Below are 115,343 nucleotides of genomic sequence, written 5' to 3' on the forward strand. Positions count from 1 at the left end.
GAGTCTTAATGCCCTCACCAGCATAAGCCACCTTCATGCGCTCATAAGTAATTCGCTCATGAGCCGCATGCATATCAACCAGCACCATACCATGCTCATTTTCTGCCAAAATATAAACACCCTTTAGCTGGGCAATAGCAAAGCCTAATGGTGGAACTTCACCATGAGCTACTTCTTTATTCTGCAACTCATGCCAAACCTCCTCTGCACTATTATCCAAACGCTGCCACCCTGCGATTTGCTCACTAACCTGCTGGGTAGAAGGTGATGTATTCTGCTCCCAGCGCTTAGATGCTAAGCCCGAAGAGTGCTTGGTAGGTGTTGAAGCATACTGCACTGGAGTATCTTCTGTTTGGAAAACGGATGGCTTTTCAGTTTTGTCTGAAGCAACTCCATTTGTATGCTCACGACTTTGCGACCAGTCTATGGCCTGCTGCCCAGCGAATACACCAGCAGCAGTATTATCTTTAGCCTTAATTTCCAGCTCTTTTTCAGCCAAATTTTGAGATATCAGGTGATGCTCTGGACTCACCTCAGCTAATGCATGATGTAACTGGCTAAAGAGAAAGTTATGCACAGCACGGCTATCACGAAAGCGCACTTCATGTTTTGTTGGATGGACGTTAACATCCACACCAGCAGGATCAAGCTCCAAATACAGTACAAAAGCGGGATGCCGTCCATTATACAGCACATCACGATAGGCTTGGCGGACAGCATGACTGACTAGTTTGTCACGGATAACACGACCATTCACAAAGAAAAACTGAAGATCTGCCTGGCTACGAGAAAAGGTTGGCAATCCAACCCAACCCCATAACCTCATATCTCCAGCTTGAGCATCAATACACACAGCCTGTTCGAGAAAAGCAGGGCCACACACTGTTGCGACCCGTCGATCTTTTTCCAAAGCGCTATGGGCTGAACGAAGCTGGTGAATAACACGCTGATTATGTCGTAGCTGAAAGTTAATATCGAAATGACTTAATGCTATGCGTTTAATCACTTCTTCCAGATGACCAAACTCAGTTTTTTCAGTCCTTAAAAACTTACGACGAGCTGGCGTATTATAAAATAGATCACGTACTTCAATCGTTGTGCCCGTGGGATGAGATGCTGGTGACAAAACTGGTTCCATGTCACGACCTTCGACACGCACACTCCATGCCTCAACCTGCCCTTCGGTATTTGCTGTCAGCGATAATCGAGAAACAGAGCTGATACTGGCCAGCGCTTCTCCACGAAATCCCAAGCTTGCCACAGCCTCTAAGTCTTCTAGCTCAGTTATTTTACTGGTGGCATGGCGGCTCAGCGCTAGAGCCAAGTCATCTTTTAAAATACCACTACCATTGTCACGAATCTTAATGAGCTTTACGCCACCACTTTCGACGTCAATATCAACGCGAGTAGCACCTGCATCAATACTATTTTCAACCAGTTCTTTGACTACAGAAGCCGGGCGCTCAACAACTTCACCCGCAGCAATCTGGTTTGCTAAACGTGGACTTAGCAGACTTATACGCTTCATGATTAATGCGTCATCTATGTTAGTTGGAGTATAAGCTTAATTTGGAGGGCGCTTAGGTTAACGGGTAACGGGCAAAGTGAAAAGCACCCTGCCCGGTTTTACCTGTCAAAAATACTTCAAATCACACTTTTCCAATGATTTTAATTAGGTATATGCAGGACCTGTCCAATACGGATTCTATCTGCTTTAAGCTTATTTCTAGACCGCAAACTACTGACAGATACATTATAGCGACTGGCAATCTCAGAAAGCGTATCACCCCGCTGGATAACATAGCGAGTTGGACCACCTCTTATTGGTCCTCTCTGCTTAAGCTGAGCAACATAAGTATTGGCTGGAGGGGACTGATAAAAGTATTTTTTAATCCCATTAAAAACAGCCTGAGCAAGGCGCTCTTGGTGCGAACCTGTTCCCAACTTCTTTCCATCAATAGGGTTGGTAATAAACCCCGTCTCAACCAAGATGGATGGAATATCAGGCGACTTTAGTACCATAAATCCGGCTTGTTCTACATGTCGCTTATGGAGTCGACTAATTTGCCCCATTTGACGCAGCACTTGCCCTCCAGCCTCAAGACTTGATGTAAGTGTCGCTGTCATGGATAAGTCCAAAAGCACACCCGCTAAGGTTGCATCTTTATCACTTAAGCTAACATTGCCCACACCACCAATCAGATCTGAACTATTCTCCCGGCTGGCAAGCCAGCGAGCTGTTTCTGAGGTTGCACCACGCTGTGATATTGCAAAGACTGAAGCACCATTTGCCCGTCTATTTTTAAATGCATCAGCATGAATAGAAACAAATAAGTCGGCACGACGCTGTCGAGCAATAACGGTGCGTTGACGCAGCCCTACATAATAATCACCCTCGCGCACAAGAAATGACTTAAATCCTGGCTCCCGCGCAAAAAGCTGATGCAAACGACGGGCAATCTTTAGCACCACATCTTTCTCTCGAAGACCACGATAGCCAATTGCACCGGGGTCATCTCCACCGTGTCCGGCATCTACCGCAATAATGATGTCCCGCCCTACACGTCCAGAAGAGGTGATGGCAACTTGAGGTGCAGACTTAACGATAGGTTTGACATTACGGTCGTATAAATCAATAACCAGCCTGTCACCATAGGTTTGATTAGGTTTTAGCACAAAGCTACGCGGCCTAACGGCTGTTTTTAAATCCAGCACCACTCTTAAGTCATGGCCATTTCGTTTACCATGACGAACTTTATTGATGGGTGTGTTACTGAGCGTCAATTCGCTGAGCGCTGACTTTAATTTGGCCTGCTTAATGTCAATAACCAGGCGGTCAGGATTTTCTAGCTCGAAAATCTTATGGTCAACAGGACCTGATAAATCAAAAACCAAGCGCGTATTATCAGGTGCACGCCATAACCTAACCCCTTTAATATCGGCTGCCTGAGTAACATTCACCAGCCACAAGCTCACGCAGGCCAACAACATGACTAACCTGTTGATCATAATGACAGGAACCCCTAATGGTTTACATTTCTATCATGAGCAAGCTTTGCAGCAATATCTTGACCATGCTGGCTGAAAGCTAAGACTTCTATGGTTCGAGCCCCTTGCTGATACTGAAGGGTAAGCTTAATGTCTGCAGGAGGCAAAAAGCCCGCGCCACGCTCTGGCCACTCAACCAAACACAATGCAGACTGGTTGAAATATTCTCGCCCCCCTAAAAACTCTAACTCTTCAGGGTCGCCCAAGCGGTAAAGATCAAAATGATAAACTACTTGCCCTGATTCCAACTTATAAGGTTCTACGAGTGTATACGTAGGGCTTTTGACAGCCCCCTCATGCCCCAGGTGTTGCAAAACCCCTCGACATAGTGTGGTCTTACCTGCACCTAAATCCCCATAAAGAAAAATAACACCCTTGCCCCCGCTTGCTTTGGCTAACTGACGTCCAAAGGCAACAGTTGCAGCTTCATCTACTAACAGAATAGCCTGCCCAGAAGTCATTGCTCCTCACTTTCCGTGACTAATTGATTCAAAAGATGGCGAGCTTCAGGTATTAGCTCAGTTGCTCTTAGCCCCCACTCCCCAAACTCAGCCGCAATCACATCAGCTGCCGTTGCATGTAACCAGACACCCAGCTTTGCGGCCTTGCACGGTGGTAACCCGATCGCTAAAAAGGCACCTAACATACCACTTAACACATCCCCCATACCACCAGATGCCATACCAGGATTGCCCGCAGGACAAACCCATACTTGCTCACCATCACTGACTAGGCTACCTGCGCCCTTTAATACAACTGAAGCATTAAACGCCTTACAAATACGACTAACCGCAGCAAAACGATCATGCTGGACCGACTGGGTACTTTCACCCAATAACCGGCTAGCCTCACCTGGATGCGGCGTTAATAACAACTGCTTGCGGTTGCAGCGCCAAGACTCAAGCTCTTGAGCCATCAGATTAAGGCCATCAGCATCGACTAACAAAGGCACATCAACCTTCATTACTGCTTTAAGAGCTGCCTTACCCCAGCTATCGCGGCCAAGACCTGGTCCAATGACAATCGCTGTTTTATCCGCTAGAAGACCCTCAAGGTGCGCAGGGTCATCAATAGCATGCACCATCACCTCTGGTGTTCTTGCCTGAATCGCAGCAGCATGACTCGCTAAAGTGGCTACAGTAACCAGGCCAACCCCCATACTCAGCGCTGCTTCAGCCGCCATAGTGACAGCTCCAGCCATTCCTGGGGCACCACCAATGATAAGTAAATGCCCAAAATGTCCTTTATGTGCACATCGAGAGCGAGGTAAAAGCACAGGCCCTATTATTTTTTCAGTTAACAGCCAAACCGTTGAGGGCACCGAGTTAAAAATGACATCAGGTACATTTAAACTGGCATAGACCAGCTCACCGCAATAATCAGAGGCCACTCCCGTGAGCAGCCCACGCTTCATGCCGATAAAACTCACGGTCAAACTGGCTTTAATTGCAGCACCTAACACTGAGCCTGAATCGGCACATAAGCCAGAGGGAATATCAATTGCTAACACAGGCTGGTTTGCAGCATTGATGCGCTCAATAATCGCTAAGTAGGGATCCCGAACAGCGCCAGAAAGCCCCGTTCCCAGTAATGCATCCACCAGAATATCGCCATCTATCTTTATTTCAGGGGAGTATGAGGTCAACACAACGTCAAACTGTTGACACCATTCATAGGCTAAAAAAGCATCGCCCTTTAGGCCCTCCCCCGGAACCACCATAACAACTTCTGCAGTAAAGCCAGCCTGAGCTGCAAGGCCTGCAACAATATAACCGTCTCCGCCATTGTTACCGCCACCACAAAATACCTGAATTTTGCAGGCTGGCTGCTGAGAAATTAAGCGCTGCTGTTGAGACCTTAGGTGCCAGTGAGCAATCATAGCGCGATACGCGGCTTTTCCTGCCCGCCTCATGAGCTCAAAGCCTGCTATACCTTGCTTACTGATCGCAGCATGATCTAATTTCCTCACCTGTTCAGCGGTAAAGAGTTGCTGTGGTAAACTATGGTTCATACGTTGGCATCCCTCAAGCGGAGCTAGATAGCACTTGCTCAATTATACGTTGACTGTAGTCTTTATCTAGCACTTAAAACGTTGACACTCGCTTAAGATGTGGGTTCCCCAGATAAGTAAATAATCACTTTCACTTTACAGCTGACCGTTGTAGGCAAGCTATGCAGTTGACTCCCTCAGGCTCCACCATATTTTACGAGTCCCAGAATCCTCTCAGTCAGGGTTTGCAGGCCTCTGCCAGGCAAAAACCCACTACCCATTTAATGCATAGTAGTAATGAAGCATGACAAACATTGCGACCTCACAAACTGACTTTGTCCTGCTAGCCCAGCAGATTAAGCTGTGGGCAAGAGAGCTTGGTTTTCAGGATGCAGGCATTACCGGCATAGATTTAAGTGAACATGAAACTTATCTAAAGAATTGGTTAGCTAAAGGCTTCCATGGCGAGATGGGTTACCTGGCAGACCATGGCAATAAACGCAGTCGCCCTGATGAACTGGTACCCGGCACAATAAGCATAATTTCGGTGAGAATGGATTACCTGCCAGGCGATACGCAAGCGGTCAAAGTGCTGCAAAATTCTTCGCAAGCCTATATTTCACGCTATGCCCTTGGCCGTGACTATCATAAGGGCATTCGCAAACGCCTGGCCAAACTCGCAAACAAAATAACTGAGGCTGCTGGCAGCTTTGGTTACCGGGCATTTGTTGATTCTGCCCCCGTTTTGGAAAAAGCCCTTGCCGAAAAGGCTGGACTTGGTTGGATCGGTAAAAACACACTACTGCTCAACAGCAAAGCCGGCTCCTGGTTCTTTTTAGGCGAAATTTATACTAACCTGCCTTTACCTATTGATGCCCCTCAAGTGACTAAGCACTGTGGCAGCTGCCAAGCTTGTTTGGATATATGCCCTACAGATGCATTTGCTGGTCCATTCCAGCTCGATGCCCGTAAATGTATTTCTTATTTAACCATTGAGTTAAAAGGAGCCATACCTGAGGCCCTCCGCCCGAAAATCGGTAATCGAGTTTTTGGCTGTGATGATTGCCAGCTGGTATGCCCTTGGAACAAGTTTGCCAAGCCGACTCAAGAAACCGACTTTCTGCCACGCCATAGGCTTGACAGTAGCGATCTCACTACTTTGTTTTTATGGACTGAAGAACAGTTTCTTTCCGCAACTGAAGGCTCTCCAATACGGCGTACAGGATACAAAGGCTGGTTACGCAATCTTGCTGTTGGCCTAGGGAATGCTGCGACGACACCAGAGGTTATCGCCGCGCTTAATAGTAGGAAAGATTTTCCAAATGACATGGTACGGGAGCATGTTCTTTGGGCATTAAAGCAACACCATATGAAAACTACAGGGTGTTAAAAGACACTTAATGCAGCAGGCCCTGATCACGTTTTGAGGAAAAGTCTACTCTGTTTTTGCTTGCTTACTTTTTTTCGGTGTAGGCATTTTTTTAGAGGCAGGCAAAGACAATTGAATGAAATGCTCTCGGTAGTAACGAAGCTCATCAATCGACTCATAAATATCAGCCAATGCCTGATGGCTTGACGTTTTAGTGATGCCGTCTAGCAACTCAGGCTGCCAGCGTCGAGCTAACTCTTTGAGGGTACTGACATCAATGCTGCGATAGTGAAAGAAACGTTCTAAATCAGGCATATAGCGATATAAAAAGCGCCGGTCTTGACCAATAGTGTTACCACACATGGGTGACTGGCCTGGCTCTATATATTGAGAAAGAAATGCAATAGTCTCAGCTTCTGCCTGCTTTTCAGTGATTAAACTTTTGCGAACTTTTGCTGTTAGTCCAGAGCTGCCGTGTTGCTGGACACACCAATCATCCATCAGGCTTAGATGGTCATCAGGTTGATGAACTACAAGTACTGGGCCTTCAGCAATTATATTAAGCTGTCCATCAGTCACCACTGTGGCAATTTCAATGATACGATGCAGGTCTGGGTCCAGCCCTGTCATTTCCATATCGATCCAAATGAGATTATCTGCTTTAGCCATTAACCTACCTTATAACCATTGATCAAGCTGGCAACTAAGTACAGTACAGCTCTCTTCAAGCTTTTCCAACAAGAACGCTTCTTTTCAGTATAAAACGCACTGGGCTTAAATATAAATGCCTATAAAGTTGAACTATACTCCACGGTTCATGATAATGCTCAACTATCAGCTAAAGCAAACGCCTATGGAGAGAAAGCCGTCCACCTATGGCTAAACGTCACCTTAACCGCCGCCAGTCATGGCGCATTAAAAAAATTCAAGATGAGCGCGCCAAGCGTGCAAACCAGCAACAGGACAAGTTCCAGCAAGACTTAGCATCAGGTGAGCTTGGTCCAGAGCAGCAGGGCTTGATTATTGCCCACTATGGCACCCAGCTGGCAATTGAACCTCTCAACCAACCCGGTAATGAATTTCGCTGTCATCTTCGTGCAAACTTACCCGCCTTAGTTACTGGTGACTTTGTTGTGTGGCGAGCAGGTGCAGATAACACAGGTGTTGTCGTTGCTGGCTTAGACAGAAATAACTTACTATCCCGCCCAGACAGTAGACAGCAACTCAAGCCTGTTGCCGCAAATATCGACTATATCGTTATTGTCATTGCACCAATACCTGAGCCTCACGCCAACTTGATAGACCGTTACCTGGTAGCGGCAGAAATAGAAGGTATTGAGCCTGTATTACTCTTCAACAAAACTGACCTGCTTAATGACAGCAACCAAGAGGCATTTTCACAGTTGCTGTCGACATATCAGCAGTTAGGCTATCGTGTGTTACAAGCCTCAACCCATCGGGCACATGGTCTTGATAACTTACAGAGCCTACTTGATCAGCACACCAGCGTATTTGTCGGACAGTCAGGGGTTGGCAAATCATCTTTAGTCAACGCCTTATTGCCAAATGTTGATACGCGTGTTGGTGCACTTTCAAAATTATCAGGTAAAGGTACTCACACTACGACATCAGCAAAATTATTCCACTTCCCAACAGGGGGAAAGCTTATTGACTCTCCGGGCATTAGAGAGTTTGCACTATGGCCTATGACCAAAATGGAATTAGCTGAAGGCTTTCGAGAGTTAAAACCTTTGATTGGGCACTGCAAATTCAGAGACTGCCAGCATGAGCAGGAGCCTGGCTGTGCCTTTCTGCAAGCCAAAGCGGATGGTTTAATTAGTGCAACACGCTTTACCAGCTTTGAACATATTGCTAATAGCTTTACTGAATCTGGCTAAACAGTTAAGTCTTGCTTAAACCTAAAATGCGTTACTGCTTGAGTGACTCAGCATCTGGCTGGTTCACTCTCGCCCGCTGACGAGCATCATCCAAATTTGCCTTGCCACGTTGTTCAAAAAGTGGCTGTTGTGGGCTTGGTGTGGCATGAGTCATCCGCTCAACTTTCTCTTCAGTCTGCTTACTCATAATCAAAATATCAATCCGACGATTAACTGGGTTGTAAGGGTTTTCAGGGTCAAATAGATTTGAGTCGCCCAAACCTACTATCTGGGCAACCTGACTCTCTGGAATACCGCCATAAACCAATGTCCTTCGTGCACTGTTGGCCCGCGCCGCCGATAGTTCCCAGTTACCAAAGTCTTCCTTTTTACTGTAAGGCGTTGCATCTGTATGACCTGAAATACTGATCTTATTGGGCACGGACTTTATGAGTGGCGACAATTCCAAAAGCACATCCTCAAAATAATACTTTAGCTGTGCTCGTCCACTATCAAACATTGAGCTTTTATCATCATCTACTACCTGAATGCGTAACCCATCAGGAGTGATATCCATGATAAGGTTGTCCTTAAAGCGTCTTAACACTTCATTATCTTCAACCCGTGCCTGTAACTCCTGAAGGAGTGACTCTAAACGTTTTTTCTCAATATCTTCCGCTAATGTTGTAATCTGTTCTGCAGATAAGCGACTTCTCTGGTCTTGGTCTTGCAGGGGTGACCCTATTCCCTGATCAACCACCATGGTTGGTGTACCTCCAAGATCAACTACATAAGGACTGGCTCGCTCACTCCAAGCGACGGGATCCTGAAAGTAACCTGCAATCTCAATTTTTTGTTGCTCTGTTGTGTTTTCCAGCAACCACAACACCAGAAAAAAAGCCATCATTGCAGTGGCAAAGTCAGCAAATGCAATTTTCCAGGAACCACCATGATGGGCGTGACGACTTTTACGAACTCGCTTAACGATAATTGACTCTTCACGCTTCATAGGCCTACCTCCCTTTAAAATTAATTAGCGGGAGCGAACATGCTGTTCCAGTTCCATAAAACTGGGCCGGCTGTGTGCATAAAGAGCCTTTCGACCAAACTCAATTGCCAATGCTGGCGGCATACCTCCTAGAGACGCGACCAGGCAGGCTTTAACGCACTCGTAAGCGTTTATTTCCTCCTGGCTCATATGCTCAAGGGCATGAGCCATGGGTCCCACAAACCCATAAGCCAACAAAATTCCCAGAAACGTACCGACTAATGCTGCAGCAACATGCATCCCCAAGACTTCAGGTGGCCCCCCCAGCCCTTTCATGGTGATCACAATACCCATAACTGCAGCAACAATACCAAACCCTGGCAACGCATCTGCCACCTTATTTACAGAGACCCCAGGCCGACCCAGCTCTTCAGCACGGGTTTCAATTTCCATATCAAAGAGGCTTTCAAGCTCATGGGGTGCCATATTGCCTGAAGACATTAAGCGCAAATAATCTGCTATAAATTCAGTTAAATGAGCTTCTCTTAAAATAGCGGGATAGCGTGTAAAAATGGTACTTCCAGCTGGATCATCCAAATCACTCTCAATAGCCATCATGCCATCCCGCCGGCTTTTATTAAGCAGCTCAAACAGCAATCCCAATAGATCCATAAAGTAAGCTTGATTAAAACGGCTACCAAATAGCAAACTCGGCAGAGAGCGAAGCACTGCAGCAAAGACAGAGGGTGGGTTAGCGATAAAGAAAGAGCCAATGGATGCCCCGGCAATAATTAGCAGCTCATAAGGCTGCCATAGCGCCATGAGCTCACCATGGGACAGTACATAGCCCCCCAAAACACTGCTCACGACAATAATAAAGCCTAGTAATTTAAACATTGTAAGCTGCCTGCCTGGTTGGCGAGAGCTTTCCTTGCCTTAACTTCATTAAGCAGAAGTCCAACCTGTAAACATATGTCGATATCCTATGGCTATACTTGCAGATAAGAGAACACCTGTCGGCGCAAAATGGATCACTTGTTCTCTTTTCTAGTAAAGGTCATCAACTGATATTCGACAAATTTCTTATGGATAGTGCTTCTTCCGCAAAAGGGATTCAACATTGGCAAGGCCTATTAACAAAAGAGCCTTTCCCCGTTGACACTAAGATCAAAGCCAGCTTACTTGAATTCATTCAGCAACCCAGCATTGCTTTAAATGATATTGCTCAGCATATGCGCCGTTGTCCTATTGTTTGTTGGCATGTATTTTCACGAGTAAACAGAGAGATAAAAAAAGGCACCGATCCAGTACGCCATCTTGAGCAGGCTTTGAGCTTACTAGGTATTAAGAAGCTTGCAGAGCTTATTAACCGAATACCCTCACTAACACTCAACCCTCAGCTCGCTGCCCACCGCTTTTACTGTCGCATGATTACCTGCAGTATGCATGCGGCCTTTCAAGCGAGTTACTGGCATCAACTTCGCGTTCAACAGCGACAGACAGATGAAGTCTATTGGCTTGCACTTTTTTTTCATTCCGCTTACTGGGGGTTATGGCTCTGGGCACCAGAAGAAATGCTTATGATTGAGCGAAGGGTTAGACTTCAGCACCAACAGCGCCAAAAAACAGAGCGTGATGTACTGGGATGCACAGTGGACACCTTGCAACTTATACTCTGCAATGAGTGGAAGCTGCCCATGCTGCCCATGTCCCAACTGTCTCCTTTGCTAGCAGCACCACCCGACCTTTGGGCCAAACTGGCTTGTATCAAACAGTTACCACCCGAACAACAACAACGTGCTGACACTTTCCGGCAAAAGCTTGAAAACTCACCATCTCTTCGAATAGCTTTTGCCAGTCCTGCACTTCCTGTCTTGCTATGTAATCAGCTTGCTTGGGAAACCAGCTTTTCCTGGGAAAGCCGGCACGTTCATCGTGTTCTAAAGCTTCTTGCTTTTTATACCAACAGGCCAGTACCTCAAACACATCATGATGCTTTACAACAGGCCTTCACTGCCTCCTGCTTCACGCTTCCAGCAATGAGACCTGCGCCATTAGCCACCGTTTTTTTTAAACAGGCTGATTATCATACCGTATTAGCTGATGATCCAAGCGCACCGGCGAGTACTGGCTCAATAAAGACAAAAAGTGCAGCTCAAAAGCCCGCAGTTCCAGTAGAGAGAGCTTCATCTCAACAAAAAGAACAAGCGCTTTCTAACAAGAAGCCCCAAATCGCCGATGACGAATTTAGCTTATGGACGGGCAAAACAACGCAAGCCAAAGACCAGCAGCAAGCTAAGGCCAAGACCACGAGTGCTCCTGGACAAGCGCCTAAAAAGCAGGAAAGCACCCCAAGCACATTGAGCAAAAGCCCCCCTTTAAGAGCTCAGCAACCCTCCGCAACCACTCAGCCGACAACAGAAATCAGTCAGCCAAGTGCCTCTACCAACACCCAAAAGCCTGAACCAGCCGCTAAGCCACCACAAATTAAACGTAAAATTGATCTCGATAGCGTGAAAGTCAGCTTAGGGCGCTTTTCTCGTTATCCTGAACTCTATAAAAGTCTTGCTCAATTATTAGAGGAAACAGCGAATATATTGCATGCCGCACTTGGTTTTGAGCGCGTGGTCATAGCCTTACCCAATAAACAACGAGATATGCTGGTCTCTCATATATCAATGAGTAACAGCATTCCTCTTAAGTTTAAGCTTGAGCTTCCAGCTGAGTCGCCAATGAGCCAGTTACTAAATAAAGAATTGGTGTTATTGGTCAATGCGAAGGAAGCCAACAATATATGGTTTAAACTCCCAAGCCAGCTGAAACAACATGTTAATACTCAAATGTTTTTATTAGCTACCTTGCATGCCAACAAGCGCCCAATCGCTATGATTTATGCTGACTTGGGTATTTCACAAACTGAACTCACTGCAGCAGACTTAAAGTATTTTAGTACTGTCTGCAAAGGTGCTGGCAGAGTTCTCAAACACTTAACCCGAAGCAAAACGCAAGCTCGCTAGTACATTAAATATTTGTTTCAAGCTCAATTCAAAACACCAAAAGTTGCCAGCGCTGAGGTTGCATGGCATGGTTGCTTTTTAATAATGACTAAAGCCAATACATGTACGTCCTTTGCTAGTATGAGAATGAGTCTCACATGAGTAGCCCACAAAACACTGATCAGCTAACAGATAATAACCCCCTTCGGCACTTACCCTTGCTGCTTGAGCCTGAGGAGCTTGAGCCATTACTTTCAACACCCAACCTATTAATTGTTGACCTATCCACCACTGAAAACTACCTACGTGGTCATATTCCTGGTGCAGTCCACTTACCAGGCGCAGCATTACAGAGTGGTGAAGAGCCTGCAAAAGGAAAGCTACCTGATCCCCAAAAGCTTGAGACAATTCTTGCAAGCATAGGCTATCACCCAGATAAGCACATTGTTGCTTATGACGATGAAGGCGGTGGCTGGGCTGGCCGGTTTATCTGGACATTAGATTGTATAGGCCACTTGCATAGCTCTTACCTTAATGGCGGACGTGTCGCATGGGCTGCTGAGAGAAGAGCACTATCAACTGAGCCATCAGAGCCTGAGCCTACTTCTCCTCAACTGCAACTACAAATTGCCCCTCGAGCAGATAAAGAGTGTGTCTTATTGAGCCTAAAAGAACAGGACACCGTGATATGGGATGCTCGCTCTCCAGCAGAGTTTCACGGAGAACAGCAGTTGGCTCTGCGAAATGGTCACATACCTGGTGCTATTAATTTAGAGTGGACCATGTTAATGGACCCAAACCGACAACTTAGAATTCGAGAAGATTCCAGTAAAATCTTAAACAGCTTGGGTATAACTCGTGACAAACTGGTCATAACGCATTGCCAATCACATCACCGGTCTGGTTTTACCTACTTAGTTGCCAAAGTACTAGGTTATCAACGACTTAAAGCTTATGATGGCTCCTGGTCTGAATGGGGTAATGATCCAAACACCCCCATTGAACAGTAGCTCTACTGTGTGAAATAACCTGATTTTTACTTTATTGACTGCTTTTTGAGAGTGATCGTGTGAATAGTAAACTATTTGTTGCTTTACAGCGTTTGTGCCCACAACACCTGTTATCCCGAGCTGCCTACTGGGTGGCAGAGAGTCCTTCCCAACGTTTTAATCAGGCTTTTATCAAATGGTTTATCAAAAAGTACGACGTTAATATGCCTGAAGCTGAACATCCTGATCCTAAGGATTATGTTCACTTCAATGACTTTTTTACCCGTGCTTTAAAAGAAGGTGCTCGTCCAATTGCTGAAGACCCAGCTCACTTAGTATCACCCGCTGACGGCAAAATCAGCCAAATGGGTGATATTGAGCATGGCCAAGTGTTCCAGGCTAAGGGCCATCACTTTAGCTTATGTGAACTTATTGGTGGCGACTTCGAGCTTGCTCAGCAGTTCAATAATGGGCACTTTGCAACTATTTACCTTTCACCACGGGATTACCACCGTGTTCATATGCCCTTCGCAGGCGAGCTGGAACAAATGATTTATGTTCCAGGGCATTTGTTCTCCGTTAATGACGCAACAACCGAAGCTCTGCCCAACTTATTTTCAAGAAATGAGCGAGTGGTTTGTGTCTTTAAAACTGACTTTGGCCCCATGATTGTTGTCTTAGTGGGTGCCATGATTGTTGCTAGTATTGAAACCGTGTGGGCCGGATTGGTAACCCCTCCTAGGCGCAGACTCCAGAGACGAAGCTACACCCAAGAAGCAAATCAACCCATTAAGCTGGCAAAAGGTGCAGAACTTGGCCGCTTTAAGCTTGGTTCAACAGCCATTGTGCTATTACCAGAGCAAGCTGCCCAGTGGCTACCTGAGCTGAGTGCGGGTTGTCCTGTGACAATGGGTGAAGCGATTGCTACTCGAAGTGAGAGACAGGAAAAACCCGAGTAACTATCAATGAGTAAAGCGTGCTTGAAATGAGTGAAACGTGCTTGGCTTATGATGCTCAATGCTTGACTAGCAACAATGTCCAATAGAGCAGTAGAGTATGATACTTGCCAAGCCAGCACTCAGGTGACTTGGCTCTATCTTTTAAGCTATGGGCAAACTTTTAGCTATGGGCAAAGTCGAACGCGAGCACATCGGCTATTGCGTGTGTCCCCGCCAGTAACATTAATAAGCGGTCTACACCCAGGGCGACACCAGCACAGTCTGGCAATCCAACTCTCAGCGCCGATAATAAATGCTCATCAATAGGGTTAACTTCAAATCCAAACTCTTGCCGCTTGGCTTTATCATGCTTAAAACGTTTTTCTTGCTCGATCGCATCAGCTAACTCGTTATAGCCATTTGCCAGCTCAACACCATCAATAAACAGCTCGAATCGGCTGGCAACCTGCTGCCCTTCCGTGTCCAGTTGAACTCGAGACAACGCAGCCATAGACGCAGGAAAATCATAAACATAAACACCTGCCAGTTTACCTTCAGCAGACCAACCTAATGAAGGCTCTATTAAGTGAGTGAAAAGTAATTCTAATAATGCATTACGCTCTAAGCCAGAGAGTTCTGAGTCAACCTTTTCTTTGACTAGCTTGATAAGCTGCTGAGTTGCTGTTCGGTGTGGGTTAATCCCTAAGTGCTCTTCGAACAACTGCTGATAAGAAACCCGACGCAGCTCCGTAAAGTCACATACATGGCTTAGCAAGCCTGTAACATCATCCATCAACTGGTGGTGATCAAGCCCGACCCTATACCACTCAAGCATCGAAAACTCTGGGTTATGGCGTCCACCTGCTTCCCCATTACGAAAAACTTTACATACTTGATAAATATCGCCAGAGCCAGCAACCAGTAGCCTTTTCATTGCGTATTCAGGGGAGGTATGCAAATAAACTGTCTGCCCCACAGACCGACTTACAGGCTTAAACTTAGTTGAGAAACACTCAATATGTACATCACATACAGCAGCATGAGACATTGCAGGCGTTTCAACTTCTAAAACATTTTGTTGCTGGAAATAGCTGCGAATTTTACTCAATAAATCGGCTCGCAGCTTTAACGTTTCCAGTGAAGCTGTTGGTTGCCAGTCGCTTTCTGGGGTCATGACTTTTCACCCTATTAGCCAAGAAAAGAACGTGATAAAGGCTTACTTTGTAAATATATACCCATATCACAGACCTTTTTACTAAAGCTGCATACGGCAAATTAAAATACAAAAAAAAGCCACATAGCCAGCGGAAATTTATTAATACTAAACGTTTAATTTCACACCAATGAAAGTGGATAAGAGCGGCCAAAATCGTCGCCTTCCACTTTCATTATGGGGTTTGCTATTTATTACTTACCCGACTCACATACTCACCAGTACGCGTATCAATCTTCAGTATTTCACCCTGGTTGATAAACAGAGGGACTTTAACCACAGCACCTGTACTCAACGTGGCTGGCTTGCTGCCGCCTTGAGCCGTATCCCCTTTCAGACCTGGATCTGTTTCCACCACCTCTAACTCGACAAAGTTGGGTGGCGACACAGTGATGGGAGCATTGTTATAAAGCGTTACTTCGTATACATCCTGCTCTTTAAGCCAGTTAATAGTATCACCCACCGCTTTTTGATCAGCAGCATACTGTTCGTAAGAGCCATCTGTGAGCATGAAGTGCCAAAACTCACCGTCGGTATAAAGATACTCCATTTCTTTATCCACTACGTCTGCCGCTTCCAGTGATTCGCCAGACTTAAATGTTCTTTCCCAGACACGACCAGAGTTTAAATTACGGAGTTTAACCCGGTTAAAAGCTTGCCCCTTGCCTGGTTTTACAAATTCATTTTCTAAAATTACACAAGGCTCATTCTCCAATAAGACTTTGAGACCTGAGCGAAATTCATTGGTAGAATAGCTAGCCATATTTCCTCACCAATAGATTATTTGAGCGCCTATGATAACGCGAACAGCAGCCTGTGTGCAGGGTAGTCGCTGGCAACAAACGCTTTCAGAATCAATTACCGATCCACATGAACTGTTCGAACTACTTGGCTTAGATGCTGATTTACTGCCAGCAGCCAACGAGGCAAGTGGTTCATTTCCACTCCGCGTACCCCACCCTTTTTTACAGCGGATGCGCAAGGGCGATATTAACGACCCACTCTTACAACAGGTTTTACCTACTGCAGCTGAGCTTATTTCTACAGCAGGTTATAGTGTAGACCCTTTAGCTGAGCGTCCCAAAAACACTCATAAAGGAATTATCCACAAGTATAAAGGTAGGGTATTACTGGTTGTGGGCAGCACCTGCGCCGTAAACTGTCGATACTGCTTCCGGCGTCACTTTCCCTACGAGGGAAATCGGTTAAATAAACGCCAGTGGCAGGAGGCGCTGGATTATATCACTAAAGACGACACAATTCGTGAAGTTATTTATAGTGGTGGCGACCCTTTAGCCGTAAATGACCAACGGCTTAAATGGCTAACGGAAGAAATAGCCAAAATCCCCCATATTGAACGCTTACGAGTCCATACTCGGCTACCTATTGTCATTCCAGAACGCATTTGTCCAGAATTATTAGATTGGCTAACTTCAACAAGACTTAAGACGCTTGTCGTCGTTCATTGCAATCATCCCAATGAAATAGACGACAAGGTAGGCTTTGCACTGCAACAGCTCCAGCAAGCCGGGTGTATGGTGCTTAATCAAACCGTGTTACTTAAAGGCATTAATGATAACCCTGAAGTACTCATCAGCCTGAGTGAAAAGCTAGTATCGTGGGGAGCATTTCCTTATTACTTGCACGTGCTGGATAAGGTACAAGGTGCTGCTCACTTTGATATAGACCACGCCAAAGCACAGCATATTGTAGGTCAAATGATGAAGTTAGGCAGTGGCTACTTAATACCCAAACTCACTATTGAGCAAGCAGGTGCAGCCAGTAAACTTCTTCTTTCACCTTTACCCTAAGGCAACTAACTCTCAGACTGCAATCAATAAAACTCATGCCTACCCTGTGTACAGCAGTCCTTCCACAGCAACCTGTATAGCAGGTAAAGCATGAGTTCAACAACAGTGCCCTGCATTATATACAACGAATGTCTTACATATCTATGCAGTATACCCACCAAACTCATCAAATGTGGTCTATATAATTAGTAAGAACGTTCGATGATAATCTGTTGACACTGTAGTTTATTAAATGAGCACTCAACACACGCTTGATTTAAAAGTTCCCAAGCAATGCCGAACCAGCCTGACATTTGCAGATAAAACTGCAGATGCAATCGAGTCCTGGCTAACTGATTTGCCAAAAGCCAACCTAGGCGTTATGGCAAAGCAGTTATATTTGGCACTTCAAGAAGTAAACCAGCTGCAAATATCCCATACGTTGCGCTTTGATATTATGGAACTCTTCAGACCACAGTGTTACTACGTCTGTGACCAGCTCGGTAAACACTTTTTAGGGCATTCGATTGTCCTGACTGAGCAACAACGAAAAATCGCCAATTTAGCTCAAACTATTCAGTATCAGCTCACTATTGGCTACAAACACATTGTCAGAGATATGCTACTTGGTGGTAAAAAGCCAGAGGGCAATAAAGAGCTGTTGGTAAAAACTATTCACCGCGCCATGAGTGATACCTCTCATACCTTGCTACGCGCATATCAGCTTTATTGTCCTATCCCCAAAAACCTATGGCATGAATTACACCAGCTGTATCGTTTGGCAGAGTCACTGCAACTGCTTCAGCAAGTCGTTAATGACCCTCAAAATTCATTTATCCATGACTTCTCGATTGAAGCAAACTATAAACGCATGTTGTTGCTTGCTTGTAGCCGACCTAACCAAGTACGCCAAGGGGATTTATTACAGATTTTTAATGCCCTTGAATACTGGACAGATGTTGTCATATTAGGACCTGCCAGAGACAACGTACCCACAACATTCATTATCGACTTAGAAAGTGACGCTGGCCCAACCTATCGGGTCCTCTTTAGTAAAACATTAAAAACACACCACCGAACATTAGAGTCTACAGAGCTAACTGAAACACTGAATTTATTTCTCAAAGACCCTGATGAGTGCGAACTGACAATTCCCAAAGCCATTAGCAAAGAGCTACTTTTACACTTGGCCCATGCCTGGGGACCCCTTCAAAAACGAAGCTTCAAGCGCATTCCCGCCACTGGAAGCCTTGAGCTGTCAGTAGGACTCACTGCAACCCACTATTATTTGTGTGGCAAGCAGGAGTTTCGCCTTTGGCTAGAGGTACAACATGTCGCCGATCATATTCCTGAACATCAAAAAGAGCGTTTCAATAAAAAAGAATATGATGTTTGGTCTCCTGCATTTGATGCTCGCCATAATGAGCAACGATTACTGGCTGAAGATGAGGTCAATATTGCCTATACCCCTGAGGAAGAAAAAAATCACAAACCCATCTTCCCTGTGTTTAGTGCTAACTTACTCAACACAAGCCCTGGCGGTTACTGTGTCAGCTGGCAAGGTCATCTTCCACAGCATTTACAAACAGGTGAACTTCTGGGTATCCATGAAGTTGAGTACAACTCATGGAACTTAGCGATTATTCGCTGGCTGCACCTTGAAGGAGAAAACCAGGTAGAGCTTGGTATCGAGCTACTGACCTGCAATGCCCGTCCTTGTGCAATGTGTCTTATACGCAAAATAGAAGACAGTAGCCAGTATATGCGTGGTTTTTTTGTGCCTGAGATTAAAGCATTAGACCAACCAGCCTCCCTGATTACACCACGCATTCCCTTTCAAGTAGGCCACAAAATAAAGGTCAATCTTGATGGTGTCATCCATAAAGCACAGCTTACCAACTTGCTTCTTTCAACGCCCAGCTTTAATCAATTTGAATTTCACTTAACTGATCCTGGCTCCTCTATTAAGCAACCAGGTACGAATAAACCAAAAACTAAGGACGATGATGACGAATTTGGAGGGATTTGGGATATCCTTTAATAAACTTATTTTTATGTGAACTGCTACTCTATAGGTGTGTGACAAACCGATAATTTAGGTGTGTAATGTGCGCTTCCTTCACACTTTTGAGTTGAACTTGAAAGATAAGTTTAATCTGACACAATCCCACAGTTGTTTGCTCGTTCGTGCAAGACAATTAATTGCCCTGGTTGTAGCTGGAGTGGTTCAACTCCAGAAAATGGATCAAATATGCAACAAGTAGAAGCCAACACTATTCGTCTATTAATTATTGAAGCTTCGCAAAATGAAGCGGAGCAAATTGTAAGTCTTTTTCGTAATGCCGGTAGAGCAACTCGCGCTCATCGTGTCACCTCTGTTGTAGATCTGGAAGAGGTCTTAAATGGCCAATTATGGGATTTATTAATTGCCAGTCATCCAATGGATGAAATAAATGGTGATCAAGCACTGAGCGCAGTAAAAAAACTCAATAAAGACCTACCAGTTATTTTGCTCCAAGAAAGCTACGATTCAGATAAATTCACTGAAGCCTTGCAACAAGGCTATAAAGATATCGTACTTTATGGTGAAGAGCGTCGCCTGGTGCTTGTTTCGCTGAGGGAAGTCGATAACCTGCAAGAACGACGAATGCGTCGGAAAGCTGAAGTTTCTCTTCGTGAAGCCGAAAAACGCTGTCAATTACTCCTAAATAGCTCAGTAGATGCCATTGCTTACGTTCATGATGGTATGCATATTTATGTCAACAAGTCCTATGTCGAACTATTTGGCTATGATGACCCAGAAGAAATGGAAGGCTTACCCATTATTGACTTGTTAGCATCAGAAGATCAGGCTCAATTTAAAAGCTTCCTCAAGAACTATCAACAAGGCGAAAATAATTCTGAAGACCTGGTTTGTCATGGGGTTAAGGCGGATGACTCAAAGTTTAAAGCACGTATGTCTTTCTCCCCCGCAACATATGATGGAGAGCCTTGTACACAGTTGATTATTCGTGTTGACAAAGGCAATGCAGAACTTGAAGAAAAACTAAAAGAAATCAGCACACAAGACTTGGTCACTGGGCTGTATAACCGTCAGTTTTTTACTGAGCAGCTTGAAAAAACCGTAGAGCGAGCAATTGATTGCAAGGGAAATAGCGGCCTATTTTATATTTCTCTCGATAATTTTGATGAGGTGCGTGCTCAAATAGGCTTAGCGGACTCTGATCTGGTATTAGCCGATATTAGCTCGTTACTGAAAGCACATATCACTGCCCCCAATATTATCTCCCGTTATGGCGATAACATTTTCATGGCACTGCTGAATACGGACAACCAAGATTCCCTCTCTTCTTTAGCAAAAGCGATTTGCAAAAATGTTGAGGATCACTTATCTGAAGTATCGGGTCGAACTGTTCAAATAAAAGTTAGTATTGGTATCACCATCGTTAATGAAACGACGAATAAAGTTAAAGAAATTTTAGATTTCGCCCAAAAAGGCACAGAAAAAGCTAAGTCAGAGGGTGAGAATAAATTTGCTTTTTATACGGCTCAAGATGACCTTGCCGAATTAGCCAGCGAAGGTAATGTGCTTGCGATGATTCAGCAAGGGCTGGAGAAAAATGACTTTAAATTACTGTTTCAACCTATCATCAGTTTAAGGGGCGACAGTGAAGAGCACTATGAAGTCCTGCTCCGCTTATACGACAATGACGGTAAAGAGATACCTACTAAAGAAATATTTACGACAGCAGATAAAGCCAAGTTAGCTGCAAAAGTTGATCGGTGGGTGATTTTACAGTCCATCAAATTACTTGCTGTTCATCGCGCTAAAGGCCACAGTACACGACTGTTTATTCATATATCTGGCCCCTCGTTACAAGATAAAACACTGGTGCCTTGGGTAAGTGTTGCACTTAAAGCTGCCCGTTTACCTAGCGATAGCCTAATTTTTCAAATCAGTGAAGAGGACGCCACAACTTACCTTAAACAGGCAAAAGAGCTAACAAAAGCGCTTGGCGAATTACATTGCAAAGTTGCCCTGACGCATTTTGGTTGTGCAATTAACCCTTTTAATAACTTAAAACACCTTACGGTAGATTACGTCAAAACGGATGGTTCATTCACTCAAGACTTAAGTAACCCTGAAACACAGGAAAACCTGAAAACAATGATCAGCTCCCTGCATAGCCAAGGTAAGCTGACAATTGTACCTTTGGTTGAAAATGCCTCAGTCCTGGCAACGCTCTGGCAGGCGGGTGTAAATTATATTCAAGGCTACTACTTACAAGGACCTGTGTCAGAAATGGATTATGACTTTAGTAGTGATGACGAATAACCTAGGGCCTGTTAACACTGTTTGAATATCACTTTATCAATTAATCACTCTTTCGTGATTTTGAGTGAGCTTTAAAAAAGGCACCTGTGTAAACCTCCACACAGGTGCCTTTTTTGTAGATTAATTAACCCCTCAGGGTAAATCCTGGTCTCGATACCCCAACAAATAAAGTAAAGCATCTAAACCTAAGGTTGAAATGGATTGTTTTGCTGCCGTTTTAACCACTGGTTTAGCTCTAAATGCAACACCTAGCCCTGCTACCCCTAACATGGGTAAGTCATTAGCACCATCACCCACAGCAATAACCTGATCCATCACTAAATGCTCTTGGTTAGCTAGCGATTGCAATAAAGCCGCTTTTCTTTGCCCATCAATGATTTCGCCAATAACCTCACCTGTCAGTTTGCCATCAACTATTTCCAGCTCATTGGCAAACACATAGTCAATACCAAGTTTTTGCTGTAGGAAGCGAGCAAAGTAGGTAAATCCCCCAGAAATAATAGCGGTTTTATAACCCAGCTTCTGCAAAGTAGGAATAAGCTTCGCAGTCCCCTCTGTTAACTGCAGCCGTTCAGCCACTTCAGCCAAAACCGACTCATCCAAACCTTTTAGCAGCTTCATTCTTCGGGTAAAGCTTTCTTTAAAGTCCAGCTCACCCCGCATAGCCTGCTCAGTAATGGCTGCTACCTTGGCACCGACTCCAGCCTCTTTAGCCAGCTCATCAATCACCTCTGCTTGAATTAAGGTAGAGTCCATATCAAAGGCTACCAGCCGGCGACTCCTTCGATAAACACTGTCTTTTTGAATAGCAAGATCAACATCTAACTCTTGAGCTACCTGTAGGCAATGGTTCCTAAGCTGTGGCAAATTTTCAGGCAGGCCTCGCAACATCAGCTCAATACAGGAAACCGTAGGAGGAGTATTCACATCAACTGGTGCGGAGAGACGTTCCATCCGCTCAATGGTAAGCCCATGCTCAAGGGCCAGCCGGCTAATTGACATTAAATATTGAGCAGTAACCTGCCTCGCAAGCAGAGTCACAATATAACGAGGATGCTGCTTGTCAATCAGCCAACGCTGATAATCATCCTGGCTCACAGGCTCAATGTGCACATTAATACCGAATCGATGGCCAAAATATACGACATCTTTAAACAGCAGTGCCGCATCAGTGTTATCAGCCAAACTAAGTAATGCTGAACAACTGAAGTGCTCATGAGAAGCTGATTGCTCAATATCCAAAATCTGAGCCTGGTGGCCTGCAAGCACCTGAAAAAAATGATCTGCAATGGTTGGTTGGTATTTTCCCTGCAGATTGAGTACAACAATATCCGCCACCCTATAACCCCTCTTCTGTTAATAACCAGTGAACAGGCAAGCAATATTACGGTCAGTTATATTACGATTTCACTTAAAATACACCATACTTATACACAACACATGTAGCTAATTGTATGTAAAAATGGCGTGATAAAAGCATAGATGAAACGCAATACTGTGTTAAAACAACCCCAAACATGATTTGGAATTTACACTCATGCTTAGTGCCAAGTTTTGGGCTTTAGCCACTTGTAATAATGTAAAATAACCCAACTATGGTTGTCTAAGCTATAAGACAACATCCTTTTCTTTTTAAATATTTCCACCCCTGGTATTACCGTGCTAGAACCTACGAACAACATATTTATTCAATTATTTCGCCGGTTTCGTCACTGGCAGTTGTCCATCAGAAAAAAATTCGCCATTTTATTTACACTCATTTTAGGGGTTTTTGGTGGACTATTTGCCTTTATTGCTCATGAAGAAATTTCTGCAGGAAACACACATTTAGCACATGCATTTGGTAAAACTATTACCCAGCAGCTTGCCGAGAGCGCAGCAAGTCTTATAACGAGTGGTGATCAGCTCAGTTTAAATGTTCTGTTAAGTCAGCTTGTTGCAAACCCCTATATTTACAGTGCAGAAGTATTTAGTATCGATAACCGCTTACTAGCAACAGTGAAAACCAAGTCCAAACTAAATAGCCAGCCTTATCCCAAAATTTTTTCGGCACCAGTGCATTACCAAAATGTTTTAGTTGGTCATATTCGAGTACGGCTCGACCAAGTTATGACTGCCAAACCTGCACGTGAAGCTATGTTTATGGTCATACTGAGTAGTGTGATGCTATTAATTTGCGGACTCATATTGCTAATGCGACAAACACATCAGCTTACTTTTCGTTTAAAACGGCTGGCAATTGCATTACAACGTAAAGATGAACGAGCATTACGCACCTTAAGCCAGACAACCTATCCCGATGAAGTGGGTAGTGTTCAACGGGCACTTAGTGCACTGCTTCCTGCCCCCGAAGGTGACAGTATTCCAGAGCCAACTCAAACAGCCATTGTCGGCATTCACCTCCATAACTTGACTACGCTGCAGCAATATATGCTTGCTGGCGATTTTCAAGATCTACTCAGCCACTTTACTGAGCTTCTACAAGTCATTAGTGATGAATACGAAGGCAAGTTAAGTTTTACCGCTGATGGGCATGCTGTCGTACATTTTTCTGACGCATTAAGTTTTTCTGAACTCGTCAGCCACGGTCTTTCTTTCATCAATGAGCTGGAAAGCAGAAGAAAAGAGGCCGCACTGGATACCCTCAAAATAGGCTGTGGCGTTGCACTTGAGATGGCAGAACAACAAACCCAGGAAAATGTTCACCCGCTACTGGCTCATAACCCACTTGCCGTTGCCCTTCAACTAGCGTCTATTGCTAAAACCAGCCCCTTGATACATAAAGATGATCTTTCGTTTTGCAAGCAACTCTCCTTTGAGGCAAACCCTATCGGTCCAGAAGCTAAAATTTTTAGCCTTTACCCACTTTCACCCGAACCGGTATAACAAAAAAAGCAGCCACTGAGGCTGCTTTTTTTATTTTCAGATGACGTATGAGAAACACTACACTAGTTGCCAGGCTCTATTTCAATTGAATCCACCTTTTGGAAACCTCGAGGCAGTTTGCTTCCTCGACGGCCTCGTTCACCATGGTAGTGGTCAATATCAGCCGGCTTAAGTGTCAACTTCCGCCTTCCCGACCGGAGAGTTAAACTATCACCTGGCGCAAATAACGTCATCGCAACCACAAACTCTTCTCGCTCAGCTACCCTTGGTGCAGGGATATTAATGATTTTATTGCCCTTACCTCGTGCCATCACTGGCAACTCAGCCAAAGGAAATACAAGCATTCGGCCTTCGTTACTGATCACTACCAACCAATCCTGCTCAATATCATTCACTTCAACGGGTGTAAGCACACATCCGCCCTCAGGCAAGGTTAACACTGCTTTACCTGAACGATTTTTGGTCACCAGCTCTTTAGTGGGTACAACAAAACCATAACCTGCATCTGAAGCCATTAAATAGTAACTAGGCTCTTCTTCAGCAGACAAAATACCAATAAAGTTTGCGCCAGAAGGTACATTGAGACGCCCAGTAAGAGGCTCACCTTGCCCCCTTGCAGAAGGCAGGGTATGCGTAGGCAAAGTGTAGGCTCTTCCTGTAGAGTCTAAAAAGACGGCAGGTAAGTTACTTCGCCCTCGCATAGACATTAAGTATTTATCACCCGCCTTATAGTTCAAGGCTGTAGGATCGACTTCATGTCCTTTTGCAGCTCTCACCCAGCCTTTTGCAGACAATACGACAGTTACAGGGTCAGAAGAAAGCATGTCTGTTTCATCCATTGCTTTCGCTTCTGCTCGACTCACAATAGGTGAACGACGATCATCTCCATAGGACTTGGCATCAGCCAGCAGCTCTTTTTTGATCAACGTACGCATCCGCGCAGCTGAGCCTAACGTTTTCTCCAGCTTGTCTCGCTCTTTGGCTAAATCATCCTGCTCGCCACGAATTTTCATTTCTTCCAGCTTAGCGAGGTGCCTTAACTTTAAGTCTAAAATGGCTTCGGCCTGTTCAGATGATAAACCAAAGCGCTCCATTAATACGGCTTTAGGCTGATCTTCTGTGCGAATAATTTCGATAACTTCATCAATATTCAAGAAAGCAATTAACAAGCCTTCTAAAATATGCAACCGTTTCAGTACTTTATCCAAACGATACTGTAAACGACGACGTACTGTATCAGTTCGATACGTCAACCATTCAGACAGAATTTCATTAATAGGTTTAACATGAGGACGGCCATCTAACCCGACCATATTCAAATTGATACGGTAAGATTTTTCCAAGTCAGTGGTTGCAAATAAGTGCGCCATTAAACGCTCAACATCCACCCGATTGGATTTAGGCACAATAAGCAGTCGAGTTGGATTTTCATGATCAGACTCATCACGTAAATCCGACACCATGGGAAGCTTTTTACTTTGAATCTGTGCAGCAATCTGTTCGAGAATCTTAGCACCCGACACCTGATGGGGTAACGCGGTAATCACTATATCGCCATTTTCCTTATGGTAAACGGCTCTCATTTTTAATGAGCCTCGACCTGTCATATAGGTCTTAATTATCTCATTCTGTGGGGTGATAATTTCAGCTTCAGTTGGAAAATCTGGAGCCGGTATAAACTGGCAGACATCTTCCACTGTCGCTTTTGGGTTATCCAGAAGATGGACACAGGCATCCACAACTTCACGTAAGTTATGCGGGGGAATATCCGTCGCCATTCCTACCGCAATACCCGTACTGCCGTTTAGTAACACATTGGGAACCCGGGCAGGCAAACAGGAAGGCTCCGACATTGTGCCATCAAAGTTAGGCACCCAATCAGCAGTTCCCTGACCAAGCTCGCTCAGTAATACCTCAGCATAATTCGCTAGTTTGGCCTCGGTATAGCGCATGGCTGCAAATGACTTGGGGTCATCAGGCGACCCCCAGTTACCTTGACCAGAGACTAAAGGGTAACGATAGGAGAATGGCTGAGCCATTAATACCATGGCTTCATAACAGGCTGAATCACCATGAGGGTGATATTTACCTAGTACATCCCCTACTGTACGCGCGGATTTTTTAAACTTGGCTGTCGCTTTTAACCCAAGCTCACTCATCGCGTAAACAATACGCCGTTGAACAGGCTTCAAGCCATCACTAATGTGCGGGAGTGCTCGATCTAAAATGACATACATCGAGTAATTCAGATAGGCATTCTCTGTGTAGGAATGCAACGACTGACGTTCTACACCATCATCGCCAATCACAATATTTTCCATAGCAACCAACTCACTTAAACTTTGCTAGTGCTTATATACCCTGAGCTATACAAGGTATATCAACTAAAGACGCGGACTAATTAACTTCAGCTTGATTACCCACTAACTCCAACCAAGCTTTACGATCAGCAGCGCGTTTTTTGGCTAGTAACATATCTAATGTTTCGAAGGCTGCTTCCGCATCATCTAATGTCAACTGGACCAGTCGTCGAGTATCGACAGACATTGTCGTTTCCCTTAGCTGTAAGGGGTTCATTTCACCTAACCCCTTAAAACGCTGTACATTGATTTTGCCTTTTTTCTTTTCCGCTTCAATGCGATCCAGAATGCCCTGCTTTTCAGCATCATCCAGTGCATAGTAAACATCTTTACCTACATCAATTCGGTAAAGGGGAGGCATCGCAACATAAACGTGGCCTGCCTCAACCAATGCCCTAAAATGGCGAACAAAGAGTGCACAGAGCAGTGTGGCAATATGCAACCCATCTGAGTCTGCATCCGCCAAAATACAAACCTTGCCGTAACGCAGCCCAGAAATATCTTCTGTCCCAGGATCTACTCCCAGTGCTACCGCAATGTCATGAATTTCCTGAGAAGAAAGCACATCCCCTGAATCCACTTCCCAACTGTTTAGAATCTTACCTCGAAGCGGCATGATGGCTTGAAACTCTCGATCACGGGCTTGTTTAGCTGAGCCCCCTGCCGAATCCCCTTCAACTAAAAACAGCTCGCTATAAGCAGGGTCCTGACTGGAGCAATCCGCTAACTTACCAGGCAATGCGGGACCTGCAGTGACTTTTTTACGAGCTACCTTTTTAGATGCTTTTAATCGCTGCTGGGCATTACTGATACAGAGTTCTGCAAGTTGTTCAGCTTGTGCTGTATGTTGATTCAACCACAAGCTAAATGCATCTTTTACGACACCAGATACAAAGGTTGCACACTCCCGAGATGACAGGCGCTCTTTAGTTTGTCCGGAAAACTGAGGATCAGCGAGCTTTACAGATAAAACATAGCAGCAGCGATCCCAGATATCATCAGGTGCCAACTTTACCCCTCGGGGAAGCAGGTTACGAAACTCACAAAACTCACGCATGGCTTCTAAAAGGCCTGTTCTCAGGCCGTTAACATGAGTTCCGCCTTGCGCAGTTGGTATCAGGTTTACGTAGCTCTCAGCTATTTGCTCTCCCCCTTCGGGTAACCACTGTACAGCCCAATCAGCCGCTTCTGTTTTACCAACCATAGAGCCAACAAAGGGGTCACTCGGTAATGTTTCAGCATTTTTAGTGGTAGCAACAAGGTAATCTTTCAGACCATCTTCGTAGTACCAGCTTACTGTTTCATTGGTTCCGAGATCTTCAAACTCAACATGAAGCCCTGGACACAATACGGCTTTAGCACGCAGCACATGATGCAGCCGAGAAACCGAAAACTTTGCTGAGTCAAAATACTTCGCATCAGGTAAAAAACGAACCGTGGTGCCTGTATCACGCTTTTTACACGTACCCACAGCTTGCAAGTCTTGGGCTTTTTCACCATTCAAAAAACCCATGCGATACGTTTGACCACCACGCTTAATAGTGACTTCCAAATGGCTAGAAAGCGCGTTTACAACAGATACCCCTACACCGTGTAACCCACCTGAAAACTGATAGTTTTTATTTGAAAATTTACCTCCCGCATGAAGGCGAGTAAGTATCAGTTCAACCCCAGAAATACCCTCTTCAGGATGTATATCCACCGGCATTCCGCGTCCATTATCAGAAACTTCCAGCGAGTGGTCAGGGTGTAAGGTCACTTTCACATGGGTTGCATGCCCTGCTAAAGCCTCGTCAACACTGTTATCAATCACCTCCTGAGCGAGGTGGTTTGGACGCGTTGTATCCGTGTACATACCAGGCCGCTTGCGAACTGGATCAAGACCACTTAATACTTCAATGGATTCAGCGTTATATGTACTCATAATTAATCTGTACTAGCCCCTGTTATGATCGACAGGTGGTAACACTCCGAAAAAGTCATAGATCTTTTCCAGGTGTTGCTCAAAATGGTCAAAGTGGTGACTACCACCTGGTTCAATAACCTGTGGTGAGCTTTGAAAATAATTGACTGCTTGACGATAATCTAATACATCATCTGCTGTTTGTACCATCAACAAACAGTCCTCTGGATGACTCAACTGACTAACCTTTAGTGCTTTAAGTTCAGCAATATGCTGCTCTGTAAGGGTAAACCTTTCCTCTGTATATGGGTTAACATTGTCACCCAAATAATTACATAGTAATTCATAAGGCTTAATTGCAGGGTTAATCGCAACGAGTTTTACGCAACCGATATCTGTTTTTTCTGCAATTAAGCGCTCTCGTAGCCAAATACCATAATAACCACCTAATGAACTGCCGATCAAATATACATCAGAAGCTACCGACTTCGTAGCAAGTAATTCCCACAAATATTCTGCAGCTTGTGTCGGATAGCACGGTAGCTGTGGCACTATATACTGATGTTTAAAGCACTGCTGCGCTAAAGACTCCTTCATTAGTTGTGCTTTTTTTGAAGTAGGAGCACTCAAAAAGCCATGAATATAAATAATGAGAGATTCGCTTTGCATATCTTACCTTGAGTTGCTAACACTGCTCTAACAATAACCAACAGTGATTCTTGTTTATCAGCAATGACTAGTATAATGCTAGAGCCAGCTATACATAGCTCAACAGCAGTCTGAACAATACTCAGCTAGCGAATAGATTGAGCTATGGGAGAGTGATGATGGACTAATCGCTCAATGTTGTACATAAATACAACAGTTAGCGCTTTTAGGCGATAATAAAAAGGATTAATTATTTTGAGGATAAACGGCTGCTTATTACTTCACACTCAGTCTTTAGTTAAGAGACAAACTAGTAACCTTTGACACTGTAGTCAATCTCAAAGTCAATATGCGTCACTCTCTCAACAAATGTATCTATCTGCCCATCAGCACCTAGACGGAAAACACGATAACCTGGCGCACTCTCATCTGCCTGAAAAGTTTCGCTACCTGGCGAAAACTGTACACACGTAGATGGAGAAGCGAGTACTCTAATACCGTCATGAACTTGATCGTATTCCTGATGAATATGCCCACAGGCAATAGCACGAACACTGTCATAATTAGCAAGCGTTTCAAACAAAACTTCTGCATTACGCAAACCAATTTGATCAATCCATGCACTATTTACAGGTACAGGGTGGTGATGAAGACAAACAAGTACATTAGGTCGCTCAGCATTTTTGAGGGAAGTATTTAAAAAGTTCAGCTCAGCCTGACTCAATTGACCAAATACCTTACCAGGAACCGTTGAGTTCAGCATAATAATTTGCCAGTTCCCAGTGGTAATCTTTTTATACAGGTTTGTTTTACCAGCAAACAGTTGGGCCATCACTCGAAACTCATCATGATTCCCTGGCAGCCAATATGACGACACGCCCATACCATTTACCAGCCGAGCAAACTCTTTATAAGATCGGAGTGAGCCATCTTGGGATATGTCACCAGTAGCTAATATTAAGTCTACGTTATCAATATCCAGTTGAATTTTTTTAATGACTTCTTTGAGACTATCTTGGGTATTCATACCCAATAAACGACCATCAGCCGTTTGAAAAAGGTGAGAGTCCGTAATCTGAATTATGGTAACTGTGTTATTAGAATTGTCGGCAGACAACGTCTGACTCCTGCAATCGAGTGAAAAGCTGACCAACGATTTTAACTCAATAAAAACTCACTTATTGGTGAGCGTCTTACCTACCCTACAATTTACCTACTATAGCAATCTTGTTTCCATCCCCAACTTAAGATCGCACATAATCAAACACAGTTCACATAAAAACTGTTTCACTGTGAGGGTATGCTAACCATATCAAGATCATACCCATGCTCCAAACAGTTTACCAAGCACTCCGACAATAGCCGATTATGCTGAGCCTTTTCATCAGGATAAAACATCTGTGGGTTTGGGTAAGGGTATTTTGCTGCTGTATTGCGTTGTTTATGAATACTTATTACCTCTGCCATGCTCACATCATGGTAAAGACGCACTTGAAATAGTGGAAGTATTAGCCAAGAGCCAAGCCCTTGCTCATAGCGCATACTTAAAACAGTGGTATATTTACAGCGCTCAACCACAGTAAACGTCACCATAAACTGCTGGCTTCCCATTCTTACAGCAAGATGTGCCTGTTCTTTTTTTTCCAGTCCAGGCAACAGCTTAAGAAAGCGAGCATAGTTTGTTTCACACTGTGTTTGTAGCTCAACGAGGTCAACTTTGTATTCAGCTTTACCCATGTTCTGCTCACTGCTTTGCAATATCTTTCAAGCATAAAACTTGACAAAAAAAACGCTTTATACTTGGTAATTTCCTGATTATAAAGGCTTTTAATAACACTACTTTCTTAGAAAAGCATATCATTGAAGCCCTATTTAGGGAAATAAGCTGCCGAAATAACAACTGTATAAATTTCACCCTTCTACCAACTTTTTATTCCGCTGATTTACAGGAATCCTGACGCCATAAGATTATCCTTGTTCGCTTACAAATCTCCCTAGGGAAAGCAGGTCGTTGTTCATTTCACCGCTCTAAAATTTGTTACTCTTTGTTATTACATATCAATATTTGATAATCTTCTCTTATTAAATATTGTTTAGCGCAATAATTAACTATTTGAGTACAGTTTTTTGTTATAACAGTATACCCGTTCTTGCCAACCAAACTGACGAGAACCCTAAAGGCTCAGGAATCTTTTTACTATGAAAAAGCGACGTTCACCCAAATGGTTTTTGGTGACAGCACTAGTCCTCGTCCCCCTGTCCTCTTTTGCTGATAAGCCTCTTGATCTTATGGAAGTTTATCAATTAGCTCTGGATAATGACGCAGAGTTTGCTGCCGCCAAAGCTGCACTAAAGGCGGGAGAAGAACTGGATGACCAGGGCAGATCTCAACTTTTACCTCAAATCTCAGCCAGTGCCAGCACCCAAAAAACCAAAACTCACCTGCTGGATGCCAACGATTTAGCTTCGACTAACCGCACCACTAGCGGTAACTCGCACGGCTGGTCAGCTCAATTGCAACAGCCACTGTTTGACTTAAGTAAGTGGTTTAACTACACACGTTCCAAAGTGCTAACAGAACAAGCCCGCCACCAATTTCAGCTTGAACTGCAAAAACTCATCTTGCGTGTGGCAGAAGCATATTTTGACGTGTTAAGAGCACAAGATACCTTGGCTACAGCAAAGGCTAAGGAAGCAGCCTTCAAGCGGCAATATGATCAGGCAGAGCAACGTTTTGAGGTAGGCCTTGTCGCCAAAACTGATGTACTAGAAGCTAAAGCCAGCTATGACACTGCACGGGTCGACCGAATTGTTGCAGAGAACGATGTCGATGTCAGTTTAGAAAAGCTGCGTACCATTACTGGTGAGTACGTCCCCTCTATCGGTAAGCTTGATAAACAAATGCCTGTCAAAACGCCTATCCCCAACCGCCGCAAAGACTGGGTTGACAATGCAATGACACAAAACCTGGATATCAAGGTTGCCCGAGACTCAGTTCGTGCAGCAGAAGAATTATTAAGACAAAATAAATCAGGCCACGCACCTACTGTTAATGCTGTGGCTCAATATGAGCATACCGCAGGAGCTTCAAGTACCAGCTCAATTGATGATTTTTCTGGAAAGTCAGATAGAACTGTTTACAAGCTCCAAGTTGACCTGCCTATTTTTTCAGGTGGCTTAACGAGTTCTCAAGTCAGAGAGTCCACCCATAAGCTGACTCAGGCTCAAAAACAAGAGGAGTTTGCTCAGCGGAATGCCTTTCAGAATACCCGCAATCTCTTCAGCACCATTGTGGCTGACGTGCAAAAGGTTGATGCACGCTGGCAAAGTACCATTTCATCTATGAGTGCCCTTGAGGCCACTGAAAGCGGTTATGAAGTTGGAACTCGGAATATCATTGATGTCTTGCAAGCCCAGCAAGTACTGTATAACTCTCAGCGAGATTATCTCAATGCCCGCTATGACTACATTATCAACTCTTTACGCCTAAGGAGAGCAGCAGGCACGCTTGATGAACGTGATTTAAAAACATTGAACAACTGGGTGACTAAAAAGCAAGATACTGAACTGCTCCCACCACTCAACTATCAATAACAACATTGTAAACTGAACTTTACTGCCTAACCCATAAGCCGAGACGCTGATAATAATGAAGAGTCTCTTGGCTTGTGGGTAGTTTTTGCTTGTGATGAGCGAGGCTACCGCACTATCGCCCTTCATTATCCTCCTTTCACTTCGCGCGATTTATTCCTTTATTTGTGAGCTTGGCAAAGACCCCCTTTCTTGGTGAGCTAAGCCAGTTATTGCAGCAATGTGCACAAGCAGCCGGTCAATAGCACCTCGGTGCTGAGAAACCAGTTGCAACCCCTTCTGCCCTACTATCTCAGCCTGTGCTGGGGATTTTAAAAGCTTTCCAACTTCTATAACCAAGGTTTCTGCATCATTAACCCACAGCAACCCTCCACTCTCACTTAACAGCTTGCTAATCTCCATAAAATTAAAAACATGAGTTCCAGTTAGCACAGGTTTACCAAGAGCAGACGCCTCAAGCATATTATGCCCACCATGAGGTACTAAACTGCCACCGATAAATGCCACATCACATGCCGCAAAAAACATTAATAGCTCACCCATAGTGTCACCTAAAATAACTTGGGTTTGCTCATCTGCTAGTTGCTGACTAGTCCGGCGTATATAGCGAAGTCCAGCTTGCTCAATGAGTGTTGCCACCTGATTAAACCGCTCTGGATGCCTTGGTACCAATATCAAAAGTACCTGTGGATGAGTTTTTAGTAACTGTTGATGAGCCCTCAGCACCTGCTCATCTTCCCCTGGATGCGTACTTGCTGCTACCCAAACCGCCTGTTTTTTGCCACTTTTCAGCCATTGTTGCCTCAAGGTGCAACCTGTAGCCACTTGGTCTTGATCTGGCTGAAGATCAAACTTGATGCTTCCTGTCACTGATACCTTGTCAGCAGCAACCCCTAAACCTTTAAATCTATCTGCTGATGCCTGATCTTGAGCAGCTACCAGCGATAATTGCCTTAACATTGGTTCGACGAGCGATCTGAACTTAGCATAACCATTGGCAGATTTATGCGATAGGCGCGCATTTGCAAGTATCACGGGTATTTCTTGAGCATGACATGCTGCAATGGTATTCGGCCAAAGCTCGGTTTCCATCATAATTGCTAGATCTGGCTGGATTTTGGCTAAAAATCGCTGTACAGCTCCTGGTAAGTCATAAGGCGCATAGACATGAAAGACTTTATCACCCAATTTACTTTTTACTTGAGCTGAGCCTGTTGGGGTCATTGTCGTTACCACAAGCTGGTGTTGAGGGTAGCACTCTTGAAGCTTATTAATCAGCGGGATCGCAGCGAGGGTTTCACCCACCGAGACTGAGTGAACCCATATTGCTGGCCGACGAGTATTCCGCGGGGTAAACCAGCCAAAACGTTCTCTCCAGCGCTTTGCATAGTCTGGTGCTTTAACAGCACGATAGCTTAGCCTTAATAGCACAAATGGCATTACGCTATAAAATAACAACGTATAAAGCAGGCGTGATAGCAATGACTTCTCCCAACTGACATAGAATCAAAAAAATTAAGGTCCCTAATGATGAATACAGCACAGCATGCTAACTCATCCACTCTGCAGAGAGATGACCAATCCAGCTTGCTGGCGTATACTCCCAGATTCCTTATTGGTTGAGCAAGCAGTTAGATGCATATGCAGCAAGTACGTATAGAAACTGATGTAATTGTGATTGGTGGAGGAATTGCCGGCCTTTGGTTAACCAATGCCCTGCATAAAAATGGGTTCCAAACCCTGTTACTTGAAGAGCACCAGTTAGGTGGCATTCAAACCAGCCGCTCACAAGGCATCATCCACGGTGGTACCAAGTATGCCCTGTCAGGCAACTTAACCAAGGCCTCAGAATGCATTGCGGGTATGCCAGATCGCTGGCGTAAATGCCTGAATGGAACCGGGGAGTTCGACCTTAGCCAAGTAAAGGTTCTTTCGCCTCATCATTACCTCTGGTCTACTGCTGGCATTGGATCAAAACTTACAACATTTTTTGCCAGCAAAGCTTTGAGAGGGCGAGTCACCCCACTCCAACCTGACAATATTCCACACGTTTTTAGAAACCCTAAATTCAAAGGCAGTGTTTATCAACTTAATGAGTTAGTGTTGGATATACCTAGCTTAGTTGATGAACTTGTAAAGCCAATAAGACAGCAAGCCATTAAGGTTGACTGGCAAAATACCACACAGCTACTGACCAACGAGCAGCATGAAATCACAGGTATAAAGCTTCAATATCAAGATGTTGAGTACCTTTTCACTGCAAAACGCTATGTCTTCACCTCTGGTGAAGGTACGGCCTCACTTATGACCACGTGGGGAATCAATGAGCCTAAGCAGCAAACACGTCCACTTCATATGGTGATGGTTAAGCATAGTCATCCTAACCCACTTTATGCTCACTGCATTGGCACCAGCACAGTTCCCAGGCTTACCGTCTCTAGTCATCCAACTGCAGATGGTGATTGGGTTTGGTACTTAGGTGGTGAAATCGCAGAGACAGGGGTAAAACGCTCTGCAAGCGAGCAGATTGAAATTGCTCAGAAAGAACTAAAGAAACTGCTCCCATGGATCGACTTTTCCGAAGCTCAATGGGCAACCTTACATGTCAACCGGGCTGAGCCTAAACAGCTTTCCTATATTCGACCTGATGCAGCTTACTGCAAGCCTATGCATAATGGCATTATATGCTGGCCAACTAAGCTTGCTTTAGCTCCCAATCTTGCGGATGAAGTGATCAAGCTACTTAATCTTGATGGTATTACTGACAGCTTGACATCAACAACCGACCAGAGTCATACCCAGCATTTACCAAATAGTCTGCCCCTGGCCCCCATAGCTCCACCATTTTGGGAGGACTTTTTTTAATGCAACGTCGACAGGTGGCAAAGACTGATTTGTGGGTTTCAGCCTTAGGGCTAGGTACCGTTAAGCTGGGTCGAAATCAGGGGGTTAAATACCCCAAGCAGTTTTCCATTCCAGATGATAGAGCCGTACTGAGTTTATTGTCTCAAGCGAAAGAGCTTGGTATTAACCTGATTGATACAGCACCCGCTTATGGCTCCAGCGAGGAGCGCCTAGGCTCACTTCTACATAAAGTTAAAAATGATTGGCTTATCTGTACAAAAGTGGGTGAGTCATTTGAACAAGGCCAGTCTTCTTTTGACTTTACCCCAGAAGCGGCACAGCTAAGCATTGAGCGAAGTTGCCAACGCCTTAATGTCGACTGTTTGGATATGGTACTTGTGCATTCAGATGGTAATGATGAATATATTATCCAGCACTTTGGTATCCTGGATTACTTAAGTGATCTCAAAAAAGCAGGAAAAATACGTGCCTTTGGTATGTCCACCAAAACTGTTGAGGGCGGCATTTTAGCTGCAAGTCAAGCAGATATAGTTATGGCAACCTATAACCTGGCAGATCAAACAGAGCAACCTGTTCTTGACTATGCTGCTGCTAACCAAAAAGCCATATTTGTCAAAAAGGCGTTAGGTAGCGGCCATATTTGCCTGGAGAATGGCGATCCAGTAAAAAAGAGTATGACATTCATTTTTGCCCACCCAGCGGTCACAAGCACTATTGTGGGAACCATTACCCCAACCCACTTGGCTCATAATGCCGCTTGTATTTCTGAGGTCCTTGATTAATTTAAATATGCTTGCTTCTGGTACTTTGCTACACACATACAGCAGTAGTCTTTTTACAACATACCGCCAAAGTGTCTGGCTCATTAAGCGCCATGATTCAAGCTACCAAGCCAATTTCCAAAGCTGGGGGAAAGCACTATCCTTTACTCAGTTGCAGCAACTAAGAGCTTCAGCAAGCAGATCAACGTTTAAGCCAGCCAGTTGCTCCAGTAATGTGGCCTGCATCCTACTTAATAACCTGGGGGTTTCAGCACATATTACTGTGCAATTGCAGGGTTCACGCTGGCTGCTACTAGTCCCTCAGATCCGGCCAGATTTTGGGGATACCGTACTCAAGCTCCCTTCAGGCTACGTACCCTCAGAGTCATTATCTTCACCACAAAATACTGTATTACAAGAAGTTGCCGAAGAGTTGCTATGGCTAACACTTGATAGAAGCCAGTGTTTGGTCACAAGCTTTGACCAAAAGCCCCTACCTATTGTTTACCCATCAATCCCTCTCCACTCACAATCTCAAACAGCAGTAATGCTTTCGCAGGCACAGCGCCCCCATCACAAAGTAGCAACATATTACAAAAATCAACTTAAGGGAGAACAGTGCCATCTTTATCTGCATCAACCCACACAATCTGCTCAGCTTGTAAGCTACTTTGAGCTTAAGCTTCTTCCTGACTTTATTCAGCAGGAAAAACTATCACTCTTCCATTGTGAAGATGCATGGAATGATCAGTCGCAGAGTGTTGAGGTTAGGTTTAATGAGAGTGCATTGGTGGTTTGGGCAGAAATTAATGAAAACAATCAGCTAACAGGAAAAGCGACCACCTTACACAATGGTCAGCTTATTCCTATTTGTGATACTAGCAAGTTTTACTTGTCAGAATACTTTTGTAGCCGGCAAGGTATTTGGGTTAAAGACAATAACCAGCCTTTTCAAGAAGGCACTGATACTTAAAGGCTCATAACAGCAAACACAATATCCAGCACTTTATTTATCAGTAAGCTTAGGTGATTTAATTTTGTTAACAATTGCAGTTGTCGAGCAGTCATCTAAGAAATCCAATACAGCCACTTGACCACCATAGCTGTGTACAATTTCTCCTCCGACCACTTTATCTACTGTGTAATCCCCACCTTTTACCAAAACATCAGGCTTTAGCTTTTGCAGCAAAGACTCAGGAGTATCTTCATTAAAACTGACAACCCAGTCCACCGCAGCCAATCCAGCCAACACTGTCATTCGTCGATCAACGGGGTTAACTGGACGCCCTTCACCTTTAAGGCGACGAACAGAAGCATCATCATTAATAGCCACCACCAGCCTGTCACCCAGGGAACGGGCTTGCTCCAAATAACCCACATGGCCCGCATGCAAGATATCAAAGCAGCCATTGGTGAAAACAACCTTTTCACCTTGTGCCCTTGCCTCTTCAATGGTGCTTAGTAGCTGATCTGCCGTCATCACACCTTTTTCAAGATCAGGCTCACCCTGAAGTGCTCGACGCAACTCAGGAGCACTTACGGTAGCAGTTCCCAGCTTGCCCACCACAATACCCGCAGCCAAGTTAGCCAATGCAACAGACTCAGGCAATGACAAACCTGCGCCCAAAGCTGAAGCAATAACTGCAATAACTGTATCGCCAGCCCCTGTTACATCAAACACCTCTTTCGCTTGGGCAGGTAAGTGTAAAGGGATACCTGAAGGCCGTAGCAAGGTCATGCCATGCTCACTTCGTGTCACTAAAAGAGCATCCAGCTCCAGCTCCGCAAGTAAAGCCATTCCTTTCTGTGTAAGTGTCGCTTCATCAGGACAAGTACCAACCACAGCTTCAAACTCTGAGAAGTTTGGTGTGATTAACGTTGCCCCTCGATATTTGGCAAAGTCAGTTCCTTTCGGGTCGACTAGCACTGGTTTGCCAGCTGCTTTAGCTGCTTGAATTAATTGCTGAGGCTTTGCCAGTGCACCTTTGCCGTAGTCAGAGAGGACTACCACATCAACATTTTGCAGAAGGCTAGTAAAGCGCTCAGTAAATCCTACTTCATCAAGAGATTTAAAGGCTTCTTCGAAGTCCAGTCGAATCAACTGCTGATGTCGACTGATAATTCTGAGCTTTGTGATAGTAGGTTCATCCTCAACCTGCTGAAAGCTACACCATACTCCAGCTGCCTCAAGACAGGCTTGTAACACATGACTCGCCTCATCATCTCCTGTTACACCTACTAGATAAGCTGGTGCACCCAGTGCTGCTATGTTCAATGCTACATTTCCTGCCCCACCTGGCCGGTCTTCTTTTTCTCCCACTTTGACCACAGGAACAGGGGCTTCAGGCGAAATTCGAGAGGTAACACCATGCCAGTAACGGTCCAGCATGACATCGCCAACAACAAGAACGCTACTGTGATCAAAACGAGGCATACTCAACTTCATTAGTTATATCTCACACTTAGTTAATGGCGATATCTGAGGACTCGGATGCTTCTTCTTTAAATTGCATATGATGTAGCTTTGCGTAGTGGCCTGACTGCTGAAGTAACTGCTGATGGGTGCCAACTTCAACAATTTCTCCTTTATCCATTACTACAATTTTGTCCGCATTTTCGATAGTGGATAATCTATGAGCGATGACAATAGTGGTTCTTCCCTTCATCACCTGATCAAGCGCCTTTTGAATCATTCGTTCGGACTCAGTATCAAGAGCTGAGGTCGCTTCATCAAGAATAAGCAAAGGCGCATCTTTCAAAATTGCCCGAGCAATAGCCAGTCGTTGTCGCTGCCCCCCTGAAAGCAGTACGCCATCCTCACCTACCAGTGTATTCAACCCTTCAGGTAAGTCTTTAATAAATTCCATCGCATAGGCTGCTTCAGCGGCTTTTTTAACTTCATCCTGAGTTCTGTGCTGAAGGTCACCATAAGCAATATTGTTAGCGACGGTATCATTGAAGAGTGTCACTTGCTGAGTAACCAAAGCAATTTGCTGACGCAAATTCCGCAGTTTATATTGCTGAATAGGTATACCATCCAGAAGTATCTCTCCAGTTATATTGTCATAAAACCTTGGGATTAAACTCGCCAGTGTTGACTTACCACTACCTGAGCGGCCAACAAGGGCAACGGTCTCACCTGGCTCAATGTGGAGAGAAATACCCTTAAGAACCACTTTTTCAGTATTTGGGTAAGAAAAGCTTAAGTGGTTAAGTTGAAGTCTGCCTTCAACCCTTGTCACCTCATGCTTGCCACTATCTTCTTCAGCTGGCTCATCTATTTGCTCAAAGATGCTCTGTGCAGCCGCAATTCCTTTTTGAATAGTGGCATTCACTTCACTTAGTTGACGAATTGGTTTGGGTAACATTCCCGCTGCAGTCACAAAGCCTACTAGCTCAGCCGCTGTTGCGTCTCCTCGCATAAACAGTACTAAGAACATAAGTAACGCAAGCGAAGTAAGCACCAAAAACTGTAAAGTAGGGGTATGTACCGCTGATGTTTTAACCATTTTCAGGTTTTGCTTGGTATTTAGAGAACTTGCTTCGTGAAAGCGCTTCTGCTCATAGTCCTCACCACCAAAACTGCGTACTACACGATAACCATTGATGGTCTCTGAAGCCACATGAGTCACATTCCCCATAGCATTTTGAATTTTGCGGCTTAGTTTGCGAAACCGCTTGCCAGCTTTACTGACAACCAACGCAATCAGGGGGGCCATACCTACAAAGATGAGAGACAACTTCCAGTTAGTGATAAACAGGAATCCCAACAAGAAAGTCACTGTGAAGCCTTCTCTTATTACGACCTTGATGGCATCTGTCGCTGCTCCAGTCACCATCCCAACATTGTATGTAATACGAGATATTAAGTGGCCAGAATTATGATTATCAAAGTAGTGGTTAGGTAGAAGGACAAGCTGGTCAAACAGCCCACAACGCAGGTCATGCACTACCCCCAGTGACACTCGTGCAATAAAGTAGTTACCCAGGTAAGAACCTAAACCTCTAAATAAGGCTATGATAACAGTCCCTATCGGCACCCAATAAATCAAGCTTGTATCTGAGCCTTCCAGGCCAGCTACAAAATACTCCATCATTTTGGCAAATAATGGTTGGCTTAAGGCAAATAGAATATAGCCCACAATACTAATAGAAAACCAACCAGTGTAAGGCTTGACATAAGAGAGCAGGCGTAAGTAGACACTCAAACCACTTTGTGGAGGGTAATTTGGATCTGTACTCATAATGCCTCGATCAATTACATGGTATAAGGCGCCGGATTCTAACACAGATTGCCATCAGAACGTCATAATACACACAACACATCTATAGACATCCTTCTTGCTTTATAAAAGTCCATGCGTACAATAGCCTGAGTTACAAACAGGCTAAATCAGCAGCACACCTTTCTAATTTCTTTAACCAGAGCAACATTTTCAGGTGCTTGTGATATTTTCCAAGAAGACTTATGAGGTTAAAAGTGAGTCTCTCCTGTTAACTTCCTGTCATAATCTTGCTGCCTGCATACCGATATCGTGTAAATCATATACAGTGGTGCAATGAAATTACTTTCTTTAAGCGAATACAACCAATTAAAAGATGGAGCCACTGTCATTGAGGAAGATGCCTGCGGAGAAAAGGTCATCACGTTAAAGGATGGTTCTTACATTAAACTTTTCCGCAATAAACGGCTCATTTCTTCCGCTCTTTTTTTTCCTTATGCTAAACGCTTTGTTAAAAACGCTCATACTTTAAACGAGCTGGGCATCCCCTGTGTCCAAGTTATTGATATGTTTAAAATAAGTAAACCACCACGTTGTATTGTTCGTTATTTACCTCTGAATGGACAAACGGTTAGGGAAGCAGCGGCTACAGCAAATTCTGGCTCAATTGAACCTACCTTAATTAAACGCATCGCTGAATTTATCAGCACGTTACATAATAAAGGAATATATTTCCGTTCCTTACACCTGGGTAACATTTTGCTGCAAGATAGCAATCAACTAGGTTTAATTGATGTAGCTGACTTGAAGTTTTACAGAAAACCTCTTTCCATTAACAAGCGTATACGTAATTTCAACCATCTCATTCGATACAAAGATGATGTCTCGCTGCTTTTTGCTCAGTCACCTATAAACTTTATTGATGCTTATTTAAAAGCAAGTCAAAGCTACATTTCCAATAAAAATCAGCAAACTATCAGCAATGCATTAAATACTCTCGTTAGGTGTTAAATTAACATGAAAGTCCTTGTCACAGGTGGTGCAGGTTTTATTGGCTCTGCGTTAGTTCGACATCTTATCAACAATACATCAAATCATGTGGTTAATGTTGATAAACTGACCTATGCAGGCTGTATTGATAACCTTGCTAGCTGCAGCTTGTCTGATCGTTATGCCTTTTACCGTACAGACATTTGTAACAAAGACGAGCTGCAGGACATTTTTACCAAGGAAAACCCTAATGCTGTTATTCATTTAGCGGCAGAGTCTCATGTTGATCGGTCTATTCAAAATCCTCGTGCCTTTTTAGATACCAATGTTATTGGTACCTATAACCTATTAGAAGTGACTAAACAGCATCTTCAACAAAACAATCAGAGTGACTTTAGATTTATCCATGTATCAACAGATGAGGTTTTTGGCAGTCTTGCTGAAACAGGTCTGTTTTCAGAAACAAGCCGCTATAAGCCAAACTCCCCATATTCCGCCTCCAAAGCTGCTTCAGATCACTTGGTAAGAGCATGGCATAAGACGTATGATATCCCCATAATCACTACAAACTGTTCAAATAATTATGGTCCCTATCAATACCCAGAAAAGCTTATCCCGCTTACCATCATGCATGCTATTCAAGGTAAACCTATTCCAGTATATGGGAACGGCTTGCAAGTGAGAGACTGGCTTTATGTTGATGATCATGTTGATGGCATAATGACTGTACTTGGTCATGGTAGAGTCGGAGAAACATACAATATTGGTGGATTTAATGAGCAAACCAATATTTCAGTGGTTAAAACAATTTGTGCCTTATTAGATACCGCCATTGAAGATAAACCCCAAGGTATAAAACACTTTGATCAGCTCATTCAACATGTTACAGACCGTCTTGGTCATGACACACGTTATGCAATAGACGCAACCAAAATGGAAACTGAACTACACTGGAAGCCAGCAGAGACATTCCAATCAGGCTTAGATAAAACTGTTCAATGGTATCTAAACAACTTAGATTGGGTGAAAAATAAACAATTTTAAGAAATATCCCACTGTGAATAACATGGTAAAGGCTCACTAAAATCAACTGCTAACAATGCACTTAATCTATTCACTGAATACTTTAAAAATAAGCCTTTAACCTAAAGTTCCATGGGTAAATATATGGTTAGACTATGAAAGGCATAATACTCGCAGGTGGTTTAGGAACCAGGCTTTATCCAATTACATTAGGTATCTCTAAGCATCTTTTACCAATTTATAATAAGCCGATGATTTACTACCCATTAGTAACACTCATGCAGGCAGGTATTAGAGATATCGCTTTGATCACAACACCAGAGGATTACCCTCTCTTCAATAAAATTCTTGGTGATGGACAACAGTGGGGTATAAATATTCAATACCTCATCCAGCCTAATCCTGAAGGTATTGCCCAAGCATTTATTATTGCTAAGGACTTTCTACAAAATGATAAGTGCTGCTTAATCTTAGGTGATAATATATTTTTTGGAGAAGGCCTTGAGCAGCAAATGATCCAAGCTCAAGAGGCCCCTGGAGCAACGATTTTTGCCTATCATGTAAGCGATCCAGAACGTTATGGTGTGATTTTTCTGGATGACAATAAAGTCCCTCTTTATATTAAAGAAAAACCTGCTAACCCAAACTCGAGCCTCGCCATCACTGGCTTGTATTTTTATGACAACGACGTCATCTCTTTTGCCGAAAACCTAAAACCCTCTGCAAGAGGGGAATTGGAAATAACCGACATCAATAATATTTACCTGAAGGCAAAACGATTAAATGTTAATATATTTGGCCGAGGTATTGCTTGGTTAGACACCGGTACTCACCAATCACTACTTGAAGCCTCCCAGTTTGTTCACGCGCTCGAAACCAGACAAGGCGTCAAAATATGCGCTCCAGAAGAAACTGCATGGCAAAAGGGTTGGATTACTGATGACCAACTTATTCAGCAGTCCAAATATTTCGATAAAAGTGATTATGGCCCTTATCTTAGAAGCCTGATTAAGCAGGATAGATAATTGTGATCGTTAAAGAAACATCACTCCCAGAAGTACTTGAAATTACACCTCGCATCTTTGCAGATAGTCGAGGATTTTTTTATGAAGCTTATAATGCCGAACGCTATAAAGAGTTTGGTATTGCTGCAACATTTGTCCAAGATAACCGTTCAAAATCACAAGCAGGAACAGTTCGAGGTTTACACTATCAACTAAATAACCCTCAAGCAAAGCTCGTGCGTGTCACTCACGGAGAAGTGCTTGATATAGCTGTCGACATTCGCAAAGGATCTCCTCGATTTGGTCAATGGGTAGCCGTTAAATTATCAGCTGATAACCACAAACAACTCTTTATTCCAGAAGGGTTTGCTCATGGCTTTATCGTTTTATCGAAAGCAGCCGATTTTGAGTATAAGTGTTCAGACTATTATCACCCAGAGGATGAATACGGTATCTTTTGGCAAGATCCCACGCTTAAAATTGATTGGCCTGACATGCCAAATCACACATTGTCACCAAAGGACTTAAAGCTACCAATGCTTAACGAAGTGAGCGAAAAGGAGTTACCTCACTATGAATAAAAAAATCCTGCTTACTGGTGCTGACGGTCAGCTTGGTCAATCAATATTACGTGAATCAAGTAAATTTCCTTCATTTACGTTTATACCCACCGACCAACATAATTTGGATATAACTAATCCACAAGAAGTCAGTAACGAACTGGATAAAATTAAACCAGATTACATCATCAATACCGCGGCCTACACAAATGTAGATAGTGCAGAAAGTGATTATGATACTGCCTTAGCAATTAACAGCACTGCAGTAAATAACCTTGCTGTAGAATGTAAAAAACGAGGTATTTTTTTAGTTCACTATTCGACAGACTATGTGTTTTCTGGTGAGAAAAAAGAGCCTTATTATATCCATGATAAATGTACTCCACTTAACATATATGGAAAAACAAAGTGGTTAGGTGAGCAGGCAATCGTATCTGTTAACCCCAATGCACTCATTATTAGAACAAGCTGGATTTTCAGTATTTTTAATACCAACTTTGTCAAAACAATGATAAATCTAGCATCAAAAAAAGAAGAACTATCAATTATAAAAGATCAGATAGGACAGCCCACTTCTGCACACGATTTAGCCTTTTTCACACTGAATTTTCTTTTTCAAAACCAACCTACTGGCTTAGATACAATACATTTTTCAAATAAAGGTATTTGTAGTTGGCATGAGTTTGCATCTGAAATTATTTATCAAAGTTATAACCTACACATTGTACAAAAAAAGCCTTTAATCAATGCTGTAACCTCCGAAGAATATCCGCAAAAGGCAACCAGACCAAAAAACTCTGTACTTGATATCAGTGATACTGAAGCTCGATTTAATGTAAATATTCGTAACTGGAAAGATGCACTGAACGATGTATTAATATTAATATCAAATGCCAAGCAGGAAACCATCGATGGCTAACTCACAACCATTAGTTTCAGTCGTAATATCCTGTTATAACCATGAAAACTATATCACGGACTGCATAAAAAGTGTTTTAACTCAAACTTATAGCAATATTGAACTTATTGTTATAGATGATGGCTCAAAAGACAAATCCCCTGAAATCCTAAAAGCATTAAGCCAAAAGTTTAACTTCTTTTTTAAACATCGAGAAAATAAAGGCCTTGCAACAAGTTTAAATGAAGCGATTACGCATGCTAAAGGAAAATATATTTGCCCCTTAGGGTCTGATGATATTATTCTCCATGACAAAATTGAAAAGCAAGTTAACTTCTTAGAAAAACGTGAAGATATAGCGGTATGTGGTGGCAATATTATTTGTATTGATGAGCAAAACCAAGTAAAACAAAAACAGAGGCTTAAACCTTACCGCGAAGTCGACTTTCACAAAATGTTCACTCAATCCAAAGAAGGCCCTGCGGCCCCAACCGTTATGATTAGAGCAGAAGTACTAAATAAGGTTGGCGGTTTTGATACTGATATTCGTCTGGAAGACTTAAATCTTTGGTTAAAGATCACTTCTCATGGCTATAAAATTGCTGTTCTAAGTGATATCCTGGCTTACTACCGGGAACATGATAACAATACCTATAAAAACTACCAGTTAATGACTGAAGAAATTCTAAAAACATTTTATAAATATAAAGAAAAGCCTGATTACCTAACGGTAAAAAACCAATTTTTACTCAGCATGTTTGTTAAAATTTCCAAAAAAGATGCAAAATATGCATTAACAATCTTAAGATCAATTGATCCTAAGTTTTACAATATAAAAGTTGTAAAAGGATTACTTAACCTCACAGCTTCTTACTTAAAAAAATAATATGTCATTAAAAACTATAGCTATCATCATACCTTATTTTGGCCAATGGCCTGAATGGATTGACTTATATATAGAGTCCTGTAAGCATAACCCAACCATTGACTGGCTATTATTTAGTGACTGCCCTCCCCCTAACAATACAGCAAAAAATGTCAAACTCACTTATATTTCTTTTCAAGACTACAAAAAAAAGATAAGTGACGCACTAGATATTAATTTCGAAGACGCTGATCCATACAAATTATGTGATATAAAACCAGCCTTGGGTTTTATACATCAAGACGAAATCAAACATTATGACTATTATGGTTTCGGTGATATTGATGTTATTTATGGGGATATACGATCTTTTTATAATGAGCAAGTGTTAACACATAATCTAATATCAACTCACTGGGATAGAATTTCAGGCCATTTAGCTCTTTTTAAAAATACTCAAAAAAATCGAACCGCTTTCAAACTAATTAAAAACTGGCAACAGTTCATGGCTGATACCAAGCATCATGGTATCGATGAGTCAAAATTTTCTAAAATATACTTACGTCATAAAAAGTACTCTGCCTGGTTAAGAAAATGCTATGCCATGTTCAATGCATACAACAGAAACTGCTACTTTAAAGAACAATATAGCACTATTCTTTCACCTATTTTATGGATAAATGGTTCTGAAGAACACCCAACCGTATGGTACTGGAAGAGTGGAAAACTAACAAATAATACAGATGGTGATAGAGAGTTTTTATACCTTCATTTTATGAACTTAAAGTCAGCTGCTTGGTTACCCAAAAAATATGGAAACAAAGCAGCCTGGGAAAGTTTGAGCCACATTAACCTTGTCCCACCTAATAAGGTTACTGACGGCTGGATAATTTCTGAAAAAGGTTTTCTACCAGCATAAAACCAACTCTTTATAGGAAACTTAAACTTTAACTATTATATCAATATTTTAAATATTGATCACCTTACTGATAACGAGCTCAGTTTCCTTACTATAGGAATCCAAGCCTTTTTTTCTTCAACAGATAACTTTTCCGATTTAATCAACTTTTCAACATTAAAAAGAATAAAAGAATATGACTTAGTAGATAATTTAGGTTTATTAGAATCATCATTTAAGATATTATAAGATCTTATCAACCAATTATGTTGATCCGCTTTAAAATAGCTATTCTTACTATCTAAAAGAAAAATTTTAATACCCTGAATAGCTCTCATTGTTTCTTTATCAATCCCTAAGATTTTTGATATTAACTTTATTAATAAAACCTGAAATTTATTTTTTCCACACCTACCGTAAGGAAAAGTAGCAGTCAAACTAGCTTGCTCTGCTATATCTTTGTCAACATTTTCCTTTAAAAAAACAGAAATTTTATCATTAATAAATAACAGGTCTGCCCCATAGTAATGATATAAAACATTACGACAACCTTGAATTTTAGTATTTTGCCTAATAACTTCACCAACCACAAGCTGCTCAGTCACATACTCATTTGTTAATAAATATAACTTATCAATCAAAGAAAGCGCATCATCAAGTAGATAACGGTTATCAAAAGAAAGACCAATAACACCAGAGTTCCATAACTGACCTTCTTGAAAATTAAGTTTTCGCCCATCTCCCAAACTAAACTCATGATCTTTCACTTTATGACATAAACTAGGCAAAGATGCTTTAACATCAGACTCATATTCATACATAACGGACGAGTCGTTATCAACGGATGAAAAAATATGTTCCGGACTTTTATTAAACCACGTATCTGTATCCACAAATGCTGTATTTGATTTATACTTTTTCATCCAATATATTTGCGACAACGTTTTTATTCTATGTATGTATGTTCCACCTCCCATCCACTCAGCTTTTTGATTCCCTGTAAGTTTCTCAACAAAAACTGGTAACTTTTTAAAAAACTCAGGCTTTTCAGTAAGTACACAAATCCTTACCGAGCAGCTTACATTTAAATAATTCAACGCTGTTAAAATACTAAAATAAGCCTGCTTGTAATAGACCTCACTCTCCCCATATACTAAGTACAAGAGATCATTCTTAGCTTGTCTATTAGTCATATTCACTACCACTATATATCAATTATATTTCTGTACTGTTCTCTGTACTTCTGAATAGAATGATTCTCTTTAACATAATGATAGCTATTATTAATAATATTTTCTCTCTCACAAACTGATAAATCTAAAATTTCTTTCATTTTATCAGTTAAGCTATCAATATCTCTGGGAGGAATTAATTTTGCTACATCAGCATTAAGAACTTCAGGAATACCACCAACATTTGTTGAAATAATAGGTACCTTCGCTATTAGTGCTTCAAATAACACTAACGGCATCCCCTCCTCTAGTGAAGGAAGCACAAACAGATCAAATGCTTTAAGAAGCTTATACGCATTAAAGATTTCACCCGCAAATAAGACTTTTTCGCTTATTCCTAGCTCTTCTACTAAAGACCTCAGTGAAAACTCAAGCCCACCACCACCAACTATAAGTAGTTTTATTTTACTATTTTCTTGTAAAACTTTAGCAAAAGATTTTATTAAATATTCATGCCCTTTTACTTTCACCAACCGTCCAATTGTTCCAATTATAATATCACTCTCACTAATACCTACTTCCTGTCTCGCAACATTTTTTTCAAGCATACTTGATTCAATATACTCAAGATCGACAGCATTAGGTATAACTTTAACATTGTTATCATTGAAACACTTACATTGTTTTATAAGATACTCTTTTACTGTTTGAGAGACAGCAATAATTGTCCACTTATCATCAATAAATAAATTGGAAATTAGGCGTCTATAAATTCGGTCAAAGTCACCAATACCATGAACTACCGAAATGCAATTCCTTACCTTAAGCAGTTTATTTGCAATAAGCATAACATCATATGACTTAAATCTATGAGTTATTACTACATCAAACGCTTTGTCTCTGCAATATTTCCAAAGTTGATAAATTGCTTTAAAGCGAAATCCTTTCATTTGCTTTTTTGACAGATTAAAATATTTTTTCTTCTCTGCAATCGTAACCATATCATCTCTGGTTGGCTCACCAGTAAAATAAGCTGCAGTCACCTCATAGTCTTTTTCAGGTAACGCTTTTATAATTTCTTCATGCAAGTCCGAAGTTCTAACATAGTATTTTTGTTGCAACTGTAAAACTTTTATTCTATCCATTTTGATTTACCAGCTTTTTACTATTTTCACCTGCAACTATTAAAAGTCCTATAGCGATCGAGATTGGGAACCAAGTTAAAAACCAGACTTCTTTTGGTCTGCCAACAATATTCCCTCCTTCTGTGAGACCGGCAATAGCTCCATATACGAGCAAAGGTAAACCAATGTAAATAATTAATGAATTTCTAGATCTCAAGCAAGCTATCGACAAAACACCTAATAAAGAAATCCATAAAAATAACCCAATTAACCCATAGTGATATGCAAATGCTAAATGGATATTATGTGGGTCATAAAAACTGGTGTTAACTTTGGATATAAACACTTCAAACCCTGCATCACCACCATGGCCAAGCAACGGCTTATTTATAATCAAATCAATAGATGCACTCCATATCTCTGGCCTTAACGATACCCCTCTGGATATAATTTCATCACCAAACAAAACAAAAAATAAAACAAATAATGCTATTATTAATGCAACCCACTTCAAATAGGCTGATTTTTTATCCATAATAATCAAATAAATGTAGATAACGACAACACCCAACAACCCAACCATTGTTGTCCTTGACTTGGTAAGCAATGAGCATAATAAAAATATTATCACACATCCTAGCAATACAAGTCTTATCTTCTTGTCTTTTGCACAGAAAAGCGTTCCTAAAGCCAAAACACACAATGAACCAAAGTAGTGTGAGCTCAATAAAGGATTACTTAGAACACCATCCCCAATAAACCTGACAGTATCTAATGATTTATTTTCAAAAAAGAACTGAGCTATACTTATCAATGCAAACAAGCTGGCAATTACAATCGAAGGAAAAAATACCTTTTCATAACCAAACTTATCTATCAAGTAAAATATAGAAAAAGAAAATAAAAAAATGAGTAGCATCTGCTTAAATTCTTTTAAGGCATCACCACTTTGATTTACCAACTCGCTCAACAGCAAATAAGCAAACAAAAACAATAACAATTTTACATAAATAGATCTAACATATAGTTTTGTATGTACAAAACCAAGAAAGAAAAGGACCAACGCAGGAAGAAACTCAAGCAGATACAGTTGTGTGTGCCACTTACTTTTATCTGGCACGACTTGAATACCGGCAAAAAAAACTAAAAACCCCAAACAAAGCAATACTATAAAAAAATTTCTAACGTAACTACATGTTAGATCAGTATTCATTACTTAACCTTTTCAAAGTAAAAAAGCTCATTATTTTTTATATTTTTCGAAAAATATGCATCATATCCATATCTACTATAAGATCTGCCTATGATTTTCTGAACTAGAGACCTAATGACCTTTTTAAGTTTGATGGGTCTTTTTAAATCATGCATCATTTCCAAAGCATAAACTTTATTCTTTTGCTCTTCTTCACTTAACGAAAGAGAGAACACCGCATCAAGCCTTTGCATCATATCTACGTTTGGGGGTAAAGATGCTATAGAGTGTGGTGGTCCAAAAGGATGCATATCCGTGTAATGAAAGTGGTTTGCATAACCGAGTATATGCTGAATGCCTTTGAAAGATGATTCTTTGATTGCTAACTCAACAAAACGAGACGTATAGATATGGTCTTCATGGGGATCCAGCTGACTATGTGGCATGATAATAACTTCAGGTTGATATTTTTCAATCAGAAATATTAAATCACTTATCAAGTTTTTTCCTGAAGCAAAGTTATCTTTATCACTAGGAAGTTTAAATGGGTTAAACTCTCTGAATACTTTTGTAGAATCAACTCCAGCCGTTAATGAAATAGTCGTTTTACTCAGATCATCAAACATCTCTTTTAAGCGTAAACAAAAATAACCAAGATGGATGATATTCTCTGGTTTAACACCACCCCATTGAGGTACTACAATACTGTCAAATGCTCTCAACCGTCCTTTTAACAAAGATGCCTTTTTACTATCAGCATAAACATGAGAGAAGCTTTCGGCTTCAACCTCTCCAGCCGTTAATGTAACAACTGCCACATCTGTTGCTTGACTATACAAACCAAAAGCGGCTAATTCAGCATCATCCGCATGAGGAGCAACAACTAAAATTTTCTTATTTACAAAGTCATCATTACAAAACCCATAGACTAAAATATCACTGGGTAGTAGTGGCTGACAGTATTTAAACTTAATAGAAACAGCTTTTCCATCTACGAGCTTTTCCAGGTAGTCGCTGATATTAATATATCTGATTCCCTTCAATCCTCTTTCAAAATACTGTCTAGCAATGTATTTACCATCACCAATTTCAACATATGGATCGAATACAGAAGCTAAAAATGCATTACTTTTTATTGATATCGCAAGTACTGCTGTATCGCATTTAACCAACTCAGCACTTTGAAATAAGCATAATTTACCATTGTCTAACTCAGCTTTTGTACAAATCGCATTTTGAAAGCTGTACAGATAGTCAGATTTAGGATTATAGAAAATATGGTCTGACCATAGAAGCTCATGTGCAATATAAAATAATAAAAGAAGCAACAATGATTGCCAGTAAAATCCTAGAGCAACCCCCATTATGCTTATCAACAGAATTAAGCATGCTTTAATTTTGTTTTTCTGTTTCTTTTTTTTCAGCCAAGTAGCAGATTGAGTATTCATATTATTTCTAGGTTAAAAACACTGGGACTTTATTACACCAACGGAGCTTATAATCATTATCAGCCAAGCCAAAAGAATATCGGAGTGGTTTACTTTTACTATCAGCTAACGCTTGTGCTTGCTGTATGTTCGAGAAACTTAAAATACTACCCGGACTATAGTTCTTGTAGGAGGGGTTAACGCCTCCATTCACATACTCAACACTAAAATGTTTCATAGTTTCAACTTGGTATACAAGTTGAGTCGCAATAGGCTCATCAGCTATATACAGTATGGTTCCGGTTAGAAAATTATATAGTTTCTCAAGCAGTTTGTGCATTAAAGTTGCGCCCTTCGCACTGAACCCCCAACGTTTTTCAAAAAGATCGAGATAGAGCTCACATAGCTGGTCTGCAGAAACGCTATTAACAGATCTGAACTCACCACCTTCATCTTGAAATAATCTAATTTCTCTTCGGTGATTATATTTAAATTTCTTTGAAAAACCTTCTGCATGGAATCCTTTTGCCAAGCAAAGTGCTTTTCCTTTATTTTTTAAATTAATTATTTGAGGCTGATGTTCGTATGAAATAAAGTCAGATTTATAAGGTAATACTATACGTATATTAGGACTCATTGGTAAAATCACTTCAGGATTACCAACATCAATTAGCCCTCGTTTACCCAGTTTTTTCAATGCTCCCTTACTACCAGCAATATAATTACCCCAGGTGGGAACCGCCGCGACTAACTTGTCATCTTCGTAGCGTCCTTGGAACATAACGGGAATCTCAAGTAACTCAGAAATACCCTGAATAACCTCTGGGTGAGTAATAAAACTCCCCCCCCACTGGTTATATGCCTTGCAATAAGTCGAATAAGGTATCGTTGTCCAATGCCTCATGTGCCACTTAATCAACCAATTCACTGGCATTAAACTCCACTAATCTGTTGAACAAAAGGTATCTGCCAAAAACAGTTCTTAACAGCAGCATAGGAAAAGTTCTTAGTAACCTTTCTGTCCATACTATCAACCAGCTGGTTCATCATTACAGAGTCATAATGATGAACCTCAAGCATTTTCTTTACCAACGCCTTGTCATCACCCAGTGTAAAGAGAGCACCACATCCTGACACAACTTCTTTCGCGCCACCACAATCTGTCGAAATAATAGGTAACCCTGCTACCATTGCTTCTAACAAGACCATACCAAAAGGCTCATGATCAGAAGACAACACGAAGCTATCAAATGCTGTAAAATATCTAGCAGCCTCTTTAACTTGCCCTAAAAATAAAACACTATCCATAATACCTAGTGTTTTCGTCAGTTCTTCAAGCTCACTCTGAAGACGACCACTTCCCATTATTGCAAGCAGTGAGTTGGGCTGTTTTTGAATAACTTGCGCAAAAGCTTTAATCAAGGTTGCCTGATCTTTATCTGGATGCAACCGGCCAACATTTGCGTAAACAAATTTATCCAGAGGCAAGCCTAATTTTTTGCGAGCAGATTCTCGATCAATTAATCGGGATTTTAGCAAATCATAATCAACTCGATTATAGAGAGTTTGAATATTTGATGGGTTCCACTTTGTTAAGCAGCCACGCATATCATCACGTACAGCATCAGATACACCCAATAAAAATAAACGCTGACGATGCTTATTCACATACCAACGTCTTGTTAAGCGCTGGTAGTCACCAAATGCATGATGAATACCAACACACGGGACGTTAGATATATGAGATGCAATAAATAAGGCTTTATACCGGTGAGCTAAAACAAACTTAAAATTAAATTTTTTATGTAGTTTTTTTAAATCAGCAATTTGCTGTCTTTTCAAACCACGTAGTTGCTTTGATGAATAATTTAAAAAAATAACGTCTGATGATTTAGAGGCTTTGATAACTTCCTCTTTTGGCTCTCCTTTTAAGTAGACCGTAACAACCTTAAAAGGGGTATCATCAAATAATGCAGCATACTGATTAGCCACACTTAAAAAAGGGGGCTTGTAATCATGACAAAGCTGCAGTACGTACATAGACATAACCTTTTCAAAAACAACTATAGCTCCTGCTAGGAGCTATAGTCTCTTTCCTTTATTATTAGTTTATGGAGTCTTGGATATCAGCTGGAAACTCAGCTTTAACAACCAAAATGTCTTCCATAATAAGATATTGTAGATCTGAACCAAAAAACATGTTTAAAGCATCTGTTGGTGTACATACTACAGGCTCACCACGTCGGTTTAATGACGTATTCAAAACGACACCATTACCTGTCCGCTTTTCCATTTCTTCCAACAGCGCATAATAACGAGGATTAAATTCCTGCTTAACCGCTTGACCTCGGGACGTACCATCTTCATGAACAACCTCAGGTACTCTTTCTTTCCACTCTTCATTAACTTCAAAAGTAAATGTCATGAAAGGCGCAGGATGGTCCACCTTAAACATTTCTGTTGCCACTCTATCCAGCATACTTGGACAAAAAGGCCGCCACCGCTCACGGAACTTAATTTGCTCATTTATTCGATCAGCGATCCCTTTAAAGCTTGGACACCCTAAAATACTGCGATGCCCTAACGCACGAGGTCCAAACTCCATCCTACCTTGAAACCAAGCCACTGGGTTTCCTTCGGATAAAATTTTAGCAATGCGTTGTGGCACATTATCAATTTGTAAGAACTTCGGCTTCTCTGCGTGTTGCTCACATGCTTCAATCACTTGCTCATTATTAAATGATGGACCAAGATAAACATGCTCCATTTTTTCAACTTTGATTCCACGCTTCTCTACAACATACGAAGCAGCACCTACAGCAGTTCCTGCATCACCTGAAGCAGGCTGTACAAATAGTTCTTTTACTTCGGGACGAGCAATAATTTTTTGGTTTAATTTTACATTTAAGGCTCCACCACCAGAAAATGCAATCAAACCTGTCTCTTTGATAATATCGCCTAAATAGTAATCCATTAGTTTTAAAGAGACGTCTTCATAAAGCTTTTGCATAGCTGCGGCATAATGTATGTATGGATCGTCAGCCATATCCCCTTTACGGCGAGGTCCTAACCAATCAATCAGTTTAGGACTAAAATAAAAACCTCGACCCTTTTCTTTATAACGTCTAAGCCCGATAACATTGGCATAATCAGTATTTACTTCGAAGTTTTTACCATCAAACTTTATGAGTCGTGATAAGTCATATTTGTCAGGATCGCCATAAGGTGCCATTCCCATCACCTTATACTCACCATCAAGCATGTCAAAACCAAGATATTCGGTAATAGCGCCGTATAAACCACCTAACGAATCTGGATCATAAAACTCTTTAATTTTATGGATCCTGCCATTTTCTCCATAACCGAAAAAGGTTGTGGCATATTCACCTTTGCCATCAATTCCCATAATGGCAGTTTTTTCTTTAAAACCACTTAAATGATAGGCGCTTGAAGCATGGGCTAAATGGTGCTCAACGGGTTCAAACTCTATTTTATTCCAGTCAAAGCCCAATGACTCTAACATTTCACGGATACGTCCAACATAACGACGATAGCGACGATTACCATTAAACAAAGCATCCAAAGACCGATCTGGGGCATACCAATAACGTTTTGCATAATGCCAGCGCGCAGGTGTTGCCAAAGATATTGGGGCATAAGGTACTGCAACCACATCAATATCTCGCGGAGTGATACCAGCCTGAGCCAAACAAAACTTAGTAGATTCTATTGGCATTTTATTTTTAGCATGCTTATCCCGTAGAAAGCGCTCTTCCTCTACAGCGGCTACCAACTTGCCGTCTACATAAATAGCTGCAGAAGGATCATGCCCCAGTGCACCAGATAACCCCAAAACCGTTAATGCCACACGATGTTCCTCTTTGTTTTTTCAAACCTTTAGCATTCGACACATACACTTATCACCTTTGATAAACGTCTATATATGCATTCATAACGCAGAGGGTTTGAATCAAGCTTACTTATTTAAATCTTTAGTTGCTCTATTTTAACTGCTCTATCTGTGCATTCATATGCTGAACCAAAGGTTCAAATGTATCACACAAGTCAGGACTATCGGTCCAGTTTTTTAAAAACCGCTGCATATCTTTTCGAAAATAGTGTTGAAGCTGTTTCTGATTTGAGTGCATCTGCATGGCATCTAAGTCAATAACCTGTATATCCATCTTTTCATTGACTAATAAGTTATTGCCTTTAAGGTCACCATGACTAATACCATTGTTCAGCCAAATAGAAAAAAGTCTCTCTAGCTGACTTTTAATTACTGGTAATTGCTCCTGAACACCTTCTTGTTGAGTCCAGTTTAATAAATCAGGGGCTGCAATATAATCTAAAATCAAATAAGCACGCCCTCGAAGGTAGCAACAACGCTCTTCAATCATCGCTAATGGCTGGGGGGTTGATATCCCCAGCATGGTTAACATATACCCATTACGCCACGATAACCATGCCCTAGAAGGGCGCCAGCAACGACTTAAACGGTGCTGCCAATTCTTGATATTGTAACGTTTAACCACAACCTGACGTCCAGCAACCTCCACCAAATCTACCGTTGCTGTATTACCACTTTTAAGCCTCTTACCTGTGCCCATATAGGCTTCAGGATTTGCTAAAAACTCAAGCCATTCCTTCGTTGCTAGCTCTCTACGGGTTACATAGAAATGCTGCCAGCCATGGTTAACAACAAACTCTGTACAGTCGCGATAGATCTTTTTCAAGTAACGTTGCAAGCGCCAGTGACGACGAAACTTTACTCTAGATAAAAGTACTTCAGTCTCAACCTTGGATCGCGAAGTGCGCACATTATAAACAGTGATTAATTCACTTACAAAATCATCATACTCAGGAGGTAGCTGTGCAAACAGTAGTGCCAGATTATCTATTATTTCACTTTCAGTTAAGGACACGCCTTGCTCTGTGGTTTCGACGCCATCACCATCAACCACAAACAGTTTTCCCTGTTTATCTGTAAGAAAGTTATTGAGGTGGATATCGTTTTGCTTTAGCCCCGAAGCATGCATATCTGCAATTAAAGGCATTACTCGCCTAAGAATGCTTAATCGGGATGGCTGATCACTGATATTATCCCACTGTGCTTGCAGGCTTTTTGTGCCACTCAAGTACGAAAGAACGAGTACCTGCCCAATTCCTTGAGCAGCAGGGCCATGAGCAATGATGTCTGCTGTATGCAGGCCAGCTTGTTGTAATGCGATAACACCTCGCAGCTCTCTCTGCAAATACTTATCAGCGTTACTTCCCATAAAGAGTTTTACTAAAACTTGCCTATCATCCGTATTTGCACGACAGACCAAGCGCTTCTTGGGTAGTAGCCTAAAAATATATTCACAATTCAGCTGGATTAAAGCAGTACTATCAACCTCTTGAAAACCTATACGAAAAGGGCATCGAACATCACGATTGGCCTCAACCAAATCATTTATGGACAACATTGGGCCTAAACTCGTCGTACTCGTCACCAAGACACCTATTCTCGACCAGCAAAAAACTGCAAGATTTTACGAATTTGATACTTATCAGCAATAGACAACTTACCGCACTGCCGATAGCGCTTATAAAATGCTAGACGCTGCTTGGGGGTTAGCTGATACTTAGCAACCTTATCCAGACATGCCAGGTCTTTAATTTTACGATAGCTCAGCATTGGACCAAACCAGCGGGTGCCTGCAGGACAATCAATTAAATAAATTTGTGGATTAGGTCCAGTCGTAACTAAGACATTACGCCACTTTAAGTCGTTATGTGCGAATCTTTCTCTGTGTAGAGCTCTCGTTGCATCAGCCACTTGATTACTAACCGCTGTAACCCAGTTATGATCTTTTAGGCAGGAGGCCTCAGCCTGTGCTAAGGAAGCTAAATCATCAGTCCCAACCAACTCTTCTGTGATAAGCGCTCCACAGAGGGTTTTACCTAAAAATCTGGACTCTCCATAAGCAACAATAGGGGCTGTGGGAAGACCTAATTTTTGAAAAAATAAGAGATTCTGCCACTCCATTTTTACCCGGCTTGGGCCAAGGTAACGTCGAATACCTTTACCACCCGCTGTATAGCGTTTAACAAAATAGTATTTATCGCCAACTCTCACCTTATATACAGCACTTATAGGGTCTGTTGTGATTAACTCGCCAGGTAACGAAAACACCTTTTCCAAACTAGAAAAAGCATCTCCCGTATCACCTTGTTGATAGCTTGGTGTTACCGTCCACTCAGTTGTTATCAAACGACTACTCCTCAAGTACATGCGCTAAATGGCGTCACCCTTCCGCTGTTTTCGAAGGTACATTTTCTTTGCTTTGTGAGTAATGCTTTGCCAATAGCGTTGATTCTTCAGAGCCTGTCTTAGTGGTACGCCAGTATAATAACGAATAAACCGCAAGACATCTCGGTACGTTAAGCCAATATCTAATACTGAAAAATAAAGTGCCGCCAAATCTTTTTTAATCCAGCGTGTTGGTGTTTTAGAGCGGACCTGTGCTCTGTGTAGGTCAATCAAGTTGAGCTTTATGGTTTCTACTGTTAATTCAGAGCCACCTTCTGGTAAATGTAATAAATAATGGCATATATAATAATCACGATGATTAACACCACTCAGATGCATTTTCTTTGTGTATTCAGCAACTTTTTTAATCAATTGATATTTTATCGCATAAGGTGGAGGATGCTTTAACCAATCAAGCGTGTAGTCCTCCAAACTGATGGTATTCGTTAAATCATCAGTAATAATAAACGACAGCTGTTGTGCAGGATTTTTTCCTCGTTTTCCATATGCAGCAACTGTCATTGTCGGTACTTCAGCTTTCTCCAGGCGCCTAATCGCTAACCACTCATTTTCTGCGCCCAGTACAGGCAAGCGGAATCGAAGAAGGTTCGCGATTATTTCTTTCCAGCCAATACCACCATGGATTTTTGCAAAATAGCTTTTTCCTGCACTTTCAAACTGAAGCGTACGACGCGCCTCCAGTTCACGAAAAACCTTTCCCTGTAATAGTTTAACTTGCTCAAAGGGATCCAGCCCAGTCCAACGCTCTTCAAACTCTTTTCGCAAATAAATAGTCAAAGCTACTTACCCCGCTGACTGGCTAACTGTTCAATCAATGTACTTGCTTGCTGTGGCATGCTGTAAATATCAGCATGTTTGGCAAACTGCAAACCATTTTCATGCCTCTGCTGATACGCCTCCGGATCAGAGAGCATTGCCAGTAACTGCTTATTTAAATCCTCTTGCTTAAAAGGTGATTGCACCACACAGCCAATATCGGCCTCACCTATATAGTGTGCGTATCCACAGATGTCCGTCGTTAATACAGGTAATCCTGCAACTGCAGCTTCAAGTAATACTGTACCTGTATTTTCATGATAAGCCGGATGAATCAGTAAATCAGCTCCCAATAAAAAGCGTGGAATATCATCTCGCCCCGATAAAATAGATAACTGCTTTTCAATACCAAGCCCACGGGCAAGTCGCCAAAAAGGTTTAGCATTATCCTGGCCTATCACCATAAAGTGTATGCTTTGTTTCAATTGTTCAGGTAAAGCTGCAATAGCATTAAGCGCTCTATCCAGTCCTTTGGTTCGAAAGCCAGACCCTACCATCAATACACACTTTTCACTGGCTGCAATATTAAATTCTTCACGCAGCTGCTGACGAATTTCTGCTGCATTTTCTGGAGCACAGCGATCACGAGAAATGCCTGGTGGTAATATGTGGAAGCGTTCAGGTGGGGTGTGATAATACTGCTCAAATAAAGCTTGCTGAGCAGGGGCAATCAATAAAATATGAGTTGTACTTTCAGGGCTAAAAACCCCTCTCTCAAATGCCGAAAAATGTTTATAGCGATGCATCAAACGATATAATTTACTTCTCTGTAAACGTGCTTTGTCTTCATAGCAAGCATCAGCTGCATAATAAATATCCAGCCCTGGCATTTTATTAAAGCCAATAACACAATCTACTGCGTTTTGCTCAATATGATTCATCACCGCTTGATGAAAACACTTATCCCGTTTATGAGCCGCTAATGCTTTTGGTTTGATTTGATGGATAACAAAACCAGCAGGCTTTTCACCTTGCCAATCCATGGTATAAACCACAATGTCATGCCCGCGACTCTGACATTCAAGCGCAATACGCAAAAAATCGCGTTGCAATCCACCATACGGAAAATACTTGAAAAGAATAAATGCTAACTTCATAGTACAACGATCTAGGCTAAGAATGGTTGGACTGCCTGAAACACCTGAACTGGCATTAAGCTACGAAAAATAGCAGGCTCAACAGCAGGAAGTGGCTTATTGTTAGTCGCGTTGGCATCATCAACGGTCAAATGACATTGACCTTCACCGTAAGTACCGACTAAGCGTGGACTCGTTGGCCCATATAACGAGATACAGGGTCTATCCAGTGCAGCTGCAAGATGACCTAATCCGGTATCTACTGCGATCACACAAGTAGCCTTAGCCAAAACGCCAGCTATACCCGCCAGGTTCAGTTTGGGTAAAACCACGGCTTTTGATGAAACCTTAGATTGAATACGATTAGCTCTCTGCTTTTCTACCTCATTCCCCCAAGGCAAAACAATATAAAGCCCCTGTTCTGCGAACTTTTCTGCCAGCTCAAACCAGTATGGCTCAGGCCAATGTTTTTGCTCACGTGTTGTACCATGCAAAAAAACAACATAAGGACTGGAAGATAGTACTGAAGCAATTTGATTGATTTCAGGAGAGTCAGCAAGGAGCATTGTTTTATTAAGTGCAAACTTTCCTCTTTGGCTTGGCAGCTTGTAACCCAAAGCATTTGCAAATAGCTGACGAACACGTTCTACCGCATGAATACCTTTCACAACAGGTATAGTATGCTGATAAAGGTGAGCCGCTAATGCCTCTCTAGCAGAAGATTTATCCATACCATAGCTTGGACCATGTGTTAAATACGTCAGCCATGCACTTTTCAATAAGCCTTGTGCATCGATAACCGCATCATAGGTGGTCGCCTGGAGTTGTTGCTTAAACTGCTGCCACTCGCCCTGCGTCAGGGTTTTCACAATATTTTTCCGCCAGCGGCGAATAGCTACCGGAATAACTTTATCGACGGCAGGATGCCAATGGGGAATTTCTGCAAAAGCCTCTTCCACAACCCAATCAAATCGAATGCCAGGAATAGCTTCTTGTGCATCAGTTAAGGCTGGTAACGTATGAATAACATCACCAAGCGATGAGGTTTTTACAACAAGTACTTTTTTCATTGCCGCTCAATATTTAACTGAACATTATCCACATGAGCTAGCGACGCTCTTTGCAGGCTTTTTATTCTCAGACACAACAGGCACAAGCCTTTGTAGTGCCTCAATTACCGTAGGTGGAGTTAATTGATGAAGACACTTTAAATGTCCCAAGGGACACTCGCGCTTAAAACAGGGACTACACTCTAAACCTAAACGCACTACCGCCTGTTGTTGATTTAAGGGGGGCGTAAAGTCAGGTGATGTAGAACCATAAACCACAACAAGTGGTCGCTCTAAGGCTGCTGCAATATGCATTAACCCAGAGTCATTACTGACCACAGCGGAAGCCATAGAGAGTAAATCAATGGCTTCTGCAAGTGAGGTTCTTCCTGCTAAATTTTGCACCTGATTTTGCCACTGCTCAGGAATCTGCGAAGCAATCTTTGCTGTCACCTCCTGATCCTTTGCAGAGCCTAATAACCATACTTGCCAACCCGCCTGAATCATATGCGTAGCTACCGCACTGTAGTGCTGCTCAGGCCAACGTTTTGCGGGTCCAAACTCAGCGCCAGGACAAAGCGCAAGTACTGGGGAACTTTCATCCGCCATTAACTCATAACGCGCTAGTGCTTTTTGCAAAGAAACTTTGTCAACATGCAGCGCGGGAGCAGGTAAATCCCCAGATAACGGTGTATTAGCGGGGTAAGCCAACGCTATAAAGCGTTGAATCATTAATGGTAAAGCCGATTTATCCAGCTTACGAATATCATTGAGAAGCCCATAGCGACACTCACCGACCCAACCGGTTCGCTGTGGAATTTTTGCCATTGCCGGAACCAGCACCGACTTCAGTGAATTTGGCAAAACTATCGCCTGATCATAATGTTCATAACGCAATTTTCGAGCTAGATGCCAACGTGCAGATAACTTCAGCTGGCCATGCCCCACAGGCATAGCAATACTTTTATGCACTTCAGGCATTCGCTGCAAAATAGGACGGCTCCACTCTGGGGCCAGTACATCAATAACACAGTCTGGATGCTGAGCTTTAAGACTCATAAACAGTGTTTGTGCCATGACCATATCCCCCACCCAGGAGGGACCAACCACAAGGATCTTCACGCGCGCAACCAATTTACATTAGAGTTAGTTTTTTCTTGCCTTAATTAAGGCAACCTGTATCTGGACATCCAGATACAGGAAAAAATGACTGGAATTTCGTCAAGCGGGGAATCATAACACAGGTGTGAGCCATTCGGGATTAGCATCACGCTTACCCGTGACCTGATCGAAGTACATTTGCTGTAATTTCGTAGTTATTGGGCCACGATCGCCTTTACCAATAACCCGGTTATCATGCATCCTGATAGGCAATACTTCAGCCGCTGTTCCTGTAAAAAAGGCCTCATCGGCAACATATACCTCATCGCGGGTAATACGCTTTTCAATCACTTCTATACCCAACTCTGCAGCAAACTGTAGAATACTATCCCGCGTAATACCTTCTAGACAGGAAGTAAGTTCAGGCGTGTATAACTTGCCGTTTTTAACAAGGAAAATATTTTCACCACTACCTTCAGCAACATAGCCTTCATTATCCAGCAGTAATGCTTCTTCACAACCGCAGTCCTGGGCTTCTTTCAATGCCAGCATTGAGTTAATGTAGTTGCCATTCGCCTTTGCTTTACACATCGTAATATTGACATGGTGGCGAGTGTAGGAAGAAGTCCGAATTTTAATCCCATGTTCTAATGCTTCAGGGCTCATATAACTGGGCCACTCCCAGGCAGCAACAATGGTGTGGACTTGCAGATTGTCAGCCCGCAACCCCATACCTTCAGAGCCATAAAAACACATTGGCCTTAGGTAAGCATTATCGAGTTTGTTCTCTTTAACTGCCGCTTTTTGCGCAGCAATGAGTACGTCTTTGCTAAAAGGAATTTTCATCCCCAAGATATGGGCACTTCGAAACAAACGATCCGTGTGCTCTTGCAATCTGAAAATACAAGGTCCACGATCAGTATGATAAGCTCGCACCCCCTCAAATACCCCTAAGCCATAATGCAGTGTATGGGTTAGCACATGGGTTTTAGCCTCACGCCAAGGCACCATCTCCCCATCAAACCAAATCAGACCATCGCGATCGGCCATCGTCATAAATGAGACTCCTTGTTCAATCTGCTTCTCTATGTCAGGTTTAACAATTAGTTAATAGCACTCATGCAAAAGGTATAAGTCTAGTCGGCACCACTCTCATGAGCTACTGGGCTTGGGGTATCTCCCAGAAGCTGCTGCCAAAGTGCAATAACACCTTGCCGATATTCATGAAAGGAATCGCCGGTAACTACACCAGACTGATTTTGTAACACCAGCCGATGAGCCGCAGAACGATAAGCCTTGTAAGCCTCGCGGAGCAGGTTAGCAGATTCAGGTGCTAACAGACCTGCTTTTTCCAACTCTTCCAGAATCCGAATATTATCGGTATAGGTAAGTAAGTCAGAATATTGGTGCGACCAAGCCAGGACCATATATTGCACCATAAATTCAATGTCTACGATACCTCCATAATCGTGTTTAAGATTAAATTTTGTCTCAGCCAACCAGGCAGCATCACTCCTCCCACCATTCGTTTCTTTTGTTGCCAGGTTATCGCGCATTTTATTTCGCATTGAAATCACTTCAGCTTTGAGTTTTTCCTGGTCCCGCGCTTGACTCAACACCTGCGCCCGAACCTCACTAAATTGACTCGTTAACTGAGGAGATCCAGCCACTACTCTTGCCCTGACAAGTGCTTGGTGTTCCCAAGTCCAGGCTTTATCAGCTTGATACTCTGCATAAGCATTAATGGTTGAAACTAATAAACCCGAAGCGCCCGAAGGTCTTAACCGCATATCCACATCATAAAGTTGTCCTGAAGGTGTCTGCGCAGTAAGAATATGGATCATGCGCTGGCCAAGACGCATAAAATAAAGGCTGTTATCGATTTCTTTAGGACCCGAAGAGGACTGGTTATGAGGAGCGTTATACACAAAGACTACATCCAGGTCTGAGCCATAACTTAGTTCTATACCTGCTAGTTTTCCGTAAGCGATAACGATAAACTCAACCTGATCACCCTCTATTCCACCTGGATGACCATATCGACTTTGCACATAATGCAAAGCAATGTACAACACATGCTCCAACACAGCTTCAGCGATCCAGGTTAAATAATCACTTACCTTCATTAATGGCAGTGTGCCTGCCACTTCAGAAGCTGCCACTCTCAGCACATGCGCCATGCGAAAGTAACGTAGTGTTTCCATCTGCAGCTCAATATCATCCTCTGGCACTCTGGCTAATTGCTGCCGAAGCTCGTCAGCCAACGTTTCTTTATCAGGTGGCGAATAAAGTGAACCCACATCTAAAAACTCATCCAGCAGCATAGGATAACGAGCAATGGTATCGGCAATCCAAGGACTAGCAGCACATAATTTTAACAACTGCTGAAGTGCCACAGGGTTTTCAATTAACAGTAATATATATGCTGTCCGCCTTAGGACACGCTCCACCAGAGGTAAAACTCTTAGTAACGTATTGCTGGGATCACTTTGGTGAATAGCTGCAGCAAGTAATATTGGCATAAAGGTGTCTAACCGTTGTCGACCTTTACGTTGCATCATTCGCACTGACTTATCACTTGCCAGTTGCTGTAAACGTTGAAGAATCGTTTCAGGCTGCTGAAACTGGTGGGCTATCAACTGTTGTGTCGCTTCATTTTCACTTAGCTGCCCCTGCCACAGCGACTGCCAACAGGACAATACTGCATTGGAAGCATGCTCTTCGGTAGGCTCAGCGACCATTTGTGAAAAGTGGTAGCTGACTTTTTTACGGTGTTCTTCTAAGGCTTGAGCTAACAGGCTCCAGTCAGCAAACCCTAAACTCCAGGCTAACCTACACTGCTGAGTTTTATCTTTTGGCAAGTCTTGCGTTTGCTGGTCTGCCCATGCTTGCAAAGCATGCTCTAATTTACGTAAAAAGTGGTAAGCACCTTCAAGCTCTTGAGTCGCGGCAAGAGGAAGATAGCCCTGACCCGCTAGCACATTGAGTAATTTAAAGACTGACTTTTGCTGTAGTGCAGGGTCTCGACCACCATGAATTAACTGAAATGCCTGAACAATAAACTCAAGCTCACGAATACCTCCAGGCCCCAACTTAATATTGTGTTGACGACCTTTGCGCACCACCTCGCGACTAATCATTTGCTTCATTTCTCGCAGCGCATTAACTGCACTAAAATCGACATAGCGCCTGAATACGAAGGGTTTCAACCTGGCAAGCAAGTCTGCTCCTGCTTTTTTATCGCCGCCAACAACTCGCGCCTTGATCATGGCAAAGCGCTCCCAGTCTCGGCCCTGGTCCTGATAGTACTGTTCCATTGCATCAAAATTTAAAACCAGCGCCCCACTTTGACCATATGGGCGTAACCGCATATCTACACGAAAAGCAAAACCATCTTTTGTATTAGCATCCAATGCATTAATCAATTTTTGGCCAAGCCGAACAAAAAACTCCTGATTACTGATAGCCTTTTGCTTTCCTTCAGTTTGTCCTGCTTGGGGATACGCAAATATCAAGTCGATATCCGAGGACAGATTCAACTCCCCTGCCCCCAATTTTCCCATACCCAAGATAACCATATGCTGTGGTTTACCCTCTTTACCTCCTTGTTGCCAAGCAGGTGTTCCCCACTGCGCAGAGAAGTACTGGTAATACCATTGATAACTGGCATCAATGCACTCTTCTGCAAGCTGCGTTAAAGCAGCAGTTGTCTCAATTAGGTTTGCTTTATTTGTTAAATCACGCCAAATGATGCCTACCATTGTTCTGTGACGAAACTGTCGTACAGCTTCCATCACTAGATCTTCACTATCAATATCAGCCAGGGTTAAGGCTAATGTTGGCATTACCGGATCAGTGACTGTCTGGTTATGGGTATCGTATTCCTGCGCCAGCGCCAAAAGCCAATCAGGGTGATGACAACATTGCTGAGCAACATAGCTGCTCCCTCCCCACACAGTCACCAAATCGGCCCAAAAACTGTCTGGCAATCTATCCAAGTCATTGCAAACTGTGTTATTGTCGCGGCAATTTTGTACAAACTGCTCCCAGTAAAAAGTCACTAATGAGCTAATCTCCTGGGGACAATCGCTTAATGGCAATGATTGCATTGCTAATCCTTATTGACTCAAACTTGACAGATGAGAAGGTACAACCTAAAGGTTTTGAACAGTTTTTAGCCTTACATTTTTTGTAGCTTTACTACATAAACTCAGCCTAAAAGACCCCAAATTGGATCAATATGTAGTATTACTACATAAAAAAGATTAAAATCGTAATAATCTTTTCAATTCTTAGATAATCAAGCGCTAACAACCTTGTAGCTATAATCATTATACGCCTGATCCCAAGGCTTCTAAGACCTGGAGCAATATAAATGATGCAAAATGATGTGGATCCTATTGAAACCCAAGAGTGGCTCGAAGCGCTAGAGTCTGTACTCGAAAAAGAGGGGGAAGATCGTGCGCATTATTTGCTGACTCGCCTAGCCCGTTATGCGAGCCGCAAAGGAACTCAACTTCCATACGCCATTACAACACCTTACCGCAATACGATTCCTTCTTCTCGTGAAGCACGCATGCCAGGCGACTTATTTATGGAACGCCGCATCCGTTCGCTGGTGCGTTGGAATGCAATGGCGATGGTAATGCGAGCAAACATGAGTCCAGATGATCTTGGTGGGCACATTTCCAGCTTTGCATCCAGCGCAACTTTGTATGACATTGGCTTTAACTACTTTTTTAAAGGTCCCAACGATGAAGATGATGGCGACCTGATTTACTTCCAAGGCCATACAGCCCCAGGCATCTATTCACGTGCATTCTTAGAAGGCCGGATCACAGCACAACAGCTTGATAACTTCCGCCGTGAAGTGGATGGCAATGGTTTATCATCCTATCCACACCCTTGGTTGATGCCTGATTTTTGGCAATTCCCAACCGTTTCTATGGGTCTAGGTCCTCTGCAAGCTATTTACCAAGCTCACTTCATGAAGTACTTGGAAAACCGGGAAATGGCTAAGGCGGGCAACCGTAAAGTCTGGGCATTCTTAGGTGATGGTGAAATGGATGAGCCTGAGTCTATGGGTGCCATTGGCATGGCCGGTCGCGAGAAGCTGGACAACCTTATTTTTGTTGTTAACTGTAACCTGCAACGCCTAGACGGTCCGGTTCGTGGTAATGGCAAAATTATCCAGGAACTTGAAGGCCAGTTCCGCGGTGCTGGCTGGAATGTGATAAAAGTAGTTTGGGGTCGTCATTGGGATCCTCTGTTTGCCCAAGACGATCATGGTCTATTACAGCAACGTATGGATGAATGCGTTGATGGAGACTACCAAAACTATAAAGCTAAAGGTGGTTCTTATACTCGTGAGCACTTCTTTGGTAAACACGCTGAAACACTGAAAATGGTTGAGCACTTGTCAGATGACGATATCTACAAGCTCAACCGTGGTGGTCACGACCCTTACAAGGTTTACGCTGCTTACCATGCAGCGGTTAACCATACTGGTCAGCCAACCGTTATCCTTGCTAAGACCGTTAAAGGTTATGAAACCGGTAGTGGTATGGCGGCTAATACTACACACTCACTGAAAAAGCTGAAGCTAGATGAGCTGAAAGCATTCCGTGACCGCTTTGATATCCCTATCAAAGATGATGATCTTGAAAACGTACCATACTACTGCCCTGATGCCGACAGTCCAGAAATGGTCTACATGCGCAAACGCCGTGAATCGCTGGGCGGCTATATCCCTCAACGCCGAACTAAGAGCTCTTCATTGCCCACCCCTGAACTAAAAGCCTTTGAGCAAGTGACTAAAGGTAGTGGTGAGCGTGAAATTTCAACGACCATGGCCTTTGTCCGTATCCTGAGCGTTTTAGTTAAAGACAAGGCCATTGGCAAGCATGTGGTGCCTATTGTTCCTGATGAAGCCCGCACCTTTGGTATGGAAGGCATGTTCCGCCAGTTGGGTATTTACTCTTCTGCAGGACAGCTCTATGAACCAATGGATTCTGACCAGGTTATGTTCTACAAAGAAGACAAAAAAGGTCAGATACTACAAGAAGGTATTAACGAAGCTGGCGCACATTCAGCGTGGGTTGCTGCCGCAACAGCCTATAGCTTCAACAATGTACCCATGATTCCGTTCTATGCATTTTACTCTATGTTCGGATTCCAGCGGACAGGTGACCTGGCTTGGGCATCTGGTGATATTCAGGCTCGAGGCTTCCTGATTGGTGCTACTTCAGGCCGGACAACATTGAATGGTGAAGGCTTACAGCACCAAGATGGCCACAGTCATATTTTGGCTTCCACTATTCCAAACTGTATTAGCTATGACCCAACTTATGGCTACGAGCTTGCTGTGATTGTTCGTGATGGTATTCGTCGAATGTATACCGAACAGGAAAATGTGTTCTACTACATCACCACCATGAATGAGAACTACCAGCACCCTGCCCTGCCTGAAGATCCTGCAGTGATTGATGGTATTCTGAAAGGTCTATACTGCCTCGAAGAAAACTCACGTAAAGCTAAGCTAAAAGTTCAGCTCATGGGCTGTGGCACTATTCTGCAAGAAGTTCGTGCAGCAGCAGAACTGTTGAAAAAAGACTTTAAGGTTGAGTCTGACATTTGGAGCGCGACCAGCTTCAATGAGCTGCGTCGTGAAGCTCTAGAAGTCAAGCGCTGGAACCAGATGCACCCAGAGTCTGAAGCAAAAGTGCCTTATGTGACTAACTGCTTCGCAAACCGTCAAGGCCCTGTTGTTGCGGCTACAGACTACATGAAGCTTTATGCTGATCAGGTTCGCGAGTTCATTCCTTCGCGCTATGTGGTATTAGGTACTGATGGCTTTGGCCGTAGTGACTCTCGTAAAAAGCTGCGTGAATTCTTTGAAGTAGATCGTTACTTCATCACTATCGCTGCCTTAAATGCACTGAAAGAAGAAGGGCTTATTGAAGCCAGCGTGGTTACCAAGGCAATGCAGAAGTACGGCATTGACCCTGAAAAAGTGAACCCCGTTAAGTGCTAATCCTTCAGTCAAAGAATAATTAAGGTAACACGCAAATGACAGACGAGATTATTAAAGTACCCGATATCGGTGGCAGTGATGACGTCGAAATCATTGAAATTTCCGTCAGTGTGGGCAGTGACGTTGCTGAAGAAGAGTCACTGCTTGTATTAGAGTCAGATAAAGCCACAATGGAAATCCCCTGCCCCAAGGCTGGCCAAATCAAAGAAATCTTGGTCAAGGTTGGGGACAAGGTTTCTGAAGGCGATGAAATTTTAGTTCTAACCACTGCCGGTGGTGGTGCTCAAGCTGAAGCACCTAGTCAGCCTGCAGCAGAAGAGCCTGCCAATGAACCTACTGTAGAAGAAGCGTCAGCACCCGCTGCAGAAGCCTCTACTGAAACTGCAGTAGAAACCATCAAGGTTCCTGACATTGGTAGCGATGATGTCCCCGTCATTGAAATCTGTGTCAATGTCGGTGATGAAGTTGCCGAAGAAGACTCTCTGGTTGTTCTTGAGTCAGATAAAGCCACGATGGAAGTACCTGCCCCCAAAGCAGGTGTCGTGAAAAAAATTCTGCTTAAGGTCGATGATAAAGTCTCTATGGGTGATGCGATCCTGGAGCTTGAAACCGTAGGTTCTGCCAAACCTGCTACACCTTCATCTCAGCCTCAGCAAAAAACAACAGCAACACCTGCAGCAAGTACTCCAACCACAGCCAAGCCGCCAGCACCCGCTCAAGCAGCTAGCACAGCTTCAGCTCAACTGCAGGAGCCTAGCAAGCGTATTCATGCTGGACCAGCGGTACGCAAGTTAGCCCGTGAGTTTGGTGTTGATTTAGCATTGGTAAGAGGCTCTGGCCCACGTGGACGTATTCTAAAAGAAGACGTCCAGCAGTATGTCAGTGAGCAGTTAAATAAACCTAAAGCAGCACCTGCTGCAGAAGGTATGGGCGCAATTCCTGCTGTTCCAGCTATTGACTTCAGCCAGTTTGGCCCAGTTCGTGAAGAGCCACTAACACGCTTGCGTAAAGTGGGAGCCTTCAACTTACATCGCTCTTGGCTGAATGTTCCTCATGTAACACAGTTTGATGAAGCCGATATCACTGAGCTGGAAACATTCCGTAAAGCGCAAAAAGAAAAAGGCGTTAAAATGACGCCACTGCCTTTTATCATTAAGGCCTGTGTTCATGCTCTAAAAGCCATTCCTCAGTTTAATGCTTCACTCAACCCAACAGGTGATGCATTAATCATGAAAGATTACTTCCACATTGGGTTTGCCGTAGATACACCTGATGGCTTATTGGTACCCGTGATTCGTGATGCTGATAAGAAGAGTTTGACACAACTTGCGCAGGAAACTGTTGAGTTAGCAACAAAAGCGAAAGATAAAAAACTCAGCCCAGCAGAAATGCAAGGCGCATGTTTTACCATTTCAAGCCTTGGCAGTATTGGTGGAACAGCATTTACGCCAATCGTAAATACACCAGAAGTAGGAATTCTCGGTGTCTCCAAAGCGAGCATGAAGCCGGTCTGGAACGGTAAAGAGTTTATGCCACGCTTAATGTTACCACTGTGTTTATCCTACGATCACAGAGCTATTAATGGTGCAGATGCAGCACGTTTTGCTGCTGTTCTGGCTGCTGCTCTTGGCGATATTAGAGAGCTACTGCTTTAGTACTCATCACGCCTTAAGAGTCAAAAAAAGCCCATCAGTTGATGGGCTTTTTTTATAGTATTTTATGTTTAAAAACACGACTGAAGACTTAAATAGTTATTTCCAACTCCAACGCTGGTAATCCTGACCCCAGTCATACCACATACCGACTTTAGCGCCCTGCCTGTATCCATAAACTGTGAGTGCTCGATCAGCCAAGCTGTCATTCACTAGTGCATCGCCATTAAGCGACCATTTTTGACTATTGCTGCCAGCGCATTTTTCCATCGCAACAGAGCCACCACTTCCACTACTATCTGTCACTGTCAGACACGAGCCTTTATAACGCTTAGACTTCACTGTTCCATCATTACCCAGCATCCACTGCTGGCCATCAGCTTTACTACACTCATTAACCAGTGGTGTTTTTGAGTCCTGTACATCAAGACAGAAACCGATAGCGGAGTAAAACTGCTTGTACTCACCTTGATCGTCCCCATCGCCATCATCATCACCAGCGCTCTTGGCCATTTCAACTAAGAATGCTGTCGCTAATTGAGCAAATTTTAATGCGTGGTTTGCGTTATTGCCCGACTTATCAAGGGTGTCATTGGCCGTATGAATATAACGATTACTTTGCTGCATGGGAGCTTCAAATGGCATACTCGCAGCGTACCCCTGACGGTGCCAGGAAGCATGATCAGAGCAAGCATAACCACAACGCATTGTGGTATACGTATATTGAGAAAGGTACTGGCTAATTAGTCGTTTTAAAAATTCATTTTGTGCGGAATTGGTATAATCCGTTACCAATGCATAGTCATAAGATGATCCCTGGTAATTGGTCATATCAAGTTGCATGACCCCAACCACATTTGCTCCCTGACCTTTCATATCTTCAGCGATATCATCCGAGCCTAGCAGGCCTACCTCTTCAGCTGCATAAGCCATAAACTTGATGGTTCGCTTTGGCTTATAGTTATTTGCCATCATTACTTTGATTACATCTGTAATAGTGGCAATCCCCGAAGCATTATCATCGGCACCAGGTGCTCGTGCTCTCAATTTATCACTGACGTTATGGTTGATAGAGTCCATGTGTCCACCAATAACCACCACTTCGTCAGTACTCCCGTCACCTTGTAAGGTCATAATCACAGAAGGCTGTTTCCATCTACTGTGTTGATATAACTCCACCTTGGTATCGGCTCGCCCATTGGTTAAACGTTCCCAGGTATTTTTAATCCAGCCAGAGGCATCTTTGCCTGTATCACTTTGATAATAGCGGTTATGAAAGTTAGCCATGCCATCAATTGTCGTACGAATATCACTCTCTTGTAACTGTGGTAGAAAAGCATTCACTACTTTTTGTTGGTCTATTGTATAGTCAATGGTTACTAATGATTCTGTCTTATTCGCAATCATCTCATTAGCTGACTTAACGGCATCAGCATAAGAATCATGCACCATAAAGCCACCACAACGCTTATATTTGGCATGCATATAATACGAAATCAAATCAAGGTGAGCGGGGTCAAGCTGTGTTACCGCAACATCAGTCTGAGCCAAACTAGAAATTGTGTATTTAGGAAGCTGGTTACCCATAAGTTGCTGTATTCCAGCATAAGCATCTGAACCCATTGTAACCCAAAGCTTCTGCTTCTCATCGGCAATTGTGTTGCCCACGCTCAGGCTTGAAGTCACAAGGCTACCCGTTAAAACCAACGAAGTAATTATCCCTGCCGTAACCTTTTTGATTTTCATATAAAATTCCCTGTAAAGAGTGACATCCTTGTATTTTTAGCTTTGAGCTATCCACCTCTATCAGCAAATATTTTTTTGGCGCGACTGTCAAGTAAAGAAATCGACTTTTAAATCATCAACTAAAATAGCAAGAATTAATTAACTAGTCGTAATATCAGACTTTATCCTAAGGCACTACCAGAAATTGCTCATAGAAACATTTCAACCTATAAAATCCGACAACAGCTTAAGCTTTTTAACATATTTTTAAATAAAAATTACACCAAATATTTCTACAATCACCAATAAATATTTTATAAAACAAACAATGACAAACCAATAGCTAAAAACTAACAAACGAATTCAACAGCATAAAAATATATCACTAACACGATACAGTTAATTATCACACCGTAACATTCAGTTTTATATATCAAAAAATTTTTAATTAAGCAGGCAGGAAATAATTGAAGAAATATAATAATCAAAAGGTATTAAAGGGTTAAGAAGAAGAAACTTTTATTTTTTAATCTGTTTGTGCAAGCCGTGTAGAGTCAGACTTTTCTTTATCTTTAGATCTATCCACAAGGTCATTAAGAACTTGTGTTTCATTAATCATAGTACCATAACCCGTCTCATTATTGATTCTGACAGAGTAAACAGCTTTTTTAGTAGAAATCGTGATATACGTTTCGTGACTTCCTTTAGTCACTAAAATACTTTCACCGGGTTGACGGTTAAGTAAACGCCCAGACCAAACCTGCATATTATTGCGTTGGTTATGGGTAGAAAACAGCTCCGCTAGAAGCACTTTGTCTAATCCAGGTACTTTAAGCTGTAAAACCTGACCAAGGTTTAGTGTCGCTAGCACCTGACGATTTGCCTGTAGCTTTAGCAAAGGCACTCCATCTTCAACTTTTGAGGGAACAGGGTCAACAGACCAAATCGATTCACCCATAACCTCCATTGCCTGCTCGTCATTAATTACCGAAACAAGTTCCGCATGACTAGTCTCAGTATTTAAAGACTTTGAGCTTGCAACTGCAGCAGCAGTTTCTTTGATATATAGTGTATTTTGATTTTGCTCTGACACGTTAATGGAAGTCAGCGCCACAAATGTGCTACATGCCAGTGATAACAATCCAGAACAGCCAAAAAAGAATACCTTCATGCATCGATCCCTAGATAAAAAATAATGATTACTCATTATCAGGCTGAAAATTGTATGATTTCATAGAATAAATTGCACATATTTCAATTAAGTACTTAGCGCTAAATCAATTAAGTTGTGTGAAGTTTATAGGTTAACCTCTATTGTGGTTGTGAAAAAACACACATTCTGTTGCTAATTTATTACTTTTTGTATACCGTGTTGATACATATCACAAATAAAATCAAACTTTTGTCTTATTTCTGAATATTTTTTGTGCAGCTTAAGCTACCTATTACCTGTTACAAGGTTCATCAGCGCTTATCAAATATTAAGAGCTTCTCTAGCTCTGGACTCGAAAAGACATAAAAAAACAGGTGCCTAAGCACCTGTTTTTTTGAACGTCACTAGTAAATGCAAATTTATACTACTGAACGCGATTCACCTTAACATCATCCAGATAGTACTCAGTACCAGCAGATGGTCCGACAATCATCATATAGGTACTACGCAAGTTGTAGGCAGGTGCAGTAAAAGTACCTTCAATATCGTACCATTGTCCCTTGTTTACTTTCTTCGCAGACACAGTTTCCCACTTACGATAACCATTACTATTTACATAAGTCAGAACCACTTCAACATTCTCAGTATTCTTCAAGCTATAGCCTAGTCTTAATTTAGCCTGCATTTTAAAACGTTTGCTTGGCTCAATAATACCATGCAAGTTCAGTGCTGGACCGCTATATTGAGACGATCTGTTAAATGCAATTAAACTACGATAACCAGATGTTGAGTACTGCCATGAATTAGTCGCATAACTACCATAACCAAACCAGTTACCGGCACCACGCTCAAAGTTTTCATCAAGCACATAACTGATAACAGGTTTTGGTGTTTCCTTAACTTTTGGCTGCTCAACCTTCTTCAATAAAACTTCATCAAGATAAAAGTCTGTACCCGCACCTGGTCCATAAGCTAAAACTCTTACAGAGTAGATTGTGCCTCTTGATTTAATTTTAAACTTGCCAGATAGTTTAGAAAGTGTATTAGCCGCCAATGACTTATTTGCAACATAGTGGTAATAAGTACCACGACTATCAGAAACTTGAATGGCTAAACTACCTGTACTTCTAGAACGATAGTTACCACTTAAGCCCATCTTAGCGGAAAGAGTATACTCAACACCCGATTCAACCTTTGCCGTTATATCTTGCACCGCACCACTATAAAAGTAATTACGGTTGCTCACTAAAGCAATATAATCTCTTCCGCAGTCACGTGTTGTATAAACTGTACTAATGCTTTCAGACTGGGTGTAAGACTCCCATGCACCACTCTCATTGAAGTCACCATCATCAAGTAAGTTACCGTCTAAGCTGTCTTTTTCACAAACAGAAATCGGCTTGGGTTTTGGCTTAGGATTAGGCTTTGACTTTGGTGTTTCTGGAGTATCTGTTTTGGGGGTTTCAGGCTCAGAGGTTGTTCCATCGTCAGTTGGTGTGGATGTATCAACAACCTTCGTTGCCATAAAGTTAGCAACTTTATCCCCCATCTTATTCAAATGCTTAGCCGCATCTGCACTGCCATGAACACCACATGAGTCGTTATCACAGTTATAAATTGCAGGGTTAGAAATATATGGCACTGCCTTAGCACTACCAAAAACATGTGGGTAAGCCATGATCGTTGCAAAACGGTTATACTGGCCATAGCCACGAGCCGATTTGTCTACCCGATAGCTTTCTGAGTTATAATCATCTTGTTCTTTTGAGTGCCCAGCACCTGCATTATGCATTGACTCATGTAAAAACGTTCTGTTACCACACTCTACACCGACCAAATTGTAGGCATTAGCGCTAGCATTTGAATAAAACGTATTATTATAACCACCTGGCACATAACCTATACCACAAGTGTAGTATACAGAATTTCCTTTGACTACTTCTTCACGAAGGTTAACCAGCGTGACAATATCCGCACCATATTTCTTCCTTAAATTAGCAACTTCACTGTTCTCAGCAAATGCTGCCAGAGAGCTACTATTTACTTTTTCATAACGACTAATATTACGAGGATTAAATAACTGCTTGTGAACAAGACGATACTTCAAATTAACATTACTGCGCTTAAATGTTTCATTTGAATAATTAATATAAGACGCTATTTGGGCATCAATATCACCGGCTACTACATAATCAACAGCATCTTGAGTATACAACACCATGATATCAACAACATTTTCACCAGCTTGTGCTGACACAGCAAAGCAGCTCGCTAGTGATAGCACTAACGCTTTTTTTCTAAATAAAAAACTCATTGCAGGGCTCCCGGAATGGCTCTTCAATTCAATTTAAATGTTATTTTGGTTGTGGTTTAAGTAAATCATCTTTAACGGGAATCGCATCGACATGTTTTGGGTTTTGTCGTTGCGCAATCTCATCTTCACTTGTTGCGCGCCCTTTGCCCGTTTTCTTATCAACGACAATAGTCTGATTACCGTAGCGAGTAGCTAAACTTATAATTGTGGTACGCTCGCCTTCTGTCACCAACATACTTTCTGTGTTATCGCCATCAACAATCTCACCTTTCCAGACCATTTCACCCATATCACCGTTATAGGTCTCGACTAACTTGGCTGATACTGAATGGTCAGGCGTTACCTGCATTGTTACAACACCATCAATAGCAAACGAAGACAGCACTGCAGGATCGGCTTGAATTGCATAAGTTTCCTTATTTTCAATATCAGTATCTAACAACTGCCAAAGTTGATGTTGCCCTTTAGTTAAGTCCACGGCTTTTTTTGAAGCTGGTGGTTCAGGGAATACCTCTTCTGTAACTACTACTTTTGGATTATTTTCTGATAGCTTTTTACTTTGCTGTGAAGCTTGACTTTCAGTCTGTTCAGTACTGACTTTTGATACGTCAGAAGCTGTACTTTTAACTTCCGCTTTATCTGTGGACTCTGAACACCCCACTAAATAAAAAGAAAATAGCGAGACGCCTAATACCGACAATGTCGTACGCATCAGGTTAGTGTAATTCACGTAAATTTCTCCAAGAAATGAGACTGTCTGACAACGTTGTACTACGATGACTCCTTACAAAATAGCACCAAAGTGCTGCGACATACCTTGTCACACCCTCAACGTTAAATAAGACAGAATAAGTATATTATTTGGGGGAATGCTTTTTAGCGAACAGGTTCACACTTTTCCAGTTTAAGGTGAACGTCCAAGAGGATTATGAGTCTAGTTCAGGTTGAAGCGTAATATCTGAAAGATAAATGGCTTTAAAAAAATGGTACTATTCTAGGCTGAATACAATGAAGAGCAGCAAATAAGCATAAAAACAAAATGGATCTAAAGTACAAATACAAGGATTTGCTAATACTTATTATTTGACATTATGAATGCACTACTTTGACTTTAGCAAAACCACTTTATGGAACAACTACAGAAGAAACTTCAGAGGGTGTTTCAGATGTATGTAAATAAGGTGATAGCATAAACGCTGCGCAAACACCCACAAAAATCAAGGCACAGGCTTTTATTAGATTTTTATCAACCATTTTGGCTAAACCCCAGTACTTTCTTTATCGACTTACTTTACTGCTTACTCATTTGTTAATAGAGCAGTGATCTAATGTTGCCCTGATATACTTCCAGCCTACTGAGTGCATGTAGTAACGCCCAGCTTATCAAAAGGTTAACTTAGTAATTCAAGCTAAACCTATCCATGCTTTTTAATCCCTTATCGCAGGTGAAAGTATAAGTTTCTCCACGTTGAATATAAATGAACTTACTCACAGTGGCATTTAAGATGATGCTCTTTTCGACATTAATGCGATAGGTATCTCAATTTAAGTAGTGGTTTATAACTGTACTGCCGAAAGCAAATGTGACCTAGACCTCAATACCATCTGGAAAGAATTAAAAAAGCGGGCACGATGTACCCGCTATCTTATTACCTTAAAAAGGTCACTACTCTTCAGAGTTTAGTTTTAAATTGATGTCATCAATAAAGAGTGAAGCAGAAGGTTCAGGTCCAAAGATATACAAGTTTGCATATTTCACGACGCCTTTGGGCGCAAATTTCAAGGCGGTTGTAATTTCTGACCAAGTACCACCCGCTGCAAGCTTTTCTGTTGTTAAACGCTGCCAATGATATCCATCTTCATCTACATAAAAGAGCTGAATATCAATATTCTCTTCTGCTTTAGCATCCTTACCCAGGCTTGCAGCCAGAGATAAAGTATAAGCCTTATCAGCCTCAATTAGCCCTTTCAAGTTAATCGATGGCCCTGAGTACCAGTGGCTACGATCAGATGACATTAAAGACCACTGACCACCGTGTGCAAAATCTGCTTTTCGTACCAGTTCACCCGATCCAAAAGCTGGCTTCCAACCATGGTCATTTTCCTCAAATGAGTGCTCAAGTAAGGGTGGATTTTTGGGAGGTTCTGGTGTCTCACTGGAAGATTTTGAGATTTTAATTTCATCAACTATTAAGTCACGCTGACCTTTAGGTCCAAAAATTAGCAATTTAACTTTTTCTACCTTACCTAGCGCTTGCAAAGAAAACGTCTCTTTAATCGAAGTCATTTCGCTAGTGGTAATAGACTTAATTGACAGGTATTGATAGTAGTAAGCACCAAGGTCATTTTTAATAAGCAATGCAACTAAACCAAAGTCTCGATTTTCTTTACCGTCATCACCCACTTTCAAGCCAAGTTTAGCTGTTAGGGTATATTTTTGATCTGCTTCGAGCTTTCCTGTTAAGTCTTGAATCACACCGTCATAGTATTGCTTACGATTAGTGATATGTAACAGGTTATCACGTCCACAGTCACGCTTAACAGTATGCTGCTTTAACTGGGTAGCACTTGTGTAAAAAGGCTGCCATTTATCTACGCTATTAAAATCAGGCTGCAAAATCAGGTTATCTTTTTCTAAATTGGGCTTCTTACAAACCGTATCAGGAGTATCTCCATCTCCCGGTTTATCTCCATCTCCCGGCTTGTCTCCATCTCCCGGCTTGTCTCCAGGAGGTGTACTACCATCGTCAACTTTTGTTGGCATATAAGCCGCAATTTGAGCAACCACTTGCTTCATATTCGACACTGCATCAGCGCCACTTTCACTCTCTTTATCAATACCGCAGGCTTGATCCTTGCATTTTTTTAAGGACGGGGTCGACATCATGGCGACCTGTGGGGCATCACCATATGCACTTGAGTAAGCCATAACAGTGGTAAACAACCCTTCTTGTCCATGTCCTCTAGCCCATGGGTACATTCCACCTTTTGAGTTTTGCCGAGCTGAGTGACCTAGTGAAAAGTTATGGCCAATCGCATGCACCAAAGCACTATCACCACAGGAGTCTCCAAAAACATTAAAGGCTAAATTACCAGAGGTTTCCTTTAGCTTTCCGTTTTCACCCTTGGGCATCCAAGATACAATGCACTTATCCCCTGTACGTGCCGTTATAAAACTGACAATATCAGCTCCCTTTTCTTGACGTAACTTGGAAACTTTACTGTCATCTGTCAGTTTCTTAAGTGTTTCCTGATCAATTTTTCCATAGTCTTTACTTAATGCTTCAGAGTGCACCAAGCGTAGCGTTAAATTAAGCTCACTATTTTTATATACTGTATTAGCATACTCTACCCAAGATGCCATTTTTGCTTTTATATCTGTGTTTTCTGCTACTTCTGGGGAATACAACAGCATGACATCAACTGTTTCAGCCACTACGGATGCAGACATAATTGAGGCCGTTAAGAAGCTAAGCCCCATTAACGATCGTTTTATTTGGCTTGCCATTTCTTCTTTTCTCCTACATACAACCCTAAAACGCGGTATAGGCTACTTTGTGTTATAAAAATCTTTTTATTAGCCATTATCTTTTTGAGGAGGCGTAATAGGCACTTCTGGGGCAGGCAATGCATCATTAAAGTTTGTAATGGTACGCAAGCGATCTGTTTCACTGACCACTGTGCTTCTGCCTGTTTTGTTATCAATGCGAGTGGTGTAAACCCCCTGCTCTGTTGAAACTGTTACATAGGTTTCGATTTCTCCACGAGTAACAATGACATTCTCAACATTACTTCCATTCTCAATTTTTCCTTTAAAAACATGTACATCATCAAGCTGATTATGTGTTGAAGTAAGTTGTGCTTTATACGACTGATTCAAATGAGGAATTTCAAACTCTAAGGTTTGTCCCATCTGTAAGCTGGAAACAATAGTCGGATCAACTTGCACATTGTAAGCTGTAACACCGCCATCCTCAGATGTTGGATTACCATCATCAACTTTCCACATATTGATCACTTCATTTGGATCTACTTCTGCTAGCTGAGGACCTGGCTCAGGCAAAGGAATATCTTTTTGGCTAGCAACGGCTGCATCTTCTGCTGGTTGAGTTGATGGAGTAGATACTGTATCTGAACCAACAGAAGCCACAGGTTGTGCTTTATCTCCTGCAGTACTACTAACAGGTTGCACGCTAGCGGCTGGTTTTGTCTTTAGTGCAGGCGTCAAAACCACAGCAGCACAAACACCGACCAGTAATGCACCAGCACCTATAATTATTTTCGAGTTTTTCATAAAAACGGTACCCCTTAAGAAGCAAACAACAGCTCTTGGTAAACAAGTTCAGGAAACACTTCTTCGGAGTATAAAGAGGGCTTATTATGCTTTATGCGATATCTTGCACAATAAAATAAAAGACACATCAGTAATTGTATATGTTGTAGATATGTTCACGCCGCTTAAGCGACGGTAATCATTTACTGTAAGACAGATGATTCAACGGCGAGTATATATTTCAATATTGTAAGTTTAGATAAAAGCGTGAAATGTTTTACAGTAACGAGGGCCTGTCATTAACAGTGTGAACTGGCACATATCAAGTTTAGCAACTGTTAAGTACTTATAGCTGATCCCGCACTGATAAAGATCTATACGAGTTTGAAGGGTACTGACCTATGACTTCCTAACAACAAAAGTGCGTCATGTCCTTAACAATAATGAATTGTATGGCAGATACCCTTTAACTATTTAATCGCTTAACAACTTAACCACTTATTTATTTTAATTAGCCTATCATCCTTCTTTTTGTTTATACTTTATTAGTTCCGCAATAAACGTAGTCAACTTATTAGCAGTGCTTTGATTACCACGAATAGCAATCCACCTTTCCATAGTCACAGGGTGCTTAATCCAGCAAATATTATCAACACCAGTACAACTATATTTAATATCGGTAGTCACACCATATACTTTCAATATTGCATTTTGTAGTTGCTTACCACCATCATCAGTTGTTCTTATCACTTTAGTAACAATTAGCTCACCAAGATTCTTTGCATTAATAGTATATAGCTCATCTGCTTCTTTATTTAAATTAATAACTTTTCCTTTTCTTAAAGCATTCTCAGCAAGCATTTCATTAATATATTTTTCTAAAGCAATAATTTCACTTGATGTTTTATACTGCGCTTTAAGGCGGTTTACTACCTTATCCATTTCACTGGGTTCGATCTTTATAACATCACTTTTATCAACTGAACTGATGGCTGCTTTTTTTTGTTGGTCTTTTTGTTTAAATTCTTCAATATCAGTAAACATGCCTAGTGCTTCTTGATAATACTCCCCTTCTTTTCCAGTTCGTTTTAAATAACGTTCTATATTTTCCTGAGCCTGATCCATTTTTTTGTTTTTGAATAATACTTTTCCATAAATAAAGTAAAATTCATCTGGCGGGGTTACCTGTAAGGCAATTGCTTTTTGCAGATATTGCTCAGCCTGACCATAGTTTCCTTGCTCAATATGCTTTTTGGCTGCCAAAATAAATCGGTCAACTTCAATCTCTGCAGGCAATTCCGCCATACATAAACTACCAAACGTGAAACAAACAGTAGCGGTAAACCACAACCACACTTTTGTTCCAAACCACTTGTTGATCATTTTTGACCTCACTTATTACGCAACTATTCTTTTGTTGAAAATATACCTTTCACAACAGGCATACTAAATCCTTCACCATTTTTTTTATGCGTAGTCCATAGCATATATCTTTATATGCCTCCGAGTTTTCAAAAGATCACTCGGAGGGTAATTTATAGAGATTATTAAAACCAAGAGGAGCAATAGCTCCATTTTATTTGTAATCTATTCAAACTTATCACTTTCTTATACAATTACTCTGATACCTTATTCTCCAACGTAGCAGCTTGCACACTTTGATTTTCCACTGCTTCAACTTGGAGCTGCATACCGTTGACCGCAACAACTTTCACTTGAGCACCTTCAGGTAAATCAGGGCCTGTTACCATCCAGAAACTATCACCCACTTTTATTTTGCCACGCCCACCGACAATAGCCTCACTTACTATATAGCACCTTCCTAGCAGTTGCTGACTTCTTTGATTCAAGCTTGACTGACGGGGTGTAGATGGTTTGTGCTTCAAATAGCGCCACCAGCTGTAAGCGCTAATGAGCGCAATCAAAGAGAATATAATTAGCTGGAACTCCCAGCTTAAGTTGGGAAATATCCACTTTAATAAACCCACCGTTCCAGCGGAAATACCAATCCACAGGAAATACCCCCCTGTGCCAAATACTTCAATGATGAGACAAAAAAGTCCAATACCAAACCACATCCAAAATGAGATGTGCGATAACCATTCTACTAACATTATTGTTTCGCCATACTTTCTTGAACAAGCTCCTTAATACCCGCCACAGAACCAATGATACTGGACGCTTCAAGAGGCATCATGATCACCTTTGAATTTTCAGCAGAAGCAACATCTTTTAAGGCATCAACATACTTTTGCGCCACAAAGTAATTCACGGCTTGTATATTTCCTTCAGCGATCGCTTGCGAAACCATATTAGTCGCTTTAGCTTCTGCTTCCGCAGCCCGCTCTCGAGCTTCTGCCTCTAAAAAGGCAGCCTGACGCTCACCTTCAGCCCGAAGTATCTCTGCCTGTTTTTCACCCTCAGCTTTTAAAATCTCAGCTTGGCGCTGACCTTGTGCTTCTAAAATCGCTGCACGTTTTTCCCGTTCGGCTTTCATCTGGTTTGCCATAGCCTCAACCAGGTCCGCAGGTGGGGTAATATCTCTTATTTCAATACGTGTAACTTTTACTCCCCAAGGATTTGTTGCTTCATCCACTGTGCGTAATAACCGCTCATTAATTTGGTCTCGCTGAGATAACATCGCATCCAGCTCCAGTGAGCCAAGAACCGTACGAATATTCGTCATCGTCAGGTTACGTATTGCATGCTCTAACTGATTTACTTCATAAGCGGCTTGAGCTGCATTCACTACTTGAAAAAAACATACAGCATCAATTGTCACCATCGCATTATCGCTACTAATGACCTCTTGGGGAGGAATATCCAATACTGTTTCCATCATATTCATTCTTCGACCAACTCGGTCAAAAAAGGGAATAATGACATTTAGCCCAGGTGTTAATGTTCGGGTATAACGGCCAAAGCGTTCGACAGTCCACTCATATCCCTGATTAACGGATTTAAAGGCCATAAACAACAGTGAGAGGGCCAATACCACAAGCACAATTAGAACAATAGGCAGTTCCATGACTGTCTCCAAAGTTAATTAAAAAGAACACTATGATGAATTTATCACAGTTCGAGCCTGACACATTATTCGTGACATGTGGTATTTACATTTAATATCAGCATCAATACATAATGATAAAGAAGTGCCTTAATGATTTTCTGAACTAGGAGTAACCCGTAAAACCTCTTCTATCGTTGTCAACCCAGCGGCAATTTTTTGTGCTCCACTGACTCTTAAACTACGCATTCCTTCCTTATAAGCCAGTTTACGCATAGAGCTAAGGTCTGTCTCAGCATTAATCTGATCTTTTACGTTGTTTGTTAAACGCAAAATTTCATACACGCCCAAACGCCCTCTATAACCTGTCTCTCTACACTCCAAACACCCTACTGGCTGACAAGCATGACCTGGCACTGGGGCAGACCATGGGCGGGTCAGCGCTCGCCATGCAGACTCATCAACTTGATTAGGTTGTTTGCAAGCAGGGCATAGTGTCCGCACTAGGCGCTGGGCCATCACTCCTATCACTGTCGCCTTAATCATATAGGCAGGCACGCCCAGCTCCATTAACCTGGTGATTGCAGAGGGGGCATCATTGGTATGAAGGGTGGATAACACTAAGTGACCCGTTAGCGCTGCTTGCATGGCCATTTCTGCAGTCTCCAAGTCACGAATCTCACCAATCATGATGATGTCCGGATCTTGACGCAACAGAGCCCGCACCCCACTGGCAAAACTAAGCTCGATATTATGCTGCACTTGCATTTGATTGAACGCTGGCTCAACCATTTCGATAGGATCTTCAATGGTACAGACATTTACCTGTGAAGTAGCCAGTTCTTTTAGTGAAGAATAGAGTGTGGTCGTTTTTCCTGACCCTGTTGGCCCTGTAACCAGGACAATACCGTTCGGCTGTGTGATCATTTCCTGCCAGCGATCACCATCTTCCCTCGCAAGCCCCAACTCTGCAAATGTCTTTAACAACACATCAGGGTCAAAAATACGCATGACCATCTTTTCACCAAAAGCAGTAGGTAAAGTTGATAAACGCAGCTCTACCTCATTACCTTCAGGACTTTTGGTTTTAAGTCGACCATCCTGTGGTTTGCGTTTTTCTGCAACATCCATTCTTCCTAATATTTTTAATCGACTCGTAACTGCTGCACAAACCTGGGCAGGCAACTCATAAACCTGGTGTAAAACACCATCAATACGGAAACGTAAAATACCTTTCTCTCGTCGCGGCTCAATATGAATATCACTTGCCCGCTGCTCAAATGCATACTGCAATAACCAGTCAACAATATTTACAATATGCTGATCATTCGCATCAGGTGCTTGAAGGTTACCCAGCTCAAGCATCTGCTCAAAGTTATTAAGCATGCTTGCATAGCCAGAGCCACTGGCGCGGGAGACAGACTGCGCTATTTTATAAAACTCTACACAATAGCGACGTATGTCGACTGGGTTACTTACCACTCGCTTGATATCTTTACGCAGTACATGCCGTAAATTATCTTCCCAACTAAAAACATAGGGTTCAGCGCTGGCAATCACTACCACATCATTATTAACTTCTACAGCCAGAATTTGATGACGCTCTGCATAGGCATGAGACATCAGCTTAGTTACAGACTGCACATCAATCTTTAAGGGATCGATATGATAGTAGGGTTGATGCGCTTTTTTGGCTAACCACTCTGAAAGGTTATCAACGTCCAGCATCCGAGACTCATGTGACTCATCTCTAAGCTTTTGAGTCGCCAAATACTCTAACGGATGCATTTTAGATTGCAGAGCATTACGCCGCTTGGATAGCAATGTTTCTGCTGTTGCCTCTGTTATCAGCCCATCACTGATAAGTGACTCCACTACCCCCCGCAAATCTAAAACTTGGTCAGGCCGTCGTGCTCCAGCCCGTGCTTGTATTACTGCCACTTGTGCATCCTTCTTCATTACTATTCATTCGCTTCACTACCGTTACCTATGTTTAATAATAGATAACCTCGCTCAGCTTTACTTAAATCACACGGCACCAAATGGATAAATTTCATTAACTCATCTGCTAACCCTTTTAAGTCATCAACCAGCCCCTGCTTTAGCTCAAGTTCAACTTCACGAATTGGCTGCTGTGCATCACCTGCTACTATTGACCCAATATCCAAAGCTATCTCAATAGCAGCACCACTAGCCAACGTCACGAGCCAACTTTCACGTTCAAAGTTCGTACTCAACACTACGTTTAAGTCTGCAGGTTTAATTCTTTGTAATGGCTCTGGCCATATATCTGCAGTTAAGCAAGTAAAGTCCAACTCAGATGATTTCAACGGCCACTCCCACTCCCCACGCACAGATAAACCATCAACACTGTTACCTCGTGTTTTGAGTGTCTGTAGCCATTGCCCATCACCGGTTAAGCGTGTTCGCAAGGCAACACGTTGCTTATGAAGCTGTTGGTCAGTGGTATCGTAGTAGTGATTAACTAACTGCTGCTTTCCTTCGTACTGGCTGGTTTCGCTATTGAGTAATGACAGTTGACGAAATTCCGCCACATCTTTGCCGCTAATTGCCAGTTTTAACTCAGTCTCTGCCCCCATTGACGCCTCCTGTAAGGAATATGTATGAAAAACCTGGTGGTATTAAATTTGTCTAACGTCTATTAATAAACCGACACCACACCGTGTGTTGAGTATAATGAATAATGCAACTAACACATTGAGAACACTAGGTTTTCTAATAAAGTACAAAAGATTGTTTATTTTTTCTTACATTAGGGGTGGTTTCATTTTCACCAAGCACTTATACTTGCGCCAAATTCTCACAGGAAAAAGCTGTCATGCCTGCGAACAACCTACTATTAAGTATGTTTGGACGCTCGCCGATAGGGCCGATCCAAAAGCACATTTCTAAAGCGCATGAATGTGCAACATTATTAGTACCATTTATTGAAGCAGTCCTGGATAATAACTGGGATGAAGCTGCGAAAATACAGGCTGAAATAGCTCGGCTTGAAGGCGAGGCAGATCTTCTGAAGAAAAAGATCCGCCTGTCTTTGCCTAAGAGCTTATTTCTGCCCGTACCTCGTACCGACTTACTGGACATTATTACCGTCCAGGATAAAGTCGCCAATCGAGCTAAAGATATTGCTGGCCTTATGCTAGGCCGAAAAATGCAAGTACCTGCCGAACTTCACACGGCTTTCCTCAAGTATGTTCAACGTTCTGTTGATACGTCTGCACAAGCATTAAAAGCAATGAGTGAGCTAGACGAGCTGGTCGAAACAGGCTTTGCTGGTCGAGAAGTTGGCATTGTTGAAAAGATGATTGAGGAACTGGATGCCATCGAAAGTGACACGGATGAGTTGCAAATCTCTATTCGCGCCACCCTGTTTGAACAGGAAAAGAACTTACCTCCCGTGGATGTCATGTTTCTCTACAAAATTATTGATTGGATAGGGGACTTGGCAGATCGTGCATCTCGAGTTGGTAGTCACTTACAACTATTACTTGCCCGGTAAAAAAATCTCAGTAATTCGGTAACTGACTATGAGCATTATTGCTGAATATGGCCCCCTGTTATTGGGCATGGCCTGTCTTTTTGGTTTTTTCATGGCTTGGGGCGTTGGCGCTAATGATGTCGCTAATGCAATGGGGACATCAGTAGGCTCACGAGCCCTAACGGTAAAACAAGCAATTTTAATTGCTATGCTGTTTGAATTTGCTGGTGCTTATTTAGCTGGGGGATCTGTTACTGCAACTATTCGTAAAGGTATTGTTGATCCCAGTTTACCTGTTTTGGCTGAACAGCCTGAGCTTCTTGTTTTTGGCATGCTTGCCTCCCTTCTCGCCGCTGGCTGCTGGCTGCTGGTCGCATCACTAAAAGGCTGGCCTGTTAGTACGACACACTCCATCATAGGTGCCATTGTTGGCTTCGCAGCGGTAGGCATATCTGCAGATGTTGTTAACTGGGGGAAAGTAGGGACTATCGCAGCCAGCTGGGTAGTTTCGCCCCTCCTGTCAGGAACCATTGCATTTGGCCTCTTCACCAGTGTTCAAAAGCTTATTTTAAATAGAGAAAAGCCTTTTGAATGTGCCCAGAAGTTTGTCCCAATGTACATGTTTTTCACTGGCTTTATGATCGCAATGGTCACACTGGTTAAAGGTTTAAAGCATATTGGCCTAGACCTGTCGTATGGCCAAAGCTTCCTGGTGGCCCTGCTTTTTGGCTTAGCCGTCATGGCATTAGGTAAAGTGATTTTAAGTCGTATCAAACCTGACCCAAAGGCAGATCAAGACTTTCATTTTACCAGTGTTGAAAAATTATTTGCGGTTCTCATGGTTTTCACAGCTTGCTCCATGGCATTTGCCCATGGCTCTAATGATGTTGCTAACGCAGTAGGCCCGCTAGCCGCTATCTACAGCGTTATTAGCTCTTCAGGCCAAATACTTGCAAAAGCCAGCATGCCTTGGTGGATATTATTATTGGGTGGCCTGGGTATTGTCGCAGGACTTGCTACCTATGGTTACAAGGTCATGCAAACCATTGGTAAAAAAATCACTGAACTTACACCTAGCCGTGGTTTTGCCGCTGAACTGGCTGCTGCAACAACAGTAGTGTTGGCATCTGGAACAGGGCTTCCTGTTTCTACTACACATACACTAGTGGGTGCAGTGTTGGGTGTTGGCCTTGCCCGTGGTATTGGCGCACTTAACCTTCGAGTGATTGGCAGCATCATAATGTCTTGGGTCATCACTCTGCCAGCAGGTGCGTGTCTTGCTATTCTATTCTTCTTCATTCTGAAGGCTTTATTTAGCTAAGCGCTACCAGACCATTTCAATAGTAAACATAAAAAACCAGCCAGCTTTCTAAGTGGCTGGTTTTCTTTTAAGGTGTGCAATAATCATCATAAAAAGTTTTTGGAAATAACCATTATGAGCACACCTGTTCTTCCCCCTCTTCGTGATATGCTGGCAAGCCTTATTGCAATAAACTCCATTAGTAGTGCAAGCCCCCAGCTAGATCAATCAAATCAGCCTGTCATCCATCAGCTAGCCACCTGGTTTGAGCTGCTTGGGTTTAAGGTTGATTTAATGCCTGTGCATACAACTCACAGTAAAAAGCTCAATCTTATCGCCCGCTATGGTGAAGGGCATGGAGGGTTAGTGTTGGCAGGTCACACGGATACCGTACCCTGTGATGAACACCTGTGGCAAAGCAACCCATTTCAACTTACTGAGCGCGATAATGCCTACTTTGGTTTGGGTATCTGTGACATGAAAGGCTTTTTCCCTCTCATTTTAGAAGCGGTAAAACCTTTGTTATCCCAAAAGTTTCAATGCCCGCTTATTGTTGTAGCTACTGCTGATGAAGAGACCTCGATGGATGGCGCTAGAGCCTTAGTGGAAGCACAGCAGAAACTTGGCAGGTTTGCACTGATCGGTGAACCCACCAATATGAAGCCCATTAATATGCATAAGGGCATCATGATGGAACGGGTTGTTATCCATGGTTCATCAGGCCATTCAAGTGACCCTAGCCTGGGCAATAATGCCTTAGATGCCATGTATTATGTTTTGGGGGATCTAATTCAGTTTCGCCAGCAACTTGCTAAACAATTTAATAATCCACTGTTTACTGTACCATCTCCCACTATGAATCTTGGCTGTATCCATGGTGGTGACAACCCTAATCGGATTTGTGGCAGTTGCGAGCTGGCATTTGACCTAAGACCCCTGCCTGGGATGAGCACTGAAAACCTTCGTGAAAGTATTCAGAAAAGACTTGCCCTTATAGCTGAACAACATTCCATTGATATTGAATTCAATCCTTTATTTCCAAGCGTAGAAGCATTTGAAACCCCAGCACAAAGCCCTTTTGTGCAATATTGTCAACAACTCACTCAACATGAGGCGGAAAGCGTGGCTTTTGCTACTGAAGCCCCTTTCTTAAATGCCCTTGGTATGGATACAGTAGTGCTCGGCCCGGGAGATATTGCAAAAGCCCACCAACCAGATGAGTGTTTACCTTTATCGCGCATTAATCCTTTTATTAAAATTTTGCAGCGGCTAATCCACCACTACTGCATTACCTCACCAAATGTACAAACAACCTAGCCGCTAATACAAGAATCGGTATAATAATTTAGTTCGACGTTTGTTATACATAAACCGTATAGATGAGCCTGTTAGCATGGTAGATTTTTCTTCCCCTGAGTACATTCAGTTTTTTCGCCATTCTTCTCCCTACATAAATGCTCACCGAGGAAAAACCTTTGTGCTGATGTTAAGTGGGGAAGCCGTTCAAGATAACAACTTTGCTAATACCATTCACGATATAGCTTTACTGAATAGTTTAGGTGTACGTCTTGTCTTAGTCATTGGTGCTAGACCGCAAATTGATGAGCGACTAGCACATAGTAAAATCACATGCGCTTACTACAAAAATATTCGTGTTACAGATAAAAATATTTTGGAAATTGTAAAAGATGCTGTGGGTAACGTTCGCACCAAAACAGAAGCTATGCTATCTATGGGGCTGGCAAACTCGCCTATGCATAATGCCAGAATTCGCGTCATAAGCGGTAACTTTGTTACTGCTAAACCACTGGGTGTTTTGGATGGCATCGATTTTCAGCACACAGGAGAAGTGAGGCGAGTAGATCACGAAGTCATTCACCAGCAATTGGATCAAGGCTATGTTGTTTTACTAAACTGTCTTGGCTCATCCCCGACAGGCGAAGTATTTAATTTAGCGGCAGAAGATGTTGCCACTCAAACGGCAATAGCTTTAAAAGCTGAAAAACTTATCGCTTTTGGCAAAGCACAAGGTATTTATACTCATTCAGGACAGCTCTTAAAAGCAATGTCTCCTGCAAAAGCAAGAGAGGTCATTCAAACTCAAGAAAATGAAGAAGCTCTGCGACTTATGCAATCAGCGTTAGCAGCCTGTGCAGCTAATGTAAAACGCAGCCATATTATTAGTCACAGTATTGATGGTGCCTTATTACAGGAACTCTTTACACGAGATGGTTCAGGTACACTGATTACACATGCCGGTTATGAAGAAGTTAGGCAAGCTTCAATAGAAGACATTGGTGGTGTATTAGAATTAATTGAACCGTTGGAAGAGCAAGGCATATTAGTTCGCCGTTCCAGAAAGCAGCTGGAAAGAGAAATTAATCAGTTTATGCTAATAGAACGTGATGGAATGACCATTGGCTGTGCTTCCATCCATCCCTTTACAGATGATAGCGCTGAACTGGCCTGTTTCGCCATTCACTCTGACTATCGAGGCCAATCGCATGGTGATCAGTTGCTTACCTTTTGCGAAGAGTATGCGAATAGTCACGGCATTAAAAATTTGTTCGTGCTTACAACTCGAACAGCGCACTGGTTTCTAGAAAGAGGCTTCCAGCCCGCAAAAGTAGCAGACCTTCCAGAGGAAAAGCAGGCCCTTTACAACTTCCAAAGAAACTCGAAAGTATTCGTCAAAAAGTTAAAATAAAAAAATAGCCATCCCCTCCCTTGCAATTCCCTCAATAAATGGGAGGGGTAAAAATGAGTAGTGAAGGATAATTAAACAATCAAGTAGTGTATTCTTTATTCATATAAAAAATACAAAAATCAAGCTCTACGGAAGTTGTATTAAACTAATTCATAAATATGCACTTTTTTCCCAATTAATTTTACTTTTTTGCATTATTTTTTGGCATACTTTTTGAGTACACTGCACTATCGGTCGTCTATACTAATAAAGAGCCGAAGTAGCAGTTAAATGCTCCTTGACCATTGCTGCTGTATTGCTCACTACACGACACCTATATCATTGATGCATAAATTTCACTCCCACCATCCTTAGTTATAATAAGCTTTATCTAATAGGCACCTCTAACGCATTCCAGCTAACCTTCTTTAATCAATAAGTAACTATGCAGAAGATGACTTCAATCAATTTAGCTTTAAAAAAAGACTAGCTATCCATTTACACTTTGTGACATAATTCACACCACATTAATACATCACTTGTCTCTGACACAGATGTATTTGTCAGAAATGGTTTGTTTATCTCCAATGCAGCCCTCCCATGAGTATTTTTTCTACAAATATTCCAGGTTGGTTTTTTGCAAATTAATACGACAGGTTATTCCTAAAATAATAATTTCGAAAATTCATTGAAGAATAAATAGTTAAGCAATTAAATACTACAAAGTAAAAAAATAAGCTTAACTTTAAACAAGCCAAGTCAAGTGGAAATGGGCTAAACAATCTTTTGTTACTCATATAAGGAAGTAGAAATGAAACTAACTCAACCTCTTTTTCCTGTATCTCTACTCGCATTTGCCATTGCAACCCAAGCGGGTGCATCAGTAAGTGTTGATGAACAAAAAGCAGTGAGCGAATACTTAAATCGCTTCTATCAAAATACTCAAGAGGTCATGAATGAAGTTCCTGCTAAATACAATCTAGACGGTGAAAAAATAGAGCCAACTTCAGTTTTCACTAAAGAACAAATTGAGTCTAACGACTTTGTTTTAGAAAAAGATTTATTTAGAACAGATATTATTCGTCAACCATCCAGTGATAAAAAAAGCCGTAAAAAACGCTCACCTATTCAATACAATGATAACCCTGCACGACTAGTAGATAGTGGCAGCCAACTTATTAAAAACATCCACACAATGGATGCTAAAAAACTGCGTTCAGCCAAATTAGCTGAGCAACCTTGGTCTGATACTTACTGGCCTTTATATAAAGGTGCGCTGGGCGATCGTTATGGTGATCCAGGCTTAGGTTACCAAAATAACTGGTATGATTACTGGACATATGCTAACCAAACGAATCCACCACAAAACTACGTAAATAATGGCAATATTGATGCCCTATCTCCTTCTGAAAAATATGACTTGCTGGTAGGCGATAGCAATTACACATTAACAAAATCAATGTGGGATATGGGTAAAGGTTACTTTGACAACAATGGTAGTGTTGAGCGCTGGATGGGCTTATGTCATGGTTGGGCTGCAGCCGCTTATATGTTACCTCGCCCCAAAGACACAGTAACGGTAAAATCTGCTGATGGTGTAGATATTAAATTCTATCCTTCAGACATTAAAGCACTAGGTACACTGTTATGGGCAGAAGCATCACCCAGAACACGTTTTATTGGTGGCCGTTGTAATACCAAAAATCCAGATCAGGATGAAAATGGTCGCGTAAAAGATCAACAATGTTTTGATAACAATCCAGGTAGCTGGCACCAGTCTGTGGTCAACCAAATTGGTGTAAGTAAGCGTAGCTTTATCCTTGATGCTACTTATGACTACCAAGTATGGAATCAACCTGTTTATCAATACTCTTACACTTACTTTAACCCTGAAACAGGGAAAGCATTTAATAATGCAAAAGATGCCATGATTAAACTGGCTGACTTCAGCCGTGATAAGTTTAAGAGCTATCGTGGCAATGCTACTTATGTAGTAGGTGTTCAAATGAGCATGACCTACATGGTTGAAACCAGTGCAACACATCGCGCTACTGACTCTGCCCGTTATGATGGTAAAACCCGGGTTCGTTATACTTATGACCTAGAGTTAGATGCACAAGGCAATATCGTTGGTGGTGAATGGTATAACAATCGTCACCCTGACTTCTTGTGGACTCCAGGACCTGATGGTCGTGCAATGTCCATGTATAACCCAGGTGGCACATGGCAAAAAGGTCAGTCTATTCCTAACGAATGGAAAGCCTATGCTAACTATGTATCTCGCTATGACCAGCCACTAACCAGTATTGTAGAACAGCTGTTTAACTGGTCAGCAGGTCAATAATCACCTCTAGATTAATCCCTGCGAAAAAGGTATGGAGTTACTCCATACCTTTTCAACATTTCAATCTATATCCGCTAAAACAAAACTGTTCAGGATTTAATTTGCTACCCTTAAGCATATAAGCCATAGCTAGGTAGCAAGATGACAACTCAATACCTGATCAAGCGTGGTGATACATTAACCACAATCGCCAAAAAATATAATCTGTCATTATATCAGCTAATTGCAGCCAACCCTCACTTAGCCAAAAACCCTGACTTAATCTATGCCGGTGACACGCTTTTAATTCCGGATACTAATGAACAAGAAACTAACGTATCTAACGTAAAAACGACATCTGTTAATATTACCCCAATAAAAGCAAAACATACTTCAGAAACACAAATAAAAGCTTCTCCAGAAAATCATGCCGACTATTATCAAACCGCAGCGAATCAACTCGATGTAGACCGAGCGGCGGTAAAAGCAGTAGCAGATGTTGAGAGCTGTGGTAAAGCATTTATCGCTAAAGATAAACCTGCAATATTATTTGAAGCCCATATATTTAGCCGGTTAACCCAACATCAATACGATGAAGCTTATCCCCATTTATCATCGCGAAAATGGAATCCTAAGCTCTATAAAGGTGGCCTAAAGGAATACGATAGACTTGCTGAGGCTAAACTACTTAATGAAACAGAAGCATTAAAATCAGCCTCTTGGGGAAAGTTTCAAATCATGGGCTTTAATTACCAGCTTGCAGGATTTAAAACGGTAAATGACTTCGTTGCAGCTATGTGTAATAGTGAAGAAGCCCAGTTAATGGCATTCGTATCATTTATTCAAGCCCATAAATCTATGTTACAAGCTTTACGAAACCATGACTGGGCAAAATTTGCCAAGTGTTATAATGGCCCTGCCTATGCTAAAAATCGATATGATAGCAAACTTGCTGCGGCTTACCAGCAAGCATTAAGAGCTTAAAGCATACACATTACACGGTTTATTCTAATCACTATCAGTAAGCACGATAGTCTTGTGTTACAACATCAATATACTTAATTTTTTTAAATTGATACTGTAGAGTGGCACTTTGCGATCCTGTATAAGTTTTAAGAATGACTCGATTATTTCTAACGTCTATAATTGTTCCGGCTACCTTTTTATTATTTGTTAATTTCAAGTAGGCATTCCGACCAATATAGTTTTTAACATCTTCTACATTATCAAGTCTCTTTTTTATTTCTTTTTCTATTTCATACCCTTCAGCTTCAATTTCAGAGGTTGATAATATTGACGGTCTGGAAGTTGATTTACCGTCTTCTCCATCAGCTTTGTTGCTTGATGTACTGGTACTTGATGACCTGACAAAAAGAGGCTGAATGTATTCATTGTTTACCGAAACAAGAACATCTTTGAAAACCAGAATTTCTAATCCCTGCATAAAGTCTAAGGAACGTAAGTCGGCGCCATCATCAATATCAATATCAAAATTCAATACCCCGGAGTTTTTCATAAAATCTGTAAAGCGCTTATTAAAAGGCTCAGAAAGCTTAAGCTGGAACTCATCAAAGTAGTAATCAAATGAGGCAACGACGTGCTCAATACACTCGTTTTCCTTTAAGTTATGTGTGTCTTGACAATATTTCAGCCAACGCTTATTGAAAGAATCATCTCGATAAGTAAATCGGACACTTTGCAGCTCAGGTTCAATAAACATGAACTGTTGAGGAGTCAGGTTGGGTAAGTTGGCAAGCTTAGTTGCAAACTCAAAACTGAAAAAATTTCGTGTAGATACTTTAGCATTAAACTTTAACGCTTGATTGATCTGCTCATAATTATAACTGGCACTGACATCCATGGTCATTATGTTATAACCCATTTTCCGCAGTGCTTTGTTATCAATATTCAACACTTCATCAGTGACGTCAGCCTGACTTGGAAAGAATTCTTCTATCAGCTCTTCATTCAGCGGTAGCGAAATACCCTGCAGTGCCAATGTCAACGACTCAGGTATTTTTTTTGAGTTTGCTAAATCAAGGTTCAGAAAGTCCCAAATGGAAGGCAGTTTTAAGAGCGCTTTTTCAATTGTATATGTCTGTTTTTCCTCATAAGGATAAAGCTTAATATCATTAATTGCGATTTCACCATCAACTGTTGTAGATACATCCTTGTAATGTACTTGGACATAAGGAGATAACACACTAATAAACTTATCAACATTTTTCTTGACGGTGTACTCTACATAAAGCTTAGCCCCCACGATAACCGCAATAACTATACCGATTAAGAGACCAATTTTCTTACCCATTGTTAAGTATTCCCCAAATAAAACCTAGTATTGACACATGTTCAACAAACATGAGGTACGGATGCTTATTAATTAACCAAATCAAGCTCTGTTTGTTATGCATTACTTTCAGCAAAAAGGATTATTTAATTTACCTGATCCATACGGAGACTCTAACCCGTGTCCCATGTAAAGAGTTCAACTTATGCCCTATCTAAAGCATTGACAAAAAGCTGCAATAACACAAACCTTTTCATGTAAAAAACGGACTTTGAATGTTTCTACACCCTCTCACTACGACGTAAGTAAAACTCACCTTACACTATAACAGTCAAACTCTTCGGATATATTTCTGTGTCATTTTTTAGCAATAAAAACGTTAAAATCGCATCTTAGCAAGATACCGTATCGTGTTAAAGCAGCAACAGTCGTTTACTTTTTAACCGTCAAGCAAAGGCTATCGCTCACACTTCCTTTTATAAATGCCTCTAACATAAGAAGTTGTACATTTACTCAACTCACTTTTATTTAAGCAAAGGATCCTTAAAGAGCAATAGTCAGGACTTTTGTTATCGTCCTTTTATATGTTTAAGCTAGACTTGGTTCTTGCTCAGAACAGCCTTACTAAACCAACCAGTCACTCAGTACTTTATTCACACTGCACAGTTGCGTAAACTGGCCATATAAATCTAAATAATTATCTGTGTTGTGTAGGAGTGTATACCCAATGCCTGTTTATCGTTCCAAAACGTCAACCCATGGACGTAACATGGCTGGCGCCCGTGCCTTGTGGCGCGCCACAGGAATGAAAGATGATGACTTCAACAAGCCCATTATTGCTATTGCAAACTCTTTTACTCAATTTGTGCCTGGCCATGTCCACCTTAAAGACCTTGGTCAGCTTGTTGCCCAAGAAATAGAGAAAGCAGGTGGTGTAGCTAAAGAGTTTAATACCATCGCTGTCGATGACGGCATTGCTATGGGCCATGATGGTATGCTGTACAGCCTGCCTTCTCGGGAAATTATTGCCGACTCTGTTGAGTACATGTGCAATGCACATTGTGCAGACGCGCTTGTCTGTATCTCAAACTGCGACAAAATCACTCCCGGTATGTTAATGGCAGCGCTTCGCCTCAATATCCCCGTAGTTTTTGTTTCTGGTGGTCCAATGGAGGCAGGAAAAACTAAATTAGCCGACAAAATCATTAAACTCGATTTAGTTGATGCGATGGTAGCTGCTGCCGACCCAACAATAACGGATGAGCAAGCCGAAGCTTACGAACGGAGTGCCTGTCCCACTTGTGGATCTTGTTCTGGCATGTTTACCGCCAACTCAATGAACTGTTTGACGGAAGCGCTTGGCCTCTCGTTACCAGGCAATGGAACAACACTTGCAACCCATGCTGACAGGGAGCAGCTTTTTAAACGAGCGGGACAACTTATTGTTGAGATTACCAAGCGCTATTATGAGCAAAATGAAGAACGCTTTCTTCCTCGCCAAATCGCCACTAAAAAAGCTTTCGAAAATGCCATGACACTGGATATCGCCATGGGTGGTTCAACCAATACCATTCTTCACTTGCTTGCCGCTGCCCAGGAAGCTGAAGTCGACTTTACCATGACTGATATTGACCGGCTCTCACGTAAGGTTCCCCATTTATGTAAGGTGGCCCCTTCTACCCCTGATTATCACATTGAAGATGTTCACCGTGCAGGAGGTATCATGGCAATTTTAGGTGAGCTGGAAAAGGGTGGGTTGTTGCATGCCAATGTTGCTACAGTGCACTCGCCTACCCTAGGAGATGCCATCAACCAGTGGGATATCAAACGAACTCAGTCTCCTGAAGTGCATACCTTTTATTTAGCGGGACCTGCAGGTATTCCGACTCAACAAGCCTTCAGTCAGTCTTGTCGCTGGGATTCTCTAGACCTTGATCGTCAACATGGCTGCATTCGTAGTGTAGAGCATGCCTTCAGCCAAGAAGGTGGACTTGCCGTTCTCTTTGGTAACATTGCTGAAAATGGCTGTATTGTTAAAACAGCAGGCGTTGATCCCAGTATTTGGGTATTTGAAGGCCAAGCACGGATATTTGAAAGCCAGGATGCTGCGGTTAAAGGTATTTTGGAAGATCAAGTACAGGCAGGCGATGTGGTTATCATTCGCTATGAGGGTCCTCAAGGCGGACCAGGTATGCAGGAAATGCTGTATCCAACCAGCTATCTCAAATCAAAAGGTTTAGGTAAACAGTGTGCACTGCTGACTGATGGCCGGTTCTCTGGTGGTACCTCAGGATTATCGATTGGTCATGTATCACCTGAAGCTGCTGAAGGTGGAGCCATTGCCTTGGTTGAAGAGGGTGACAAGATTCTGATTGATATCCCTAACCGAGTTATATCGCTTCAAGTTGACAGTGCAACACTTGATGCGCGCCGCACCGCTATGGAAGAGCAAGGGCCAAGTGCCTGGCAACCGGCGACACCTCGTAAGCGCCGAGTATCAACAGCACTTAAAGCGTATGCTGCATTAGCCACCAGTGCAGATAAAGGGGGCGTTCGCAGTTTAGACCGCCTCAATCGGCGTTAACTAAGTTATAAAGCAACTATCTATAACGAAAACAACAATCTATCACGGGTCTCTCCAAGAGGCCCATGTTTTAAACCTTCAGCAAACGCGTTAATCACATCTAGCCAGTTACAGTTCACCATGAATAGAATAGTTATTCCGCTGTGATCCGCTGCCATACCTGATAGCTGTAATCTAGTGCCTGAGGCTCATAGTGATTGGCTTGCTCACTCAGCATTTTCCACTCATCTTCAGACCACTCAGGAAAAACAGCATCCCCCGTAAACTCTTTGTGGATTTGGGTTAAGTAAAGTCGTGTCGACTTTGGTAATGCCTGACGATAAATTTCCCCTCCGCCAATAATCACTACTTCATCAACGCCATTAATAAAAGCAATGTTTTCTGCAAGTGATAACGCTTCTTCTAAGCTGTGAGCAACCTGGACTCCCTCATGCTGGTACTCTTGATCGCGAGTGATCACAATATTACTTCGACCTGGTAATGGGCGCCCCAATGACACGAATGTTTTACGCCCCATTATGATAGGTTTTCCCATTGTGACATGCTTGAAGTACTTAAGCTCTCCTGGAATGTACCAAGGAAGCTTACCATTGATTCCAATAACACGATTTGCTGCCAAAGCAGCAATCATAGCAACCTGCATAGAGGATCTCTCAAGCGAAAACAGACTAGAAGAAAAAAACGAACACTATCAGGTGATGGTTGAAAAGGCTACCGTCTGATTATTTTTGTAGACATCATTAGTTACACTTGCTAAGCGTTGCAGTAAAACTTTACTTGAGACTGGCCAGGAAACACTTCCCGCAAGCACCCCAATGCTGAACAAGTAACGTTGGTTGAGTGGTTTAGGCATCTGGTTAATCATTTTATCTGCAATATGACACGCTGCTGCGGCAGGAGTCTCTGGCAGTAACATAAAAACATTTCCCGCATCATCATAAAAAATCCAGTCGCTGGCTCGCGTGATTATGCTATTTAACACTCCAGCCAGCTCAGTATGGATAGACTCGACCTCATCTTTATCAAACTTTCGTCTGTCATGAGGAGTTACCATGAGCTTGAGAAGTGCTAATGGTGCTCCGCTTCGGGAACTTCGCTTAACTTCAGCATTAACAACACCTGACAAGTGCTCATGACTAATCCATCCTGTCACAGGATGAGTTTCGGTCAAACAAAGTTGTTTTTCTGTATATTGAGGCGCATGTTGTTGATGGCTTAACAGGCGATATTGTTTATGCTGAATCCAGAAAATAGCCACCATTCCTAACCAGTACGCCAGCAACAAGCCAGACAGCCAATAATTCGTTTCTCCGCCTTGAAGCCAAAGTGCCACCAAGGGAGGAAATAACAAGCAGGTTTGATAACCCATGGTCAGCAAACCACTAAACGTATAGAGCACACAACTTGCAGAAATAAATCCAGCTGTCGCGGCTAATAGTGCCACAGCCAAGCTTTGAAAGGCATGGCTGGATAGCGCAATTGCAGTCATCCCTCCCCACAACAACCCACTAAATAAAATACAGCAATAGACCCCACATACCCATGCCAGCGGGTAGTGAAGATACCAACGAGCAAAATTATGAACTAAAGAAAAGCGGACAGAAGCTAATAACACTAGGCAAACAGTCATCAGCGAGGTAAGTAAAGGCACGTGTTGCAGTAAATTACCCCACAATACAATTGCTACCCATATTAACAGATACAACCATGTTCCTACTTTAGCGTTTTGCGCTAATACTTCGTGCTCATCCGAGTTAAACGAAAAGGAATGCAGCGACAGTGTGTTGGAATTCATAACCAACCTTTAATTAACCACTATTATTTTAGCTTTATCCATATCTATTAATGTTGCAAATAAAAATAGACTCAAGATAGAAGTTTACACGAAACATATAAGTGACAACGACGCTGATAACCGCGCTTTTTAGTGATTTCAACACGGTTAGCTAAGAAGGTGAACAATAGCTGTAATAGTTAAAATGCCCATCCCCCACTCAATGATAAAGTGCGTTATCAAACTAACGTTTCATAGCAAAGTAGTCATTTCTTTGCATAACATCACGCAATGAGCATTAATAAACATGACTATTCGCAAATTCATTCGTTATTCGAATTGATTTTTACAAATGACTTTTTATTATCGACCTCCTCAACCTCATGTAACGGAGAAGTTTAAATGGCATCAGGGTCCAAAAAGGTCATCATCGCAGCGCTAATCGGTAATGGACTTGTAGCAATCACTAAGTTTGTTGCCTCAGTAATGACTGGCAGCTCTGCCATGTTCTCTGAAGCCATTCACTCTGTGGTGGATAGCGGCAATCAAGTACTTTTGCTTTTTGGTCTCAAACAAGCAGAAAAACCTGCCAGTGAAGACTTTCCATTTGGACATGGAAAAGAAATCTATTTTTGGAGTTTTGTCGTTGCAATTTTAATTTTTGCGGTAGGAGCAGGTATATCTATTTATGAGGGTATTCATCATTTAATGAACCCAAGCCCACTCGAAAATGTATCGGTCAACTATATCGTGTTAACCCTAGCACTGATATTTGAAGGTGTAGCGTGGTATATGGCTTGGAAAGAGTTTAAACATACCCGAGGCAATAACTCACTTTTTAAAGCAGTACACCAAGCTAAGGACCCTTCCGTTTTTGTCGTTTTATTCGAAGACAGTGCAGCAATGCTTGGTCTGATCATAGCCTTTATCGGAATTGCCCTAGGACACCTTACAGGTAATCCAGTTTATGATGGTATTGCCTCTATTTTGATTGGCTGTATATTAGCAGGTACAGCGGCCTGGTTAGCGTATGAGACCAAGAGCCTGTTAATCGGTGAGAGTGCAAAACCTGCAACTCGTCGAGGTATACGTGAATTACTCGTAAACCAGCCCAACGTAGAGCATGTTAATGAAATTGCTACTATGCATATGGGACCAAATTTTATCCTTGCAACGATTAGTTTAGACTTTGAAGATCAAACACCCGCGGGCATCGTAGAAAAAACCATTGCCCACCTTGACTGCCAAATTAAAACTCAGTACCCACTTGTTAAGCGTGTATTTATAGAAGTGAAATCCCGAAAAGATATGGTTATTGATGAGATAAAATCTTTTTAATGTTAGCCTCAGTTAACAGGTTATAACCACGCGCCATAGAATATCGTTTCGCATTTCGATATTCTATGGCGCGCGATTAATGACTCACTTATTGAATCGTAGAAAATTTCTCACTACACCAGTGATTAAGTATATTCACTAGAACATTCTGAGAATAAGGCTTATAAATAATATCATCGTATAATTCATTATTAACAATAAGCTCTTGTTGACGGTCACTAGGTACTAAACCAACAACGGGTACATCCTGAGAGAATAACCGTTTTAACTCATCCACCATTGGCACAGTACTTTTGGACTTTAATAATATATCCAACATAATGATATCGTAATTAAATTGACGTGCCTGCTGTATCAACTGTTCCTTACAATCAACAGCAGTTACATTACACCCAAGTTTTTTTAGCAGTGTTTTGATAACTAATTGATGTGAATAGCTATCTTCAGCTACTAAAATATTGATATTTCCTGGCTGATGGCCTGAGTTAATCAACACTGTTTCTGACCCATCATTTAACATTTCACGTGTTACCAACACATCAGGCTCTGATAACAGCACTTTACCCAATAACTGGAGCAATAAGCGTGAACGTGCTGGTTTTAGTAAATACCCAGAAAATCCTGCTCTTTTAAGGTCTTCAATATTACGCTGATAGTCTGCCGTAGTTAGCATAACCAATTTAGTTTTTGCAATAACAGGATCATTTTTAATACCTCTACCCAACATTTCGCCATCCATTGCCGGCATTTTATAATCCAACAGCGCAATATCATAGGGGTGTTTACCTAGCGCCTGCTGAGTTATTTTTTCTAATGCTTCTGTCGCTGTTCTAGCAATATCACAAACCATACCCCATCTATTTAGTAAACGCTCTAACAACTCACAGTTCTCTGTAACATCATCAACAATCAAGACACGGACGCCTTGTAAATCAACCTTATTTCTTACTTTAATAGGTACACCTGGTGCCAATGGCAAACAAAGCCTAACAGCAACTTCACCATATTTTGTTTCTGTCAGCTCCCCATGCAATTGTTTCACTAATTCACTTGCAACCGCCAAGTAGAGATTTGTCATTTGCATTCCAATACATTTCATGTCCTCTTTAGTCTGTTTTGGACTGCAAACTTTGACTAATAATGTGACACAATCAATTTGCTGACTGATCAATTGTGTATTAATACAAATTTCTCTATGCTTCCTAAGGCTATGTAGTGCAATGGCTAAATTATAGATGACCTGTTGAATTCTCTTAAAGTCACCTTTAACTGGCCCAGGAATATCATCAGCATATACAATCGAAACAGATACAGGCTGTTCATTAATCCTATAAGTCAATTGGTCTGCAACCATTTCAATAACTTGGTAAAAGTCAAACTCAACATAATTAATATTAATTTGACCTGATTTGATTTTACCATAATCAGTTACTTCGGAAGCGAGCCTATATAACTTTTCGCTAGCCGAATAAATAGCCTTGACAGATAATCTTTCTAGTTCTTCCAGTTTATTTGCTTGCAACAAAGAGGTCATTGCCATTATGTTATTAACTGGCTCTTTCATTTCTAAGCCAAGGTTAACAAGTAGTCCTGCTTCACTTTTTTGACACTCTTTTACTGATTGGCACATTGAGTTAAGTTGGGACTTGGACCTTTGTAATTTTTTATTCGACTGCCAAAGATGTATATTTTCTTTATTTTTATCTGCAAGCATTTTTTTAAAAATTTGCATTTTAAATATCACTTCCAAGAAAGCACCTATTAATGGGATTACAAATGCCGTTGCAGTCAAAATTTTTGCTATCACATGGTGTTGGTGGTAAGAAACCACACTCCCAAAAGCAATATGTAACTGTGCAGAAAAAATAGGAAAAAGAAATAAAAGTACACTTTGTACAAAAAAGCTGCGCTTACGCTCTCTGACAAAGTTTATTAAAAGAACACCACCTATAACACACATAATAACGGGTGCTAATTCTATAACGATATTGAGTACAGCAGTCCCTGCTTCAGCATCTGTTATCGCTCTTGTCGATGTCAAATACCTCTGTTGCAGAATAAAACCAATATAAGTAGCAAATAGAGCATAGAGCAATACAATCAACCATTGTCTTCGAGCATACAACTGCCACTTAATTATAATCGAAGCAACAATGATGATAGATAGCGCATGTATTTTCCCAATAGTCCAAGCAATGTTAAAGAGTTTATCTGTTAGCTGACCATGGAGTAATGATACCTGGTAATCAAAAAAAACATCAACAATCGCTACACAAACAACGGCTAAAGCAAGAATAAATATTGTCGTAACATTCTCCAGTGAAGCAAGAAGGCACACAAATGAACACATCAATAGAGCACACAATAAAGCGACCCACGATAATGCAAAATGACCTGAATGTTCCCCAAAGCTGCTCAGCCACTCAAAAAAAGTTAAACTTACTAAATCCGTCGTAAATCCATTCCCTACTGTAAATAATAATAAAAGTGGTAAAAATGAATAACCGATGACACTTATTGAAAACCATAAGCTTATATAACGACTTATTGGCCACTTGGAGGTTAAAATAGAGCGATATTTAACATCATTCATCCACACTGCTTGATCCCTTTTGGTTGAGCTGTCCCAATTTTCAATATTATTATGATTATATTTCATATTATAAAAGCATATGCTCTTTACAGCTTGTCAATATCCAAACAAGCATATTCACTATACAGTAACACAGCTTAAATCCCAAAATGAGGGTTTAACTGTTTGAAACTCAGTTTTAAAAATAACTTATGGACACCTCTAAAATGCACTTTTTCGTGATAGCTGGGTCAGCACTGCACTCTGATCATCATGTCTTCCTTATACACTGTGACCCTATGTGCAATGCTTCCTTGCTCTTGCAAGAAAGTCACTATTTTTAGAGATACTCTCATATTTAAACCTGAATTCAGCTTAAAGCGTTAGTCTACTTTTACAATAAATGGCATACCTCAGGTAGAGTATATTATGTATTAAATGGGTGGGAGCTAACTTATGAAAGCTGTGTGGAATGGTGCTACACTGGCAGAAAGTAATGAAACAATCATTGTTGAAGGCAACCATTATTTCCCACCTTCATCCATTAAAACTGGTTTTTTTACTGTAAGTCACACACAAACAGACTGTCCATGGAAAGGAGTAGCCCACTATTTTCACATAAAAGTTGAAGATAAAATAAACGAAGATGCTGCCTGGTCATATCCTGACCCTAAGCCTGCAGCAAAAAAAATTAAACATTATATTGCCTTTTGGCACGGGGTAGTAATCACACGTTAACCACTGAACCTACATAATACTAATGTAAGTGTCACGTTATTGCGGCAAACTAATAAACCTTATCTATACTGGTCAAGAACCCAGATAGCTGAAACCATGATAATAATGGAGAAAAAAATGAAACCATCCGTAAAAAGCAGGACGCTAGGACTCTTTGTTTTTTTACCTATATTTCTAACTGGCTGTGCAACAAATGGCCCATGGCACGAAGATTGGCGTAATTGTGCATTAGTAGGTGGTGGCCTGGGAGCTGTTGCTGGATCATCTGCAGATGATGGCGAGGCCGCTGCCGTTGGAGCACTAGGTGGTGCATTATTAGGGGGATTTTTCTGCTCAATGATTGAGCATGATACAGACGATGATGGCGTCGTTGACAGTAAAGATAAATGCCCAGCAACACCACGTGGCGTTAAAGTAGACTACAACGGTTGTCCAGTAGATTCAGATAATGATGGTGTTCCAGATTATCGTGACCAGTGTCCAAATACACCTTTAAATACTCAAGTTGACAACAGAGGTTGTACATTAGACTCAGACAATGATGGCGTAGCTAATATGAAAGATCATTGTCCAAATACACCTCCTGGAGTACAAGTTAATGCTATTGGTTGCTCCGAGGCACTAGCACTTAAAGGTGTTCAGTTTGAGTTTAATTCTGCCCGGTTAACTGGTACATCTCATGAGTATCTATCAAAAGTTGCCGAAAAACTCCGCCTACACAAAAATACCAAATTAGAAGTATCTGGACATACGGATAATGTAGGCAGTAATCGCTACAATATGCGTCTTTCACAGCGCCGCGCTGAAGCTGTTCGTAACTTCCTCGTTTCCCGTGGAGTTAATGGTAACAACCTCAGAGCGGTAGGCTATGGAGAAGAAAAACCAATTACCAGTAATAGTACCGAAGCTGGCCGAGCTATGAATCGCCGTGTAGAACTTAATGTCATAGATCAATAGTCAAGCAAGACAAAAAAAGAACACCCATCATATGATGGGTGTTCTTTTAAAACTTAACCGTGTTGTCCAACAATTAATATTTATAACCATACCGAAAGTTATAAATATCAGCTTTTTGGTGGAGAAGCAGGCAACCGACTCGCTTGTAAACTCTCTTTGATTCGTTTTAAGTGCTTCTGAAAGTCAACACCCCGCTTTAACGTCACGCCTGTTGCTAACACATCCAATACCGTTAAATGAATAATACGAGAAGACATCGGCATATATATATCGGTATCTTCTTGAACAATGACATCAATTGTTAACGAGCATTCCTTAGCCAAATAAGAGTTTGGTGCCGTAATACCAATTACAGTTGCACCACTTTCACGTGCAATTTTAGCAATCTCAACCAGTTCTCGCGTTCTACCTGTATAAGAAATGATAACAATGACATCACCTGTGTTGGCTACTGATGCCATCATTCGCATCATCAATACATCATCATAAGCCATGACGGGAATATTGAAGCGGAAAAACTTATGCTGAGCATCCATCGCAACTGGACCTGACGCACCAAGTCCTAAAAAGCTAATTTGCTTGGCTTGAATCAAAAAATCCACAGCTCGATTTATTACCGACGCATCCATAGACTGACGTGCAGCATCTAGACAAGCCATATTCGTTGTAAAAATTTTCTGGGTATATTCTTCAGCCGTGTCATCAATTTCAACGCTACGGCTAACATAAGGTGTACCGCTAGCCAAACTTTGCGCTAACTGCAATTTGAAATCCGGATAACCTTTAGCATCAAAGCTGCGACAAAAGCGATTAACTGTTGGCTCACTAACGCTTGCCGCTTGTGCGAGTGCAGCAATACTATAACGCGTAGCAGACTGCGGATCTTTCAAAATGACATCAGCCACTTTGCGCTCAGAACGATTCAATTGTTCAAGGTTATCGCGTATCCGCTCTAATAGGTTGGATGACTGACTGGGTAGGGTCATAAGTAAATACAGATTTTGTTTAATTTACTAAATACTAGATGCTCCACCACGCAAACGACAGCAAACATAATCACTTATCTATACATATGAGACGCTCAGCAAAATAAGCACGCATTGCTGAACTGCAGCATAATTAAGGATATAACACTATCTACTTTTGCCAGGCAGTGGATATGAATGCAGCTATGATAGCTTGAAGCCTATGCTTAAGCTACTTAACAATCAACACAATAGGGTAATTACACCACAACATGCCAATATGTAGTAAACTTTACAAAAAAATTTGCAAAAACACCATCAAAAAACTAAAATTCAATCAATCCTGTAATTTTATAACAACATATAAATTACAAGTTACCGCAAAGTAGGTTAGGTACATGCCCACAGTAGCCAAAACAAAATGTGATATAGCACTTTTTGGCGCCCAAGGAGACTTGGCCCTGCGGAAACTTTTCCCTGCACTTTATCAACTCGATAAAGCAAATCTCTTAGCCCCACAATTAAGAGTGCTTGGTTTAGCAAGATCCCCAATTGATCAAGAAAATTTTCTGGAAACAGTCCGTATCCATCTCTGCAAATTTATCGCGCCGAATGAAATTGACGAAATTGCTCTCGCTCGTTTTCTTGCAAGGCTTTTTTACATTGAAATCGACTTTACTGATGGCAGTGCTTACCACACATTACATGACAAACTATGCGAAACGAATAACCCTTTAGTTTGCTACTTTGCGACACCTGCTGCTATCTATGGAGAAATTTGCCAAAACCTTTCTAACGCAGGTTGTATCGATAACCACACACGCATCGTACTGGAAAAACCCATCGGATATGACCTTGCTTCATCTAAAAAAATTAATGATGCAGTAGCACAGCACTTTGCTGAAGAACAGATTTACCGAATAGACCATTACCTAGGTAAAGAAACGGTTCAAAACCTGATTGCATTACGCTTTGCTAATAGCTTATTTGGCTCTCAATGGGATCATAATCATATTGATCATATTGAAATCACTGTGGCAGAAACCATTGGCATTGAGCACCGATGGGGATACTTTGATCGAGCTGGTCAGTTGCGTGACATGGTACAAAACCACCTACTGCAATTGCTGTGTTTAATTGCAATGGACCCGCCCAATGATTTAAGTGCTGACAGTATTCGTGATGAGAAAGTTAAAGTCCTCAAGGCATTGAAGCCCATTGATACTCACTCCCTCAATCATGATGTCATTAGAGGGCAGTATTGTGCTGGCAGTGTCCAAGGCCAGCTTGCTCCTGGTTATCTAGAAGAGCCTGAAGGTAAAGACTCTCAAAGTTGCACCGAAACATTTGTAGCTATCAAAGCACAAATTTGTAACTGGCGATGGGCAAATGTGCCTTTTTATTTGAGAACAGGAAAGCGAATGACTGAAAAGCTTTCCCAAATCATCATTCACTTTAAAAGGCCGCCTCATTATATTTTTGCCCCTGAACAGCGTGATATAGCAGAAAATAAACTTATTATCAGACTGCAGCCTGATGAAGGTATTTCTCTTCAAGTACTGACCAAAGACCAAGGGCTTGAAAAAGGAATGCGCTTAAAGCCAGGCCCACTCAAACTTAACTTTTCAGATACATTCCATACCCAGCGTATTCCAGATGCTTACGAAAGACTCTTCTTGGAAGTAATCCAAGGCAGCCAGTACTTATTTGTGCGTCGCGATGAAATTGAATATGCCTGGGTCTGGTGTGATCAAATAATTAATGGATGGCAGAGCCAAAATACACGCCCGCAAAAATACCCAGCTGGCTCTTGGGGCCCCGTATCTTCAATAGCAATGATTACCCGTGATGGAAAGTCCTGGCATGAAGACTCTGCTTGAACAACTGCTCACTGATGTGAGAGCCAAACTAAAGCACCACCTGCTTAGCTTTAATGATAGTCAAAAGCTGGTGGCTGCTTTGACCGATACCGTCACAGATACCTTGCAATCAGGTTTAACGCGCCATAGTCAGGCAACACTTGTGGTATCTGGTGGTAGCACCCCCATTCCGCTGTTTAATGCACTTGCTGAGTGCAACCTGAATTGGGCCAACGTGAGTGTTACCTTAGCAGACGAGCGCTGGGTTGATGAGCACCATGCTGATAGTAATGCTCAGCTAGTTAAAAAACACTTATTACAAAAAAAGGCTTCTACTGCCAAATTTTACGGCTTAAAAACACCTCCAGTTGATGCCGATAGCGGTCTAGATTCTTGCTCAAAAATACTGAAGCAACTGCCACAGCCTTTTGATGTGGTTATTTTAGGGATGGGGAATGATGGACATACAGCTTCACTCTTTCCTAATACGCCTACCTTGCAGGAAGGACTCAACCCAACAACGCCAAAACTATGTCTGTCATGCCAACCGATCACAGCACCTCACCAGCGTATTACATTGACATACCCCGTGCTGGCATATGCCAAGCTTGTGATCTTACACATTGTTGGGGAAGACAAGTTACTTACGTTACAGCAAGCGTTAGCCGCTGAAAATCAAGCGGATATGCCCATTCGTGCCTTTCTGCAGGATCCGTCCATTAATTTTGTTGTTTATTGGAGCCCTTAAGCTCATGCGCTCAGGATCAAACATGTCAAACTTAACACTGGCAACGCAGGCGACACAGCAGATTGATTTAATCTGCCGACAGTCCCCGATTATGCCTGTGATAACCATTAATGATATTTCTGAAGCGCTACCACTAGCGAATGCTCTGCTTGATGGTGGAATTTCAACGCTGGAAGTTACCTTAAGAACACAAACTGGTCTGGATGCAATCAGCATCATTCGCAAAGCGCTGCCTGAAGCGTTTGTTGGTGCAGGCACTGTCACTTCAGTGGCAATGTTAAATGCAGTAGTTGACGCGGGAGCTCAGTTTGCAATAAGTCCAGGTTTAACCCACGAACTACTCCTTGCCGGCATTGATTCAACAATTCCATTACTACCTGGTATAGCAACGCCATCTGAGCTTATGCAGGGACTACAACTTGGCTATCAGCGCTTTAAGTTTTTCCCAGCAGCCGCTGCAGGCGGAGTGCCTGCTTTAAAAGCTCTGGCAGGCCCTTTTAGTAATGTATGTTTTTGCCCCACAGGTGGGATTAATGCCAACAACGCCAGAGAGTATCTCGCTTTACCGAATGTAATGTGTGTTGGTGGGTCATGGGTCGTACCAAGTGATGCTGTTCGCAATAAAGACTGGCAACGAATTACTGAGCTTAGCAAGCTAAGTATCCAGGCATTGCTGCAAAGCTAATGAATAACCTTTTTATCATTATTCAGCTGTCCTCTGAATAATGTGTCTCCTTCCCAGTAATGGGAAACTGCTCTAGGACAAGTGTTTTATAACACTACTCTTGGCATTTTAACTCCGCTTTCTGCGGAGTTTTTTTTATCTGATAAATTTAAAGTTTTGCTTTTGTATACCCTTCGCAAAAGGAATAGCTTTTTAACAAAGCCATATCGATACTACTAACCTAATTTTTCAGAAGAAACTAGTCCCTGAGCAGCGCCTAATAAACCAGGGTATTCAGCAAGCACTAAATATGAGGGAATAGCATTTAAGTAATCTCGAAATCGGCCTTTATCAATAAACGCATTTCTAAAACCACTCTTCATAAAGTGCGCTTTAAAACGTGGAATGATCCCTCCAGCAATATAAACACCACCTAACGCACCAATGGTAAGCGCAGCATTGCCTGCCACCGCGCCTAAAATCTCCGAAAACATCTCCAGTGTCTGGCAAGCCAATTTATCTGTGCCTTCACAACCCTCAGTTGTAATATATGAGGGGTCTACCACTGAAATTTCTTGACCCGATACTGCCGCAAGCGCTTGATATAAATTAACTAAGCCACTACCCGACAGTATTCGCTCAACAGAAACATGTTCAAAACATCTGTGCAAATAGCGCCAAACCTCAACCTCTAATTCATTACGAGGCGCAAAATCTACATGCCCTCCTTCCGTTGGGATTGGCAACCAGCCTTGCTGAGTTCTCACCAAACCTGCCATCCCCATGCCTGTCCCAGGCCCCATGACCAGCTTAGGTTTATCTTTGACAGAGTCACCCTCTCCAACCTGGCAAAGGTCTTTTTCCGACAGCACCGGCAATGCTAAGGCAAGCGCGGTAAAATCATTAATTATACGAAGCTGCTTTAACCCTAGGTCAGCCTTCAATGTCTGCTTATCAAAATACCAGTGGTTATTGGTCATACGCACTTGGGCATTATGAACCGGGCAGGCAAAAGCAAGGCAGGCTTGTTCTGGTGAAACACTCTGTTGGTTTAAGTAGTGAGAAATTGCCTGGTCAATATTGGCATAGTCTTTACAAGCTAAAACCTGAATCTGCTGTAACGATTGCGTTGATAAATCAAACAATGCGAAACGGGCATTGGTTCCTCCAATATCCCCCACTAATGCAATTTGAGATGACACTACTACCTCCTCACTTCCATTCATTCATCAGTCATGTGCTTAATAATGTAAAGCCAGACCTTTTTATTTTATACCCTTCGCTGTGAGTATCTACTCAAAGTGAAGGCTACAAATTATTTGCCTACATTATCGAAATCAAAGACTGTCGCTCCAAGTTCTGCACCACCAACCACTTGCCGCATTTGAGCAAATAACTCTCGCCCCATGCCATGATGAAAATCAGATAAATCGGCAACAACTGGTGTACGTTGTTGCCACTCTTCTGCAGGAACTTTAACAGTTAACGTTCCCTGTAATGCATCTACACAGACAGTATCACCATTTTTCAATTTGGCTAATGGCCCGCCTTGTGCCGCTTCAGGATACACATGAATTGCCGCGGGCACTTTTCCTGAAGCACCAGACATACGACCATCTGTGACAAGTGCCACTTTAAAACCTTTGTCTTGCAAAACACCAAGAAATGGCGTCAGTTTATGTAATTCAGGCATCCCAGTCGCCTGAGGCCCTTGAAAACGAACAACTACTATACAATCCTTATTTAACTCACCTCGCTGAAAAGCTTCAGCCATTGCTTCCTGACTATGAAAAATAATAGCTGGTGCTTCAATCACTTGATGCGCCTGTGCAACTGCAGACACTTTAATCACACCACGCCCAAGATTACCCTTCAGCAGTCGTAGACCTCCTTCAGCACTAAAAGGCTTACTTACTGGTCTTAACACCTCAAGGTCATGTGATATCTCAGGCCCTGCGCGCCAAATTAGAGCATTATCTTTTAAAACGGGTTCTTGAGTGTAAGCTTCCAACCCTTCACCGACCACAGTGACCACATCATTATGAAGCAGGCCTGCTTGTAACAGCGTACGAATTAAAAATGCCATACCACCTGCCGCTTGGAAATGGTTGATATCAGCCTGTCCATTTGGATAGATTCGCGTCAGTAGTGGTACAGCCGATGATAGTTCAGCAAAGTCATCCCAGGTAATGTGTATACCTGCAGCTCGAGCTATTGCCACTATATGCATAGTGTGGTTTGTTGAACCACCTGTTGCTAACAAGGCAACAACTGCATTAATAACTGATTTTTCTGAAACAACCTTCCATATAGGCGTGTAATTTTCTGTGAGCGCAGTTATTCGTGTGACCTGACGAGCCGCTTCTCGGGTTAGTTCATCACGCAATGACGTCTCAGGGTTTACAAATGATGCACCTGGTAAATGCAAACCCATGATCTCGATCAATAACTGGTTACTATTAGCTGTGCCATAAAATGTGCAAGTACCAGGAGCATGGTAAGATTCAGATTCCGCTTCAAGCAACGCTTCACGACCAACCTTACCTTCTGCGTAAAGTTGTCGCACTCGGGCTTTCTCCTTGTTTGGTAATCCTGATGGCATTGGTCCTGCTGGCACAAAAATGCATGGCAGATGACCAAAGCTTAATGCGCCAATCAAAAGCCCTGGCACAATTTTATCGCAAACACCAAGACAAAGGGTGGCGTCAAACATGTTGTGAGAGAGTGAGATAGCGGTTGCCATGGCAATCACATCTCGACTGAAGAGGCTAAGCTCCATGCCTGGTTGCCCTTGAGTGACACCGTCACACATCGCAGGTACACCACCAGCGAACTGTGCAACGGAACCCAGCTCTCGCATGGTCTCTTTAATAAGAGCCGGGTATTTTTCCAGCGGCTGATGCGCAGATAGCATATCATTATATGCTGAGACTATAGCTACATCAGCTTGCGTAGCGAGCTTAAGAATTTGTTTGTCTTGCGGCTGGCAAGCCGCATAACCATGAGCTAAGTTTCCGCATGAGAGTGTGGATCGGTGAGGTCGCGGCTTTGCGACTTGCTGCATTCGCTCAATGTAGGCTTTACGGCTTGCAGAACTTCGGGCAATGACCCGTTGAGTAACGCTGGCGATTGTAGGGTGCATTACGCTTCCTCATCAGTCGATAGTGAGATAACGTTTTCAAATGGTAATATTACATAATTTAACACGGACTTCTCAGTAGTTTTTATTGTCGAAAGCCCATTTTATTTGTAATATTACCAATAAAATATAGCAGTCTTTGTAGGAGGATTCTTCCATGACCATTCGTGTTGCTATTAACGGTTACGGTCGTATTGGTCGCAACGTACTTCGTGCTCTTTATGAGAACGGCTACCGCGATCGTATTCAGGTTGTTGCTATCAACGATTTGGGTGATGCTGAAATCAACGCTCACTTAACTCGTTATGACACCGTACATGGCCGCTTCCAAGGCGAAGTTCGCACTGAAGGCAGCACAATGGTTGTCAATGGTGACGAAATCCGTATTACTTCAGAGCGTGACCCATCTAAGCTTGACTGGGGTTCTCTAAATGTAGACGTTGTTTACGAATGTACAGGCATCTTCACTAGCCGTGAAAAAGCCAGTGCTCACCTTGCAGCAGGCGCTAAAAAAGTCATCATCTCTGCACCAGGCACTAACGTTGACGCTACTGTTGTATATGGTGTTAACGATGACGTACTACGCCAGTCGCATGAAATCATTTCTAACGCTTCATGTACCACTAACTGTTTAGCACCAGTTGCTAAAGCTCTGAACGATACTGTTGGTATTGACAGCGGTTTGATGACAACGATCCACGCTTACACTAACGATCAGAACCTATCTGACGTATACCACAGCGATATGTATCGTGCTCGTGCAGCAACCATGTCTATGATCCCTACTAAGACTGGTGCAGCTGCTGCAGTAGGCTTAGTACTGCCAGAACTTAATGGCAAGCTGGACGGTATGGCTGTTCGTGTCCCCACTATCAACGTATCTGTTGTAGACCTTAACTTTGTTGCTAAGCGTGAAACTAGCGTTGCAGAAATCAACGAAATTATGAAGAAAGCATCTGATGCTTCTCCAGTTTTAGCCTACAACGTTGAAAAACTGGTTTCTATTGACTTCAACCACAGCATTGTTTCTTCTACATTCGATGCGACTCAAACACGCGTTAACGGTAACCTGGTTAAAGTTATGGCCTGGTACGATAACGAGTGGGGCTTCTCAAATCGTATGCTAGACAACACCATTGCTTTAATTAATGCACCTGCATAAGCGTAGGAGCATAAGCCATGGGAAGCATTCGTAGAACTAAAATCGTAGCCACCTTAGGTCCTGCCTCTAATGACTTAGCAACATTAGAGAAAATGATCAAAGCGGGCGTTAATGTGGTTCGCCTGAATTTCTCACATGGCGAGCCAGAAGACCATCAAAAGCGAGCTGAGCTAGTCCGCGAAGCCGCTAAGCGTCAAAATGCTTTCGTGGCGATTCTTGGGGACCTTCAAGGTCCCAAGATTCGTATTGCACGATTCAAAGAAAGCAAAGTTGAACTGGAAGTTGGCCAGACGTTCATTCTTGATAAGTCTCTAGATAAAAATGCTGGAGATAGTGAGCGTGTTGGTATTGACTATGAAGCACTTATTGCTGACTCACGTCCAGGTGATATCTTATTACTTGATGATGGCCGCGTTGAGCTTCGTGTTACGGGTGTTACTGAGCACGAAGTTATTACAGAAGTACTGATTGGTGGTCCTCTCTCCAACAACAAAGGTATCAACCGTCAAGGTGGTGGCTTATCCGCCAAAGCCCTTACAGAGAAAGATAAAGTCGATATCAAAGTCGCTGCTCAAATTGGCGTGGACTATGTAGCCGTATCTTTCCCTCGCTCAGCTGAAGATATGGATGAAGCCCGTCAACTGTTGCATGAGGCTGGCTCTAAAGCTGGTTTGATTGCAAAAATTGAACGCGCTGAAGCTGTTGCTGATGATGAAGTACTCGACTCTATTATTCGTGCTTCTGAAGGGGTAATGGTCGCTCGTGGTGACTTAGGTGTTGAAATTGGCAATGCAACACTAGTTGCTGTGCAAAAGCACATTATTGATCGTGCCAGAAGTTTGGATCGCGTGGTTATCACTGCGACTCAAATGATGGAGTCAATGATCACTAGCCCAATGCCAACCCGTGCTGAAGTTTCTGACGTCGCTAATGCCGTTTTGGATGGAACAGATGCAGTTATGCTGTCTGCTGAAACAGCTGCTGGTAAATACCCAGTGCAAACTGTTGAAGCAATGGCTAGTGTTTGTGTAGGTGCTGAGTTACACCCTGCAGCACACCGTTCAAAACACCGCCTGGATGAACCCTTCCAGAATATTGATGAGTCCATTGCACTCGCAGCAATGTACACAGCTAACCATCTGCAAGGTGTAAAAGCGATTATTTGTATGACTGAGTCAGGGGCAACGCCACTGTTGATGTCTCGAATTCGCTCATCTATTCCAGTGTTTGCCTTTTCTCGGCATAAAGATACGCAAAACCGTGTTGCCCTTTACCGTGGTGTAATGCCAATTCCATTTGAAACTGA

Annotated in this window: 88 protein-coding genes (2 of these 88 cut by a window edge); 37 read left to right on the forward strand and 51 right to left on the reverse strand. The window is 42.1% G+C overall.

Features of this window, described 5'->3' with window-relative positions; genetic code table 11:
* From mutL to KHS79_RS10980, 4 genes are all read right to left on the reverse strand, one after another.
* Positions 1-1,528, reverse strand: the 5' portion of a protein-coding gene (mutL, locus tag KHS79_RS10965) for a DNA mismatch repair endonuclease MutL (RefSeq protein ID WP_212718857.1). Its footprint begins 428 nt before the window's first position; the window shows 1,528 of its 1,956 coding nt (coding positions 1-1,528); the start codon lies at positions 1,526-1,528; its stop codon lies beyond the left edge, outside the window.
* 140 nt (positions 1,529-1,668) lie between these two features.
* Positions 1,669-3,009 carry an N-acetylmuramoyl-L-alanine amidase gene (locus KHS79_RS10970; RefSeq protein WP_212718859.1) on the reverse strand — a complete coding sequence of 447 codons (1,341 nt, stop codon included), beginning with the start codon at positions 3,007-3,009 and terminating at the stop codon, positions 1,669-1,671.
* 14 nt (positions 3,010-3,023) lie between these two features.
* Positions 3,024-3,509, reverse strand: a complete 486-nt coding sequence (gene tsaE, locus KHS79_RS10975; RefSeq protein WP_212718861.1) for a tRNA (adenosine(37)-N6)-threonylcarbamoyltransferase complex ATPase subunit type 1 TsaE — start codon at positions 3,507-3,509, stop codon at positions 3,024-3,026.
* Positions 3,506-5,059, reverse strand: coding sequence for an NAD(P)H-hydrate dehydratase (locus KHS79_RS10980; protein ID WP_212718864.1), 1,554 nt, complete (start codon positions 5,057-5,059; stop codon positions 3,506-3,508). Before KHS79_RS10980 ends, tsaE begins: the two co-directional genes overlap by 4 nt.
* A 283-nt stretch (positions 5,060-5,342) precedes the next feature.
* Here KHS79_RS10980 and queG point away from each other — a divergent pair, with 283 nt between their 5' ends.
* On the forward strand, positions 5,343-6,428 hold the full coding sequence (queG, locus tag KHS79_RS10985) for a tRNA epoxyqueuosine(34) reductase QueG (RefSeq protein ID WP_212718867.1): 1,086 nt from the start codon (positions 5,343-5,345) through the stop codon (positions 6,426-6,428).
* A gap of 45 nt (positions 6,429-6,473) precedes the next feature.
* Here queG and orn read toward each other — a convergent pair whose 3' ends face one another.
* Complete coding sequence (gene orn, locus KHS79_RS10990) at positions 6,474-7,076, reverse strand: oligoribonuclease (RefSeq protein WP_084611086.1); 603 nt, start codon at positions 7,074-7,076, stop codon at positions 6,474-6,476.
* A 206-nt stretch (positions 7,077-7,282) separates the two neighbouring features.
* Here orn and rsgA point away from each other — a divergent pair, with 206 nt between their 5' ends.
* The gene (gene rsgA / locus KHS79_RS10995) at positions 7,283-8,305 is read left to right on the forward strand and encodes a small ribosomal subunit biogenesis GTPase RsgA (RefSeq protein ID WP_212718870.1); all 1,023 of its coding nucleotides are present in this window, start codon (positions 7,283-7,285) and stop codon (positions 8,303-8,305) included.
* 31 nt (positions 8,306-8,336) lie between these two features.
* Here rsgA and motB read toward each other — a convergent pair whose 3' ends face one another.
* Both motB and motA read right to left on the reverse strand, forming a co-directional pair.
* Positions 8,337-9,293 (reverse strand): flagellar motor protein MotB, encoded by a 957-nt coding sequence (gene motB / locus KHS79_RS11000; protein WP_212718874.1) that lies wholly within the window; start codon positions 9,291-9,293, stop codon positions 8,337-8,339.
* A 24-nt stretch (positions 9,294-9,317) separates the two neighbouring features.
* The gene (gene motA, locus KHS79_RS11005; protein ID WP_212718877.1) at positions 9,318-10,169 is read right to left on the reverse strand and encodes a flagellar motor stator protein MotA; all 852 of its coding nucleotides are present in this window, start codon (positions 10,167-10,169) and stop codon (positions 9,318-9,320) included.
* Positions 10,170-10,357: 188 nt separating this feature from the next.
* Here motA and KHS79_RS11010 point away from each other — a divergent pair, with 188 nt between their 5' ends.
* The 3 genes from KHS79_RS11010 (at position 10,358) to asd (ending at position 14,216) form a co-directional block, all read left to right on the forward strand.
* On the forward strand, positions 10,358-12,289 hold the full coding sequence (locus KHS79_RS11010; RefSeq protein ID WP_212718881.1) for an HDOD domain-containing protein: 1,932 nt from the start codon (positions 10,358-10,360) through the stop codon (positions 12,287-12,289).
* Positions 12,290-12,426: 137 nt separating this feature from the next.
* Positions 12,427-13,278 carry a sulfurtransferase gene (locus tag KHS79_RS11015; protein WP_212718884.1) on the forward strand — a complete coding sequence of 284 codons (852 nt, stop codon included), beginning with the start codon at positions 12,427-12,429 and terminating at the stop codon, positions 13,276-13,278.
* 59 nt (positions 13,279-13,337) lie between these two features.
* Positions 13,338-14,216 (forward strand): archaetidylserine decarboxylase, encoded by an 879-nt coding sequence (asd, locus tag KHS79_RS11020; RefSeq protein ID WP_212718887.1) that lies wholly within the window; start codon positions 13,338-13,340, stop codon positions 14,214-14,216.
* A gap of 160 nt (positions 14,217-14,376) precedes the next feature.
* On the opposite strand, the gene epmA is transcribed toward asd, so the two are convergent.
* Together epmA and efp are read right to left on the reverse strand one after the other, a co-directional pair.
* Positions 14,377-15,369 carry an elongation factor P--(R)-beta-lysine ligase gene (gene epmA / locus KHS79_RS11025; protein ID WP_212718890.1) on the reverse strand — a complete coding sequence of 331 codons (993 nt, stop codon included), beginning with the start codon at positions 15,367-15,369 and terminating at the stop codon, positions 14,377-14,379.
* A 226-nt stretch (positions 15,370-15,595) separates the two neighbouring features.
* Positions 15,596-16,171, reverse strand: coding sequence for an elongation factor P (efp, locus tag KHS79_RS11030; protein ID WP_027706884.1), 576 nt, complete (start codon positions 16,169-16,171; stop codon positions 15,596-15,598).
* Between the two features lie 31 nt (positions 16,172-16,202).
* On the opposite strand from efp, the gene epmB reads away from it, so the two are divergent.
* The 3 genes from epmB (at position 16,203) to KHS79_RS11045 (ending at position 21,534) form a co-directional block, all read left to right on the forward strand.
* Positions 16,203-17,219 (forward strand): EF-P beta-lysylation protein EpmB, encoded by a 1,017-nt coding sequence (epmB, locus tag KHS79_RS11035; RefSeq protein WP_212718892.1) that lies wholly within the window; start codon positions 16,203-16,205, stop codon positions 17,217-17,219.
* Positions 17,220-17,451: 232 nt separating this feature from the next.
* Complete coding sequence (locus KHS79_RS11040; protein ID WP_212718894.1) at positions 17,452-19,239, forward strand: hypothetical protein; 1,788 nt, start codon at positions 17,452-17,454, stop codon at positions 19,237-19,239.
* A gap of 210 nt (positions 19,240-19,449) precedes the next feature.
* On the forward strand, positions 19,450-21,534 hold the full coding sequence (locus KHS79_RS11045; RefSeq protein WP_212718895.1) for an EAL domain-containing response regulator: 2,085 nt from the start codon (positions 19,450-19,452) through the stop codon (positions 21,532-21,534).
* A gap of 132 nt (positions 21,535-21,666) precedes the next feature.
* On the opposite strand, the gene serB is transcribed toward KHS79_RS11045, so the two are convergent.
* Positions 21,667-22,872 (reverse strand): phosphoserine phosphatase SerB, encoded by a 1,206-nt coding sequence (serB, locus tag KHS79_RS11050; RefSeq protein ID WP_212718897.1) that lies wholly within the window; start codon positions 22,870-22,872, stop codon positions 21,667-21,669.
* Between the two features lie 321 nt (positions 22,873-23,193).
* Between serB and KHS79_RS11055 the strand changes: the two genes are divergently transcribed.
* Positions 23,194-24,420: a hypothetical protein gene (locus tag KHS79_RS11055; protein WP_212718899.1), complete on the forward strand. Its 1,227-nt coding sequence runs from the start codon at positions 23,194-23,196 to the stop codon at positions 24,418-24,420.
* 62 nt (positions 24,421-24,482) lie between these two features.
* Here KHS79_RS11055 and parC read toward each other — a convergent pair whose 3' ends face one another.
* From parC to KHS79_RS11080, 5 genes are all read right to left on the reverse strand, one after another.
* Positions 24,483-26,741: a DNA topoisomerase IV subunit A gene (gene parC / locus KHS79_RS11060; protein WP_212718901.1), complete on the reverse strand. Its 2,259-nt coding sequence runs from the start codon at positions 26,739-26,741 to the stop codon at positions 24,483-24,485.
* 76 nt (positions 26,742-26,817) lie between these two features.
* Positions 26,818-28,704, reverse strand: a complete 1,887-nt coding sequence (gene parE / locus KHS79_RS11065) for a DNA topoisomerase IV subunit B (protein ID WP_206196675.1) — start codon at positions 28,702-28,704, stop codon at positions 26,818-26,820.
* A 12-nt stretch (positions 28,705-28,716) separates the two neighbouring features.
* Entirely contained in the window at positions 28,717-29,352 is a 636-nt protein-coding gene (locus tag KHS79_RS11070; protein ID WP_212718904.1) for a YqiA/YcfP family alpha/beta fold hydrolase, read from the reverse strand.
* 289 nt (positions 29,353-29,641) lie between these two features.
* A complete protein-coding gene (cpdA, locus tag KHS79_RS11075) occupies positions 29,642-30,448 on the reverse strand; it encodes a 3',5'-cyclic-AMP phosphodiesterase (RefSeq protein ID WP_212718907.1) in 807 nt (268 codons plus the stop codon).
* A 170-nt stretch (positions 30,449-30,618) separates the two neighbouring features.
* Positions 30,619-31,068, reverse strand: a complete 450-nt coding sequence (locus tag KHS79_RS11080) for a DUF1249 domain-containing protein (RefSeq protein ID WP_094785984.1) — start codon at positions 31,066-31,068, stop codon at positions 30,619-30,621.
* Between the two features lie 462 nt (positions 31,069-31,530).
* Between KHS79_RS11080 and KHS79_RS11085 the strand changes: the two genes are divergently transcribed.
* On the forward strand, positions 31,531-32,925 hold the full coding sequence (locus KHS79_RS11085) for a TolC family outer membrane protein (RefSeq protein WP_051310796.1): 1,395 nt from the start codon (positions 31,531-31,533) through the stop codon (positions 32,923-32,925).
* A 150-nt stretch (positions 32,926-33,075) separates the two neighbouring features.
* Here the strand turns inward: KHS79_RS11085 and waaA are convergent, their stop codons facing one another.
* A complete protein-coding gene (gene waaA / locus KHS79_RS11090) occupies positions 33,076-34,404 on the reverse strand; it encodes a lipid IV(A) 3-deoxy-D-manno-octulosonic acid transferase (RefSeq protein ID WP_233468377.1) in 1,329 nt (442 codons plus the stop codon).
* A 159-nt stretch (positions 34,405-34,563) separates the two neighbouring features.
* On the opposite strand from waaA, the gene KHS79_RS11095 reads away from it, so the two are divergent.
* The 3 genes from KHS79_RS11095 to KHS79_RS11105 are packed head-to-tail and all read left to right on the forward strand — an operon-like array spanning position 34,564 to position 37,521.
* A complete protein-coding gene (locus tag KHS79_RS11095; RefSeq protein WP_212718909.1) occupies positions 34,564-35,787 on the forward strand; it encodes an FAD-dependent oxidoreductase in 1,224 nt (407 codons plus the stop codon).
* Positions 35,787-36,569, forward strand: a complete 783-nt coding sequence (locus tag KHS79_RS11100; RefSeq protein WP_212718912.1) for an aldo/keto reductase — start codon at positions 35,787-35,789, stop codon at positions 36,567-36,569. The genes KHS79_RS11095 and KHS79_RS11100 overlap by 1 nt, the downstream gene beginning before the upstream one ends.
* Entirely contained in the window at positions 36,562-37,521 is a 960-nt protein-coding gene (locus tag KHS79_RS11105; RefSeq protein WP_212718914.1) for a hypothetical protein, read from the forward strand. The genes KHS79_RS11100 and KHS79_RS11105 overlap by 8 nt, the downstream gene beginning before the upstream one ends.
* Before the next feature lie 33 nt (positions 37,522-37,554).
* Here the strand turns inward: KHS79_RS11105 and hldE are convergent, their stop codons facing one another.
* Positions 37,555-38,994, reverse strand: a complete 1,440-nt coding sequence (gene hldE, locus KHS79_RS11110) for a bifunctional D-glycero-beta-D-manno-heptose-7-phosphate kinase/D-glycero-beta-D-manno-heptose 1-phosphate adenylyltransferase HldE (protein ID WP_212718916.1) — start codon at positions 38,992-38,994, stop codon at positions 37,555-37,557.
* Positions 38,995-39,010: 16 nt separating this feature from the next.
* Positions 39,011-40,792: a lipid A export permease/ATP-binding protein MsbA gene (msbA, locus tag KHS79_RS11115; RefSeq protein ID WP_094785978.1), complete on the reverse strand. Its 1,782-nt coding sequence runs from the start codon at positions 40,790-40,792 to the stop codon at positions 39,011-39,013.
* A gap of 315 nt (positions 40,793-41,107) precedes the next feature.
* Here msbA and KHS79_RS11120 point away from each other — a divergent pair, with 315 nt between their 5' ends.
* The 7 genes from KHS79_RS11120 (at position 41,108) to KHS79_RS11150 (ending at position 47,030) form a co-directional block, all read left to right on the forward strand.
* Positions 41,108-41,782 carry a BUD32 family EKC/KEOPS complex subunit gene (locus KHS79_RS11120; protein WP_212718918.1) on the forward strand — a complete coding sequence of 225 codons (675 nt, stop codon included), beginning with the start codon at positions 41,108-41,110 and terminating at the stop codon, positions 41,780-41,782.
* Positions 41,783-41,788: 6 nt separating this feature from the next.
* Entirely contained in the window at positions 41,789-42,805 is a 1,017-nt protein-coding gene (rfbB, locus tag KHS79_RS11125; protein WP_212718920.1) for a dTDP-glucose 4,6-dehydratase, read from the forward strand.
* A gap of 134 nt (positions 42,806-42,939) precedes the next feature.
* The gene (gene rfbA, locus KHS79_RS11130; RefSeq protein ID WP_094785975.1) at positions 42,940-43,809 is read left to right on the forward strand and encodes a glucose-1-phosphate thymidylyltransferase RfbA; all 870 of its coding nucleotides are present in this window, start codon (positions 42,940-42,942) and stop codon (positions 43,807-43,809) included.
* 2 nt (positions 43,810-43,811) lie between these two features.
* Complete coding sequence (gene rfbC / locus KHS79_RS11135) at positions 43,812-44,369, forward strand: dTDP-4-dehydrorhamnose 3,5-epimerase (RefSeq protein WP_212718923.1); 558 nt, start codon at positions 43,812-43,814, stop codon at positions 44,367-44,369.
* The gene (rfbD, locus tag KHS79_RS11140; protein WP_212718925.1) at positions 44,362-45,267 is read left to right on the forward strand and encodes a dTDP-4-dehydrorhamnose reductase; all 906 of its coding nucleotides are present in this window, start codon (positions 44,362-44,364) and stop codon (positions 45,265-45,267) included. The genes rfbC and rfbD overlap by 8 nt, the downstream gene beginning before the upstream one ends.
* Positions 45,260-46,132 carry a glycosyltransferase family 2 protein gene (locus tag KHS79_RS11145; RefSeq protein ID WP_212718928.1) on the forward strand — a complete coding sequence of 291 codons (873 nt, stop codon included), beginning with the start codon at positions 45,260-45,262 and terminating at the stop codon, positions 46,130-46,132. The genes rfbD and KHS79_RS11145 overlap by 8 nt, the downstream gene beginning before the upstream one ends.
* A 1-nt stretch (position 46,133) precedes the next feature.
* A complete protein-coding gene (locus tag KHS79_RS11150; RefSeq protein WP_212718932.1) occupies positions 46,134-47,030 on the forward strand; it encodes a DUF6625 family protein in 897 nt (298 codons plus the stop codon).
* A gap of 59 nt (positions 47,031-47,089) precedes the next feature.
* Here the strand turns inward: KHS79_RS11150 and KHS79_RS11155 are convergent, their stop codons facing one another.
* From KHS79_RS11155 to glnE, 15 genes are all read right to left on the reverse strand, one after another.
* On the reverse strand, positions 47,090-48,202 hold the full coding sequence (locus tag KHS79_RS11155; RefSeq protein WP_212718935.1) for a hypothetical protein: 1,113 nt from the start codon (positions 48,200-48,202) through the stop codon (positions 47,090-47,092).
* An 11-nt stretch (positions 48,203-48,213) separates the two neighbouring features.
* Positions 48,214-49,326, reverse strand: a complete 1,113-nt coding sequence (locus KHS79_RS11160) for a glycosyltransferase (protein WP_212718938.1) — start codon at positions 49,324-49,326, stop codon at positions 48,214-48,216.
* Positions 49,319-50,518, reverse strand: a complete 1,200-nt coding sequence (locus KHS79_RS11165) for an O-antigen ligase family protein (RefSeq protein ID WP_212718940.1) — start codon at positions 50,516-50,518, stop codon at positions 49,319-49,321. The genes KHS79_RS11160 and KHS79_RS11165 overlap by 8 nt, the downstream gene beginning before the upstream one ends.
* A complete protein-coding gene (locus tag KHS79_RS11170; protein WP_212718942.1) occupies positions 50,518-51,945 on the reverse strand; it encodes a PIG-L deacetylase family protein in 1,428 nt (475 codons plus the stop codon). Before KHS79_RS11170 ends, KHS79_RS11165 begins: the two co-directional genes overlap by 1 nt.
* Positions 51,946-51,952: 7 nt before the next feature.
* On the reverse strand, positions 51,953-52,852 hold the full coding sequence (locus KHS79_RS11175) for a GNAT family N-acetyltransferase (RefSeq protein ID WP_212718943.1): 900 nt from the start codon (positions 52,850-52,852) through the stop codon (positions 51,953-51,955).
* 5 nt (positions 52,853-52,857) lie between these two features.
* Complete coding sequence (locus KHS79_RS11180) at positions 52,858-53,964, reverse strand: glycosyltransferase (protein ID WP_212718945.1); 1,107 nt, start codon at positions 53,962-53,964, stop codon at positions 52,858-52,860.
* A gap of 64 nt (positions 53,965-54,028) precedes the next feature.
* On the reverse strand, positions 54,029-55,792 hold the full coding sequence (locus KHS79_RS11185; protein WP_212718947.1) for a carbamoyltransferase family protein: 1,764 nt from the start codon (positions 55,790-55,792) through the stop codon (positions 54,029-54,031).
* Positions 55,793-55,925: 133 nt separating this feature from the next.
* Entirely contained in the window at positions 55,926-57,419 is a 1,494-nt protein-coding gene (locus tag KHS79_RS11190; protein ID WP_212718949.1) for a lipopolysaccharide kinase InaA family protein, read from the reverse strand.
* Positions 57,420-57,427: 8 nt separating this feature from the next.
* Positions 57,428-58,180, reverse strand: coding sequence for a lipopolysaccharide kinase InaA family protein (locus KHS79_RS11195; RefSeq protein ID WP_206196672.1), 753 nt, complete (start codon positions 58,178-58,180; stop codon positions 57,428-57,430).
* Positions 58,181-58,204: 24 nt separating this feature from the next.
* The gene (rfaP, locus tag KHS79_RS11200; RefSeq protein ID WP_212718952.1) at positions 58,205-59,017 is read right to left on the reverse strand and encodes a lipopolysaccharide core heptose(I) kinase RfaP; all 813 of its coding nucleotides are present in this window, start codon (positions 59,015-59,017) and stop codon (positions 58,205-58,207) included.
* 2 nt (positions 59,018-59,019) lie between these two features.
* The gene (locus KHS79_RS11205; RefSeq protein ID WP_212718956.1) at positions 59,020-60,153 is read right to left on the reverse strand and encodes a glycosyltransferase family 4 protein; all 1,134 of its coding nucleotides are present in this window, start codon (positions 60,151-60,153) and stop codon (positions 59,020-59,022) included.
* An 11-nt stretch (positions 60,154-60,164) separates the two neighbouring features.
* A complete protein-coding gene (gene waaC / locus KHS79_RS11210) occupies positions 60,165-61,202 on the reverse strand; it encodes a lipopolysaccharide heptosyltransferase I (protein WP_212718959.1) in 1,038 nt (345 codons plus the stop codon).
* A 24-nt stretch (positions 61,203-61,226) separates the two neighbouring features.
* On the reverse strand, positions 61,227-62,258 hold the full coding sequence (gene waaF / locus KHS79_RS11215; protein WP_233468378.1) for a lipopolysaccharide heptosyltransferase II: 1,032 nt from the start codon (positions 62,256-62,258) through the stop codon (positions 61,227-61,229).
* Between the two features lie 156 nt (positions 62,259-62,414).
* Positions 62,415-63,338: a branched-chain amino acid transaminase gene (locus tag KHS79_RS11220; RefSeq protein ID WP_094785957.1), complete on the reverse strand. Its 924-nt coding sequence runs from the start codon at positions 63,336-63,338 to the stop codon at positions 62,415-62,417.
* 80 nt (positions 63,339-63,418) lie between these two features.
* Entirely contained in the window at positions 63,419-66,391 is a 2,973-nt protein-coding gene (gene glnE / locus KHS79_RS11225) for a bifunctional [glutamate--ammonia ligase]-adenylyl-L-tyrosine phosphorylase/[glutamate--ammonia-ligase] adenylyltransferase (RefSeq protein ID WP_212718963.1), read from the reverse strand.
* A 269-nt stretch (positions 66,392-66,660) separates the two neighbouring features.
* Here glnE and aceE point away from each other — a divergent pair, with 269 nt between their 5' ends.
* Together aceE and aceF are read left to right on the forward strand one after the other, a co-directional pair.
* The gene (gene aceE, locus KHS79_RS11230) at positions 66,661-69,315 is read left to right on the forward strand and encodes a pyruvate dehydrogenase (acetyl-transferring), homodimeric type (RefSeq protein ID WP_212719102.1); all 2,655 of its coding nucleotides are present in this window, start codon (positions 66,661-66,663) and stop codon (positions 69,313-69,315) included.
* A gap of 35 nt (positions 69,316-69,350) precedes the next feature.
* Positions 69,351-70,970 (forward strand): dihydrolipoyllysine-residue acetyltransferase, encoded by a 1,620-nt coding sequence (gene aceF, locus KHS79_RS11235; RefSeq protein ID WP_212718965.1) that lies wholly within the window; start codon positions 69,351-69,353, stop codon positions 70,968-70,970.
* Positions 70,971-71,066: 96 nt separating this feature from the next.
* Here the strand turns inward: aceF and KHS79_RS11240 are convergent, their stop codons facing one another.
* The 11 genes from KHS79_RS11240 to KHS79_RS11290 all read right to left on the reverse strand — a co-directional run bounded on the left by KHS79_RS11240 (position 71,067) and on the right by KHS79_RS11290 (position 86,039).
* Entirely contained in the window at positions 71,067-72,713 is a 1,647-nt protein-coding gene (locus KHS79_RS11240; protein ID WP_212718967.1) for a M20/M25/M40 family metallo-hydrolase, read from the reverse strand.
* Between the two features lie 505 nt (positions 72,714-73,218).
* Positions 73,219-73,863 (reverse strand): hypothetical protein, encoded by a 645-nt coding sequence (locus KHS79_RS11245; protein WP_051311352.1) that lies wholly within the window; start codon positions 73,861-73,863, stop codon positions 73,219-73,221.
* 406 nt (positions 73,864-74,269) lie between these two features.
* A complete protein-coding gene (mep72, locus tag KHS79_RS11250) occupies positions 74,270-76,159 on the reverse strand; it encodes a biofilm-associated metzincin protease Mep72 (RefSeq protein WP_212718969.1) in 1,890 nt (629 codons plus the stop codon).
* Positions 76,160-76,199: 40 nt separating this feature from the next.
* Positions 76,200-76,889, reverse strand: a complete 690-nt coding sequence (gene bamI / locus KHS79_RS11255; protein ID WP_212718971.1) for a biofilm-associated metzincin protease inhibitor BamI — start codon at positions 76,887-76,889, stop codon at positions 76,200-76,202.
* A 936-nt stretch (positions 76,890-77,825) separates the two neighbouring features.
* Entirely contained in the window at positions 77,826-79,667 is a 1,842-nt protein-coding gene (gene mep72, locus KHS79_RS11260) for a biofilm-associated metzincin protease Mep72 (protein WP_212718973.1), read from the reverse strand.
* A gap of 69 nt (positions 79,668-79,736) precedes the next feature.
* Positions 79,737-80,453 (reverse strand): biofilm-associated metzincin protease inhibitor BamI, encoded by a 717-nt coding sequence (gene bamI, locus KHS79_RS11265; protein WP_027708201.1) that lies wholly within the window; start codon positions 80,451-80,453, stop codon positions 79,737-79,739.
* Between the two features lie 498 nt (positions 80,454-80,951).
* Positions 80,952-81,815, reverse strand: coding sequence for an outer membrane protein assembly factor BamD (locus KHS79_RS11270; protein WP_212718975.1), 864 nt, complete (start codon positions 81,813-81,815; stop codon positions 80,952-80,954).
* A gap of 233 nt (positions 81,816-82,048) precedes the next feature.
* On the reverse strand, positions 82,049-82,546 hold the full coding sequence (locus KHS79_RS11275) for an NfeD family protein (protein ID WP_212718977.1): 498 nt from the start codon (positions 82,544-82,546) through the stop codon (positions 82,049-82,051).
* Positions 82,546-83,460 carry an SPFH domain-containing protein gene (locus KHS79_RS11280; RefSeq protein ID WP_212718979.1) on the reverse strand — a complete coding sequence of 305 codons (915 nt, stop codon included), beginning with the start codon at positions 83,458-83,460 and terminating at the stop codon, positions 82,546-82,548. Before KHS79_RS11280 ends, KHS79_RS11275 begins: the two co-directional genes overlap by 1 nt.
* A gap of 129 nt (positions 83,461-83,589) precedes the next feature.
* Positions 83,590-85,398, reverse strand: coding sequence for a GspE/PulE family protein (locus KHS79_RS11285; RefSeq protein WP_051310906.1), 1,809 nt, complete (start codon positions 85,396-85,398; stop codon positions 83,590-83,592).
* 2 nt (positions 85,399-85,400) lie between these two features.
* Complete coding sequence (locus KHS79_RS11290) at positions 85,401-86,039, reverse strand: CYTH domain-containing protein (protein ID WP_212718981.1); 639 nt, start codon at positions 86,037-86,039, stop codon at positions 85,401-85,403.
* Positions 86,040-86,278: 239 nt separating this feature from the next.
* Here KHS79_RS11290 and KHS79_RS11295 point away from each other — a divergent pair, with 239 nt between their 5' ends.
* The 6 genes from KHS79_RS11295 to KHS79_RS11320 all read left to right on the forward strand — a co-directional run bounded on the left by KHS79_RS11295 (position 86,279) and on the right by KHS79_RS11320 (position 94,231).
* On the forward strand, positions 86,279-86,959 hold the full coding sequence (locus KHS79_RS11295) for a TIGR00153 family protein (RefSeq protein WP_094785943.1): 681 nt from the start codon (positions 86,279-86,281) through the stop codon (positions 86,957-86,959).
* A gap of 28 nt (positions 86,960-86,987) precedes the next feature.
* Positions 86,988-88,259, forward strand: a complete 1,272-nt coding sequence (locus tag KHS79_RS11300; protein ID WP_094785942.1) for an inorganic phosphate transporter — start codon at positions 86,988-86,990, stop codon at positions 88,257-88,259.
* 114 nt (positions 88,260-88,373) lie between these two features.
* Entirely contained in the window at positions 88,374-89,555 is a 1,182-nt protein-coding gene (argE, locus tag KHS79_RS11305; protein WP_212718983.1) for an acetylornithine deacetylase, read from the forward strand.
* Positions 89,556-89,631: 76 nt separating this feature from the next.
* Complete coding sequence (argA, locus tag KHS79_RS11310; RefSeq protein ID WP_027707157.1) at positions 89,632-90,945, forward strand: amino-acid N-acetyltransferase; 1,314 nt, start codon at positions 89,632-89,634, stop codon at positions 90,943-90,945.
* Between the two features lie 790 nt (positions 90,946-91,735).
* A complete protein-coding gene (locus KHS79_RS11315) occupies positions 91,736-93,268 on the forward strand; it encodes a hypothetical protein (RefSeq protein WP_212718985.1) in 1,533 nt (510 codons plus the stop codon).
* 141 nt (positions 93,269-93,409) lie between these two features.
* The gene (locus tag KHS79_RS11320) at positions 93,410-94,231 is read left to right on the forward strand and encodes a LysM peptidoglycan-binding domain-containing protein (protein WP_212718987.1); all 822 of its coding nucleotides are present in this window, start codon (positions 93,410-93,412) and stop codon (positions 94,229-94,231) included.
* A 34-nt stretch (positions 94,232-94,265) separates the two neighbouring features.
* On the opposite strand, the gene KHS79_RS11325 is transcribed toward KHS79_RS11320, so the two are convergent.
* Positions 94,266-95,558: a hypothetical protein gene (locus KHS79_RS11325; protein ID WP_212718989.1), complete on the reverse strand. Its 1,293-nt coding sequence runs from the start codon at positions 95,556-95,558 to the stop codon at positions 94,266-94,268.
* A gap of 706 nt (positions 95,559-96,264) precedes the next feature.
* Between KHS79_RS11325 and ilvD the strand changes: the two genes are divergently transcribed.
* Positions 96,265-98,121 carry a dihydroxy-acid dehydratase gene (gene ilvD / locus KHS79_RS11330; RefSeq protein ID WP_212718990.1) on the forward strand — a complete coding sequence of 619 codons (1,857 nt, stop codon included), beginning with the start codon at positions 96,265-96,267 and terminating at the stop codon, positions 98,119-98,121.
* A gap of 133 nt (positions 98,122-98,254) precedes the next feature.
* Here ilvD and KHS79_RS11335 read toward each other — a convergent pair whose 3' ends face one another.
* Both KHS79_RS11335 and KHS79_RS11340 read right to left on the reverse strand, forming a co-directional pair.
* On the reverse strand, positions 98,255-98,764 hold the full coding sequence (locus KHS79_RS11335) for a dihydrofolate reductase (RefSeq protein ID WP_212718992.1): 510 nt from the start codon (positions 98,762-98,764) through the stop codon (positions 98,255-98,257).
* A gap of 48 nt (positions 98,765-98,812) precedes the next feature.
* A complete protein-coding gene (locus KHS79_RS11340; protein WP_212718994.1) occupies positions 98,813-99,916 on the reverse strand; it encodes a hypothetical protein in 1,104 nt (367 codons plus the stop codon).
* 381 nt (positions 99,917-100,297) lie between these two features.
* Here KHS79_RS11340 and KHS79_RS11345 point away from each other — a divergent pair, with 381 nt between their 5' ends.
* The gene (locus KHS79_RS11345; protein WP_212718996.1) at positions 100,298-101,233 is read left to right on the forward strand and encodes a cation diffusion facilitator family transporter; all 936 of its coding nucleotides are present in this window, start codon (positions 100,298-100,300) and stop codon (positions 101,231-101,233) included.
* A gap of 88 nt (positions 101,234-101,321) precedes the next feature.
* On the opposite strand, the gene KHS79_RS11350 is transcribed toward KHS79_RS11345, so the two are convergent.
* Positions 101,322-103,826, reverse strand: a complete 2,505-nt coding sequence (locus tag KHS79_RS11350; protein WP_212718998.1) for a response regulator — start codon at positions 103,824-103,826, stop codon at positions 101,322-101,324.
* 435 nt (positions 103,827-104,261) lie between these two features.
* On the opposite strand from KHS79_RS11350, the gene KHS79_RS11355 reads away from it, so the two are divergent.
* Both KHS79_RS11355 and KHS79_RS11360 read left to right on the forward strand, forming a co-directional pair.
* Positions 104,262-104,543 carry a DUF427 domain-containing protein gene (locus tag KHS79_RS11355; RefSeq protein WP_027707150.1) on the forward strand — a complete coding sequence of 94 codons (282 nt, stop codon included), beginning with the start codon at positions 104,262-104,264 and terminating at the stop codon, positions 104,541-104,543.
* A 117-nt stretch (positions 104,544-104,660) separates the two neighbouring features.
* Positions 104,661-105,500 (forward strand): OmpA family protein, encoded by an 840-nt coding sequence (locus tag KHS79_RS11360; protein WP_027707149.1) that lies wholly within the window; start codon positions 104,661-104,663, stop codon positions 105,498-105,500.
* A 107-nt stretch (positions 105,501-105,607) separates the two neighbouring features.
* Here KHS79_RS11360 and KHS79_RS11365 read toward each other — a convergent pair whose 3' ends face one another.
* Positions 105,608-106,486 carry a MurR/RpiR family transcriptional regulator gene (locus KHS79_RS11365; RefSeq protein WP_027707148.1) on the reverse strand — a complete coding sequence of 293 codons (879 nt, stop codon included), beginning with the start codon at positions 106,484-106,486 and terminating at the stop codon, positions 105,608-105,610.
* Between the two features lie 377 nt (positions 106,487-106,863).
* Between KHS79_RS11365 and zwf the strand changes: the two genes are divergently transcribed.
* Genes zwf through KHS79_RS11380 form a run of 3 tightly spaced genes read left to right on the forward strand, consistent with a single transcriptional unit; the run spans position 106,864 to position 109,757 of the window.
* On the forward strand, positions 106,864-108,345 hold the full coding sequence (zwf, locus tag KHS79_RS11370) for a glucose-6-phosphate dehydrogenase (RefSeq protein ID WP_212718999.1): 1,482 nt from the start codon (positions 106,864-106,866) through the stop codon (positions 108,343-108,345).
* Positions 108,329-109,072 carry a 6-phosphogluconolactonase gene (gene pgl / locus KHS79_RS11375; RefSeq protein WP_212719001.1) on the forward strand — a complete coding sequence of 248 codons (744 nt, stop codon included), beginning with the start codon at positions 108,329-108,331 and terminating at the stop codon, positions 109,070-109,072. Before zwf ends, pgl begins: the two co-directional genes overlap by 17 nt.
* Before the next feature lie 22 nt (positions 109,073-109,094).
* Positions 109,095-109,757 (forward strand): bifunctional 4-hydroxy-2-oxoglutarate aldolase/2-dehydro-3-deoxy-phosphogluconate aldolase, encoded by a 663-nt coding sequence (locus KHS79_RS11380; RefSeq protein WP_212719003.1) that lies wholly within the window; start codon positions 109,095-109,097, stop codon positions 109,755-109,757.
* Between the two features lie 215 nt (positions 109,758-109,972).
* Here the strand turns inward: KHS79_RS11380 and KHS79_RS11385 are convergent, their stop codons facing one another.
* Positions 109,973-110,938, reverse strand: a complete 966-nt coding sequence (locus KHS79_RS11385; protein ID WP_325167596.1) for a glucokinase — start codon at positions 110,936-110,938, stop codon at positions 109,973-109,975.
* A 113-nt stretch (positions 110,939-111,051) separates the two neighbouring features.
* Positions 111,052-112,878, reverse strand: coding sequence for a phosphogluconate dehydratase (gene edd / locus KHS79_RS11390; protein ID WP_212719006.1), 1,827 nt, complete (start codon positions 112,876-112,878; stop codon positions 111,052-111,054).
* Positions 112,879-113,032: 154 nt separating this feature from the next.
* On the opposite strand from edd, the gene gap reads away from it, so the two are divergent.
* On the forward strand, positions 113,033-114,037 hold the full coding sequence (gene gap, locus KHS79_RS11395) for a type I glyceraldehyde-3-phosphate dehydrogenase (protein WP_027707142.1): 1,005 nt from the start codon (positions 113,033-113,035) through the stop codon (positions 114,035-114,037).
* Positions 114,038-114,054: 17 nt separating this feature from the next.
* Positions 114,055-115,343: the 5' portion of a pyruvate kinase gene (gene pyk, locus KHS79_RS11400; RefSeq protein ID WP_212719008.1), read on the forward strand. It continues 154 nt past the right edge of the window; only the first 1,289 of its 1,443 coding nucleotides appear in the window; it begins with the start codon at positions 114,055-114,057; the stop codon falls past the right edge of the window.

The sequence above is a fragment of the Zooshikella ganghwensis genome, from assembly GCF_018263875.1.
In the GTDB taxonomy this organism is placed as follows: domain Bacteria; phylum Pseudomonadota; class Gammaproteobacteria; order Pseudomonadales; family Zooshikellaceae; genus Zooshikella; species Zooshikella ganghwensis.

Bases quoted from the DNA above. Each gene is read 5' to 3' on its own strand.
- parC (WP_212718901.1), bottom strand. From the start codon at position 26,741: ATGGAAAATATTGTGATTGGCGATGATGGTGTAGAACGTCAGTCGTTG.
- KHS79_RS11120 (WP_212718918.1), top strand. From the start codon at position 41,108: ATGAAATTACTTTCTTTAAGCGAATACAACCAATTAAAAGATGGAGCC.
- tsaE (WP_212718861.1), bottom strand. From the start codon at position 3,509: ATGACTTCTGGGCAGGCTATTCTGTTAGTAGATGAAGCTGCAACTGTT.
- KHS79_RS11155 (WP_212718935.1), bottom strand. From the start codon at position 48,202: ATGACTAATAGACAAGCTAAGAATGATCTCTTGTACTTAGTATATGGG.
- KHS79_RS11245 (WP_051311352.1), bottom strand. From the start codon at position 73,863: ATGAAGGTATTCTTTTTTGGCTGTTCTGGATTGTTATCACTGGCATGT.
- aceF (WP_212718965.1), top strand. From the start codon at position 69,351: ATGACAGACGAGATTATTAAAGTACCCGATATCGGTGGCAGTGATGAC.
- KHS79_RS11100 (WP_212718912.1), top strand. From the start codon at position 35,787: ATGCAACGTCGACAGGTGGCAAAGACTGATTTGTGGGTTTCAGCCTTA.
- mep72 (WP_212718973.1), bottom strand. From the start codon at position 79,667: ATGGCAAGCCAAATAAAACGATCGTTAATGGGGCTTAGCTTCTTAACG.
- efp (WP_027706884.1), bottom strand. From the start codon at position 16,171: ATGGCTAGCTATTCTACCAATGAATTTCGCTCAGGTCTCAAAGTCTTA.
- KHS79_RS11170 (WP_212718942.1), bottom strand. From the start codon at position 51,945: ATGAATACTCAATCTGCTACTTGGCTGAAAAAAAAGAAACAGAAAAAC.
- KHS79_RS11280 (WP_212718979.1), bottom strand. From the start codon at position 83,460: ATGGAACTGCCTATTGTTCTAATTGTGCTTGTGGTATTGGCCCTCTCA.
- KHS79_RS11270 (WP_212718975.1), bottom strand. From the start codon at position 81,815: ATGATCAACAAGTGGTTTGGAACAAAAGTGTGGTTGTGGTTTACCGCT.
- KHS79_RS10980 (WP_212718864.1), bottom strand. From the start codon at position 5,059: ATGAACCATAGTTTACCACAGCAACTCTTTACCGCTGAACAGGTGAGG.
- edd (WP_212719006.1), bottom strand. From the start codon at position 112,878: ATGCACCCTACAATCGCCAGCGTTACTCAACGGGTCATTGCCCGAAGT.
- KHS79_RS11285 (WP_051310906.1), bottom strand. From the start codon at position 85,398: ATGAAGAAGGATGCACAAGTGGCAGTAATACAAGCACGGGCTGGAGCA.
- pgl (WP_212719001.1), top strand. From the start codon at position 108,329: ATGAAGACTCTGCTTGAACAACTGCTCACTGATGTGAGAGCCAAACTA.
- rfbD (WP_212718925.1), top strand. From the start codon at position 44,362: ATGAATAAAAAAATCCTGCTTACTGGTGCTGACGGTCAGCTTGGTCAA.
- orn (WP_084611086.1), bottom strand. From the start codon at position 7,076: ATGGCTAAAGCAGATAATCTCATTTGGATCGATATGGAAATGACAGGG.
- KHS79_RS11150 (WP_212718932.1), top strand. From the start codon at position 46,134: ATGTCATTAAAAACTATAGCTATCATCATACCTTATTTTGGCCAATGG.
- hldE (WP_212718916.1), bottom strand. From the start codon at position 38,994: ATGAAGTTGAGTATGCCTCGTTTTGATCACAGTAGCGTTCTTGTTGTT.
- KHS79_RS11315 (WP_212718985.1), top strand. From the start codon at position 91,736: ATGAAACTAACTCAACCTCTTTTTCCTGTATCTCTACTCGCATTTGCC.
- KHS79_RS11080 (WP_094785984.1), bottom strand. From the start codon at position 31,068: ATGGGTAAAGCTGAATACAAAGTTGACCTCGTTGAGCTACAAACACAG.
- KHS79_RS11180 (WP_212718945.1), bottom strand. From the start codon at position 53,964: ATGTACGTACTGCAGCTTTGTCATGATTACAAGCCCCCTTTTTTAAGT.
- KHS79_RS11380 (WP_212719003.1), top strand. From the start codon at position 109,095: ATGTCAAACTTAACACTGGCAACGCAGGCGACACAGCAGATTGATTTA.
- waaF (WP_233468378.1), bottom strand. From the start codon at position 62,258: ATGGCACAAACACTGTTTATGAGTCTTAAAGCTCAGCATCCAGACTGT.
- KHS79_RS11325 (WP_212718989.1), bottom strand. From the start codon at position 95,558: ATGGGTAAGAAAATTGGTCTCTTAATCGGTATAGTTATTGCGGTTATC.
- bamI (WP_027708201.1), bottom strand. From the start codon at position 80,453: ATGAAAAACTCGAAAATAATTATAGGTGCTGGTGCATTACTGGTCGGT.
- KHS79_RS11355 (WP_027707150.1), top strand. From the start codon at position 104,262: ATGAAAGCTGTGTGGAATGGTGCTACACTGGCAGAAAGTAATGAAACA.
- parE (WP_206196675.1), bottom strand. From the start codon at position 28,704: ATGAGTACATATAACGCTGAATCCATTGAAGTATTAAGTGGTCTTGAT.
- KHS79_RS11145 (WP_212718928.1), top strand. From the start codon at position 45,260: ATGGCTAACTCACAACCATTAGTTTCAGTCGTAATATCCTGTTATAAC.
- KHS79_RS11340 (WP_212718994.1), bottom strand. From the start codon at position 99,916: ATGAATTCCAACACACTGTCGCTGCATTCCTTTTCGTTTAACTCGGAT.
- glnE (WP_212718963.1), bottom strand. From the start codon at position 66,391: ATGCAATCATTGCCATTAAGCGATTGTCCCCAGGAGATTAGCTCATTA.
- KHS79_RS11205 (WP_212718956.1), bottom strand. From the start codon at position 60,153: ATGAAGTTAGCATTTATTCTTTTCAAGTATTTTCCGTATGGTGGATTG.
- gap (WP_027707142.1), top strand. From the start codon at position 113,033: ATGACCATTCGTGTTGCTATTAACGGTTACGGTCGTATTGGTCGCAAC.
- KHS79_RS11300 (WP_094785942.1), top strand. From the start codon at position 86,988: ATGAGCATTATTGCTGAATATGGCCCCCTGTTATTGGGCATGGCCTGT.
- KHS79_RS11095 (WP_212718909.1), top strand. From the start codon at position 34,564: ATGCAGCAAGTACGTATAGAAACTGATGTAATTGTGATTGGTGGAGGA.
- zwf (WP_212718999.1), top strand. From the start codon at position 106,864: ATGCCCACAGTAGCCAAAACAAAATGTGATATAGCACTTTTTGGCGCC.
- KHS79_RS11165 (WP_212718940.1), bottom strand. From the start codon at position 50,518: ATGAATACTGATCTAACATGTAGTTACGTTAGAAATTTTTTTATAGTA.
- KHS79_RS11290 (WP_212718981.1), bottom strand. From the start codon at position 86,039: ATGGGGGCAGAGACTGAGTTAAAACTGGCAATTAGCGGCAAAGATGTG.
- KHS79_RS11040 (WP_212718894.1), top strand. From the start codon at position 17,452: ATGAGCACTCAACACACGCTTGATTTAAAAGTTCCCAAGCAATGCCGA.
- KHS79_RS11160 (WP_212718938.1), bottom strand. From the start codon at position 49,326: ATGGATAGAATAAAAGTTTTACAGTTGCAACAAAAATACTATGTTAGA.
- KHS79_RS11015 (WP_212718884.1), top strand. From the start codon at position 12,427: ATGAGTAGCCCACAAAACACTGATCAGCTAACAGATAATAACCCCCTT.
- epmB (WP_212718892.1), top strand. From the start codon at position 16,203: ATGATAACGCGAACAGCAGCCTGTGTGCAGGGTAGTCGCTGGCAACAA.
- ilvD (WP_212718990.1), top strand. From the start codon at position 96,265: ATGCCTGTTTATCGTTCCAAAACGTCAACCCATGGACGTAACATGGCT.
- KHS79_RS11320 (WP_212718987.1), top strand. From the start codon at position 93,410: ATGACAACTCAATACCTGATCAAGCGTGGTGATACATTAACCACAATC.
- KHS79_RS11220 (WP_094785957.1), bottom strand. From the start codon at position 63,338: ATGACGATGGCCGATCGCGATGGTCTGATTTGGTTTGATGGGGAGATG.
- KHS79_RS11275 (WP_212718977.1), bottom strand. From the start codon at position 82,546: ATGTTAGTAGAATGGTTATCGCACATCTCATTTTGGATGTGGTTTGGT.
- rfbA (WP_094785975.1), top strand. From the start codon at position 42,940: ATGAAAGGCATAATACTCGCAGGTGGTTTAGGAACCAGGCTTTATCCA.
- KHS79_RS11335 (WP_212718992.1), bottom strand. From the start codon at position 98,764: ATGCAGGTTGCTATGATTGCTGCTTTGGCAGCAAATCGTGTTATTGGA.
- mep72 (WP_212718969.1), bottom strand. From the start codon at position 76,159: ATGAGTTTTTTATTTAGAAAAAAAGCGTTAGTGCTATCACTAGCGAGC.
- KHS79_RS11010 (WP_212718881.1), top strand. From the start codon at position 10,358: ATGGATAGTGCTTCTTCCGCAAAAGGGATTCAACATTGGCAAGGCCTA.
- epmA (WP_212718890.1), bottom strand. From the start codon at position 15,369: ATGACCCCAGAAAGCGACTGGCAACCAACAGCTTCACTGGAAACGTTA.
- KHS79_RS10970 (WP_212718859.1), bottom strand. From the start codon at position 3,009: ATGATCAACAGGTTAGTCATGTTGTTGGCCTGCGTGAGCTTGTGGCTG.
- KHS79_RS11295 (WP_094785943.1), top strand. From the start codon at position 86,279: ATGCCTGCGAACAACCTACTATTAAGTATGTTTGGACGCTCGCCGATA.
- argE (WP_212718983.1), top strand. From the start codon at position 88,374: ATGAGCACACCTGTTCTTCCCCCTCTTCGTGATATGCTGGCAAGCCTT.
- waaC (WP_212718959.1), bottom strand. From the start codon at position 61,202: ATGAAAAAAGTACTTGTTGTAAAAACCTCATCGCTTGGTGATGTTATT.
- motA (WP_212718877.1), bottom strand. From the start codon at position 10,169: ATGTTTAAATTACTAGGCTTTATTATTGTCGTGAGCAGTGTTTTGGGG.
- KHS79_RS11085 (WP_051310796.1), top strand. From the start codon at position 31,531: ATGAAAAAGCGACGTTCACCCAAATGGTTTTTGGTGACAGCACTAGTC.
- KHS79_RS11350 (WP_212718998.1), bottom strand. From the start codon at position 103,826: ATGAATGATGTTAAATATCGCTCTATTTTAACCTCCAAGTGGCCAATA.
- KHS79_RS11045 (WP_212718895.1), top strand. From the start codon at position 19,450: ATGCAACAAGTAGAAGCCAACACTATTCGTCTATTAATTATTGAAGCT.
- KHS79_RS11345 (WP_212718996.1), top strand. From the start codon at position 100,298: ATGGCATCAGGGTCCAAAAAGGTCATCATCGCAGCGCTAATCGGTAAT.
- aceE (WP_212719102.1), top strand. From the start codon at position 66,661: ATGCAAAATGATGTGGATCCTATTGAAACCCAAGAGTGGCTCGAAGCG.
- KHS79_RS11360 (WP_027707149.1), top strand. From the start codon at position 104,661: ATGAAACCATCCGTAAAAAGCAGGACGCTAGGACTCTTTGTTTTTTTA.
- motB (WP_212718874.1), bottom strand. From the start codon at position 9,293: ATGAAGCGTGAAGAGTCAATTATCGTTAAGCGAGTTCGTAAAAGTCGT.
- KHS79_RS11240 (WP_212718967.1), bottom strand. From the start codon at position 72,713: ATGAAAATCAAAAAGGTTACGGCAGGGATAATTACTTCGTTGGTTTTA.
- rfbB (WP_212718920.1), top strand. From the start codon at position 41,789: ATGAAAGTCCTTGTCACAGGTGGTGCAGGTTTTATTGGCTCTGCGTTA.
- rsgA (WP_212718870.1), top strand. From the start codon at position 7,283: ATGGCTAAACGTCACCTTAACCGCCGCCAGTCATGGCGCATTAAAAAA.
- KHS79_RS11365 (WP_027707148.1), bottom strand. From the start codon at position 106,486: ATGACCCTACCCAGTCAGTCATCCAACCTATTAGAGCGGATACGCGAT.
- argA (WP_027707157.1), top strand. From the start codon at position 89,632: ATGGTAGATTTTTCTTCCCCTGAGTACATTCAGTTTTTTCGCCATTCT.
- queG (WP_212718867.1), top strand. From the start codon at position 5,343: ATGACAAACATTGCGACCTCACAAACTGACTTTGTCCTGCTAGCCCAG.
- KHS79_RS11070 (WP_212718904.1), bottom strand. From the start codon at position 29,352: ATGCAAAGCGAATCTCTCATTATTTATATTCATGGCTTTTTGAGTGCT.
- msbA (WP_094785978.1), bottom strand. From the start codon at position 40,792: ATGAGTACAGATCCAAATTACCCTCCACAAAGTGGTTTGAGTGTCTAC.